The organism is Arthrobacter glycogeni (genome assembly GCF_054511155.1).
Genome location: NZ_JBTNDE010000003.1, coordinates 110,839 through 211,238, shown reverse-complemented (window position 1 = coordinate 211,238; position 100,400 = coordinate 110,839). Strand labels below are relative to the sequence as shown.

At 63.4% G+C, this 100,400-nt stretch carries 87 protein-coding genes, 5 tRNA genes and 3 pseudogenes (1 of these 95 running past the window's edge); 45 read left to right on the top strand and 50 right to left on the bottom strand.

Annotation, left to right across the window (positions count from 1 at the left end; genetic code table 11):
* Window positions 1-373 precede the first annotated feature (373 nt).
* From glgB to ACX80O_RS03675, 3 genes are read right to left on the bottom strand one after another with little or no spacing between them, the layout of a single operon-like run.
* On the bottom strand, window positions 374-3,991 hold the full coding sequence (gene glgB, locus ACX80O_RS03685; protein WP_459332572.1) for a 1,4-alpha-glucan branching protein GlgB: 3,618 nt from the start codon (window positions 3,989-3,991) through the stop codon (window positions 374-376).
* Window positions 3,991-5,757 carry a maltose alpha-D-glucosyltransferase gene (gene treS, locus ACX80O_RS03680; protein ID WP_459305737.1) on the bottom strand — a complete coding sequence of 589 codons (1,767 nt, stop codon included), beginning with the start codon at window positions 5,755-5,757 and terminating at the stop codon, window positions 3,991-3,993. The genes glgB and treS overlap by 1 nt, the downstream gene beginning before the upstream one ends.
* Window positions 5,757-7,814 carry an alpha-1,4-glucan--maltose-1-phosphate maltosyltransferase gene (locus ACX80O_RS03675; RefSeq protein ID WP_459332579.1) on the bottom strand — a complete coding sequence of 686 codons (2,058 nt, stop codon included), beginning with the start codon at window positions 7,812-7,814 and terminating at the stop codon, window positions 5,757-5,759. The genes treS and ACX80O_RS03675 overlap by 1 nt, the downstream gene beginning before the upstream one ends.
* 178 nt (window positions 7,815-7,992) lie before the next feature.
* On the opposite strand from ACX80O_RS03675, the gene glgP reads away from it, so the two are divergent.
* Window positions 7,993-10,605 carry an alpha-glucan family phosphorylase gene (gene glgP / locus ACX80O_RS03670; RefSeq protein ID WP_459305738.1) on the top strand — a complete coding sequence of 871 codons (2,613 nt, stop codon included), beginning with the start codon at window positions 7,993-7,995 and terminating at the stop codon, window positions 10,603-10,605.
* A 90-nt stretch (window positions 10,606-10,695) separates the two neighbouring features.
* Here glgP and glgX read toward each other — a convergent pair whose 3' ends face one another.
* From glgX to ACX80O_RS03640, 6 genes are all read right to left on the bottom strand, one after another.
* On the bottom strand, window positions 10,696-12,756 hold the full coding sequence (gene glgX / locus ACX80O_RS03665) for a glycogen debranching protein GlgX (RefSeq protein WP_459332571.1): 2,061 nt from the start codon (window positions 12,754-12,756) through the stop codon (window positions 10,696-10,698).
* 17 nt (window positions 12,757-12,773) lie between these two features.
* On the bottom strand, window positions 12,774-13,760 hold the full coding sequence (gene rlmB, locus ACX80O_RS03660; RefSeq protein WP_459305741.1) for a 23S rRNA (guanosine(2251)-2'-O)-methyltransferase RlmB: 987 nt from the start codon (window positions 13,758-13,760) through the stop codon (window positions 12,774-12,776).
* Between the two features lie 92 nt (window positions 13,761-13,852).
* Window positions 13,853-15,307, bottom strand: a complete 1,455-nt coding sequence (gene cysS / locus ACX80O_RS03655) for a cysteine--tRNA ligase (RefSeq protein ID WP_459332570.1) — start codon at window positions 15,305-15,307, stop codon at window positions 13,853-13,855.
* Between the two features lie 32 nt (window positions 15,308-15,339).
* Window positions 15,340-15,849, bottom strand: a complete 510-nt coding sequence (gene ispF / locus ACX80O_RS03650) for a 2-C-methyl-D-erythritol 2,4-cyclodiphosphate synthase (protein WP_459332569.1) — start codon at window positions 15,847-15,849, stop codon at window positions 15,340-15,342.
* Window positions 15,846-16,571 (bottom strand): 2-C-methyl-D-erythritol 4-phosphate cytidylyltransferase, encoded by a 726-nt coding sequence (ispD, locus tag ACX80O_RS03645; protein WP_459332568.1) that lies wholly within the window; start codon window positions 16,569-16,571, stop codon window positions 15,846-15,848. The genes ispF and ispD overlap by 4 nt, the downstream gene beginning before the upstream one ends.
* 76 nt (window positions 16,572-16,647) lie before the next feature.
* Window positions 16,648-17,130 (bottom strand): CarD family transcriptional regulator, encoded by a 483-nt coding sequence (locus ACX80O_RS03640; RefSeq protein WP_459305746.1) that lies wholly within the window; start codon window positions 17,128-17,130, stop codon window positions 16,648-16,650.
* Between the two features lie 263 nt (window positions 17,131-17,393).
* Here ACX80O_RS03640 and ACX80O_RS03635 point away from each other — a divergent pair, with 263 nt between their 5' ends.
* On the top strand, window positions 17,394-17,939 hold the full coding sequence (locus ACX80O_RS03635; RefSeq protein ID WP_459332567.1) for a hypothetical protein: 546 nt from the start codon (window positions 17,394-17,396) through the stop codon (window positions 17,937-17,939).
* 3 nt (window positions 17,940-17,942) lie between these two features.
* Here ACX80O_RS03635 and ACX80O_RS03630 read toward each other — a convergent pair whose 3' ends face one another.
* Both ACX80O_RS03630 and ACX80O_RS03625 read right to left on the bottom strand, forming a co-directional pair.
* The gene (locus ACX80O_RS03630) at window positions 17,943-18,623 is read right to left on the bottom strand and encodes a response regulator (protein WP_459332566.1); all 681 of its coding nucleotides are present in this window, start codon (window positions 18,621-18,623) and stop codon (window positions 17,943-17,945) included.
* Window positions 18,620-19,873 carry a sensor histidine kinase gene (locus ACX80O_RS03625; RefSeq protein ID WP_459305751.1) on the bottom strand — a complete coding sequence of 418 codons (1,254 nt, stop codon included), beginning with the start codon at window positions 19,871-19,873 and terminating at the stop codon, window positions 18,620-18,622. Before ACX80O_RS03625 ends, ACX80O_RS03630 begins: the two co-directional genes overlap by 4 nt.
* A gap of 173 nt (window positions 19,874-20,046) precedes the next feature.
* Here ACX80O_RS03625 and phoU point away from each other — a divergent pair, with 173 nt between their 5' ends.
* Entirely contained in the window at window positions 20,047-20,706 is a 660-nt protein-coding gene (gene phoU, locus ACX80O_RS03620; protein ID WP_459332565.1) for a phosphate signaling complex protein PhoU, read from the top strand.
* Window positions 20,707-20,772: 66 nt separating this feature from the next.
* Here phoU and ACX80O_RS03615 read toward each other — a convergent pair whose 3' ends face one another.
* The 3 genes from ACX80O_RS03615 to ACX80O_RS03605 all read right to left on the bottom strand — a co-directional run bounded on the left by ACX80O_RS03615 (window position 20,773) and on the right by ACX80O_RS03605 (window position 23,094).
* On the bottom strand, window positions 20,773-21,522 hold the full coding sequence (locus tag ACX80O_RS03615; RefSeq protein WP_459332564.1) for a phosphoglyceromutase: 750 nt from the start codon (window positions 21,520-21,522) through the stop codon (window positions 20,773-20,775).
* A gap of 66 nt (window positions 21,523-21,588) precedes the next feature.
* Window positions 21,589-21,912 carry a DUF2516 family protein gene (locus ACX80O_RS03610; protein ID WP_459332563.1) on the bottom strand — a complete coding sequence of 108 codons (324 nt, stop codon included), beginning with the start codon at window positions 21,910-21,912 and terminating at the stop codon, window positions 21,589-21,591.
* A 9-nt stretch (window positions 21,913-21,921) separates the two neighbouring features.
* Window positions 21,922-23,094: a trans-sulfuration enzyme family protein gene (locus ACX80O_RS03605; protein ID WP_459305757.1), complete on the bottom strand. Its 1,173-nt coding sequence runs from the start codon at window positions 23,092-23,094 to the stop codon at window positions 21,922-21,924.
* A 75-nt stretch (window positions 23,095-23,169) separates the two neighbouring features.
* On the opposite strand from ACX80O_RS03605, the gene tmk reads away from it, so the two are divergent.
* The 5 genes from tmk to ACX80O_RS03580 all read left to right on the top strand — a co-directional run bounded on the left by tmk (window position 23,170) and on the right by ACX80O_RS03580 (window position 28,523).
* Complete coding sequence (tmk, locus tag ACX80O_RS03600) at window positions 23,170-23,814, top strand: dTMP kinase (protein ID WP_459305759.1); 645 nt, start codon at window positions 23,170-23,172, stop codon at window positions 23,812-23,814.
* A complete protein-coding gene (locus tag ACX80O_RS03595) occupies window positions 23,811-24,974 on the top strand; it encodes a DNA polymerase III subunit delta' (protein WP_459305761.1) in 1,164 nt (387 codons plus the stop codon). Before tmk ends, ACX80O_RS03595 begins: the two co-directional genes overlap by 4 nt.
* The gene (locus tag ACX80O_RS03590) at window positions 24,971-26,527 is read left to right on the top strand and encodes an alpha/beta hydrolase (protein ID WP_459332562.1); all 1,557 of its coding nucleotides are present in this window, start codon (window positions 24,971-24,973) and stop codon (window positions 26,525-26,527) included. Before ACX80O_RS03595 ends, ACX80O_RS03590 begins: the two co-directional genes overlap by 4 nt.
* A 98-nt stretch (window positions 26,528-26,625) precedes the next feature.
* A tRNA-Thr gene (locus tag ACX80O_RS03585) sits at window positions 26,626-26,701 on the top strand.
* A 241-nt stretch (window positions 26,702-26,942) separates the two neighbouring features.
* A complete protein-coding gene (locus tag ACX80O_RS03580; RefSeq protein WP_459332561.1) occupies window positions 26,943-28,523 on the top strand; it encodes an alpha/beta hydrolase domain-containing protein in 1,581 nt (526 codons plus the stop codon).
* An 87-nt stretch (window positions 28,524-28,610) separates the two neighbouring features.
* Here ACX80O_RS03580 and ACX80O_RS03575 read toward each other — a convergent pair whose 3' ends face one another.
* Complete coding sequence (locus ACX80O_RS03575; protein WP_459332560.1) at window positions 28,611-28,868, bottom strand: carbon storage regulator; 258 nt, start codon at window positions 28,866-28,868, stop codon at window positions 28,611-28,613.
* A 72-nt stretch (window positions 28,869-28,940) separates the two neighbouring features.
* Window positions 28,941-29,300 (bottom strand): hypothetical protein, encoded by a 360-nt coding sequence (locus tag ACX80O_RS03570; RefSeq protein WP_459332559.1) that lies wholly within the window; start codon window positions 29,298-29,300, stop codon window positions 28,941-28,943.
* A 37-nt stretch (window positions 29,301-29,337) separates the two neighbouring features.
* Between ACX80O_RS03570 and ACX80O_RS03565 the strand changes: the two genes are divergently transcribed.
* From ACX80O_RS03565 to ACX80O_RS03545, 5 genes are read left to right on the top strand one after another with little or no spacing between them, the layout of a single operon-like run.
* Window positions 29,338-29,799: a flagellar basal body rod C-terminal domain-containing protein gene (locus ACX80O_RS03565; protein ID WP_459332558.1), complete on the top strand. Its 462-nt coding sequence runs from the start codon at window positions 29,338-29,340 to the stop codon at window positions 29,797-29,799.
* A gap of 5 nt (window positions 29,800-29,804) precedes the next feature.
* Window positions 29,805-30,377: a flagellar hook-associated protein FlgL gene (gene flgL / locus ACX80O_RS03560; RefSeq protein ID WP_459332557.1), complete on the top strand. Its 573-nt coding sequence runs from the start codon at window positions 29,805-29,807 to the stop codon at window positions 30,375-30,377.
* On the top strand, window positions 30,361-30,681 hold the full coding sequence (locus ACX80O_RS03555) for a flagellin (protein ID WP_459332556.1): 321 nt from the start codon (window positions 30,361-30,363) through the stop codon (window positions 30,679-30,681). The genes flgL and ACX80O_RS03555 overlap by 17 nt, the downstream gene beginning before the upstream one ends.
* Complete coding sequence (gene fliW, locus ACX80O_RS03550; RefSeq protein ID WP_459332555.1) at window positions 30,678-31,013, top strand: flagellar assembly protein FliW; 336 nt, start codon at window positions 30,678-30,680, stop codon at window positions 31,011-31,013. Before ACX80O_RS03555 ends, fliW begins: the two co-directional genes overlap by 4 nt.
* Window positions 30,958-31,110: a hypothetical protein gene (locus ACX80O_RS03545; protein ID WP_459332554.1), complete on the top strand. Its 153-nt coding sequence runs from the start codon at window positions 30,958-30,960 to the stop codon at window positions 31,108-31,110. The genes fliW and ACX80O_RS03545 overlap by 56 nt, the downstream gene beginning before the upstream one ends.
* 124 nt (window positions 31,111-31,234) lie before the next feature.
* Here ACX80O_RS03545 and ACX80O_RS03540 read toward each other — a convergent pair whose 3' ends face one another.
* The 3 genes from ACX80O_RS03540 to ACX80O_RS03530 all read right to left on the bottom strand — a co-directional run bounded on the left by ACX80O_RS03540 (window position 31,235) and on the right by ACX80O_RS03530 (window position 33,056).
* Complete coding sequence (locus tag ACX80O_RS03540; RefSeq protein ID WP_459332553.1) at window positions 31,235-32,074, bottom strand: aldo/keto reductase; 840 nt, start codon at window positions 32,072-32,074, stop codon at window positions 31,235-31,237.
* A 98-nt stretch (window positions 32,075-32,172) separates the two neighbouring features.
* Entirely contained in the window at window positions 32,173-32,625 is a 453-nt protein-coding gene (locus tag ACX80O_RS03535) for a hypothetical protein (RefSeq protein ID WP_459332552.1), read from the bottom strand.
* Window positions 32,626-32,810: 185 nt separating this feature from the next.
* Window positions 32,811-33,056, bottom strand: coding sequence for a hypothetical protein (locus ACX80O_RS03530; RefSeq protein WP_459305779.1), 246 nt, complete (start codon window positions 33,054-33,056; stop codon window positions 32,811-32,813).
* 391 nt (window positions 33,057-33,447) lie between these two features.
* Between ACX80O_RS03530 and ACX80O_RS03525 the strand changes: the two genes are divergently transcribed.
* Window positions 33,448-34,188 (top strand): GAF and ANTAR domain-containing protein, encoded by a 741-nt coding sequence (locus ACX80O_RS03525; RefSeq protein WP_459305781.1) that lies wholly within the window; start codon window positions 33,448-33,450, stop codon window positions 34,186-34,188.
* Between the two features lie 109 nt (window positions 34,189-34,297).
* Here the strand turns inward: ACX80O_RS03525 and ACX80O_RS03520 are convergent, their stop codons facing one another.
* Together ACX80O_RS03520 and ACX80O_RS03515 are read right to left on the bottom strand one after the other, a co-directional pair.
* On the bottom strand, window positions 34,298-34,486 hold the full coding sequence (locus ACX80O_RS03520; RefSeq protein ID WP_459305783.1) for a YbdD/YjiX family protein: 189 nt from the start codon (window positions 34,484-34,486) through the stop codon (window positions 34,298-34,300).
* Window positions 34,486-36,795 (bottom strand): carbon starvation CstA family protein, encoded by a 2,310-nt coding sequence (locus ACX80O_RS03515; protein ID WP_459305785.1) that lies wholly within the window; start codon window positions 36,793-36,795, stop codon window positions 34,486-34,488. Before ACX80O_RS03515 ends, ACX80O_RS03520 begins: the two co-directional genes overlap by 1 nt.
* Window positions 36,796-37,032: 237 nt before the next feature.
* Here ACX80O_RS03515 and ACX80O_RS03510 point away from each other — a divergent pair, with 237 nt between their 5' ends.
* Complete coding sequence (locus tag ACX80O_RS03510) at window positions 37,033-37,185, top strand: hypothetical protein (RefSeq protein ID WP_459332551.1); 153 nt, start codon at window positions 37,033-37,035, stop codon at window positions 37,183-37,185.
* Between the two features lie 23 nt (window positions 37,186-37,208).
* Here the strand turns inward: ACX80O_RS03510 and ACX80O_RS03505 are convergent, their stop codons facing one another.
* A complete protein-coding gene (locus ACX80O_RS03505) occupies window positions 37,209-38,192 on the bottom strand; it encodes an NAD(P)H-quinone oxidoreductase (protein WP_459332550.1) in 984 nt (327 codons plus the stop codon).
* 62 nt (window positions 38,193-38,254) lie between these two features.
* Here ACX80O_RS03505 and ACX80O_RS03500 point away from each other — a divergent pair.
* A tRNA-Ser gene (locus ACX80O_RS03500) sits at window positions 38,255-38,342 on the top strand.
* Between the two features lie 238 nt (window positions 38,343-38,580).
* Complete coding sequence (locus ACX80O_RS03495; RefSeq protein ID WP_459332549.1) at window positions 38,581-41,694, top strand: ExeM/NucH family extracellular endonuclease; 3,114 nt, start codon at window positions 38,581-38,583, stop codon at window positions 41,692-41,694.
* A 51-nt stretch (window positions 41,695-41,745) separates the two neighbouring features.
* Here ACX80O_RS03495 and ACX80O_RS03490 read toward each other — a convergent pair whose 3' ends face one another.
* Window positions 41,746-43,674, bottom strand: a complete 1,929-nt coding sequence (locus tag ACX80O_RS03490; RefSeq protein ID WP_459332548.1) for an FAD/NAD(P)-binding protein — start codon at window positions 43,672-43,674, stop codon at window positions 41,746-41,748.
* A 244-nt stretch (window positions 43,675-43,918) separates the two neighbouring features.
* Here ACX80O_RS03490 and ACX80O_RS03485 point away from each other — a divergent pair, with 244 nt between their 5' ends.
* Entirely contained in the window at window positions 43,919-44,122 is a 204-nt protein-coding gene (locus ACX80O_RS03485) for a hypothetical protein (RefSeq protein ID WP_459332547.1), read from the top strand.
* A 199-nt stretch (window positions 44,123-44,321) separates the two neighbouring features.
* Entirely contained in the window at window positions 44,322-44,651 is a 330-nt protein-coding gene (locus ACX80O_RS03480) for a hypothetical protein (protein ID WP_459332546.1), read from the top strand.
* A gap of 44 nt (window positions 44,652-44,695) precedes the next feature.
* Here the strand turns inward: ACX80O_RS03480 and ACX80O_RS03475 are convergent, their stop codons facing one another.
* A complete protein-coding gene (locus tag ACX80O_RS03475; protein WP_459305794.1) occupies window positions 44,696-44,854 on the bottom strand; it encodes a hypothetical protein in 159 nt (52 codons plus the stop codon).
* A gap of 43 nt (window positions 44,855-44,897) precedes the next feature.
* Between ACX80O_RS03475 and ACX80O_RS03470 the strand changes: the two genes are divergently transcribed.
* Both ACX80O_RS03470 and ACX80O_RS03465 read left to right on the top strand, forming a co-directional pair.
* Entirely contained in the window at window positions 44,898-46,994 is a 2,097-nt protein-coding gene (locus ACX80O_RS03470; protein WP_459332545.1) for a prolyl oligopeptidase family serine peptidase, read from the top strand.
* 64 nt (window positions 46,995-47,058) lie between these two features.
* Window positions 47,059-47,146: transfer RNA gene (locus tag ACX80O_RS03465), tRNA-Ser, on the top strand.
* Window positions 47,147-47,228: 82 nt separating this feature from the next.
* Here the strand turns inward: ACX80O_RS03465 and ACX80O_RS03460 are convergent.
* Complete coding sequence (locus ACX80O_RS03460; protein ID WP_459332544.1) at window positions 47,229-49,343, bottom strand: RecQ family ATP-dependent DNA helicase; 2,115 nt, start codon at window positions 49,341-49,343, stop codon at window positions 47,229-47,231.
* Between the two features lie 119 nt (window positions 49,344-49,462).
* Between ACX80O_RS03460 and ACX80O_RS03455 the strand changes: the two genes are divergently transcribed.
* Entirely contained in the window at window positions 49,463-50,869 is a 1,407-nt protein-coding gene (locus tag ACX80O_RS03455; protein WP_459332543.1) for a phosphomannomutase/phosphoglucomutase, read from the top strand.
* A 55-nt stretch (window positions 50,870-50,924) separates the two neighbouring features.
* On the opposite strand, the gene ACX80O_RS03450 is transcribed toward ACX80O_RS03455, so the two are convergent.
* Genes ACX80O_RS03450 through ACX80O_RS03440 form a run of 3 tightly spaced genes read right to left on the bottom strand, consistent with a single transcriptional unit; the run spans window position 50,925 to window position 54,127 of the window.
* Window positions 50,925-51,713, bottom strand: coding sequence for an alpha/beta fold hydrolase (locus ACX80O_RS03450; protein WP_459332542.1), 789 nt, complete (start codon window positions 51,711-51,713; stop codon window positions 50,925-50,927).
* A complete protein-coding gene (locus tag ACX80O_RS03445) occupies window positions 51,710-52,237 on the bottom strand; it encodes a PadR family transcriptional regulator (protein ID WP_459332541.1) in 528 nt (175 codons plus the stop codon). The genes ACX80O_RS03450 and ACX80O_RS03445 overlap by 4 nt, the downstream gene beginning before the upstream one ends.
* 60 nt (window positions 52,238-52,297) lie before the next feature.
* Entirely contained in the window at window positions 52,298-54,127 is a 1,830-nt protein-coding gene (locus ACX80O_RS03440; protein WP_459332578.1) for a phosphoenolpyruvate carboxykinase (GTP), read from the bottom strand.
* Window positions 54,128-54,520: 393 nt separating this feature from the next.
* Here ACX80O_RS03440 and ACX80O_RS03435 point away from each other — a divergent pair.
* Window positions 54,521-54,593 (top strand) — tRNA-Arg (locus ACX80O_RS03435).
* On the opposite strand, the pseudogene rhuM reads toward ACX80O_RS03435, so the two are convergent.
* The 4 genes and pseudogenes from rhuM to ACX80O_RS03415 all read right to left on the bottom strand — a co-directional run bounded on the left by rhuM (window position 54,559) and on the right by ACX80O_RS03415 (window position 56,125).
* Window positions 54,559-55,305 (bottom strand): annotated as a pseudogene (gene rhuM / locus ACX80O_RS03430) (RhuM family protein). The gene ACX80O_RS03435 and the pseudogene rhuM sit on opposite strands and share 35 nt — an antisense overlap.
* 35 nt (window positions 55,306-55,340) lie before the next feature.
* Window positions 55,341-55,463 (bottom strand): virulence RhuM family protein, encoded by a 123-nt coding sequence (locus tag ACX80O_RS03425; RefSeq protein ID WP_459332540.1) that lies wholly within the window; start codon window positions 55,461-55,463, stop codon window positions 55,341-55,343.
* Window positions 55,464-55,679: 216 nt separating this feature from the next.
* Window positions 55,680-55,898, bottom strand: a pseudogene (locus tag ACX80O_RS03420) (N-6 DNA methylase); the annotation flags it as partial.
* A complete protein-coding gene (locus ACX80O_RS03415) occupies window positions 55,895-56,125 on the bottom strand; it encodes an N-6 DNA methylase (protein WP_459332539.1) in 231 nt (76 codons plus the stop codon). The gene ACX80O_RS03415 and the pseudogene ACX80O_RS03420, both read right to left, overlap by 4 nt.
* An 84-nt stretch (window positions 56,126-56,209) precedes the next feature.
* Here ACX80O_RS03415 and ACX80O_RS03410 point away from each other — a divergent pair, with 84 nt between their 5' ends.
* Entirely contained in the window at window positions 56,210-57,625 is a 1,416-nt protein-coding gene (locus ACX80O_RS03410) for a dihydrolipoyl dehydrogenase family protein (protein WP_459305807.1), read from the top strand.
* On the opposite strand, the gene ACX80O_RS03405 is transcribed toward ACX80O_RS03410, so the two are convergent.
* From ACX80O_RS03405 to upp, 5 genes are all read right to left on the bottom strand, one after another.
* Complete coding sequence (locus ACX80O_RS03405) at window positions 57,622-58,146, bottom strand: SixA phosphatase family protein (protein WP_459305809.1); 525 nt, start codon at window positions 58,144-58,146, stop codon at window positions 57,622-57,624. The two genes, ACX80O_RS03410 and ACX80O_RS03405, sit on opposite strands and share 4 nt — an antisense overlap.
* Before the next feature lie 345 nt (window positions 58,147-58,491).
* Window positions 58,492-61,104 (bottom strand): helix-turn-helix transcriptional regulator, encoded by a 2,613-nt coding sequence (locus tag ACX80O_RS03400; RefSeq protein ID WP_459305811.1) that lies wholly within the window; start codon window positions 61,102-61,104, stop codon window positions 58,492-58,494.
* On the bottom strand, window positions 61,101-63,515 hold the full coding sequence (locus ACX80O_RS03395; protein WP_459332538.1) for a helix-turn-helix transcriptional regulator: 2,415 nt from the start codon (window positions 63,513-63,515) through the stop codon (window positions 61,101-61,103). Before ACX80O_RS03395 ends, ACX80O_RS03400 begins: the two co-directional genes overlap by 4 nt.
* A 303-nt stretch (window positions 63,516-63,818) precedes the next feature.
* Window positions 63,819-64,658, bottom strand: coding sequence for a winged helix-turn-helix domain-containing protein (locus tag ACX80O_RS03390; protein ID WP_459332537.1), 840 nt, complete (start codon window positions 64,656-64,658; stop codon window positions 63,819-63,821).
* A gap of 528 nt (window positions 64,659-65,186) precedes the next feature.
* A complete protein-coding gene (gene upp, locus ACX80O_RS03385; RefSeq protein ID WP_459305816.1) occupies window positions 65,187-65,822 on the bottom strand; it encodes a uracil phosphoribosyltransferase in 636 nt (211 codons plus the stop codon).
* Between the two features lie 23 nt (window positions 65,823-65,845).
* On the opposite strand from upp, the gene tadA reads away from it, so the two are divergent.
* The 3 genes from tadA to ACX80O_RS03370 all read left to right on the top strand — a co-directional run bounded on the left by tadA (window position 65,846) and on the right by ACX80O_RS03370 (window position 67,072).
* On the top strand, window positions 65,846-66,376 hold the full coding sequence (tadA, locus tag ACX80O_RS03380; RefSeq protein WP_459332536.1) for a tRNA adenosine(34) deaminase TadA: 531 nt from the start codon (window positions 65,846-65,848) through the stop codon (window positions 66,374-66,376).
* Between the two features lie 82 nt (window positions 66,377-66,458).
* On the top strand, window positions 66,459-66,944 hold the full coding sequence (locus tag ACX80O_RS03375) for a pyridoxamine 5'-phosphate oxidase family protein (protein ID WP_459305818.1): 486 nt from the start codon (window positions 66,459-66,461) through the stop codon (window positions 66,942-66,944).
* A gap of 43 nt (window positions 66,945-66,987) precedes the next feature.
* A tRNA-Ser gene (locus ACX80O_RS03370) sits at window positions 66,988-67,072 on the top strand.
* Window positions 67,073-67,132: 60 nt separating this feature from the next.
* On the opposite strand, the gene ACX80O_RS03365 is transcribed toward ACX80O_RS03370, so the two are convergent.
* A complete protein-coding gene (locus ACX80O_RS03365; RefSeq protein ID WP_459332535.1) occupies window positions 67,133-68,263 on the bottom strand; it encodes a site-specific integrase in 1,131 nt (376 codons plus the stop codon).
* Window positions 68,250-68,912, bottom strand: a complete 663-nt coding sequence (locus ACX80O_RS03360; RefSeq protein WP_459332534.1) for a helix-turn-helix domain-containing protein — start codon at window positions 68,910-68,912, stop codon at window positions 68,250-68,252. The genes ACX80O_RS03365 and ACX80O_RS03360 overlap by 14 nt, the downstream gene beginning before the upstream one ends.
* A 107-nt stretch (window positions 68,913-69,019) precedes the next feature.
* Here ACX80O_RS03360 and ACX80O_RS03355 point away from each other — a divergent pair, with 107 nt between their 5' ends.
* The 7 genes from ACX80O_RS03355 (at window position 69,020) to ACX80O_RS03325 (ending at window position 74,791) form a co-directional block, all read left to right on the top strand.
* Window positions 69,020-69,226 (top strand): helix-turn-helix transcriptional regulator, encoded by a 207-nt coding sequence (locus ACX80O_RS03355; protein ID WP_459332533.1) that lies wholly within the window; start codon window positions 69,020-69,022, stop codon window positions 69,224-69,226.
* The gene (locus ACX80O_RS03350) at window positions 69,223-69,792 is read left to right on the top strand and encodes a hypothetical protein (RefSeq protein ID WP_459332532.1); all 570 of its coding nucleotides are present in this window, start codon (window positions 69,223-69,225) and stop codon (window positions 69,790-69,792) included. Before ACX80O_RS03355 ends, ACX80O_RS03350 begins: the two co-directional genes overlap by 4 nt.
* Window positions 69,789-70,112 carry a hypothetical protein gene (locus ACX80O_RS03345; RefSeq protein WP_459332531.1) on the top strand — a complete coding sequence of 108 codons (324 nt, stop codon included), beginning with the start codon at window positions 69,789-69,791 and terminating at the stop codon, window positions 70,110-70,112. The genes ACX80O_RS03350 and ACX80O_RS03345 overlap by 4 nt, the downstream gene beginning before the upstream one ends.
* Complete coding sequence (locus ACX80O_RS03340) at window positions 70,109-70,426, top strand: hypothetical protein (RefSeq protein ID WP_459332530.1); 318 nt, start codon at window positions 70,109-70,111, stop codon at window positions 70,424-70,426. The genes ACX80O_RS03345 and ACX80O_RS03340 overlap by 4 nt, the downstream gene beginning before the upstream one ends.
* A complete protein-coding gene (locus ACX80O_RS03335; protein ID WP_459332529.1) occupies window positions 70,423-72,135 on the top strand; it encodes an AICE element replication initiation protein in 1,713 nt (570 codons plus the stop codon). The genes ACX80O_RS03340 and ACX80O_RS03335 overlap by 4 nt, the downstream gene beginning before the upstream one ends.
* Complete coding sequence (locus ACX80O_RS03330) at window positions 72,135-73,268, top strand: site-specific integrase (RefSeq protein WP_459332528.1); 1,134 nt, start codon at window positions 72,135-72,137, stop codon at window positions 73,266-73,268. The genes ACX80O_RS03335 and ACX80O_RS03330 overlap by 1 nt, the downstream gene beginning before the upstream one ends.
* A 1,043-nt stretch (window positions 73,269-74,311) precedes the next feature.
* Entirely contained in the window at window positions 74,312-74,791 is a 480-nt protein-coding gene (locus ACX80O_RS03325) for an HIT family protein (RefSeq protein ID WP_459332527.1), read from the top strand.
* A gap of 706 nt (window positions 74,792-75,497) precedes the next feature.
* On the opposite strand, the gene ACX80O_RS03320 is transcribed toward ACX80O_RS03325, so the two are convergent.
* From ACX80O_RS03320 to ACX80O_RS03305, 4 genes are all read right to left on the bottom strand, one after another.
* A complete protein-coding gene (locus ACX80O_RS03320; RefSeq protein WP_459332526.1) occupies window positions 75,498-77,912 on the bottom strand; it encodes an AAA family ATPase in 2,415 nt (804 codons plus the stop codon).
* Window positions 77,905-78,246: a hypothetical protein gene (locus ACX80O_RS03315; RefSeq protein WP_459332525.1), complete on the bottom strand. Its 342-nt coding sequence runs from the start codon at window positions 78,244-78,246 to the stop codon at window positions 77,905-77,907. Before ACX80O_RS03315 ends, ACX80O_RS03320 begins: the two co-directional genes overlap by 8 nt.
* A gap of 230 nt (window positions 78,247-78,476) precedes the next feature.
* Entirely contained in the window at window positions 78,477-80,234 is a 1,758-nt protein-coding gene (locus ACX80O_RS03310; protein WP_459332524.1) for an SIR2 family protein, read from the bottom strand.
* A 680-nt stretch (window positions 80,235-80,914) separates the two neighbouring features.
* Entirely contained in the window at window positions 80,915-82,705 is a 1,791-nt protein-coding gene (locus ACX80O_RS03305; RefSeq protein WP_459332523.1) for an SIR2 family protein, read from the bottom strand.
* A gap of 486 nt (window positions 82,706-83,191) precedes the next feature.
* Here ACX80O_RS03305 and ACX80O_RS03300 point away from each other — a divergent pair, with 486 nt between their 5' ends.
* Entirely contained in the window at window positions 83,192-83,740 is a 549-nt protein-coding gene (locus ACX80O_RS03300; protein ID WP_459332522.1) for a recombinase family protein, read from the top strand.
* Between the two features lies 1 nt (window position 83,741).
* Here the strand turns inward: ACX80O_RS03300 and ACX80O_RS03295 are convergent, their stop codons facing one another.
* The 3 genes and pseudogenes from ACX80O_RS03295 to ACX80O_RS03285 form a co-directional block, all read right to left on the bottom strand.
* Window positions 83,742-84,236 carry a DUF8453 domain-containing protein gene (locus ACX80O_RS03295; RefSeq protein WP_459332521.1) on the bottom strand — a complete coding sequence of 165 codons (495 nt, stop codon included), beginning with the start codon at window positions 84,234-84,236 and terminating at the stop codon, window positions 83,742-83,744.
* Window positions 84,237-84,745: 509 nt separating this feature from the next.
* Window positions 84,746-84,997, bottom strand: coding sequence for a DUF3253 domain-containing protein (locus ACX80O_RS03290; protein WP_459332577.1), 252 nt, complete (start codon window positions 84,995-84,997; stop codon window positions 84,746-84,748).
* 15 nt (window positions 84,998-85,012) lie between these two features.
* A pseudogene (locus ACX80O_RS03285) lies at window positions 85,013-85,141 on the bottom strand (DUF2256 domain-containing protein); the annotation flags it as partial.
* A 48-nt stretch (window positions 85,142-85,189) separates the two neighbouring features.
* On the opposite strand from ACX80O_RS03285, the gene rlmH reads away from it, so the two are divergent.
* The 4 genes from rlmH (at window position 85,190) to ACX80O_RS03265 (ending at window position 88,035) form a co-directional block, all read left to right on the top strand.
* Complete coding sequence (rlmH, locus tag ACX80O_RS03280) at window positions 85,190-85,648, top strand: 23S rRNA (pseudouridine(1915)-N(3))-methyltransferase RlmH (protein ID WP_459305820.1); 459 nt, start codon at window positions 85,190-85,192, stop codon at window positions 85,646-85,648.
* A gap of 107 nt (window positions 85,649-85,755) precedes the next feature.
* Window positions 85,756-86,370, top strand: coding sequence for a hypothetical protein (locus ACX80O_RS03275; protein ID WP_459305822.1), 615 nt, complete (start codon window positions 85,756-85,758; stop codon window positions 86,368-86,370).
* 96 nt (window positions 86,371-86,466) lie between these two features.
* Window positions 86,467-87,210, top strand: a complete 744-nt coding sequence (locus ACX80O_RS03270) for a YcnI family copper-binding membrane protein (RefSeq protein ID WP_459332520.1) — start codon at window positions 86,467-86,469, stop codon at window positions 87,208-87,210.
* Window positions 87,211-87,306: 96 nt separating this feature from the next.
* A complete protein-coding gene (locus ACX80O_RS03265) occupies window positions 87,307-88,035 on the top strand; it encodes a DUF4232 domain-containing protein (RefSeq protein WP_459332519.1) in 729 nt (242 codons plus the stop codon).
* A gap of 23 nt (window positions 88,036-88,058) precedes the next feature.
* Here ACX80O_RS03265 and ACX80O_RS03260 read toward each other — a convergent pair whose 3' ends face one another.
* Entirely contained in the window at window positions 88,059-88,595 is a 537-nt protein-coding gene (locus tag ACX80O_RS03260; protein WP_459332518.1) for a hypothetical protein, read from the bottom strand.
* A 123-nt stretch (window positions 88,596-88,718) separates the two neighbouring features.
* Here ACX80O_RS03260 and ACX80O_RS03255 point away from each other — a divergent pair, with 123 nt between their 5' ends.
* From ACX80O_RS03255 to ACX80O_RS03230, 6 genes are read left to right on the top strand one after another with little or no spacing between them, the layout of a single operon-like run.
* Window positions 88,719-93,506, top strand: a complete 4,788-nt coding sequence (locus tag ACX80O_RS03255) for an ATP-dependent helicase (protein ID WP_459332517.1) — start codon at window positions 88,719-88,721, stop codon at window positions 93,504-93,506.
* Window positions 93,499-94,305: an Fpg/Nei family DNA glycosylase gene (locus ACX80O_RS03250; RefSeq protein ID WP_459332516.1), complete on the top strand. Its 807-nt coding sequence runs from the start codon at window positions 93,499-93,501 to the stop codon at window positions 94,303-94,305. The genes ACX80O_RS03255 and ACX80O_RS03250 overlap by 8 nt, the downstream gene beginning before the upstream one ends.
* Window positions 94,306-94,333: 28 nt before the next feature.
* Window positions 94,334-96,283 (top strand): DUF6541 family protein, encoded by a 1,950-nt coding sequence (locus tag ACX80O_RS03245; protein ID WP_459332515.1) that lies wholly within the window; start codon window positions 94,334-94,336, stop codon window positions 96,281-96,283.
* A 59-nt stretch (window positions 96,284-96,342) separates the two neighbouring features.
* Complete coding sequence (locus ACX80O_RS03240) at window positions 96,343-97,251, top strand: RluA family pseudouridine synthase (protein ID WP_459306216.1); 909 nt, start codon at window positions 96,343-96,345, stop codon at window positions 97,249-97,251.
* A 52-nt stretch (window positions 97,252-97,303) separates the two neighbouring features.
* Window positions 97,304-97,951, top strand: a complete 648-nt coding sequence (locus ACX80O_RS03235) for a DedA family protein (protein ID WP_459332514.1) — start codon at window positions 97,304-97,306, stop codon at window positions 97,949-97,951.
* Window positions 97,902-99,152 (top strand): TspO-related membrane protein, encoded by a 1,251-nt coding sequence (locus ACX80O_RS03230; protein WP_459332513.1) that lies wholly within the window; start codon window positions 97,902-97,904, stop codon window positions 99,150-99,152. Before ACX80O_RS03235 ends, ACX80O_RS03230 begins: the two co-directional genes overlap by 50 nt.
* Here ACX80O_RS03230 and ACX80O_RS03225 read toward each other — a convergent pair.
* From ACX80O_RS03225 to ACX80O_RS03215, 3 genes are all read right to left on the bottom strand, one after another.
* A complete protein-coding gene (locus ACX80O_RS03225) occupies window positions 99,094-99,399 on the bottom strand; it encodes a hypothetical protein (protein ID WP_459332512.1) in 306 nt (101 codons plus the stop codon). The two genes, ACX80O_RS03230 and ACX80O_RS03225, sit on opposite strands and share 59 nt — an antisense overlap.
* Before the next feature lie 112 nt (window positions 99,400-99,511).
* Complete coding sequence (locus ACX80O_RS03220) at window positions 99,512-99,937, bottom strand: VOC family protein (protein ID WP_459305836.1); 426 nt, start codon at window positions 99,935-99,937, stop codon at window positions 99,512-99,514.
* 85 nt (window positions 99,938-100,022) lie between these two features.
* Window positions 100,023-100,400, bottom strand: the 3' end of a protein-coding gene (locus tag ACX80O_RS03215) for an acyl-CoA dehydrogenase family protein (protein ID WP_459332511.1). It continues 786 nt past the right edge of the window; only the last 378 of its 1,164 coding nucleotides appear in the window; its start codon lies beyond the right edge, outside the window; the stop codon is at window positions 100,023-100,025.

Below are 100,400 nucleotides of genomic sequence, written 5' to 3'. Positions count from 1 at the left end.
CAAAAACAACCACACAACACCACAAAATGGCATCATGCAGCCAAATTCAACCAATCAATAAAACAATCGGTATCAACAAACATGGCACACTATTGAGTTCTCAAACAACAGACACACCCGACACCAAACAGAACCAAACAGTCCCATCATCGCTCCGGAGCAACTTTTCAAACTTACCGGCTGATCATCTTCAGGTCAAATCGGCTGATCTTCCAATCTCTGGGCCATACTGCACTCGGAGACGAACCGTAGTTCTAGTGGTTGTCAGCCGGTCAATTCCCTCGACCAGCGCGGATATAAACTCTAGCACCCTTCGGCCGGGGTTGTAAATCGGGTAGCGGGGCCTGCTCGGAGAGCCTAGCCCCGCGCCGATCTAGGCCCTCTTCGGGGCCAGGTACACCACGCCAAGCGGGGGGATCCGGAGGTCAGCGTACGCGGGCTGCCCACTCCACGGTCCTTCGACTGCGCTCACACCGCCGAAGTTCCCCACACCGGATCCGCCAAATTCCCCGGCATCGGTGTTAAGTACCTCTTCCCACTCACCGGACCAGGGAAGTCCGACCCGGAAGCCCTCGTGCGGCGCACCCGCGAAGTTGGCAATGCATACCAGCGGATTACCTTGCCCGTCCCACCGGATGAAGGACAAAGTGTTGCGGGCGCCGTCGTTCTCGTCGATCCACTGGAAACCCGATGGATCGTTGTCCCTGACGTAGAGTGCCGGTGTGTTTCGGTAAATACCGTTCAACGACCGAACCAGGTGCTGCACACCCTTATGGGCAGGCGTATCCGAAAGCCACCAGTCGAGACCATGCTGTTCCGACCACTCCGATTCCTGGGCATATTCGGTGCCCATAAAGATCAACTGCTTGCCGGGGTGCGCCCACTGGAACGCCAGGTAGGCACGCACGCTGGCGAGCTGCTGCCACCGGTCGCCCGGCATCTTCCTTAGCAGTGACCCCTTTCCATGCACCACTTCGTCGTGGCTGATCGGCAGGAGGAAGTTTTCGGTGTACGCGTACACCATAGAGAACGTGGCCTTGCCGTGATGGTAGCCGCGGTTGACCGGGTCTTCGGCCATGTACTCCAGGGAGTCATGCATCCAGCCCATGTTCCATTTCAGCCCGAACCCGAGGCCGCCGGCGTTGGTGGCACGGGTGACACCCGGGAAGGACGTGGATTCCTCGGCGATCATCACGATGCCGGGGACCCGCTTATAGGCGGTGGCGTTGACCTCCTGCAGGAAGTCGACGGCTTCAAGGTTTTCCCGGCCGCCGAGACGGTTCGGTGTCCATTGGCCCTCCTCGCGGGAGTAGTCCAGGTAGAGCATCGACGCAACAGCGTCCACGCGCAGCCCGTCAATGTGAAATTCCTCCAGCCAGTACAGCGCGTTGGCAACCAGAAAGTTCCGTACCTCACGGCGGCCGAAGTCGAAGATCAGGGTTCCCCAGTCGGGGTGCTCACCGAGGAAGGGATCGCCGTGTTCGTAGAGGGTGCCGCCATCGAACTTGGCTAGCGCAAACTCATCCTTCGGAAAGTGCGCTGGGACCCAGTCCATGATGACGCCGATCCCGGCCTGGTGCAGCTTGTCCACCAGGTATTTGAAGTCATCCGGGTGCCCGAACCGCGACGTCGGCGCGTAGTACGAGGTGACCTGGTAACCCCAGGAGCCGCCGAAGGGGTGCTCGGCGACGGGCATCAGCTCGACGTGAGTGAACCCCTGCCACTGCACGTATTCAGTCAGCTGCTCGGCGAGCTCACGATAGTTCAGTCCCAGCCGCCAGGAACCAAGGTGCACTTCGTACACACTCATGGGCCCGTTGTGGGGGTCGGCGGCGGCCCGCGCCGTCATCCATTCATCGTCCTGGAACGTGTAGCGGGATTCGACTACCCGCGAGCCGGTGAGTGGTGGGATCTCGGTGCCGCGGGCCATGGGATCGGCTTTTTCACGCCACTGGCCGTCATTGCCGAGGATTTCGAATTTGTAGCGCGACCCGGCAGCCGCCCCGGGAATGAAGATTTCCCAGAACCCTGAGCTGCCGAGCGTACGCATAGCGTTCACCGAGCCATCCCAGCCGTTGAAATCGGCCTTGACCCGGACCGCCTGGGCGTTGGGGGCCCACACCGCAAAGCTCACGCCATCGATGTCACCGAGCACAGACGCATAGTGGCGGACGTGGGCCCCCAGGGCAGTCCACAGTGTCTCGTGCCGGCCTTCGGCAAGTAAATGCATGTCGATTTCACCCAGTGTGGGCAGGAATCGGTACGGGTCGTCGACCAACTGCGGTTCGCCGTCGTAGGTCACTTCCAACCTGTAGTCGGGGACGTGCCCGGCGGTTTCCGCTTCAACCGTGCCCACCCAGATGCCGTTGTGCTCATGTTCCAGTTCGGTTCGCCCGCTGCCGGTCACTACGGTGACGCGCTGCGCGAGACGCCGCAGGGTGCGGATGGTCACCAGCCCGTGCCCGTCGAGGTGCGCACCCAGCACGGCATGTGGCTGGTGGTAACGCCCCTCGGAAACCGGCTGCAGGACGTCGATGGAGTGTTCGATCCTGCCCGGCGGAGTGGAGGCGACGGCTGGAACGGCGACGTCGGCGCTGACCGTGGCGGGAGCAAGGGCCCGACGCACATCGCGAACCGGGATGTCGACCCAGTCCGGGCGGTTGCGTAGCTCGTACACCACCTCGTACAGCGCCTTGTCCAGCCACAGCGCGAGGAACAAGGGGTCAGCAGAGTCAACCAAGGTGCCGGTCTGCGCCTGATAGCCGGCCGCGAACGCGGCCCCTGCAGCCGCGGTCCACTGATCGGCTTCGGCAGTCGCCGCGTCATTGCCGTGAGCCGCGGCGGCGCCAGCGTATTCCAGCGAACGCATCATCCCGACGACGTCGCGCAGCACCACATCGGGGACGCTCCGTTCGGCGGCGGGACGCAGGGGCTCGCCCTCGAAGTCGAGCACCAGCCAGGACCCATCCGGTGCGTTGAGCACCTGTCCCAGGTGGTAGTCGGCGTGGATCCGCTGCAGATCGGGCAGGGTCAGCACGCGGCGGACCCGCTCCACCACCCCGGCAACCTCATCCTCGAGCGGCCCGACGACGTCGCGCGCCTCCAGCCAGGCCCACTCGATGCGCTGGACCAGGGTTTCGATGAATTCCGCGCGTTCGACGTCGCTCGCCGCCCGGCTTCCGAATGCTTCAGCCAGCTGTGCATGGATCCGGCCAGTGACCCGGCCCAACTCGGTTGCCTCGGCGGTGAAGTCTTTATTGCCAGCGGCCGCCACCGACGCGGTGCGCCAGGCGTCCGTGCTGTTGTCAATGAAGTCCCGCAGCACGCTGAGATGCCCGGTCAGCCACTGCTTGCCGCCGCCCCGGGAGTCTTCCCAGCTGCCCGTGACCCAGCCGAAAGTGGCTGGCACGTCGACTGAACCGGCATCGGTGAGCTTGGCGCTCACCTGAACGTCGGGGCTCTCCCCGGGTGCGAGCACCCTGAAGAACTTGACGATCATCGGGCCTGCTGGCGCCCGCACTACTACTGACGTGTTGGATTGTTCACCCTTGAGCACTGTCAGCGGAAGAGGCGCGTCGGACCGTTCCGATGTGGCGAACGAACCCAACGGGTAGCCCGTGGTCCGGCCGTCCTGTGTGGTGCCGCCCGAACGCATCAACTCGACCCAGGCCGTGACGAACACCGGGTCGTGGGTGGCGTCGTAAATCCAGCGGTGGCCCAGTTCGGAGTGTTCGGCCTCACCGATCAGCGCAGCCTCGGCACCCTTGAGCGGGGCAGCACGGTAACTCAACGGGATCTGGACAATGTCCTGCCGGTGCCCGGAATCCACGGCGAGCAGGTGAACGTCGAGTCCCACCTTTCCGGTCGGGTCCTCCAGCCGGATGCCGCCGACCCTTCGAAGATCAAACTCTCGGCCTTTGGCAGGAAACCACCGCTGACCGGGGAGCCATGAAGCTAGGAGTTCTGGAAAGGTCGGCGTCAGTTTGGGCATTACTTCATGGCCTCCGGGGCTTGAATGACAGGAAGGGCTTCGGTGTGCGGCGAAGCGACGTTGGAGTTTGTCGACCGCAGGCGGAGCCAGAAGAAGTCGTGGCTACCGAGCGTCAGCGTGAGGGCACCATCCCCACCGAATGCGGGAAACGGGGTGCCACCGAAGAGGTCACGAAGACCCCGCCCGGCGTATTCCGGCAAGTTCAGCTGTGCGGCGACAGGGTGCTGCGACAGGTTGAACACGCAAAGCACCACCTCGGGCTGCTCGCCCTCAGCATTGTCGACCTCCACCTCTCGGATGAACGCCAGGACTGACTCCGCCTCGGTCGGCACATTGCGGTACGTGCCCAGGCCGAACGCGGGGTGCGACCGGCGCACGGCAAGCATCTGCCGCATCCAGTGGAGCAGCGAGCTCGAACTGGCCAGCTGCGCTTCAACGTTGACGTGGTTGTAGTGGTAGACCAGCGATTGCACGACCGGCAGGTACAGCTTTCCGGGGTCCGCCGTCGAGAACCCCGCGTTGCGGTCGGGGTTCCACTGCATCGGGGTCCGCGACGCATCGCGGTCGTCAAGCCAGATGTTGTCGCCCATCCCAATCTCATCACCGTAGTAGAGGAACGGGCTGCCGGGCAGGGACAACAGCAGGGCGTGGATCAGTTCCACTTCAGCCCGTGAATTGTCGAGCAGCGGTGACAGCCGACGGCGGATACCCACGTTTGCACGCATCCTCGAGTCCGGGGCGTACCAGCCGAGCATCGCTTCGCGTTCCTCGTTGGTGACCATTTCGAGGGTGAGCTCGTCGTGGTTCCTAAGGAAAGTGCCCCACTGCGCACCGGCGGGGATGTTGGGAGTCTCGGCCATCGTGTCGATGATCGGGGCGGCCTTCTGATCGCGCAGGGCATAGAAGAGCTTGGGCATGATGGGGAAATGGAAGCACATGTGACACTCGGGGCCCTCGGCGTCGCCGAAGTACTCGACCACCTCTTCGGGGAGCTGGTTGGCCTCGGCGACGATAATGCGGCCGGGGTAGTTCTCGTCCACCATGGTGCGCAGGTCCTTCAGGAACGCGTGCGTCTGCGGCAGGTTTTCGCTGTTGGTTCCTTCCTCCTCGAAGAGGTAGGGGATGGCATCCGCACGGAAACCGTCGATACCCTGGTCCAGCCAGAACTTCACCACATCGAAGAGTGCCTCGATGACCTTGGGGTTCTCGAAGTTGAGGTCCGGCTGGTGGGAGAAGAACCGGTGCCAGAAAAACTGCCGGCGGACGGGGTCGAAGGTCCAGTTGGATTCCTCGGTGTCGACAAAAATGATTCGTGCGTCCTCGTACTTCTCATCGGTGTCACTCCAGACGTAGAAATCACCGTAGGGGCCGTCGGGATCGTTCCGGGATTCCTCGAACCAGTGGTGTTTGTCGGAGGTGTGGTTCAGCGGCAGGTCAATGATGACGCGGACACCCCGGGCGTGGGCCTCGGCGACCAGACGCTTAAAGTCGCTGATGGTCCCGAATTCGTCGAGGACGTTGTAGTAATCGGCGATGTCATAGCCGCCGTCGCGCAGTGGCGACTTGAAGAACGGTGGCAGCCACAGGCAGTCGACGCCAAGCCACTGCAGGTAATCGAGTTTGTCAATCAGGCCTGAGAAATCACCTGAGCCGTCACCGTTCGCGTCGGCGAACCCCCGCACCAGAACTTCGTAGAATACAGCCTTGCGATACCAGTGTGGGTCATGCGCGAGACCGGGTGCGTTAAGTTGAAACGGGTTGGCCACTAGGGCTTCCTCCTGAGGTAAAGAATGTGTGCTGGTTCCACATGCGGGTCCAGCCTGACGTAATTGTGGGTACCCCAGACCCAACTTTGGCCGGTGATGAGATCGTCCACCCAGAAGGTGCCATCCTCATTGCAGTCTTCGGGATCGAGGGCCAGGGCTTCGAGGTTCAGTGAGACAGTGCTCTCCCGCGCACCATGCGGATCCAGATTGACAACCACGATGATCGTGTCCTTGGCTGAGCTCTCGCCACCGACATTCTCCTTGTGTTTGGAGAACACCAGGGTGTCCGGGTCGGAGCTGTGGTGAAGGGTCAGGTTCTCGAGGTCCCCCAGCGCCGGGTGATCCCGGCGGATGTGGTTGAGCCTGGTCAGGTAGGGCGCCAGGCTCCTGCCCTCGGTTTCGGCTCGTTTGAAGTCGCGGGGGCGGTACTCGAACTTCTCATTGTCGATTGACTCCTCGGCGCCGGGGCGGGCCACATGCTCGTAGAGCTCGTACCCCGCGTAGACCCCCCACAGGGGGCTGGCCATGGCTGCGAGCGCTGCCCGGATCTTGAACCCTGCCGGCCCCCCGTACTGGAGGAACTCGGTGAGGATGTCGGGGGTGTTTACAAAAAAGTTAGGCCGGAAGTACGGCGCGCTGACCTTGCTGACCTCGGTGAAGTATTCCTCGAGTTCAGTCTTGGTGTTGCGCCAGGTGAAGTAGGTGTAAGACTGCTGGAATCCTGCGCGGCCCAGGGCGTGCATCATCGGTGGGCGGGTAAACGCCTCGGCGAGGAAAACGACGCCGGGATGTTTGGCGTTCACTTCCCTAATCAGCCATTCCCAGAACACCACCGGTTTGGTGTGCGGGTTGTCCACCCGGAAAATCTTCACTCCATGGCTGATCCACAACAGCACGATCCTGAGTACCTCGCGGGAGAGGCCATCCGGATCGTTGTCGAAGTTGATGGGGTAAATGTCCTGGTATTTCTTGGGAGGGTTCTCCGCGTAGGCGACCGACCCGTCCACCCGCGTGGTGAACCACTCGGGATGCGAGGCGACCCAGGGGTGGTCCGGCGAGGCCTGTAGGGCGAGGTCCAGCGCAACTTCCAGGTTCAGTGCACGGGCCCGCGCCACGAAGGCATCGAAATCGTCGAACGTCCCGAGGTCAGGGTGGATCGCGTCGTGGCCCCCCTCGGCGGCGCCGATGGCCCACGGCGACCCGGGGTCACCGGGACCTGCCGTCAGCGTGTTGTTGGGTCCTTTGCGGTGCGTGCGCCCGATGGGGTGAATGGGCGGCAGGTAGACGACGTCGAACCCCATGTCAGCGACGCCGGTCAGCCGGTCGGCCGCGGTGACGAAGGTGCCCGAGGTCCACTGCGCGGTGGCCGGGTCGTACGTTGCACCTTCGGACCGGGGGAAGAATTCATACCAGGAGGCGCGGCCTGCGAGCTCGCGCTCCACCAGGATCCGGTACGACTGCGACGTGGTGACCAGGTCGCGGAGCGGTTCGCGACCGATGGCGGCGAGAAGGTCGGCTGACTCACCGGCGGCGAGGCGCTCGTCCACGGGGAGAGCGGTATCGGCGAGGATCCGAGCCGCCGCAGTAAACGCCGCAGCATCCTTGCCAGACCGGGAGACGGCGGCGTTGGTGAACAGGGCTGCACCCTCGGCGAGCATCAGCTCGACATCGACGCCCACGGCGATCTTCACCTCAGCGTTGTGGTGCCAGGTGCCGTAGAGGTCGCCCCATCCTTCGATGACGAAGGTGTAGCTGCCGGCCGCCGGCGGCCGGAGCAGACCTTCATACCGGTCGAGTCCCAGCCCCACCGGTGCCAGGCGCACCCGCTGGACCTCTTTGCCCTTGCTGGAGAGCAGGACCGCTGATACTCCCAGCTGGTCGTGCCCTTCTCGGAAGACTGTGGCGCCTACCGCGACATCTGATCCCGGGATCGCTTTGGAGGGGAAAGCCCCGCCTTCGACCACAGGAGAGATGTTGGTGATTGGAATTCGTCCGAACCGCAGATCAGCCCTGTCTATCGGCTTTCTGGCGGTGCGTCCCTTACGTGGTGGCTTGATTGAAGTCGTCACAGGTTAGACGTTAGCGAGTATTTGCCGAGATTACTAAGGCGCGCGCACGTAACATCCGCGCATATAGCGGTGGAGTTGGGGCCTGACGCAAACGTTTACTGTCAGTTACTCTCCTCAGCGCGTCGAGACGGGCCCACACCGGGAAAAATGCGCTAACCTTTCCCGGGTGAAGGCAATCCGCAGATTTACAGTCCGTACCGTCCTCCCTGAAAGCATCGCCCCGCTGGGCAAGCTGGCAGGCAACCTGCGTTGGTCGTGGCATCTGCCGACCACCCGCCTATTCCGTGACCTTGACGCCACGGCATGGGAGGCGAGCGGCCAAGATCCAGTGGCCTTCCTAGGCTCTGTGACACGAGAGCAGCTGAGTAAGCTCGCCGACAATGAACGGCTCGTTGCCAGGATTCAGGAGCTCGGCGACGACCTGGACCGCTACCTTTCCGAACCCCGCTGGTATCAGTCCCTCGGCGCTGATGCCCCGCGCTCCATCGCCTACTTCTCCCCCGAGTACGGCATCAGCGCCGTCCTCCCCCAGTATTCGGGTGGCCTCGGCATCCTTGCCGGTGACCACCTCAAAGCCGCTTCCGACCTTGGCGTCCCGCTGATCGGCGTCGGCCTCCTCTACCAGGCCGGCTATTTCAAGCAGTCGCTCTCCCGCGACGCCTGGCAGCAGGAAACCTACCCCGTCCTCGATCCTGACGGTCTGCCGCTGACGCTGCTCCGTGAGGAGGACGGCACGCCCGCCAGGGTGGTCCTGCCGCTGCCCGCCGGCCGCCAGCTGATCGCCCACATTTGGCGGGCCGACGTCGGCCGCGTCCCACTCCTGCTCCTTGACTCCAACGTGGCCGGCAACGACGAGGCAGCCCGCAACGTCACCGACCGCCTGTACGGCGGCGGCGGGGATCAGCGGCTGCAGCAGGAGCTGCTGCTGGGCATGGGCGGCGTGAAGGCGCTGCGCATCTTTGAACGGTTGACCGGCACCCCGGCACCCGAGGTGTTCCACACCAATGAGGGCCATGCCGGGTTCCTCGGCATCGAACGCATCCGCGAACTGATGGATCCGTCCAACCCGTCGCCAATGAGCTGGGAGGAAGCGCTCACCGCCGGCCGGTCCTGCACCGTGTTCACCACCCACACCCCAGTTCCCGCGGGAATCGACAGGTTCGAGAAGTCCCAGATCGAGCACTTCTTCGACGCGGGCCTGGCACCGTCGGTTCCGACGGCGAAGGTCCTCACCCTCGGCGCCGAGAACTACGTCGACGGCGACCCCAACAAGTTCAACATGGCGGTGATGGGCCTACGGTTGGCCCAGCGCGCCAACGGCGTCGCCAAACTGCATGGTGTGGTGTCCCGCGGCATGTTCTCCGGGCTCTGGCCGGGGTTCGACACCAGCGAGGTCCCCATCTCGTCGGTGACCAACGGTGTTCACGTGCCCACCTGGGTTGATCCGCTGATCGCCGACTTCGCCCGGGATCGATTCGGCGCCGAATCGGTCCTGGACCCGCAGTGGTCCAAGGTGTACGACGTCGAGGACTCCGACATCTGGGCGCTACGCCGCCGCCTCCGCTCCAACCTGATCGACGATGTGCGGCAGCGGCTGCGCTCCTCCTGGAAGAAGCGCGGCGCCGCCGACGCCGAACTGGCGTGGACCAACAACGTGATGGACCCTGACGTCCTGACCATCGGCTTCGCCCGCCGGGTTCCCACCTACAAGCGGCTGACCCTGATGCTCAGGGACCCGGCCCGGCTGAAAGCCCTGCTGCTCCACCCCGACAACCCGATCCAGCTGGTCATCGCCGGCAAGTCCCACCCAGCCGATGAGCAGGGCAAGCGGATGATCCAGGACCTGGTCCGGTTCACCGACGACCCCGAGGTCCGTCACCGGATCGTGTTCCTGCCTAATTACGACATCGCGATGGCTCGCACGCTGTTCCCCGGCTGCGACGTCTGGCTGAACAATCCGCTGCGGCCGCTGGAGGCGTGCGGCACCTCAGGCATGAAATCGGCGATCAACGGCGGCCTCAACCTGTCGGTCCTGGACGGCTGGTGGGATGAAATGTACGACGGCGACAACGGCTGGGCCATTCCCACGGCCAACAATGACGCGTCCCCGGAGGAGCGCGATGACATTGAGGCGTCAGCGCTGTACGACCTGCTCGAGGAGCAGGTCGCTCCCCGGTTCTACAGCACCGTCCGTTCCGAGGGTGCGGGCGCGGCGGGACCATCAGAGCTGTCGCACGACGGCGTCCCGCACCAGTGGGTGGCCATGATCAAGCACACCATGGCGAACCTTGGCCCTGCCGTGTCCGCCGAGCGGATGCTGCAGGACTATGTCAGCCACCTGTATCAGCCGGCCTGGCGGGCCGGCTGTCTGGCAGCTGAATCCGATTATTCGGCAGCCAAACACACAGCCTCGTGGCGGTCACGGATCAACGACGGCTGGTCTGCGGTTCAGGTGGAGCATGTTGACTCGATCGGTGTCGCTGAAGATCCCCAGATCGGTGACTCGCTAACGGTCAACGCGTACGTCTCACTCGGCGCCCTCTCCCCCGACGACGTCGCCGTCGAGGTGGCGTACGGGCGCGCCTCAGAGAGCGACGAACTCAGCGAGGTGGCGCTGGCTGACCTTCAGTCGTCCGAAAACCTGGGTGCCGGTCGGTACCTGTTCTCGGGCGGGGTGACGATTGACCACTCGGGATCCTTCGGGTACACCGTGCGGGTACTACCCAAACACGTCAGCCTAGCGTCCAAGTCGGAGCTTGGTCTGGTCGCGAACGCGTAGTATCTAACGCTTGCAGGCTTAACGCCTGCTTTGCATCGGCGGCAGTCGCACCAGAGTTTCCTGGGGCGGCTGCCGCTTTTGCGTGGGCCGCTAGATCCGGTACACGCTGATGGAGTTGGTGGGCACGATGTCAGTCTCCCCCGACCCGATTCGCGCCCCGCGCCGGCGGTCCTGGTCGGCTGCTGTGCTGTAGCGCAGCTCGAACCTCGTGATTGATGGTAGCCCGCTGTCCCTGAGGGCGTCCCGCCCCGGCAGGGTGATCTTGGCGTCCTCCAGGCCGCCGTTAATGACCACCAGGCCGTCGAGGATGCCGTTGGGTGAGCCGAGGAGCACCTGCACTGTCCGGGACGCCGGATCGATCCACTGGTCCTGGGTCATCGGTGTGCCTCCCGCATTGAACCAGTGCAGGTAGGAGCTGTCGTCGCGGGCAGGGTAGCCGTGGGGCTGGTGGGCCAGGAACTCCCGTCTGATCCGGAGCAGAGAACGGGTGTGCTCGAGAAGGTGGCGGGCGTCGTCGTCGTGGTCCCAGGGCAGCCAGGCCAGCTCGTTGTCCTGGCAGTAGGCGTTGTTGTTGCCGCGCTGGGACCGGCCGAACTCGTCGCCGGCGGTGATCATGGGGACGCCGAGGGATAGCAGGAGGGTGGCCATCAGGTTCCGTGCGGTCTGCGACCGGGCCGCGGCGATGCTCTCCTGGTCGGTTGGGCCTTCCATGCCGTGATTGTAGCTACGGTTGTCGTTATGACCGTCGCGGTTCTGCTCGCCGTTGGCTTCGTTGTGTTTGCGGCTGTAGGAGGTCAGGTCAGCGAGCGTGAACCCGTCGTGCGCGGTGATGAGGTTGATGCTGGACACGGAGGTGCGCCCCGACGGCCCGAAGACGTCGGCGGACCCGCTCAGGCACCCGGCCAGGCGCGCCACCGAGCCGGCGTCGCCGCCGGCCGCGAGGCTGGCCTGATCGGTGAGCCAGAAGTCACGCACCGTATCGCGGAAGCGGTCATTCCAGTCGGCCCAGCCCTGCGGGAAGTTGCCGGTCTGCCAGCCGCCCATGCCAATATCCCAGGGTTCGGCGATTAGTTTCACACCGCGTAGCGCCCGGTCGGCGGCGACCGCGATGAGGAACGGGTGGCGTGGGGTGAAGGTGTGGGTGTCATCCCGGCACATTGACACGGCCAGGTCGAAGCGGAAGCCGTCAACCTGGAATTCCTCGACCCAGTAGCGCAGCGAGTCCAGGGCCAGGGCGATCACCCGTGGATGGGCGAAGTTCAGGGTGTTGCCGCAGCCGGTGGTGTCCAGGTAGCGGCCGCCGTCGCCGTGGCGGTAGTACTCCTTGTCGCCCAGGCCGCGCCAGCTCAGGGCCGGTATATCCGGTGGGCCTTCGGCGGTGTGGTTGTACACGACGTCGAGGATGACCTCGAGGCCCGCTTCGTGGAGGAGTTTCACCATGCCCTTGAACTCATCCTGGACGGCTGTCGGCCCGGCGGTGCGGGAGGCCTCGGTGGCGTAGCCGGGGTGCGGCGCGAAATAGCCGAGGGTGTTGTACCCCCAGTAGTTGGTCAGCCCGAGGGGTCCCAGGTGAGGCTCATCAATGTGGAAGTGGATCGGCAGCAGTTCCACAGCCGTGATGCCCAGTGCTTTGAGGTAACCGATCATGACCGGGTGTGCCAGGCCCGCGTAGGTGCCGCGGAGTTCGGCAGGGATGCCCGGGTGCAGCTGGGTCAGACCCTTGACATGGGCTTCGTAGACCACCGTGTCACGCCAGTGGGTCCGCGGCGGGGCTGAGGTACCCCAGTCGAAACTGCCGTCCTCGACAAAGACCGACCAGTACACCGGACCGTCCACGGTGTCCACAGTGTCGATGGCCCGGGCATAGGGGTCAAGGAGCAGCTGGGTGTTCTCTGGCCGGTCGGTGTCGGCCGGCCAGAACGCGTACCGCGCCGAGTCTCCGAGTCCCTCCACCAGCCCATGATGCACGCCGTCGGTGTAATCCGGCAGGGCTGCCGAATGCCAGCTGCCGTCGGGTATCTGGAAGTGTACCGCCAGGGCGGACACTCCGGGCGCATACACGGCGATGTTGAGGCTTTGGGCAGCCCGGCCGCGGTGCACACCCAACGGGAACTCGCTGGACGGCGGACTGATTTCGAGTGAGACGCTCATGGTGAGGTGCTGCGCGGTTAGGCGGAGCGTTGACGCGAAATCTCGTACAGGCTGATCCCCACTGCCATCGAGGCGTTCAGGGATTCCATTGCCGAGTCGATCGGGATGGAGACAATCTGGTCGCAATTTTCCCGGACCAGCCGTGACAGGCCCTTGCCCTCGGAGCCCACCACAAGGCAGACCGGCTCCCGGCCGAGGGTCAGATCGGGAAGGGACACGTCGCCGTCGCCGTCGAGACCGAGCACGAAAATACCCTTCTCTTTGAAGGACTTCAGAGTGGAGTTGAGGTTCCCCGCCTTCGCCACGGGGACGCGCACTGCGGCACCGGCGCTGGTCTTCCAGGCCGAAGCAGTCATGCCAACCGACCGGCGTTCAGGGACGATCACGCCGTGGCCGCTGAAGGCCGAGAGTGACCTGATGATGGCGCCAAGGTTACGTGGGTCGGTGATGCCGTCCAGGGCCACGAACAGCGGGGCGTTGTTGATGTGACCCTTCTTCCATTTCTGGATGGTGTCGGTGGCGAGGTCCACGGCGTCGGCGTACTCGTACGGAGGGATCTGCAGCATGATGCCCTGGTGTACCGAGCCGTCGGCCATCCGATCCAGCTCGGTCTTACCGGTTTCCATCAGCGGGATGCCGCGTTCGGTGGCCAGTTTCAGGGACTCCCGGATACGCTCGTCCATCTCGATCCGGATCGCCACGTGCAGTGCCTTGGCGGGGATGCCAGCGCGCAGCGCCTCAACCACAGCGTTGCGTCCGGTGACCATCTCTTCGGCGCCCTTGCCGCGGGCGTTGCGGGAGGAACCGGGGTTGCGGGTGCCCGCGTGCTTGGCCGCCGAGCGTTCGGCGAGCTGCTTGCTCTTGTGCGCCTTGTGGTACGGGCGATCCTCGGCCTTCGGGGTGGGTCCCTTGCCCTCCAGTGCCCTGCGTCCAAGGCCGCCGGTTCCGCCCGAGGGGCCCTTTTTGCTCTTGCGCACAGCGCCGGGACGTCCGTGAGTGGCCATGGGGAAAACACCTTTGGGTAGAAGATTGGTCACCCCAGTTTACGCGGGGAACGCGGACGACTGCACCGGCGCCCTACCCGCTCCGTGGAAGGTTAGTTTTTCAGGCTCCAGGAGGCGCCGTCCGTGGTGTCTTCAATGACGATTCCGGCGCTGCTGAGGGCGTCCCGGATGGCGTCGGCCCGCGCCCAGTCCCTGATGTCCCGGGCGATCGTGCGTTGCCGTAACTGGGAGGTGATGAGGGCGTCGAGCGCAGCGTGCTCCGAGCTCCGGGCACCCCTGCCGGGATCCTGCACATCGTCGAGACCCAGCACCCCGGTCATTGTCATGACGTCGGTGAATGCTCTCTGGGTGGTACCGCTGTCGGCCGCGGCCAGCGCGGTGTTGCCGGCCCGGACCGTGTCATGCAGGACAGCCAGGGCCTGCGGCACGTTGAGGTCGTCGTTCATGGCATCCCTGAAGGGTTCAGGAAAATCCCGAGAGCCAGGCCCGAACCCGTTCGGGAATTCCCGGGCGGCGGCCTTCGCCAGAAACCCGTCGATGCGTTCGACGGCGGCGGCTGCCTCCTGCAGGGAGGTGGGCCGGTAGTCGAGCACCGACCGGTAGTGTGCCTGTCCGAGGTAGTAGCGCACCACGCGGGGGCTGGCGAGTTCGAGCATGTCGGCGGGGCTCACCGTGTTCCCGATCGACTTGGACATCTTCTCGCCCTCGAAGGTCACCATGCCGTTGTGCATCCAATACCGGGCAAACGGGTGTCCGGCGGCCTGGGATTGGGCCATTTCGTTCTCGTGATGCGGGAACCGCAGGTCCAGTCCACCGCCGTGGATGTCGAATTCGGCGCCGAGGTATTTGGTGACCATCGCCGAGCATTCAAGGTGCCAGCCAGGCCGGCCCGGCCCCCACGGGCTGGGCCACGAGGCGGTCTCCGGCTCACCCACTTTCCACCCTTTCCACAGCGCAAAATCGCGTGGATCCCGTTTCCGGGTGCTGAACTGGGGTTCGACGTCGGCCGCGTTCTGCATGTCGTCAATGTTCTGGCGGGTCAACGAGCCGTAGCCCTGCCAGGAGCGGACGTCGAAATAGACGTCACCCGACTCGTCATTCGCCGGGTAGGCGTGGCCCCGGTCGATCAGGAGCTGGATCAGCGCGTGCATTTCCGGGATGTGGCCGGTGGCGCGCGGCTCGTAGGTCGGGCGGCGGACCCCGAGCGTGTCGTAGGCACGCTGGAATTCGAGTTCGTAGCGGTAGGCCAACGCCCACCACTGCTCGTTGCGCAGGTGGGGCGGCAGATCGTCGTCGTACTCGGATTCCTTGGCGCGTACCAAAATTTTGTCATCAATATCGGTGACGTTGCGGACTGTGGTGACCCGGTAGCCGCTGGCACTCAGCCAGCGGGTCAGCTGGTCGAACGCGATCGCTGAGCGGATGTGGCCCACATGCGGCATGCCCTGCACGGTGGCACCGCAGTAGTACAGCCCCACCTCCCCCGATTGGAGCGGGACGAAGTCGCGGGTCTGCGCTGTTGCTGTGTCATAGAATCTCAGGCTCACCGCATAAGGCTAGCTGGTCGCGGTGGCCGGCTTCATCCGGCAGTGGTTTCGGTCCCCTCGCTAACCTGCACGACGACGGCGGTTGCCACCGCCGCGACGCCCTTGCCCCTCCCAGTGAAGCCGAGTCCGTCGGTCGTGGTCGCCGACACGCTGACCGGCGCGCCGGCTGCGGCGCTCAGCACGGTTTCGGCTTCCGCGCGGCGGGGGGCGAACTTGGGCCGATTGCCGATCAGCTGCACCGCCACGTTGCCAATCTCGAACCCCGCATCGCGCACAATCCGGGCCGCTTCGGTCAGCAGGCTCACCCCGGAAGCACCGGCGAATTCGGGGCGGTCGGTCCCGAAGTGGGTGCCGAGGTCGCCGACCCCCGCCGCGGAGAAGAGTGCATCGGCGGCCGCGTGAGCCACGACGTCGCCGTCGGAGTGGCCGCTCAGGCCGATTTCCCCGTCCCACAGCAGACCGGCGAGCCACAGCGGCCGGGGTGCGTCGGCGGGGGCGAACGCATGAACATCGACCCCGATGCCGGTGCGCGGCAGCTTCATGGCTGTGTCGTTTCTGTCGAGGTGCGGGTGAGGATTTCAGCGAGCTGCAGGTCCTGGGCGGTGGTGATCTTGAAGGCCGCGTCGGCCCCAGCGACCACCTGCACCGGAATGCCGAGGCGCTCCATCAGCATGGCGTCGTCGGTGACCGCGGCCCCAGGGTCCTGGTGGGCGCGGCGGAGGGCTTTCACGCTAAAGCCTTGGGGGGTCTGGATGGCACGCAGCATGTCCCGGGGTGGGGTGCCGGTCACCACGGAGTCTTTCACCGTTTTGATGGTGTCGACGACGGGGATCGCGGGGACCACCGCGTCGGCGCCGAAGTGCAGCGCGGCGACGACCCGGCGGAAGACCTCCGGTGGGGTGAGGGCGCGGGCGGCGTCGTGCACGAGAACCAGGGCGATCGTGGGTGAGAGAGCGGTGAGGCCGGCTGCCACCGAATCGGGGCGGGTCGCTCCGCCGTCGACCAGCCGGATTTTCGCGTCGGTGGCCACGGCACCGATGGCCCGTCGAAGAACGGTGTCTCCTGCCGGGACGACCACGCAGATCTCAGTGGCAACACCGGCGTCGAGGACACCCTGCAGGCAGTGGTGGAGGATGCTGCGGCCAGCGATCTGCACCTGGGCCTTGGGAATGCCGCGGCCGAGTCGCTGACCGGCTCCGCCTGCCACAATGATGACTCCGACCTGCGCTGCGCTGGGCTCTGGGCGGGGACTCGTTTTTGACACGTGATCACCTTATGCCAGGGCTCGACAGTCAGGACAAGAAAAAGGGACCGCCCACCCGGGCGGCCCCTCACTCACTCTAGGAAGCCAGTACTTCGTCGAGAACGGTTGCTGCCTTCTCTTCGTCAGTCTTCTCTGCAAGCGCCAACTCGGAGATCAGAATCTGCCGCGCCTTGGCGAGCATTCTCTTCTCCCCTGCGGACAACCCACGGTCATGATCACGGCGCCATAGGTCGCGGACGACCTCCGCAACCTTGATCACGTCACCCGAGGCAAGCTTTTCAAGGTTCGCCTTGTAGCGGCGCGACCAGTTGGTGGGCTCTTCAGTGAACTCGGCCCGCAACACATCGAAGACATGCTGGAGACCTTCCTTGCCCACTACATCGCGCACCCCAACGAGGTCAACGTTTTCTGCTGGAACTTCAATGGTTAGATCACCCTGAGCCACCTTGAGCTTGAGATACATCTTCTCTTCGCCCTTGACGACGCGCATCTTGATCTCTTCAATCTTTGCTGCGCCGTGGTGAGGATAAACTACTGTTTCGCCGACCTCAAAAACCATGTGGACTTTCCCCTTTCCCGCAGATCAGTTTATCACGAATTCGACACGCCGACGGCGTGTTTTCGCAGGTCAGCCGGGACTTACGGATGTCGGTGACTATGATTCGCCCCTTGACGGATCCGTGTTTAAGTGATCCACGTCGCTCCAGAAGTGTTCTGTAGGGGCTCCGGCGCTCCATCGTCGGGTGACTTTTCCCGATAGGCTGTAGCCAAAGTTCAACCAGCAGTTCCCCCAGCTGATCAACCACCGTAGGAGTTTGCGCTGTGAAGAGTGACCGAATCAATCCCCTACAGCACCCCCGGGCCAAGCGGAGCCTGGCTGCTGGTGCGGCACTGGCTGCCGTTCTTGGTGCCACCGGTTGCAGCGTGACGAGCGAACAGGCCACCACCATCCAGTACGCGGCGTCCGACGGCATCGTCGACGGGGTGGGGCCCCTCGAACTGCGCAACATCATGATCATCACGTCGGATGAGGGCGAGCCCGGAACCATCCTGGGAACAGTGTTCAACCCAACCGACTCTGCGGTTCAGTTGACCATCGAGGGCGACAACGAGACGGTCGACATCACCGTTCCCGCCGAAGGAAAATGGGTCTTCGAAGATGAGACGACCGACGACGGCGTCCTCGACGGCATCAGCGAAATCCCCGGAGCCCTCGTTGACCTGACCTTCGTGGTGAATTCGGAGACGGCCGAGCTGCGGGTTCCTGTACTGGACGGCACGCTCGAGGAGTACCGGGAGTACGTGCCGGGCGGGTACACCCCTGACCCCACGCCGACGCCCGAAGAAACCGGCGAAGAGGAAGAGTGAATCTCAGGACTCGTACTTGTAGCCCAGGCCACGAACGGTAACCAGGTGGCTCGGGTTGGAGGGGTCGGATTCGATTTTTCCGCGGAGACGCTTGACGTGTACGTCGAGGGTTTTGGTGTCCCCCACGTAGTCCGACCCCCACACCCGGTCGATCAGCTGCCCCCGAGTCAGCACCCGGCCGGCGTTGCGCAGGAGCATCTCCAGCAGTTCGAACTCCTTCAGCGGCATGGCGACGGGGTCCCCGTTCACGCTGACCGTATGCCGTTCAATGTCCATCCGGACCGGACCGGACTGGACAGTGCTCGAGATCAGCTCATCAGGTTCGGTCTGGCGTCGCAGGACCGCGCGGATCCGTGCCACCAGCTCCCGTGACGAATAGGGTTTGGTGACGTAGTCGTCGGCGCCAAGCTCCAGGCCAACCACCTTGTCGATCTCCGAGTCCTTTGCCGTCAGCATAATGACTGGGACGCTTGAGCGCTGCCGCAACTGTCGACACACTTCGGTCCCGGACTGACCGGGGAGCTGCAGGTCAAGCAGCACCAGGTCGGCGCCGGCCCGGTCGAATTCCACGATGGCCGCAATTCCATCGTCGACCACCGCAACCTCGAAACCCTCCCTGCCCAGCAGATAGGACAACGGGTCACTGAAGGACTCTTCGTCCTCGACGATCAGAATGCGGGTCAAGCGCTTACTCCTTGTTCGCGGGCGGAAGATCCACCCTGCTTCTCGCCGGCATGACCGGCTGACTTTTCACCGCGTCGGTCGCCTCGCTTGTCACCGGTGACTGCCCGCGTCTCCGAGGGCTCCGCGTCGGCTTCCATCTCCGGCAATCGGACAGTGAAGGTGCTGCCCTGACCATGCTGGGACCAGACGGTCACCTCGCCACCGTGATTGGAGACCACGTGCTTGACGATGCTCAGGCCCAGGCCGGTGCCTCCAGTCTGGCGCGACCGGGCGGCGTCTATGCGGTAGAACCGCTCAAACACGCGCTCCTGCTCTTCGGGGGTGATCCCGATCCCCTGGTCGGTGACCGAAATCTGGGCGAGGCCCTCACGGGACCGCAGGCCCACTCCCACCCGGGTGCCCTCGGGCGAATACCGGATGGCGTTGTCAATCAGGTTGCGGAAGGCCGTCATCAGCAGGTCCGGATCCCCGTAGACAGGTTCGTCGATGCGCCCGCCCACCACAATGTCGATTTGCTTGCTTTCGGCTGGCAACCGGTTCCGGTCGACCGCCTCGGCGATCACCGTGTTAATGTCGACCGGCCGGCCACGCCGCACCACGTCAGCACCCTGCAGTCTGGAGAGTTCGATGATGTCCTGCACCAGTGCCGACAGTCGGGCAGACTCCTTATGCATACGGCGGGCGAACCGACGGACGGCTTCCTCATCCGCAGCGGCGTCGTCGAGCGCTTCGGCGAGAAGTGAAATTGCGCCGACCGGGGTCTTGAGCTCATGTGACACATTCGCCACAAAGTCATTGCGGATTTCCTCGGTGCGGGTGATCTCCGTGCGGTCATCGGCGAGGATCAGGACATACTCTTCCCCCAGCGAAGCAACCCGGGCCAGCACGATGATCGTTCCCTGACCCAGCGGGCCGCGCGGGAGCTCCAACTGCTTCTGCTCGATCACACCATCCCGGCGCACCCTGGCCGTCAGCTCCAGCAGTTCCGCGTGCACCACGGTGTGTCCGCGCACCAGCCCGAAGGCGTACGCGGCCGGACTGGCCCGCACCACCCCGTCGATGGCGTCCACCACCACATAGGCACGGCCGATGATTGACAACACCTCGGCCGCACCCTCGGGCAGGGTTGGCTCCTCAACGAACAGGAGGGAGCGCCGCTGGATTTCGCTCAGCCGGAAGGCAGCCATGCCGAAGGTGCCCAAAGCGACACCCACCAGTCCGGCGATCAGAATGAGAAGAACGGGATCCACATGCCTAGCTTATGCGTACAGCTGGACTGGGGGCGGGTGTTCCGGTGGCATTAGGGATGTGGTTCAACTAACGTTCACCCAAAGGCGCACAACAGTTCATCACCGGCTGAGACTGTGCTGTGTGGGACTGTGCATAGACGTACGCAGTCATCTCTATCGAAAGGATGCCTCCCGTGCGGAAGGTTTTTCAGGCGGAGCTTCACCAGATCGGTGAACAGCTCATTGAAATTGCACAGCTGGTTTCGGAGGCGTTGGACAAAGCCACCACCGCGTTCGAGTCGGCTGACACCGAACTTGCCCAGGACGTGATTGCGGCCGACGCACGCATCGACTTCCTCCAGAACGATCTCGACGAGCGTGCCATCGACATTCTCGCCCTCCAGGGTCCCGTCGCCAGCGATCTGCGGATGATTGTTGGAGCACTGCGGATGAGTGCCTCGCTGGAACGGATGGGTGACCTCGCGCGCCACGTAGCCCAGCTCGCCCGACTGCGGTACCCGGAACATGTGATTCCCGCGGCGATCCGCTCCACGTTCGTTGAGATGGCTGAGTTGGACAAGCTGATCGCCGCGAAGGTGAAGGAGCTCCTCGAGACCCGCAACCTCCAACTGAGCAACGATATCTACGCTCACAACGCGCGGATCAACGAACTTCACGCTGGCGTGTTCAAGGCAATCGCTGCCCCCGAGTGGGATGTTTCAGCGCCCATCACTGTCGATGTGACGCTGGCCAGCCGCTACTTTGAACGCTTCGCCGACCACGGCGTCTCGGTTGCCCGCAAGGTCACCTACCTGGTGACCGGCGAATGGCAGCCCAGCGCACCGCTGAACTAGACCACCAACGACGACGACGGCCGGTCCCCGCGGGGCCGGCCGTCGTCGTGGTGTAACCCGGTCGGGCTAGTGCTTACCCTGGTTGGCGACCGCCTCGATGGCCGCCGTGGCTGCGTCGGCGTCGAGGTAGGTGCCGCCGGCCTTCACGGGGTGCAGGTTTTCGTCGAGTTCGTAGATCAGTGGGATGCCGGTGGGAATGTTCAGTGACGCGATGTCGGCGTCGCTGATCCCGTCCAGATACTTCACCAGTGCCCGCAGCGAGTTGCCGTGAGCGGCGATGAGCACCGTTTTGCCCGCCCGGATATCCGGGGCGATGTCGGATTCCCAATACGGCAGGAACCGGTCCAGCACGTCCTTGAGGCACTCGGTGCGGGGCACTGAGTCGCCGAGATCCGCGTACCGGGGATCGTTCGCCTGGGAGAACTCACTGGAATCCTCGAGGGGCGGCGGCGGGGTGTCGTACGAGCGGCGCCACTCCATGAACTGGGCCTCACCGAACTCCGCGAGGGTTTGCGCCTTGTCCTTGCCCTGCAGCGCGCCATAATGACGCTCGTTGAGGCGCCAGTGGCGTTTGACGTCGATCCAGCTGCGGTCAGCCGCCTCGAGTGCGAGGTTGGCGGTGATAATGGCACGCTTCTGCCGCGAGGTGTACACAATGTCGGGGAGCAGCCCGGCCTCGACCAGCAGTTCGCCGCCGCGGATCGCTTCGGCACGGCCCTGCTCGGTGAGCGGCACATCAACCCAACCGGTGAACAGGTTCTTCTCATTCCACTCACTCTGGCCGTGGCGGAGCAGGATCACTTTGTAGGAGGTCATAAGATTAGTCTGCCGCATCGGAGCTACTTAGCTCATCTGCTGTGCACCTCTGTTACCGGTGGTCGGTTACCAGGGGCCGTAGGGACCGCTGCCGCCGCGAACTTCCGAGACGGCAGGTTTCACATCGGCCAGGTACACGCAGGCGGCGACGACGGCGGCGATCTGCAACAGCCCGAAGAGGCCGGTGGAAGTAACGAGCGCTGTCAGCGCTCCGACGGCGGCAGCGCCACCGGTCATCGCGGTCCAGAAGCCCTTGGTCCGTTTCATTGTCGCCTCGAAGTTCGCGGCGGGCCGCCTCACACAGTCAGCGAGCGCCCAGACCTCAATGCCGAGCGCCACCAACCCGAGCGCCAAGTACAGGAAGTATCTGATCTCATAAGCGATGTCCACGGGTCAAGCCTATCGGGTGGAGTCGCCGTACTGTCGCAGCGGCGCCAGTGCTTGGTCCAGGTCGGCCCAGAGGTCCTCGGGATTCTCGATCCCCACCGAAAGCCGCACCAGCGCCTCCGGGACCGTGACCGGCTCGCCCGACTGACGCCGTCGTCGTTCAATCAGAGATTCGACGCCGCCCAGCGAGGTGGCCGGCAACCAGAGCCGCACGGCCGCGACGAGCGCTTCGGCTGCCGCCACGTCCGCCAGCTCGATGCTGATGATGGAGCCGAAGCCGTTGAGCTGGTCGGCAGCGCGCTGGTGGCCGGGGTCGTCGGGGAGGCCTGGGAACCGGACCCGGGTCAGTGCCGGGTGGGACTGGAGTCTGTGGGCCAGGTAGCTCGCTGTTGCCTGCGACCGTTCCACCCGCAGGGCGAGGGTGCGCAGGCCCCTGAGCGCCAGCCACACCTCGAACGGTCCGGCGATGGCACCATGCAGGGTGCGGTGTCTGTGGAGGTTCGCGTTGAGCTCGGCATCGGAAGTGACCAGCGCGCCGAGCACGACGTCGGAATGCCCTGCAAGATATTTGGTCACTGAGTGGAGCACCACATCGGCGCCGAATTCCAGGGGCCGGCACACCAGCGGCGTGTTGAAGGTGTTGTCGACGACGACCGTCACCCCGGCGGCCTTCGCGGCGCCGATGATCGCTCGCAGATCGGCTACCTCAAGCATCGGGTTGGTGGGGCTTTCCAGCCACAGCAGGTCGGCACCCGACAGGTGGCCGAGGACCTGGTCGGTGTCGGCGACATCGACGGTCTGTAACGTGAATCTGCCGCGAGAGGCCTCGTCGGCGGCGAGGCTCAGCGAACCCGCGTAGGCATGGCGGGGCATCACGACGACGCCTCCGGCCGGCACCAGCGACAGTGCAGCCGCAGCAGCGCCGAGCCCGGAGCTGAACACCAAGGCCGGGAGCGCCGCGCCCTCCAGCTTCCCGAGCGCCTCCTCGAACGGGTCCCAGGTGGGGTTGGACATGCGCCCGTAGATCCGGTCCCCCGCGACCGGATCTACCGCCTCGTAGAACGTCGACGACAACACGATCGGCGGATTCACTGGCGCGTCGTGTTCCCGCGGGGGGCGGCCCGCGGCAACCACGATCGTGTCCGGGGCGAGCTGGTGGGCGTGGTCGTCGGCGTGGTGGGTCATGGATTCAGCGTATCTGTGATCGGGGTGGGACTCACCCGGGATCGTTGTGTCGGTGATCCTCGATAGGCTGGGCACGTGAGTACACCATCCCCGCGCCGGACGTCCGGGCTGTTCATTGCCTTCGAGGGCGGCGACGGCGCCGGCAAGTCGACCCAGGCGGGTCTGCTCACTACCGCGCTGCAGGACCGCGGCCGCGAGGTGCTGCGGACCCGTGAACCCGGCGGCACAGTCATCGGGGAGAAGCTGCGCTCGCTGGTACTCGACCACGGCCAGGGCGCCATCGACCCCCGGACCGAGGCCCTCATTTTTGCCGCGTCTCGGGCGGCCCACGTCCATCAGGCGATCCTGCCCGCCCTTCAGCGTGGCGTCGTCGTCGTCTGCGACAGGTATATCGACTCCTCGGTGGCCTACCAGGGTGCCGGTCGCGGGCTGGGAACCGACAGCGTCCTGGAGGTTAACCTGTGGGCGGTCGAGGGGCTGCGCCCCGATCTGACGGTGCTGCTCGACGTCGAGCCGCTTGAGGGGCGCGGGCGGCGCATCCGGAACGGCGCCGAAGACCGGCTGGAATCGGAACCGGATACCTTTCATTCGCTGATCCGCGGCGCGTTCCTCGACCGGGCGGCGACGGACCCGGCGCAGTACCTGGTGCTGCCGGCACGGACACCAGTCGACGAGCTGGCCGACGCCATCCTCGCAGCAGTCGAGGGGCACCTGGCGTGAGCGTCTGGACCTTCCTGATGGGCCAGGAGCAGGTGGTCGAGCAGTTGCGACGCGCCGCGTCGGCGGACCAGCCGAACCATGCGTGGCTGTTCACCGGACCGCCGGGCTCAGGGCGGTCCAATGCGGCGCGGGCGTTCGCGGCGGCACTCGTGTGCGACAGGGAGCAGTTGGCTGAGCGTGGCTGCGGGGAGTGCCGAGCCTGCCGGACGGCGCTGGCCGGCTCTCACGCGGACATCACCAACGTCACCACCGAAAAGGTGACCATCAGCATCGACGAGGCGCGTGAACTCGTCCGCAAAGCTCAGGACAAGCCGTCGACCGGCCGCTGGCGGGTCATCATCGTCGAAGACGCTGACCGGATGCAGGAGCGCAGCACCAATGTGCTGCTCAAGGCCATCGAGGAGCCGCCGCCCCGGACCATCTGGTTGCTGTGCGCACCTAGCCCCGGCGACGTCCTGGTGACGATCAGATCCCGGTGCCGGTCCGTCAACCTGCGTTTGCCGCCGGTGAAGGATGTCGCTGACCTGCTGGTCCGCCGCGACGGCATCGACCCGGCAACAGCCGAGGCCGCCGCACGGGCGGCGCAAAGCCACATTGGGGTTGCCAAACGGTTGGCCACCGACGACGGCGCCCGCGACCGCAGGAACCAGATCGTCAGGCTGCCGCTGGATCTGAAGACCGTCTCCGGCGCCATGAAAGCAGCCGCGGATTTGGTCAAGCTTGCTGAAGCCGAGGCCCAGAGTTCATTCGAGCAGCGTGATGCCCAGGAAAAGTCAGCCCTGCTGGCAACACTCGGCGCCCCGGAAAGTGGCACCCTACCGCCAGCCATCCGGGGACAGGTCAAACGGCTGGAAGACGACCAGACCCGCCGCGCCAAACGGTCGAAGAACGACTACTTTGACCGTGCCTTGACAGACCTCACCTCATTTTACCGGGACGTGCTGATGCTGCAGGTTTCCAGCGGTCGGGACCTGGTGAACGAGCCCCTGCGGCCCGAGCTGGAGGCGTTCGCCCGGCGGGGGACCCCCGAGGGGACACTGGTGCGGATCGAGGCCATCAACAAAGTGCGGGACCGGATCGTTAACACCAACGTTGCCCCGTTGCTCGCCATCGAGGCGATGGCCGTCAGCCTCCTCCCCGAAAAGGACTACACCACGTGAGACGTATCCTCCCCAGCCGGCTGGCCTCGGCCGCCGTCGTCCTCTCCGGCGCACTGGTGCTGTCCGGGTGCCAGCTGCTCTCCCCCGGGTCCGGGGACGGCCCGGACACGGGTGTGGAATCCGCGGCCCCCGACGTGGTCGGCGAGGTTCCCGCCGACCTTGAAGACTTCTACACGCAGGACGTGGCCTGGGAACTGTGCGAGGAGACCTTCGCGTGCGCCACCGTGGAGGTTCCGCTGGATTACGCCGACCCCTCGCGCGAATCAATCGACATTGCGCTCATCCGCAGCGATGCGACCGGCGAATCCCAGGGCTCGGTGCTGGTCAATCCGGGCGGGCCGGGCGGCTCGGGAGTCAACATCGTCCGGGATGCGCTCACCTTTGTGACCAGCGACCGGCTGCGCGAGGCGTACGACGTCGTCGGCTTCGACCCCCGCGGGGTAGGAAGGTCCTCGGCGGTGGACTGCCAGACCGACGAGGAGCGCGAAGCGGACCGGCTGGAGTATCTGGAGCCTGGGATTTCCGACGCCGAAGCGCTCGAGACGCTCACCCGTGAGGGCGAGGAGTTCGCCGCCCAGTGCGCCGAGCGCACCGGTGAATTGCTGGGTTTTGTGGACACGGACAGCGCGGCCCGGGACCTGGACATCCTGCGGGCGGCCGTCGGGGATCAGCAGCTGAACTATCTCGGCTTCTCCTACGGCACGGCCCTGGGTGCGGCCTACGCCGGGCTCTTCCCCGCCAACACTGGCCGACTGGTCCTCGATGGCGCGGTGGATCCGTCGTTGAGCAGTGAGGAGATCACGCTGGGTCAGGCCCGCGGCTTTGAGGCGGCGCTGCGCACCTATGTGGCTGACTGCCAGCTGGCCGCCGACTGCCCGCTTCCCGCCGGAGTTGAGGAAGGGGTGGCAGCGATCCAGGATCTGTTCCTCTCGGTCGAGGAAAGCCCGATGACCGCCTCCGATGGCAGGCTGGTCACCATCAGCACCTTCTTCACCGGGTTCATCCTGCCGCTCTACGACAACGACAACTGGACCCTGTTGACCGGAGCTATCGATGAGGCATTACAGGGGGACCCATCGGCGATGCTGCAGTTGGCGGACCTGGCCGCTGAGCGCGAGCCCGACGGCAGCTACGCCACCAACAGCGCCGAGGCGTTCACAGCAATCAACTGCCTCGACTACCCGATGACCGGCGACCCCGCGCAACTGGAGGCCGACGCCGCCGACCTCGCCGAAGCGTCGCCCACTTTCGGACCCTACCTCGCCTACGGCGGAGTGACCTGCGACGCGTGGGAGTTCGAACCGGTGCTGGAGCCCGCCCCGGCGTCGGCCCCCAATGCTGCGCCGATGCTGGTGATCGGCACCACCGGGGACCCCGCGACCCCCTACGACTGGTCCTTGGCCCTGGCTGACCAGCTGGAGATTGCTGTCCACGTCACCTGGGACGGCGAGGGGCATACCGCCTACGGGCGGGCCGGGTCCTGCATCGGGGACCTCGTGGATGCGTACTTCGTCGACGGCACCGTCCCCGAAGACGGCGTCAGCTGCGACTAGTGCCGTCGCGTGGGGCGCTTTTGACCTGCACACGGCAGCTCTTATAGAGTTGACGCTTGTGGATTGGGCCGCGCTGACGCGTGTCCCGTGAAGCTTCAGCCTCCTTAGCTCAGTCGGTAGAGCGTCTCACTCGTAATGAGAAGGTCGCCAGTTCGACTCTGGCAGGAGGCTCCACTTTGAAGGCCGCTACCAGGACGAGCTGAGAGCTTGCGGTGACCGTCATATCGGGAAGAGTCTGGACCCATACCCCACTGACCGCGATTATCGCCGGAACTCCAGTCTGGGGATTTCCCGATCATGGTGCACACATGTTCAGGATGCTTGCTCGAAGCAAGCAGGTTTCCTACCCTTAGGGGATCAGCGTGCAATCAGCCCTGACATCCATCAGAACCTGAACGAACACAAAGGAGTCTTCGTGAAGAAATTTACGAGCGTTTCAGTGGCGCTTTCCCTGTCGCTGACCATTGGAGTGGTGGGGGCGGGAACGATGCCGGCTCAAGCCAAGGACGGCGATGGCTCAGGCAAAGGGAATCATGCTGCGCCCTTACCCGTTGGCGAGCGAGTCACACCGATACCGGACGTAACGCAGCTGTCCACAACCGAGGAGTCGTATCCCTTTGGGGCAGCGGATCACCAACTCGTCCCGGAAGACTTGTCGAAGCAAGGCTATGTGGAAGAAGAGTATCTCGCGAGCGGCAACGCCAACGTCTATTCCTGGCCGGCTCCGGGACCTGCCATCGTCCGCACCGAGGACGCCCCGTACGCAACCCGGGTTCTCGTCCGGAAACCCGCTGAAGGCAAACATTTCAGCGGCAACGTCGTCGTTGAGATGCTCAACCCGTCAAATCTGTTCGATCTGAACATCGGGTGGGCGGTAGCCCACGAGCAAATCGTGAACAACGGGGATGCCTGGGTGGGAATCACTGCCAAACCGATCTCCGTTGACGCTCTCAAGAATTTCGATGCCGGACGCTACAGTTCCTTGTCCTTCGCAAATCCTCTTCCACTGGATGACCCTCGAAACTGCACCACGGTAGCTGCGGATAGTTCAAGAACAACCGAAAACGGCTTGATCTGGGACATTTACAGCCAGGTGGGCGCATGGTTGAAAAGTGATGCCTCCTCGAACCCCTTGACCTACGGGAACGAATATGGTCTCGTCGAAAAAGCCTACGGACTTGGCTACTCGCAGACCGGCGGCTATCTGGCGAACTACATTAATGGGGTGCAGCCCCACGTCATTGAGACGGACGGGGCCCCGATCTATGACGGATACATTGTTGGCGTGGCCGGTGGCGCCTTCGCCGGCGCCTACCCCATGAACCAGTGCGAAAGCGCGCCCGGGGCGAATGACCCGCGCCGTCAGTTTCAAAACGTCCGCGTTCCAATCATCCGGATGATGTCCCAGTCCGACTACCTTCGGGGCATCGGCTCACGTCGGCCAGACAGCGACGCGCCGGGCGACCGCTACAGGCACTACGAGATGGCGGGGGCCGGGCACGCCACACCGGATGAACTGTTTTTCTCTGCATCTTCCGAGGACATCGTGGCCGCAGGGCGAACAGTCCCCCCGATGAATTGCAACGAGGGACCGCGCAGCCGCTTCCCGAGTTCCATTTTCTTCAACGCGGCCTTACAGAACCTTGATTTATGGGTGCGGGAGGACATTGCTCCGCCGCGGGCAGCACCGATCCTGGTAAAGGACGGCGCACCTGTCCTTGATGAATTTGGCAACGTGCAAGGTGGGTTGCGCTCCCCCTTCCTTGATGTGCCGACGAGCACGTGGTTCGGCACCGCGACGGGAGCTTCCTTCTGCTTCATTGCAGGATACGAACGCCCGTTCAACCAAGCAACCATTGACAATCTGTACCCAAATCATGGGTCCTATGTGAAAGCGGTCAAGGAGAATGTCAGGGGATTGGCGGATCAGCGCTTCCTGACTGACGAGGACGCCCGGTCACTCCGCAAGGACGCCGCCAAGGCAGACATTCCCTAACCCGGAGCAGAATCCGGGTGGTTGTTGCTGTTGCGTGTAGTTCATGGGACTACACGCAGCAGCAACAACCTGGGAGGTCTTGGAGCGCTAGGTAAGTTCGGGCGTCGCAGGCGGCGCAGGGATCCCCAATAAGGCTTTGATCCGCGCCTCGGCCTCGGGATCGGGTTGGACGGCAGCGAGGTTGGCCTCTACGACGGCGCGCAGCACTTCTTCCCGTTGGATCTTCACGCCGCGCGGTGCGTCAATGCCGATCCTGATGCCTTCGCCGCGGGAATCGAGCACGGTGACAACAATGTCGTCCCCGATCAGGATCTGTTCCCCAATTTTGCGTGTAAGCACCAGCACCCGCTTACTCTATCCCAGCCATCGGGTGTCCTTCGGGACCGGGCCCCGGTCCGGCGCTCGCAGCCACAGTCTTCACAGCACCGGCGAGGTGGCCCGCCGCCCGTCCACCCAGCCCACCGGGATGCCCAGCAGGTTCACGCTCTCCGGCGACGACGTCGCTGCCGCCCCGACCACCGCCACTGCGGTGACGGGCAACTCCCGCGTCATCTCGGCCACCCACACGGCCGTGTCCATCGGCTTGCGTCCCACGTCGACCACAATCCAGATCTGATCGGCGCCGAGCCCGGCAATCGTCGCAACGCTTCCGGCCCAGTCAGCGCCCGGGCGTGCACCATCCAGCCCGACGGCCGCGAACACCGGGAAGCCGCCCTCAACTCCTCCGGCCCGCAACGCCGCTGCCGCCACCCGCGGTGCCCTCGCGGAGGCGGCCACGTTCTACGACGACTTCGCCACGTCCCTGGCGGCGAGAGTGAACGCGATTCACTCGCAGGGTGCCACCACCGGCGGCACCACCGGACTCGACTTCTTCGCCATCGGCGGCGACCCAGCCGCGCGCAACCTGACTGTGGTCCCGGTCGACGAGTCGGGGATTGCCGCTGGCACTCCCGGCGGCGGGGGGCTCAATGGCGCCAACGCCGACGCCATCTCCCAGCTCGGCGCGGCAGCGGATTCCCCCGATGTCAGCTGGGCGGGATTTGTGACTCAACTCGGTCTCGAAACGAAGGCCGCGCTGCAAACGGCTGTCCTCGCCGACCTGGCGGCGTCGGCGTCCACTGGTCGCCAACTGTCCAACGCGTCCGTGGACATGGACGAGGAGAACCTCAATCTCCTCGCCTACCAACACGCTTACCAGGGGGCGGCACGGGTTATCGCCGCGATCGACGAGATGCTCGACACCCTGATCAACCGCACTGGCGTAGTGGGAAGGTAATCCAAATGATCACCCGTGTCACCAACCAGACCATGATGCAGAGCGATCAGCGCAACCTGCAGACCAACCTCGCACGGCTGGCCGAACTGCAGGACCAGGCCTCGGGGCGGAAGGCGTTCACCAGGGCGTCGGACGATCCGGCCGCGGCTGCGGAGTCGCTGCGTGTTCGGGCGGAATTGCGCGCCGTCGACCAGTATAGCCGGAACATTGCCGACGGCGACGGGGGGCTGACGGCCGTCGACGCCTCCCTGAGCGCTGCGAGCGCCACCCTCGACAAGGTTCGCGACCTCACGGTGCAGGGCGGCAATGGGTCCCTGTCGGCATCGGGCCGCAAGGCACTGGCCATTGAGGTAGCAGCGCTGCGGGATCAGTTGCTCACTCAGGCCAACACCAAGCACCAGGGCCGCACCATTTACGCGGGCAACTCGGATGCCAGGGTGGCGTTCACCGATGCACTGGATCACACCGGTGGCAGCCCGGTGGTCCCGCCGGATCGACGCCGGGGTGACGGTGCGTGTGGACATGGATGGCGCGGCGGTCTTCGGCACCGGGGACGCCTCCGTGTTCAAGCTGGTTGATACCATTGAAGCCGACCTGCGGTCGGGCGCGGAGGTGACCCGCAACCTTGGGGCGTTGGACACGACGCTCGCGGCGGTCCGCACACATCGTGCCGAAGCTGGCACCCGTCACGCCCAGATCCTGCAATCCCAGGAGGTCAACGTGGATAAGTCAGTATCGCTCGAAACGCAGCGTTCCCGAGTGGAAGATGTCGACCTGGCGGCGGTCATCCTTGAGATGAAGCTGCAGGTGGTCACCTACCAATCGGGGCTCGCGGTGACGGCGCGCGTGCTCCAGCCCACCCTCATGGATTTCCTGCGGTGAGCCCGGCACTGACATTCACTACTCCCCCGCCTGGACTCGACCCGCTTGTTGACTTTTCGCTGGATGAGATCGACGGCGCCGATGGGCTGTATGCGCTGCAGGCCAGCGGGAACGCATCATTGCGGCTGTTCGTGCTCGACGCCGCCGTGTACCTGCCGAGCTATCACCCGGCCGTCTCGTCGTCGCACGTTGATGCGCTGGACCTGCCGGAAACTGATCCTCTTACTCTTCTGGTGGTCGCGAACCCCGGGCGAAAATGGCACTACGGTAAACCTGTTGGCACCGATTCTGGTCAACCCGGCAACGGGGCGGTGCACTCAGGTCATCCTTGAGCGGGGCGAGTGGCCCGTTCGGGCAGAACTGGCCGACTACGCCCAACATCAAGCCGGCGTCGCCATGCCAAGTAGGTCCAACGGCCTCACCTTCTGAAACCGGGGCCGTCCCGGTGAGCAATCCGGACAGACCCGCGTCAACCTGGACATCGGTGAGGGAAATTTCCCCCACCGATGTCCAGATTGATCACCGGGGCGCGCCCGGCTAGCGCTTTTGGCGGTTAGGCGAAGTCGGCAGTCGCCGGATCCGCACCAATACGCCCGTCGGCACCCTTATCGAGTGCGTTGATCGCGTCAACGTCACTGCTGTCGAGGGTCACGTCGAGGGCGTTCCAGTTCTCGACGATCCGAGACTCAGTGACTGACTTCGGGATCACCACGTTGCCGACGGCGAGGTGCCAGGCGAGGACGACCTGCGCCGGGGTGGCATCGTGTTTGGACGCGATCTCCACGAGGGCTGGATCCTCGAGAAGACCCTTGCCTGAGCCAAGCGGTGACCAGGACTCGTGCAGAATGCCCTTCTTCTGATGGAACGCCTTCAGCTCAGCCTGGTTGAAGAACGGGTGTGTCTCCACCTGGTTGATCACTGGGACAACACCGGTGGCGTCGATGACCTCCTGGAGCGCCTCAACAGTGAAGTTTGAAACCCCGATGGACGTCACCCGACCCTGCTTCTGCAGCTCGATCAGAGCCTTCCAGGTGTTAAGATACTTGCCCTGCTTGGGCTGCAACCAGTGGATCAGGTACAGGTCGAGCTTCTCCAGACCCAGCTTCTCCATCGAGGTATCGAAGGCCTTCAGGGTACTTTCGTATCCCTGATCGGCGTTCCACAGCTTCGTGGTGATGAAAAGCTCGCTGCGGTCGAGACCGGAAGCAGCGATGGCGCGGCCTACACCCGCTTCATTCTGATAGGCAGCCGCGGTGTCAATGTGGCGGTAACCGGCCTTGAAAGCGCGCCCGACGACGTCCTCCGCTGTCGCGTCGTCAACCTGCCACACTCCGTAGCCCAGCTGGGGAATGGTGGCGCCGTCATGGAACGTAAGATTCGGTGAGGTAGTCATAAATGCCTTTCGCCGTGTTCACTAAATGCGATGTCGTTAAGTGAACTGCCACAAACGCCGAATTATTTCATCGATTCACTTTTCATCGGCGAAAATGACTAGGTGGACGCCAACTGGCGCTCGGCCTCGGCGATATCCTCTTCCACCAGTTCGGCCCGCCGCCGCACATTTTCCAGGCCGGCGGACGCCAGTCCCCACCGTTCGCCGTCGAGCCGTGCCATCGCGGCGGCTTCCGCGGTCGTCGCGAGAGAGTTGCCCGCTCTCGACAGAGCTCGGTGCACTGGGGTGAGGGCGCCGGGGATCTCCATCCCCGTACTCGGCGATAACGCCTGCGCAGCCACACAAATCACGCGAACGCGCTCCAGCAGCGGCCCCAGTTCGTTAGCGAGGACCGCAAGCTGGTTGTAGACGTCATCGTCGCTCACGCCTTCCAGGATCTGATGATAGCGGTCCAGCCCACGCCGGAAACGGTCGTGTGCCCGCCGCCAGACGCCGGTGCCCAGCTCCGCGTCGTCCTTGCGCCCTTGGCGGGCCGCAGTGAAAAATCCCATCGTGGCTAGACGCCAGGGACGTCGGCCAGCACGTCAACCCGTGGGGGATGGTCAGGGGGAGTGGCGTCCGGGTAACCAGGACCCCGATATTCACTCATGGGATTATCGTCTCACGGTAGACGCGTCCGGCGGCCCGGGTAGTCCCCCAGCGGGTCACCCGGGTCGCCGCCTACCAGCGACACCGGCTACTCGCCGATGCGTTCCATGGGCAGCTGCTCCGCCGGGGACACCTGTTGCTCACGGCGGTCGAGTTCTTCGGTGAGCTCTTCGAGACGTCCCTCGGTTTCCGGATCGGGCATACCGTACCGCACATACTCGAAGTCAAGCTCGCGATGGATCCTACTGTTGAGAAGTTCAACCTCAGTACTTTCCAGCTGTGTCAGGTCTTCCGGGAACGGCTGATCAGGAGAATGCCGTGTGGTGTTGCTCATGGGGTCCTTCCAGAATGGCTTGGATCGAGGAGATGCTGAGAGTACAACAAGGGGAGCCAGGCGAGGCACCAGCTTTCCGGGGCAGGGCCATGTCTACCGGCACGTAGTTGCCGAAACGCGGGGCGCGCGATGAATGAACGCGGTGCGGACGAGTGTTGGTGTTGTAGCCGGAGCCCAGAGGGGCAATCCGCGCAGCGTGGGCCATCAAAATCCTGCTCTAAAGGAGAAGTTCCCGCGGCCGTCTGCTCAACCTGACTACGACTATATCTCATCCGGACCCTATCGCGCCGTCCACCCATCAGGTAGGTCAACCACATTTGGCGCTCACACCGATTACAGTTGAATCCTTCAGGGACAAGGGCGATAGCGACGCCCGGAAGCGGAGGATGATATGTCAGAAACCCGGCGGGTCGAATCGCATGTTCATAACGTTTTGCTGGACATGGTGATGGACAGCGATGATGTGAGCACGTTTCTGACCGGACTAACCCAACTGGCGGCGACCACTCTCACCTCACAGGCCGCCGGCGAGGTGCTTTGTGGTCTTACCCTGCTCCGCCCCCGCACCATGGGAACGGTCGCCAGCAGTAGCGAGCTGGCCCGCAAGACTGATGAGATCCAGTACGCCTTCGATGACGGTCCGTGTCTGCGGGCGGCTCGCGAGAACGTCACGATTCATGTGCAGAATATTCCCGCCGACACAAGATTTCCCGAGTACCGAGACGCCGTCGCCGAACACGGCATCCGCTCAGCGCTCGGAATTCCGGTTCCGTTGGGCGGCGAAGCGCGAGCCGGGCTCGATTTCTATTCGACGGTTTCCCACGCGTTCGACGACGGCGCTGTGGCCGCAGCAGAGGCTTTTGCCCTCGAAGCTTCCAAGTCGCTGCGGTTAGCGGTCCGGATGGCCCAGCTCAGCGACGCCAGCAAGCATCTGGAGGCTGCCATGCAGTCCCGCACCGTGATTGACCTCGCTGCGGGAATCATCATGGCTCAGAACCGGTGTTCCCAGGATGAGGCAGTGGAGATCTTGAAGGCGGCATCCAGTGCCCGCAACATCAAACTGCGCGACGTCGCCAGCGCCGTGGTCGCCTCGGCAAACCAGGCACCCACCACCACGCACTTCGACAAATAGCCCGTCATTAAACACAAATGCCCACTAGCTGGTCCTGTTCGCTGAGCATAAACGTTGATGCTCAGCGAACAACCCCTGGTAGTGGGCACTCATGTCTGGTAGGCCGGGCTTAGCAGCAGCGGCCCTCCGGATTGGCTTCCTGCCGGTCGGTTTTGTCCCGCCAGAACGCCTTTTCGGTCATCGGAGGTTCCGCGTTGTGGGTAGCCGCGTGGTGGTCGAGGTAGGACTGGTAGGCATTCTCACCCATCACTCCCTTGAACAACCACACGGCCTGCCGGGCCCGCTCCAGAACACTCATCAGTGACCGGTCCGTGCCGGCAACTTTTCAGCAGGAAGTGCTGCCCACTGCTTCTCCAGGTCTTTCTCGGCAGGGGTCGCAAGCATCCCGGACGGTGCGTAGATCCGTGAAGGAACTGCCTTGTCTTCGGTGTTTGGCCCACCTCCGTTGCGGTATGCCTTGACCGAGGCGACGATCGCCGTCGTGATCACGATCAGTGCGAGCGTGACGAACACGATCGACAGCACGCCCTGGATGAAGGTGTTGCGGACTACAGCTTCCATCGCGGCCACTGACTGCGCGGCACCGAAACTTTCTTCGCCGGCTGCAAGCGCGTTGCGGAACGCGAAGTGGTTCGCCCAGTAACCTACGGAGGGCACCGGCGAGAAGATCTTCAGGAACGACGCCGAGATGGTTACCACCGCTGCGAAGGCCAACGGGAGCGCCGGGATCCAGAGGAACTTGAAAGCTCCCTTCCGGGCGCAGATTGCCATACACACGGCGAGCGCGATCGCCGCCAGCAGTTGGTTGGCGATACCGAAGAGCGGGAACAGTGTGTTGATTCCGCCCAACGGGTCAGTGACCCCCATGATCAGGATCGCCCCCCAGCCGGCCACCATGATGGCCGTGCAAATCCAGGCTCCGGTCCGCCAGGAGGTGTCGCGGAACTTGGGGATGAAGTTACCAATGCTGTCCTGCAGCATGAACCGGGCAACCCGGGTTCCGGCGTCGACGGCGGTGAGGATGAACAGGGCCTCAAACATGATGGCGAAGTGGTACCAGAACGCCATCATGCCAGAGCCGCCGATGAAGGACTGCATAATTTGAGCGATACCGACGGCCAGCGTCGGTGCGCCACCCGTGCGGGACACAATGGATTCCTCGCCCACGTTGTTGGCCAGCTGACTCAATACCTCGGGGGTGAGGTTTACCCCTGCCAGTCCCAGTCCGTTGACGAAGGCGACGGCACCCTCGATGGTTCCGCCGGTGGCAGCCATCGAGGAGTTCATCGCAAAGTAGATGCCACGGTCGATCGACAGGGCGGCGACGAGAGCCATGATCGCGACGAAGGATTCCATCAGCATGCCGCCGTACCCGATGAAGCGGGTCTGGCGTTCCTTCTGGATCATTTTCGGGGTGGTCCCGGAGGCGATCAACGCGTGGAAGCCGGAGAGCGCGCCGCAGGCGATGGTGACAAACAGGAAGGGGAAGAGCGTACCTGGGACAACCGGTCCGTCGGAGCGGCTGGCGAATTCGCTGACCGCGGGGACGCTGATTTCAGGGCGGGTGATGATGATGGCGACCGCCAGCATCACGATGGTGCCGATCTTCATGAAGGTTGAGAGGTAGTCGCGGGGTGCGAGCAGGAGCCAGACCGGGAGCACAGCGGCGATGAAACCGTAGATGATGATGCCCCAGGCGATGGCCACGCGGTCGAGGCCGAAGATGGCGACGCCCCACTCGGTTTCGCCGATCCAGCCGCCGGCGATGATTGCAGCCATCAGCAGCACAAAGCCGATGACCGACACTTCGGTGACCTTGCCCGGGCGGATGAACCGGAGGTAGACACCCATGAAGAGCGCAATGGGGATGGTCATCGCAACGGAGAAGACGCCCCAGGGGCTTTCGCCGAGGGCGTTGACAACCACCAGCGCGAGGATGGCGACAATGATGATCATGATGGCGAGAGTCGCGATCAGGGCAGCGGTGCCGCCAATCAGTCCGAGCTCTTCGCGGGCCATCTGCCCAAGGGAGCGACCTCCGCGGCGCATCGAGAAAAACATAACCAGGTAGTCCTGGACGGCGCCGGCGGCGATGACGCCAAAGATGATCCACAGTGTTCCCGGGAGGTAGCCCATCTGGGCTGCGAGGACCGGGCCGACGAGCGGGCCGGCGCCCGCGATGGCGGCGAAGTGGTGTCCGTAGAGCACCCTGCGGTCTGTCGCCGCGTAGTCCTTGCCGTCCGCCTTGTACTCGGCAGGGGTTGCCCGGCGATCGTCGGGCTTGAGGAGGTTGCGCTCGATGAACTTCGAGTAGAACCGGTAGGCGATGAAGTATGTGCATACTGCGGCGAAGACAAACCAGATGGCGTTGACAGTTTCGCCCCGCACTATCGCCAGCATGGTCCAGCTGAACCCGCCGAGGAGGGCGATACCTACCCAGAGGGCAATCTTGGCTGGGGTCCAACGGCCGTCCTCGGCCTCGGCTAGTGCCGGGTCGAGGGCCGTGGGTGGAAGATCAGGATCCTGCACCAGGACGTCAGCGTCCTCGTGGTCACCGTCGACCGGGTGATGCCCCACGCGTCCGGGACTATTATGCTGCTCACTCATGGTGCTCCCTTAGATTTGAGTGTCTGAACCTGCCGAAGTTAGCAATGTGATGGCCGTTACGCCATAGTGTAGCCACCGACGACGCCGACCAGTCGGCAGGCGGGTGCTATTTTGCGCCCAAGGGCGGTGCGCACGCCGGGAATCCCCATGACTCGGCCCCGTCAATGGGATTGTCCGGACTATCCCCTTGACGGACGCCGGCCAGTGGGAGCAGAGGGCGGTAGAGGAAGTTATTGAATGAGTGCCCTTCGCGTCATCGGCAGCCTTGCCCTGGTAAACAACCACGCCGTGACCGTCCCGAGGATCGGAACCAGAACCAGGATCGCGCCCAGTTGCGGCCACGGCACGACCAGCTCGTACAACCGTGCTACCGTCAACGGGATTGTCTAGACCATCCTGTTGCCGGACGCCGATCAGTGGGAGGGATTGACCGTGAGGAGGATCTTCCCGGTGTGCTCGCCGGAGTCGAAGTAGCGGTGCGCTGCCGCCGCGTCCTCGAGCGGGAAGGTCCGGTCCACCAAAGCCTTCACCGCCCCCGATGCGACCAGCGGCCAAACGTTGTCCCGGACCGCCGCCATGATGGCGGACTTCTCAGCCACCGGGCGGCCGCGCAGCGTGGTGCCGGCCACCGACGCGCGTTTGGTCATCAGCGCGCCGAGATTCAGTTCTGCCTTCGCGCCACCCTGCAACCCGATGACCACCAGGCGCCCCCCGACGGCGAGCGCAGCCACGTTCTGCGCCAGGTACTTGGCCCCGACGACGTCGAGAATCACGTCCACGCCCATGCCCGACGTCGCGGCGGTCACCTCGGCGACGAAATCCTGCTCCCGATAATTGATGCATGCGACGGCGCCGAGGCTCCGGGCAACCTCAAGCTTCGCCGCGGAACCTGCAGTGACGATCGGGACGGCCCCAAGTGCCAGGGCCAACTGGATGGCCATGGTGCCAATACCGCCTGAACCGCCGTGAATGAGCACCCGTTCCCCCGGCTGAAGACGCGCGGAGAGGAAAAGATTCGAATAAACGGTTGCGGCCACCTCCGGCAACGCGGCAGCAGTGACAAGGTCAACTCCCGTTGGTGCGGGAAGGACCTGACCCGCCGGCACCGCCACCTGTTCCGCATAGCCTCCGCCCGAAAGGAGCGCCACCACTTCATCGCCCACGGCAAGACCTGACTCGCCAGGGTCGGCTATCCGCCCCGAGACTTCCAATCCCGGGTACTCGGAGGCACCCGCCGGCGGAGGGTAGTTTCCCTCACGCTGCTGCACATCGGCACGGTTCAGCCCAGCCGCGACGACGTCGATCAGCACCTCCCCCTGCACCCGCACCGGTGCTGCCGCCTGCGACACCGCGAGCACGTCCGGCCCACCTGGTCGGGTGATGACTACTGCTTTCACAAGGTCCTCCGCTGGGATGGTTTTTGGTTGAACTGGAAGCTACGTGAAACACTACTCACTTGGGAAGGTTGTCCGAGCGGCCGATGGAGCTGGTCTTGAAAACCAGTGTGCGGTAACCCCGTACCAAGAGTTCGAATCTCTTACCTTCCGCTCGTTATAGAAAAGTTGGCCCCGGTAGTTACCGGGGCCAACTTTTTGTTTACCGTAAACTCCTGGCCCCTTCACTTTACGTAATCTCTCGTTCACTATTGTCTGGTTGGCTCAATACCGACCCAAAAGTTATCTGGCTCACAATTACCAGGATCTTGGGCCATAACGGTCTGTGCTTTACCCTTCGGGCGGTCTCACTCGCGGCTGACAGCAGCCAAAAGCCAAGGAGAACTAGCGGATGAAACATTCGTCATGGAAGGGCGGGCTTGGCGCCGTGATCACAGTGGGGCTACTCGCTTCACCAATCGCTGCGCTACCTGCCTTTGCGGCGCCGAACGGTGTTGTCATCAATGAGGCCTACGTCAACGGGGGAAGCGCGAACGCCCCGTATCTGAACAAGTTTGTCGAACTCCACAACACCACCGATCAGCCGGTCGACGTCAACGGTTGGTCGCTCCAGTACCGTGCAGCCGGCAGTTCCAATGCGCCGACTGGAGTGTCAACACTCACTGGAACCGTTCCGGCAAACGGCCACTATCTTGTTGGCGGCTCCAGCAATGCTGACAACGGAGTTGCGCTTCCCGGCACGGATGCCACTATCGGCGCCAGTTTCGCTGACGGCGGCGGCACGCTCATTCTCTCGAACGAGGCCACAGCAATCGATCCGCTGGCCACCGGTTCGATTGGCGACAACCCGGCCGTGGAGGATCTGCTGGGGTATGGATCCTCAAACACATTCGAGACCGCTGTCGCGACCAAACCGGCCAGCAACGCCGATCCCCGCTCCTTGAACCGCACCGACTTCGTCGACACCGACGACAACTCCGCCGACTTCACCCTCAGCGAGGCTGTGACTCCGACCAACGCCGACGGCGAAACCGGCAGCGTTGAGCCAGAACCGGACCCCGACCCCCCGGTTGCTGGCGCAGTAGTCCCAATCGCTGAAATCCAGGGCACCGGAGACGCCTCCCCACTCGCAGGAGACACCGTCACAACCCGGGGTGTAGTCACCGCTGCCTACCCCACCGGCGGCATTGACGGCTACGTCATCCAGACCGAAGGCACTGGCCTTTCAACGTCGGAAGCGCGCACCGCCTCCGACGGCATCTTCATCTACTCCCCGGGGACCATCGCCGACATCGCAATCGGTGACCATGTCGAGGTCACCGGTCAGGTCGGAGAAAACTTCGGCGTCACCCAGATTGAAGTGGTAGCCGGCGCCGCCACGGTGCTCACAGAGCCAGCCGAGGAAGTCAAGTCCCTCATTACGCTGTGGCCCGCCACCGAGGCAGGGCGTGAAGTTCTAGAGAGCATGCTCGTCCGACCAACCGGCGACTTCACCGTCTCTGACAACTATGACCTCAACCGGTACGGCGAGATCGACCTGGCCTTCGGCACCGAAGCCCTGGTCCAGCCCACCGAAATTGCTCCCCCTGGCACTGAGGAGAACGCCGCTGTACAGGCCGACAACAAAGCACACGGGGTTACCCTCGACGACGGCGCCACGGTGGACTTCGTCCAGAACACCGACCAGGCCCTGCCGTACCTGACCCTTGAGGATCCGGTCCGGGTCAACGGATCAGCAACCTTCACCTCCGATGTCATCGTTGACTTTGACTTCGGCGTGTGGCGCTTCCAACCGCTCACTCACCTGACGGCAGCGAATGCCGCCGAAGTGCAACCAGTCACCTTCGCTGGCGAGCGACCAGCCACCCCCATTGATGTGGGCGGTGACATCAAGATCGCCTCGTTCAACGTCCTGAACTACTTCAGCACCACCGGCGATGAGCTGACCGGTTGCACGTATTTCAACGACCGCGCGGGCAACCCCATCACGGTCCGGGGTGGCTGCGACGCTCGTGGTGCTGCCAACACCGACAGCTTTGAGCGGCAGGAAGCCAAGATTGTCGACGCGCTGACCAACCTCGACGCCGACATGGTCTCGCTTGAAGAAATCGAGAACTCGGCGGCGTTCGGCAAGGACCGCGACGAGGCCCTCGCCACCCTGACCGCCGCGCTGAACGAAGTCGAGCCGGGCGTCTGGGACTTTGTCCCTTCCCCCGCCGAAATTCCTGCCAATGAGGACGTGATCCGCAACGCCTTCATCTACAAGACCGCTGCGGTCGAGACAGTGGGCGACTCGGTCATCCTCGACGACGACGTCGCGTTCTCCAACGCCCGCAAGCCGCTGGCCCAGGCCTTCCAGGCCGCAGACGGGGACGAGTCAACGAAATTCCTCGCCATTGTGAACCACTTCAAGTCGAAGGGCTCCGGCTCCGGGGAGAACGCAGACCAGGGCGACGGGCAAGGGGCGTCAAACCCCGACCGCGTCGAGCAGGCAACCGCTCTTGTCGACTTCGCCGACACCATGCAGAGCGAAGCAGGTACCGAGAAGGTTTTCCTGACCGGTGACTTCAACTCCTATACGGCCGAAGACCCCATGCAGGTGTTCTACGAGGCCGGGTACACCAACCAGGGCGTCGAGACAGATAAATACTCCTACGTCTTTCGTGGACAGTCCGGGTCGCTCGACCACATCCTCGCCTCCCCCGAAGCCGCCGCCACTGTGACCGGCGTCGACATCTGGAACATTAACGCCGTCGAATCACTGGCCTTTGAATACAGCCGGTTCAACTACACGCCGGTGAACTACTACACAGCCGACCAATACCGTGCCAGCGATCACGACCCGGTGATCGTCGGTCTGGATCTGGACGAGGCCATTGAGTTCAGTGACATCGCTGGTAACGAACACCAGGACCACATCGAGTGGATGGCCGGGAACGGCCTCTCCACCGGTTGGCTGGAAGCCGACGGCACCCGGACGTACCGTCCACTAGCGAACATCAACCGCGACGCGATGGCCGCGTTCCTCTACCGCCTCGCCGGAGAACCAGACTTCGAACTACCGGACGAGTCACCCTTCAGCGACATCGCGTTCCCCGCCGATGAAGCAGACCGGATCGAGCACTTCGACGCGATCATGTGGATGCATCAAACCGGTCTATCAACTGGCTGGCCCGAAGCCGACGGCACCCGAACCTTCCGCCCAGTCACCCCGGTGAACAGGGACGCGATGGCAGCCTTCATGATGCGCCTCGCCACAGAGGTCTGCCTCAACGCGGATGCGGTGAGCTTCGTAAACCCGAACGGTGGACCCTTCACAGATGTGCCTGAGGGCATGATGTTCGAGAAGGAAATCTCCTGGCTGAAGGACACCGGCATCTCCGAAGGCTGGGGCGATGGCACCTACCGTCCCGTCACCCCCGTGGCCCGCGACGCGATGGCAGCCTTCGTCAACCGGTTCGACGACGAAATCGGAACCTGCGGCAGGTATGCAGAAGGTCTCTAGTCCAACCTAGGAAGACCGACGGCGGGCGCCTTCGGGGGTCCGCCGTTTCGGTTAACTACCGGCCAGGATCGCTGCGGCGATGTCGTCGGCGTCGCGGAGCGTCCGCCCACCGGCGTCGACCGGTGAATGCGCCTGCGCGGCGATCGCTATCCCCCATTGGGTGGAAGCGAGTTGCAGGCCCAGCACATAGAGGCGGGGCTGGGGGCGGCCGGAGCCGTCGATGGCACGGTAGGGGGGATGCGTGACGTCCAGTCCGGCTGAGCTGACCGGCACGCCGTCGGCAGCCATCATCATTCTGGGGCGGACCAGCCCGTCGTCGAGCAGTTGCCTCAGCAGTGGGGATTTGGTGTTCACGGCCCGGTTGGGCGGCATCATCGCATCCACCAGGTGGCTGGCTGAGACCGCGGTGCTCTGCACCCACGGCGAGGATGCCTCAAACCGCTCGGTGTCCTCATCAACCACGAATGTGGGGTTAGGGCCCACGAACTGCACCACACCGGCGCGTGCCAGGGCAGCCAGCTGCGCGATCCTGATCGACGGCGGCCCGCTGGCCAACCCCTCCACCAGAGGCTCGAACCAGCCGCGAAGCTCCCTCATCCACGACTGATCGGTCAGCCCGCCGTCGGCCACCACCTGCTTGATCACGGTTCGGCCGGCGTTCATCGCACCAATCGCCATCTTCAGCGGGCTGTCCTCGCCCCGAGCGGACTCGGCGACATCCTCATCGAGATACTCCAGCACCGCGTCTTGATAGTCGAAGGCGGTGACGAACCGGCGGCCAGCAAATGGGTGGCCAAGTCCTTCAACATTGAGGTGAAGCTCTGCTGGCACCTCGGCGTTCAGCAGCGTCGCGAGCGCCGCCGCCCATTCCGGACCGCTGACGGCAATGGCCGTGTGGAGCCGACGGAGGAATCCGGCCGGGTCGGCCAGGATTCGTGCCCCCGACACCCTGGCCAGGGTGGTGTAATACGCGGTCATCACGTCACGGTGCAGGAGCGGCCAAATATCGTGGTCGAAGCCCGGCTGGATTCCCTGCTCGGCAAATGACTGCAGTGCCGGCAGCGTGCAGTAGCTCAAGGACACGCTTCGCGGCAGGTAACTGTCCAGCTGCGCTTTTGCCCGGTACGGCACGCCCCGCCGGGACGCCGCAACGATCCTGGGCTCCCGGCCGGACAGTTGATACGCCAGCCTCCCGTCGTCGTCGGGGACGAAGCGCCCTCCGCGGCCCTCGGTCAGCTGAATCATGACGTCGAAAAAGTTCAGGCCCAACCCCCGAATGAGGACCGGCTTCGTCGCCGGAAGCCTGTTCCAGTCGATGTCGGCGGGGACGGCCGGCGGCCAGTAGGCGAGACTGTACCGACCCGCACCGTCACGGAGTGCGACCTGTTCTGGGCTGAGCTGCGCCGGTACATGCCCCAGGGCCAGGACGACGGCGTCCACCGTAAGCTCTGAACCGTCGCCCAGGTTCAACCGGTAGTTCGGCTGCGCCGTCGTGAGCGCCAGCGCTTCGGTGGGATGGTGGGTAACGCTGACGTCGGCCGGGCAGCGGTCCATGAGTTGCTGGTAGGTCCATTCCAGGTACCTGCCATACAACACGCGGCTGGGAAAGTCTGAGCTGCCGAGCCGCTTCAGTTCATGGTGATCGGCGCTGGAAAGGGACGCGGCGGGCTGGTCAGTCATCGCGACCCGCCACTCATCGAACGAATGATCGACCACCGATGGAGCCAGTCCGTCGGCACTCGCCCCGACGGGGACCACCGTGGGGAAGAAAGACGGCGTGTTCATCAGGAAGAGCCTCGACTGGCCGGGTCGCCAGACGTGGCCAGGGCCGGGACGTTCAGGGTCAATCAGGTGGATGTGCAGGGGACGGCGCTGACCGGCCGGGGCTGCCACCCATTGGGAGATGAGCCGTTCCAGCACTGAGGTGCCGCGGGGGCCCGCACCCACTACAGCTACCCGTTGGTTACGACCCGTGTGCATCAGCTAAGGGTATCCGGTGGGTTGGTGCAGGAAGGAACCGGCCTGACCGTAGCCGAACCTTTAGGCTGGTTCGGAGGTCCCTGCGGCGCTCTGATCTTTGGTAGAAACTCGTGAGTACTTCACTGACGTCACGGCGATCGTGCTTTCACGTCGGTGATCCACGCTCCTGCAAGGCCACGGTAACGTCCCAGCAACAGCCTTGGAACTACGTTGGTGCCTCCAGTAGACCCAACATAATACGGGGATGGTTCTCATGCTTTCACGCGAGCAAGACAATGTTCAGTACTACCTGTCGTCGGGCAGCCTTCTGTACCAGGCGTTCCCGAGCCTGGAGGAAGCTCCACTGCGAGAGGGGCTCTTCGCGCTTGACAGTGCGGTCGCCAGCTTTGGCAGGGCCGAGATGGCCGTCTATAAGGCTGAGCGGAGCCGGGCGGCTCGCCAGCCTTAGAACGATGACGATATTGAGACCGCGCTGGCGACATTCCAGCGAGCCGGGCTTGAATACCTGGACGTGGCGAGTGGCGCAATCAGCGATTTTCGCCGCAATGTCGAGTCACTGGCAGAACGTGGACAGAAATACGACACCACGTTGTTGGAGCAACGCGCCACGGCCTTCGACGAAGGTATCCGACGGGAGCTTTCCAACCTTGAACTCAAACCCGAGGATATCGAACGGATCATTGTGCAACTCGACGAGGCTTTTGGGGGCGGCCAGGTCCGGAGACCCGCTTGCCCTCATCGACCACATAGCCGCGAAGCTCAAAGAGCTAGCCGGGGTGCGGGCCGGCAATGACCGGGGGATGGTTGACAATATTCCCTGGTGGAAGATCGTCGCAGTCGCCGTGTTCTTCGCCATCACCATTTGGGCGCTGTTCCGCTGTGTGTGGGGATGGTTCGGTCCTCGCTGTGGTCCCAACGAAGGACTGATCTACGTCCTCATAGCGAAAGCCGCTGCTCTTGGATTCAAGCTCTGCTGAACTATCTGGGCGCGCGAACTCTTTCGGGGCGCACGGCCACACGGTCAGACCACCACGGTGATTACTGCGGACTCGGCCTCGAATCCGATGTGCGCGGCGTCGGCGTCGGCGAGTGGTGCACATTCGACTGTGCGCGAGTTGCGGACACCGGTCATGGGACCGTTGTAGTTCCAGAAGTTCAGATCCTCGTTAGCGATCGTCACTGGCTGGTTCGGCAGCCCAGACGGGCGTGCCTAGGATGGAATTATGACCTCCATCACAGACCAGCACCACGGCGCGACCCCCGACGACGAGTTCCTCTGGCTTGAGGACATTTACAGCGATTCGTCCCTCGAGTGGGTTCGTGCCGAGAATGCCGTCACCGAGCGGCTGCTCATCACCGGCAAATTCAAGCACAGGGAGCGGGACGTTCTCGAGGTTCTCGATTCCACTGACCGCATCCCGATGGTTTCCAAACGGGGTGAGCACTTCTACAATTTCTGGCGCGATGAGGCTCATCCGAAGGGACTGTGGCGTCGGACCGGGTGGGACAGCTACAACTCGGCGCACACTGAGTGGGACGTACTGCTGGACCTTGATGGGCTCAGCTCTGACGAGGGGATCGAGTGGGTGTGGGGCGGGGCAATGTTCCTGCGTCCCACCGATGGCGAACCGTACACGCATGCCCTGATCGCGCTCTCCCCCGATGGTGGTGACGCCCGGCGGTTCCGGGAGTTCGACGTCGCCTCCCGGACCTTCGTTGCAGGCGGTTTCGACATTCCGGCCGCCAAGAGCCGGATCAGCTGGGCCGGGCCCGATGCCCTCCATGTGGCCACCGATTTCGGCCCGGGATCGATCACGTCCAGTTCCTACCCTCGGACGGTGCGCACAGTGCGCCGGGGAGAGTCGTCGTTGGCTGACGCCGAACTCTACTTCGAGATCCCCGACGATCACATGATGGCGGTGGTGATGCGGGACCAGACGCCCGGTTTCGAGCGGGACATCGCCGTCGATACCATCGACTTCTACTCCAGCCGCACGCACCTGCGCCGTGACAATGCGTGGGTCCAGCTGGACGTCCCCGACGACGTCAACGTCTCGATCCACCGGCAGTGGCTGACCCTGCGTCCGCGCACCGACTGGGCCGTGGACGGCACGGTGTTCACCGCCGGGTCGTTGCTCGGCATTGACCTTGACTCCTTCCTGGCGGGAAGCCGATCGCTGACCACGCTGTTCCGCCCCGATACGCGAACCTCGCTGCAGTCCTGGAGTTGGACGAGGGATTACCTGCTGATCAACCTCCTTAACGATGTGTCCTCCGAGATCCGGGTTCTGGAACCGTCCAGGCAGTGGCGGGTGGAGACGCTCGACGCCTGCCCGCCGCTGCACTCGGTCGACGCGTTTGCCGTGGACGATGAGGACGACGACGCCGCGAACGACTACTGGCTCCTGGCCAGCGGGTTCCTGACCCCGACGACCCTGCTGCGCGGGACCGTGGGCGGGACGCACACCCAGGTGAAAGCGTCGCCGTCGTTCTTCAATGACGACCGGTTCACTGTTGAGCAGCACTTCGCAGTGTCCAAGGACGGGACGAGGGTCCCGTACTTCCAGGTCGCGGCGGCGGATCTGGCGCTCGACGGCGGGAATCCCACCCTGCTATCTGGCTACGGCGGGTTCGAGCACGCAATGACCCCCGCCTACTCGGGAGTCATCGGCCGGGGCTGGCTGGAGCGGACCACTGACGCCGGCAGGCACGGCGTGTACGTGCTGGCGAATATCAGGGGCGGCGGCGAGTACGGTCCAGCCTGGCACCGGGCAGCACTGCACGCCAACCGGCACCGTGCCTATGAGGACTTCGCGGCGATCGCCGCGGACCTGGTGACACGCGGGGTCACCCGGCCGGAGCTGCTCGGCTGCACCGGGCGCAGCAACGGCGGGCTGCTGGTGGGCAACATGCTCACCCACTACCCGCACCTGTTCGGCGCCATCTCCTGTGGTGTCCCGTTGCTCGACATGCGCCGGTACACCAAACTCTCGGCCGGCTACTCGTGGATCGCCGAGTACGGCGACCCCGACAAGCCTGAGGAGTGGGAGTACGTGCAGACCTTCTCGCCGTACCATCAGCTGCGTTCGGGGGTCGACTACCCCCGGACCCTGATCTGGACGGCAACCAGCGACGACCGGGTGGGTCCGGTGCAGGCCCGGAAGATGGCAGCCCGGATGAAGGCCCTCGGGATCGGCAATGTGTGGTTTCACGAGGCCCTGGAGGGCGGTCATGCGGGGGCATCCGACAACCGGCAGGCAGCGCGCATGCACGTCATGTCCCAGGAGTTTGTCTGGAAGGCGTTAACCGGCGGCCTGTGACCGCAGGTGGTTTTGCTCTTGCCCGCTCCTTACAGGTAGCCTTGGGTGGCTAGTAATAGCCGCTGGAGACGTGCCAGAGCGGCCGAATGGGCTTCACTGCTAATGAAGTGTGGGCCTAAAGCCTACCGGGGGTTCAAATCCCCCCGTCTCCGCGTTATTTACCAGACACCCCGGTTCTTGATCGAACCGGGGTGTCTGTTTTTGTCCGCGTTACCCTCACCCTGGCACAAGCGCTCAGGCTTTCAGGCCCAGCACAAACGGCAACACTTCCTGCGCTCCGCCGTCGCGCAACGCCTTGCCCGCCACCGTGATTGTCCACCGGCTGTCTGCGAGGTCATCGACCAGCAGCACCGGGCCGGGGTTGGCGGCGAACCATTCCCTTCCCTCGTCGGGCACTGCGAACCGGTCCCAGACGGCTGTGAGGCGAAACGCACTGTTGCCGCCCGGGGCTCCCGTCGGCCAGCCGTGCGGCGTCTGCAAAGCCCCGAGGTAGGGAATCCGGCCCACGCTGGCGAGCCCTTCGGCCAGTGACTGCACCAGCAGCGGCCGTCGTCGGGATGGCACGCTGACCACGGCTACTGGACGGGTGTCCCAGCCCCACTGCACCAGCACCGAGATGCACGCTTCGATCACCAACGGGCCGAGCGGCTGGTCCTCGGCCGTGTCAGCCAGCAGTTCCCTCAGCTGGTTACCCCAGCCGAGGTCGGTGAGCCTGGCCAGCGCACGGCCCGCCCCGTTCGCCTGGCTGGCCGGGATGCGCCCCTTGACGGGTACGCCAAGTTTGTCCATGCCGCTGGGCCATTGGCCCCGCGGGTCCAACTCCACGCCCACCTTGCTCAGGGCCTTCTGGGCGCTGTCGGAAGCGTCGTGGGCCACCTCATCCGAGTACCACTGGCCAGCGCAGTTATCGCATCGCCCGCAGGGCGCAGCGGTTGGGTCATCGAGTGCCGCGGCGAGGTACTCCATCCGGCACTGCGAGGTGTTCTCGTAGTCCAACATGGATTTCTGCTCAGCGATCCGGGCTTTGGCGATCCGCCCGTACCGTTCGCTGTCGTAAACCCAAGGGGCCCCGGTGGTTTCCCAACCGCCCTGCACCTTTCGCACGGCGCCGTCCACATCGAGGACCTTCAGCAGCAGCTCCAGCGGAGTTCGTTTAAGGTTGACCTGCGCCTCCAAAGCGGGCGTAGACAGGATCCCGCCGGAGCCGAGCGCTTCGAGGACCCGGGTCGCCCTCTCCTCCGAGGGCATGGACGACGTGGCAAAGTACTCCCAGATCTCCCGGTCCTCGGTCCCGGGAAGCAGCAGCACATCAGCATTGGGTGTGCCACGTCCTGCCCGACCGACCTGCTGGTAATAGGCCACCGGAGAGGACGGCGCGCCGAGGTGGACCACGAACCCCAGGTCCGGTTTGTCGAACCCCATGCCCAGCGCACTGGTGGCGACCAGCGCTTTGACCTCATTGTTCTTCAGCGCCGCTTCAGCCGATTCACGATCGGCGGGGTCGGTGCGCCCCGTGTAGGCAAGCACCCGGTGACCGTTGGCGCGCAACAGGTGTGCGGTGTCCTCGGCCGCCGCGACGGTCAGCGCGTAGATGATGCCGCTACCCGGCAGGTCGTCGATATGGGTCAGCAACCACGCCAGCCGCGAGCGCGGGCTGGGTAACCGCAGCACACCCAGCCGGAGGGAATCGCGTGCCAAGGTGCCACGCAGGGTGAACACCTCGGTGCCGTCGGTGCCCAACTGCTCTTCGACGTCGCTCACCACCCTGGAGTTGGCTGTCGCTGTGGTCGCGAGGACCGGCACGCCGGACGGTAGCTGGGTGATCAGGTCGCGGAGCCGCCGGTAGTCGGGGCGGAAGTCGTGGCCCCAGTCGGAGATGCAGTGGGCTTCATCGATCACCAGCAGGCCGGTCTGCCGGATCAGTTCGGGAAGGTGGCGTTCCCGGAACGCCGGGTTATTCAACCGCTCGGGGGAGACCAGCAATACATCCACCGAATTGTCGTCGAGTTTGGCGGTGATCTCCTGCCAGTCGGTCTGGTTGGCAGAGTTGATCGCTTCAGCGCGCACGCCGGCCCGGGCCGCCGCGGCGACCTGGTCCCGCATCAGGGCGAGCAGCGGGGACACGATCAGGGTGGGCCCGGCACCCCGGGACCGCAGCAGCAGGCTCGCGACGAAGTAGACGGCCGACTTCCCCCACCCGGTCCGCTGGACCACCAACGCCCGGCGACCGCCGTTCACCAGGGCCTCGATCGCCTCGAACTGGCCGTCGTGGAACGCGGCGTCGTCGCGGCCCACGAGGGTCCGCAAAATCTCCGCTGCCTGATCATGAAGTGTGGTGGTATCAACCATGAGCCCCAGTATTGCAGTCCACGCTGACAGTGGGGCGGCGAATCCGCCGATGTGGACAACCCTCCCATCCGCTCCTCCACACGCCTTGTCTGACCGGGGCCAGCGGCTAGACTCTCTCCGTGAGTAAATCCTTCGATCTTTCAGCGTCCTTCAAGGCCTACGATGTGCGCGGCATCGTCGGCGAAAGCATCACCCCGGAAATCGTCGAAGCGGTGGGCGCAGCCTTCGTCGACGTCCTCGGGCTGGCGGGGACAACAGTCCTGGTAGGCGGCGACATGCGTCCCTCCTCACCGGAATTCAGCAATGCCTTCGCCCAGGGCGCCACCCGCCGCGGTGCCGACGTCGTCCTCCTTGATCTCATCTCGACCGACGAGCTGTACTACGCGAGTGGTACCCTCGACGCGGCGGGGGTGACCTTCACCGCCAGCCACAATCCGGCCGAGTACAACGGGATGAAGATGTGCCGTCCCGGCGCTGTGCCCGTGTCATCGGAGACCGGACTGGTGGAAATCCAGACCCTCGCCGAGCAGTACCTGAATGAGGGATCCATTCCAGCGGGCGAGCGCACCGGAACCATCGGGGTCCGCGACGTGCTCCGTGGCTACGCCGAGTATCTACGCTCACTGGTGGAGCTGTCAGGGTCGCGTCCCCTCAAGGTGGTTGTCGACGCCGGCAATGGGATGGGTGGCCTCACCACTCCCGCGGTCCTGGGCGATTCGATGCTCCCCAAGCTTCCCCTGGACATCATCGAGCTGTACTTCGAGCTCGATGGGTCCTTCCCCAACCACCCCGCCAACCCGCTTGAGCCGGAAAACCTCAGGGACCTCCAGGCGGCTGTGGTCAGCAATCAGGCGGACATCGGGATTGCTTTCGACGGCGACGCCGACCGTTGTTTCGTGATCGACGAGCTCGGGAACCCCGTGTCGCCCAGCGCCGTCACCGGGATGGTTGCTCGCCGGGAAATAGCCCGGGCGCAGGCCGCCGGTGAGAACGCACCGGTCATCATTCATAACCTCATCACCTCGCGGGCCGTGCCCGAACTGGTGGAACGGTTAGGTGCGCGCCCCGTCCGCACCCGGGTGGGGCACTCGTTCATCAAGGCGGTGATGGCTAAGGAAGGCGCCGTCTTTGGCGGCGAGCACTCAGCCCACTACTACTTTAAGGATTTCTGGAACGCCGACACCGGCATGCTGGCTGCCATGCACGTGCTCGCCGCGCTGGGTGAGCAGGACGGGCCGCTGTCAGACCTGGGCCGCGACTACGAGCCGTACTTCGCGTCGGGTGAAATCAACTCGCGGTTGGACGACGTTCCTGCGGCCGTTGCCCGGGTCCGCGAGGAATTCGCCAACGACGGCGTCACTGTCGATGAACTCGACGGTCTCACCTTCACTGCTGACGACGGGTCATGGTGGTTCAACCTCCGCGCGTCGAACACCGAGCCTTATCTGCGCCTGAATGCTGAAGCAGTCGACCCCCAGATTCTCGGCACCCTGACCGACGAGGTCCTGGCGCAGGTCCGGCAGTAGGTCCTGGCGCAGGACCTCCAGGAGTTCCTGGCGCAGGACTGGCAGGGAGGATCGCCTAGTCGGGACGAGCCTGGGACACGGCGAGGCCGGGATGCACCGACCCGTCGATCCACCGGCGCACCACCTCGTTGAACAGGGCGGTGTCTTCGATATTCCACACGTGGTGCATCCCGGGAACAACCGCCGCCACACCATTGGGTACCGCGCGGGCAACCGCGGGCAGAGCACCCTTCACCGCACGGGGTTCCCTACTCCCTGCCAGCACAAGCAGCCGGCCCGGGTAGCCTGCCAACCCTGCAGGCAGCCCGCCGGCAAACACCTCGGCCATCATGCGACGGGCGTTGGCACTGTCCATGCTGAGGCCGTGCTCAACGAACAGGTGGTAGCTGTCTGGCGGCAGTCGGAAGGCCCGAGCCTGCAGATCCCAAAACCATGTGTAGTCCCAGCATCGAAGCTGTACCCAGGAAGCGGCGCCAATAACGCCGCCGATGCCGAGGGCGGGAGCGCCGCTCACTATCGAACTGGCCACCAACTGCGGGTGCCTGGCCAGCAGCCGTAGGGCGACCATCCCTCCCAAGGACAGCCCCACCAGGTGTACCGGCCCGTCGGCCTCGGCCAGGATCAGGTCGGCCACCCCGTCCGCTGTCTGGTCCAGGCTGATCCAGCGCTCGGTGGTGCGGGCGCCAAAGCCCGGCAGGTCGGGGGTAATGACCCGATAGTCCGGCAGAGCCTCGACCTGAGGCTGCCACATCCAGTTCGCTACGTTGCCCCCGTGCAGGAAGACGACGGATCCGGAAGAGACGCCTGTCCCGGGGTGCAGCACCGGGAATGAGGGAGTGTTCACGGTAGGTCCTTTTCGACCTCGTCAAGCCACCGCAGCTCGGCTTGTACATGGGTGATCCCATTCCCCAGCGTGGCGAACCTCAGGTACCGCTCACGGTCCTGAGCAGCGCCGCCGCCTGGAGGCACCGACTGGGCCACCAGCCCGGTCAGCAACTCTTCCGCGGCCAGCCTCCGCTCGGCAATCAGGGTGAGAACGTGGTGGCGTTCAAGAGTTCCGGCGAAGAAGATCCGTGCCAGGAAAGGATCCCGTTCGCGGTGCGGGTCCGGTGCGGAGACGAGCCATTCGGTGAGAGCGACCCTGCCGGCGTCGGTGATGTGGTGCTCTTGCCGGTCCGGCAGACCAACCTGACGGACCGTCACTACCTTGGCGAGCCCGTCAGCGACCAGCCGGCTGAGGGTGCGGTAGATCTGCGCTTTGTCCGCTGACCAGAAGTGATTGACGCTCGTATCGAAGCGCTTCTTGAGGTCGTACCCCGTCATTGGGGCGACAGCCAGCATTCCCAGAATTACGCAGGAAAGAATCATGCGAATAGTAGACCACACTCCTAGTAGATGTGTCTACTAGGAGTGTGGTCTACTATAAAGCTAGACGGCGAACCGCGCCTTGAGCCCCCGCAGCTGATCCTCAAGCTCGGCCGGGAGGGACTCCCCGAACTGTGAGTACCACGCGTCGATACCCTTCAGTTCGGCGGCCCACTCCTCGGGGTCGACCCGCACCGCAGCATTCACCTCTTCGGGTGTCATGTCCAGCCCGGTCAGATCGAGCGAATCCCCGGTCGGGACGAAGCCGATCGGCGTCTCCACGGCCTCGGCAGTACCCTCAAGCCGTTGGATAACCCACTTCATGACCCGCGAGTTCTCGCCGAAACCAGGCCAGGCGAACCCGCCGTCGGCGGTCCGACGGAACCAGTTCACCAGGAAAATCTTCGGCAAGCGTTCCTGATCTGCCTTGCTGCTCAGGGTGATCCAGTGGCGCAGGTAGTCGCCGGCGTCGTACCCAATAAACGGAAGCATGGCCATCGGATCGCGGCGCACCCGACCCACCTCGCCTGCGGCTGCTGCTGTCGTCTCGGAGGACAGGGTGGACCCCATGAAGATGCCGTTGACCCAATCGCGGGACTGGGTGACCAGGGGAACGGTGGTCTTCCGTCGACCGCCGAAGAGGATGGCCGAGATCTCGACACCGTCCGGGTTGTTGAATTCGTCGGCGAGCATGTCGATCTGGTCAATTGGGGTGCAGAACCGCGCGTTCGGGTGAGCTGCGGTCTTGTCCGACGACGGCGTCCACTCATTCCCCTGCCAATCGGTGAGGTGATCAGGCACCTCGGCGGTCATTCCCTCCCACCACACGCCGTCGTCGTCGGTCAGCGCGACGTTGGTGAAGATGGAATTGCCCTTCGCGATGGCGCGCATCGCGTTGGGGTTGGTGAGCCAGCCTGTGCCCGGCGCGACGCCGAACAGGCCGGCCTCAGGATTGATGGCGCGCAGCTCGCCCTCATCACCGACGCGCATCCAGGTGATGTCGTCGCCGAGCGTCTCGACCTTCCACCCCTCGATGGTCGGATCCAGCAGGGCGAGATTGGTCTTGCCGCAGGCGGACGGAAACGCCGCCGACACGTAGTAGGTCTTGTGCTCGGGCGAGGTGAGCTTGAGGATCAGCATGTGCTCCGCCAGCCAGCCCTCGTCGCGCGCCATTACCGAGGCGATCCGCAGCGCATAGCATTTCTTGCCCAGCAGTGCGTTGCCGCCGTACCCCGACCCGAAGGACCAGATGGAACGCTCTTCGGGGAAGTGCACAATCCACTTATCCGCGTTGCAAGGCCAGGGCACGTCATTATCACCCTCGGCAAGAGGAGCGCCCAGGGAGTGCAGTGCCGGCACGTACTCGGCGTTCAGTTCGGTCATCCGCGCCAGCACCTCGGTGCCGATGTTGGCCATGATGCGCATGGAGCTAACGACATACCCGCTGTCCGTGATTTCCACGCCAAATTTGGGATTGGCCGCATCCAGATGACCCATTACGAAGGGGATCACGTACATGGTGCGTCCGCGCATGGCTCCAGTGAAAAGGCCCCGCAGCTTCTCCTTCATCTGGTCGGGGTCCATCCAGTTGTTGGTGAACCCGGCATCGCGCTCGTTCCGCGAGCAGATGAAGGTCTGCTCCTCGACCCGGGCTACATCGGCTGGGTCGGAGAACGCGGCGAATGAGTTGGGGAACGTCTCGGGGTTGAGTCGCCGAAGCGTTCCCGCGTCAACCAGTTCGTCAGTCAACGCCTTGTTTTCAGCCTCGGATCCGTCGACCCAATACACCCGGTCCGGCTGAACCATGTCGGCAACTTCCTGAACCCAGGCGAGTAATCCTGCATGGGTGGTCGGTGCCGGAGTCTGTGACCCGCCGACTCGCACGACAGGCATGCCGCTCTGATCGGTTGCGTCAAGGTTCTTGTGATCAACCAGTTGGCGTACAGGATCGCCCATAACATGTCCCTTCGTTGGGTGGGTGGTGTAACGATGCTATGGTCCTTCTCACTCGCGGCCGGGGCACCACCACCCGGTCCAAGCTCGGGTTTATGGGGGTATTTCCCTAGAATCCACGGCGACCGAGCGCTGTCAAGGGGCTACAATGTGATTAAGGACACGTAGACCGGTCTAGTCTACGCCAGACGGTTCAGCGGTGCCGCAGCCAGCCGGGCAACTCGCTTCACCTCGAATTAGGCGTAAATCGGCAAGAGCGGTAAAGTTATTCAAGGCCAATAGGTCGTGTCACGTCCCAAATTGAGACGTGGCACGGATTAATACAGCGGCAATGCGTGCGTAGCTCAATGGATAGAGCACCTGACTACGGATCAGGAGGTTGGGGGTTCGAGTCCCTTCGCGCGCACAGTTGAGAGCTCCTCACCTCCGGGTGAGGAGCTCTTCTTATTCCATGGCACTGACGATCCGGTCCGCCTTTGATCCGGGCGTAGTGCCGTCCAGCGGAGTCCGCTTCGTCTGCGTTCGTGCCCGTTGAATTGCAGAAAGGCATCCAGCTTGTCCTTCCAATCGGCCATGGCAACGACGTGGCGTCGCTTAGCTTGGTCCTCAGCGAAGTCTAGGTACATGGTGTCGATGCTGTTCAGCGCCTCCAGTTCTTCGCTCGTCAGGTAGTTTTGCCCGTGACTACGTCGCCTTCGCGCACTCGGCCGCCAGCCCAGTTGGTCAGTCCCATGTTGGGTGCAACCGGAGTCACTCCGGTTCTCGATAAGCTCGGCTGCCGTCTTGCCGGTCACTGCCCACAGCCTCTTGTTCTGCACCGCCTTGAAGAAGACACTCGCACCATCCGGCTTCGGGTCGTAGTCAGCGGCGGGGGCTTAGAGGTCCAGCACCTTTTGGTAGAAGCGCTTCTCGCAGACACGAATGTCCCGGATGCGTCCGAGGCACTCGTCAAAGTAATGCCACTGCTTGGCATCCCTGAGCTCGGCATCGTCCATGGCGAAGCCCTTGACCAAGTACTCACTCAGTACGGTGGTGGCCCACCGGCGGAACTGCACACCGCGGGCCGAACGCACCCGGTAGCCGACGGCAAAAATGACATTGCGGTTGTGATGCTCCATCTCACGCGCAACCTCACGATCGCCCTCGTTTTGAACTATCCGGAATTTCCGGATAATTGCGTTGAAATCCACCTCGCCTCGGTGATGACGTTCTGGATGTGCTCGTTGATGATGCGCACATCCTTCCCGAACAGCTCAGTAATTCCGCGCTGCGTCAACCACGCCGCACCTGCACGTGCACCTGACCGTCGTCGCTCGTGTAGAGCACCGGTTCACCAGCTATGCCACCCTCTCCGCCCCCTTGTTCAGTCATCTAGACCCAACTCCTTCAGGTAGCCGGCCATGCGGGCACGAATTTCCACCAGCTCGGCTTCGATCTGCTCGATCTCACTCTGCACGGCGGCTACGTCAATCTCAGACTCGGCCGCAAGGGTGCCAATGCAGCGCGAGATGTTGAGGTTGAAATCGTTCTCGCTGATCTCCTCGCGGGGTACTAGGCGCGAGTACCCTTCAGATTCCGTCCGGCCGCGGTAAGTCTCAACGATCCGCTTATGGTGTTCCTCATCGAGCAGGCTCCGGGCCTCGATCGCGGTAAAGTCCCGGCTGGCATCAATGCACAGGACATCGTCTCGGCCCTCACTGGAGCCCCCTATTTTTCACGCGAACGGTCAAGGATGAGGATGGCGACGGGAATGCCGGTGGTGGTGAACAGGTTCGCCGGCAGTCCCACCACCGTGTCCAGCAGGTTTTCCTCGATCAGCGACTTCTTGATGCGTCTTTCGGAGCCAGCTCGGAGCAACACGCCGTGCGGAACAATCAACGCAACCCGGCCGGTCCGCCGCCGTCGTCGTCGTCGTCGTGCTGATTCGATCATGTGCAAAATGAAGGCCGTTACGTGTCAATTACGTGTGTCTAACCACCGGCAGAGGTTGCCCCGCTGCGGCAGCAGTGAAAAGCTCAAAGCATGACCAACTCTGAAGACTTCGACGTAATCGTGATCGGTGCCGGCGCTGTCGGCGAAAATGTGGCGGATCGCGTGGTGCAGGCGGGGCTGTCGGCAGCGCTGATAGAAGCGGAATTGGTGGGTGGAGAATGCTCGTACTGGGCCTGCATGCCGTCCAAAGCCCTCCTCCGCCCGGGCACCGCCCTGAAAGCAGCAACAACAGTTGCCGGCGCACGGGAGGCGGCCACGGGCTCGCTTGATGTCGAGCAGGTATTGGAGCGGCGCAACCAATTCACTTCCAACTGGGACGATGCTTCGCAAGCCGACTGGGTCAGCGAGAGCGGGATCACCCTCGTCCGTGGAACGGCCCGGCTCACGGGTGAGCGTTCGGTTGAGGTGACCCGCGACGACGGCGTGACTTCCCTCCGGGCGCGGATTGCCGTTGTCCTTGCCACCGGCTCCTCCCCCATAATCCCCCCGATTGATGGCCTGGACGCCGTCGACTTTTGGGGCACACGGGAAGCAACCTCGGCAGCCCTCGTGCCGTCGTCGCTCGCGGTTCTGGGCGGCGGTGTTGCGGGCGCCGAACTGGCGCAGGCCTTCGCCCGCCTGGGCGCAAAGGTGACCATCATCGCCCGGGGCGGCCTTCTCTCCAACTACCCCAAACCCGCGGGGGAGCTGGTGCGGAAGGGCTTGGAGAACGACGGCGTCGAGGTCCTGACCGACACAGCCACCGAATCGGTGCGGCAGTCGGGTGATGGCACGGTAACGGTTTCCCTTGACGGTGGCGCCACGGTAACCGCGGAAAAGCTCCTGGTCTCCACCGGGCGTCGTCCTGCCCTTGCTGACCTGGGACTGGAAAAGTTCGACCTTGACCCCACGAAGCTGGTCATCGACCCGTCGGGCCGGGTGCAGGGCGCCGGCTGGCTCTACGCGGTCGGTGACGCGGCGGGCAAGGTCCTACTCACGCACCAAGGGAAATATGAAGCCCGAATCACCGGTTCGGCGATCGCGGCGCGCGCGGCCGGGACCCTCGGGAACACGGTCCAGGACTGGAGCGCCTACGCGGCCACCGCCGACCAATACGCCGTCCCGCAGGTAGTTTTCACCGACCCCGAGATCGCCATGACCGGCAGAACCCTGAAGCAGGGGCAGGACGCGGGCCTCAACGTCAGCGAAACGTCCCTGGAGATCGCTGTGGCCGGGTCGGCACTACATTCCGACGGATATCAGGGGTGGGCACAGATGGTGGTCGATGAGGACCGGAAGGTCCTCATCGGCATGACCTTCGCTGGCCCGGACGTCGCTGAACTCCTGCACGCCGCGACCATCGCGATTGCCGGGGAAGTTCCCCTGGACCGGTTGTGGCATGCGGTACCCGCCTACCCGACCATCAGCGAGGTCTGGTTGCGGCTCCTCGAACAGTACGGCCTTTAGGCTCGCTGCACCACGAAGTCCGTCATCACGGCGTCGCGCCCGTCCAGTTCCGCCCAGCGCCGATCGTGCTGCAGAACTGACAGGCCCGACGTCGGGTAGTGGGTTGCCATATCCATCACCGCACCCTCGTCGGAGTCCACCGAGGCCAGGCGCATCGCCAACTCCTGGACTCCGGGCATGTGAGTGATCACGAGGAGGCTGGTGACCGTTTCCGGAACGCGATTGACCAGCGACAGGATGGTCGTTGCGGGGGCCGAGTACAGCCGCTCTTCAAGTTTGGGGGTTGGAGCCTTGTCCCCTAGTTCATAGCAGATCCAGGTACAGGTCTGGCGGGTCCGGAGGGCGGAGGAGCAGAGAATGAGGTCCGGAACGGCGTCGTTCTCCACCATCCACTGGCCAGGTAGCGGAGCGTCCCGGTGTCCGCGGGTACTCAAGGGGCGCTCGAAATCCTCGACGTTGCGGGGCCACTCGGATTTGGCGTGACGCAGCAACATGAGCCGTTTGAGGTGGTGGGATGCCATGGCCGAAGTCTATGGGGTTTTTCCTGCAGGATGGTCACGCTGCGGGGCCAACAGAAAGAGCGGTTTCCCGGCTCTCGCCCCGGGAAACCGCCCCGATCTGTGGGTCAGCGGTCGGTGTTCCGCTTCGGTCGATGCCACCCAGACTGGCAGAGGCGGAGGCGGCGAGGTTCGTTGGGGAGTCCCTCAGCCGCCTCCGGCTCTATGCTTCAGTGCTAATGTCCGCACCGACCTGGGAGTTTCTTCCCTGCAATCAACCTATGCTGCGAACCCCCAACAACCACTACGCAGGTACTACCCGACTTTGAGTAATTGGTACGTAGTTACTACTCGTCTTGCAGACCATGACTACTTGGTTCGCTTTCGGATGTCCTTGCGCGAAGGCAATCCCAGCTTCGTAAGAATACTTTCCACGTGACCATCCACCGTTCTGATCGATACCCCAAGCTCTTTGGCGATCTGTTTGGCAGTCTTTCCGGCTGCGATGTCCGCGGCTATAGTCGTCTCGCGCGGGGTGAGTCTGGTGGCCTGCCGGAGCGCTGCCAGTTGTGGGTGGAGGCGTTGCAGTTCAGGATCAAGTAGCGCCAACAGCTTCGACGCGCTGCGGACCACCTTGCCCTTCGACCCCGGAGTCTGGGTCAGCAGCACCCCGAGGCACACTGGAACCAGTAACTCCTGACCGCGATCAAGGCACAGCTCGGCGGCCGCAACCAGGTCGGCGGCGCTCCCCCCGGCGAGCGCGGACAGCACCGCCTGTAGGCCCTGCGCGCGCGGGTCGGCGAGCCCGGCAGTCTGTGCGATGGCGACGTCGATGGCCCCAGCCACACCGGCCTGCACCTCAAGCACACTGAGTTCAGCACGGATCTGGGGATTCGCTGCCTCAGGCGTCACCGTGGTCGGCTGACGCGTCGATGACCCGGCCGAATCGCCCACTACAGCCATATAGGCTTCGGCAAGCATCCTGCGTTCGGGCGGCCCCAGGTGGGTGAGCCGGCGGTACTCCGCCACGTAGTTTCCCAGACGCGCGTCGCCAATGAGCCAGGAGGTGTATGCGGCAAGCGCAGTGGCGAGCGGCCTGAACCGCTTGATGTCCCGTTCACGGAGGACAACAACTGCTGTCCCGAAGTGGGTCAGCGCGCTCAGCGGCCGGCCGCGACGCAATGCTGTCAGGCCCTCGATCAGCTCCCAGAAACCAATGAACCGTTTGACCCAGGGCGCCCTACCGTCCGCGACCTTGGCTTGCAGGGCTGCCAGGTCCTCCCAATAGCCACCTCCGGCCAGGAGGAGCATCAGCCGGACCAGGATGTATCCGCCGTAGTTGCGCAGCGGCTCATGAATAAGGACGAGGTCAAGGGCCAGCCCCAGTTCTTCGGCCGCAGCCGAAAGATCTCCGCGACGGTACTGGAGTTCACCAGCAACGAGGTGCCAGCAGACTGCCTCCCTGGTCTCATTCGGCACGCCGACCACCTCCACGACAGGCCGTTCGGGGACGGTCCCAGCTGCAAGTTGTTGCAGCTCACGACCGAGCCGGGTGATCAACGAGCTCTCGAAGGTGTCCCCGGCGGGGTCGACCTCAGCCCGCCGTCGGACCGCTTGGGTGAGCGCTGACGCACCCATCCCGGTGGCGAGATTGATCTGAAACGTGAAGTGGACTACCGAGGTCATGATCTCCGGTTCCAGGTCGCTGAGGACTAGGCGTCGGAGTCGGGGCAGCGCAAGGTCAGTTCGCCCGTCATAGAACTCGGCGCGGGCCCGCTGCAGTTCGGCGGCCGCGGCCAGACCGGCCGGGTCCGTTGCGACGTCGGACGGCAGCAGGTGCAGCAGAAAGTCGGCGGTGTCCGGCTGGTCGAGACGATTGGCCATGGCGGCAGCCGTGAGCACTTCGGTGTCATCGACTGCGACGCCCACTGACAGCCTCCACATCACCCGGAGAATAATGCCCGGCGTGTTGGTGAGATCCGTGAGGTGCTCGTGGACGTTGTCCCAGAGCCGACGCGACCGGAAGGGCTCAACCCGCTGCCTGATGGCGGCCCCCAGGATTGGTGGCGCGGCGCGCAGCCAGATCTGACCAGCGTCCTCCGCATGGGACAGGGCGCCCTCCAGCAGCAGGGCGTTGATAGGCTCCGCACCCCACAGTTCGACTGCCACGTCGACGGGTATCTGGTGGGCGAGCGCAACGGTCAGGAGGACGTCAGTCTCCTCGGGCCCATAGTCGGCGATCAGGCTGAAGATCCGTTCAGCAATCCGATCGGTCAGGCGCAGCTCGCGCGGCAGAATCCAGACGCCGTCGCGCAGGTGGATCAGATCCTCCAAATCCCTGTCCCGTGTCACCAATTCCAGCAAGACTGGGCTTCCGCCGATCGCGTCGCGCACCAGGATGCTGGACAGCATCGGGAGCGTCGCGCCGAGGATGGAGGCGAAGTACCCCTTGATGTCCGCGGGCCCCAGCACTGGGATCATGACTTCCTCGATGAAACCGTCTGCCAGGGAGAGTTCAAGGTCCAGCGGAAGCTGGCTCCGGGGGCCACAACGGATCAGCAATCCGATGGTGGGGGATTCGGCGAGGCGCGTCAGTACGGCGATGCTCGCCGTATCAAGGTGTTCGGGACCACGCACCACCACCACGCAACTCTTTCCCTCCGAGAGGCGCTGGATGCGGTCACGCACCGCGGAGAGCACCTCCATCTCGGAGCTGAAGTCGATGTCCGGCGAATCCTGGAGGAGCGGGGCCAGCGGGGCATAAGCCAGACCCGCGAATGACTCGGTTCCCTGCACACCGACCGTGTAAAACGGATCCGCCGACGCCAGCATGCGCGCGAGCAGGAAGTCTCCGCCGAAGACCGTTGACGTGGTGAGGAGCAGGCCCCCGGAGCGGGACGTTACCAGTTCCTGTCCCGCGGCATCAAGAACTTCGTCAAGGGCGCTTCGTTGGCGCTCACCGTCGGGGGACGAGGTGTTCATACCCCGCCCGATTCGGTGGCGTCGTCGGACGGCTGGAGCGTCCGACGTAACTGCTCGCGGGTTGAGACACCTAACTTCCGGTACGCGTTCTGCACATGACGCTCGGCGGTCCGCGGAGAGATGCCCAGCGCTGCGGCGATCTCGGAGTTCTTACTGCTGGACATGGCTAGGTCAACCACCTGACGTTCACGCCGGGTCAGCATCTCCGTATCCGCCGGCATCTCCGGCCGCGCCTCGGAGCCGGGCACCAACTCCTGGGCGGCGCGCTGGATCTCCGGCTGCCTGATCCGCCCCGCCGTGCGTGATGCCAGGGTCGCCGCAACCGTCGACAGCCCAGTGTTTCCTTGCCTGGCCGCACCCTGCGCTGCCCGCACCAGCGTGGCAGGCTCCCCAGTCAACAGTCCGTCGGCCAGCAGGCCAAGCTGGCGGGCGAGCGCGCCCGTCGTCGACCTGGCACACCGATCAAGGCGCTTGAGGTCCAGCTCATTAAAGTCATCGCCCGAGCTGGGATCGGTGTCGCCCTCACCCTGCAGCAGCACCAGGGAACCGAGCGCGAACAACTGCAACCCAAACAGGCCGGTAAGCCGCCGGTCGCCCGCCAATTCCTTGAACTGGGTGACCATGTGATCAACCGTGTCGTAAACAGTGAACAGGTCGGCGCACCGTTCAAGGAACCATCCGAACAGGTCGGCGGAGCTCGCCGTGCTCTGCTCGCCGCCGACGACGCCGGCCCGCGGCTCCCGGGCGATCAGCCGGGGAAACAACAGGGTCGACTGCTCACCAAACAGCAAGCGGCCCGGTCGGCGCAGTATGTTCTGCGTGAGAAGGTCGCTGAGAACCCGCCATTCACCGTTAAGGAACAGCACCCGGTAGAGGGCCGTCTCCCCGATTTCCCGCACGACGGCGGACCGCACGGTTCCAGCGACCAGCCCGTATTCGATGGTCAGGAGGCGGGCGCGTGCCGAATCGCCGCAGGCCGCGTAGGCCTCCGCGGCGAGCATGGTGACCAGGTAGCGGGACTCTAAACTCACGGGGAGAGTGATGGTGCGATACAGCTCGAGCATTGCGCGGTAGTTCCCGGTCCGCCGGTGGGCCAGTAGTTGCGCCACCGCGTCCCCCGCCACGTCCTCCGCCGCAGCCCCCCGGGAAGCGAAGACCGACCGCACCAGCCGGCTCAGCGCCGCTTCATCCGCGGCCGGTGCGGTGGGCGCCTCTGACGCCCGGGTCTGACGGGTCAGCACGCGCTGCCCCTCCTCGACCTGCCCCAGGAACCAATGAGCCTCCGCCCGCATGCGGACCGACAGCCCGGTTCGCCTCTTCACAGCGGAAACCAGGTCGAGGGCGATGCGCGGCGAATAGGCGCGTAAAGCGTCGTCGGCGGCGGCGAGCAGGGCCGAGTCTTTGACCTCGATGCCGCGTTGGAGTGCCCACACGATGTTGGCGCCGGGCGGCCGCGCTCCGCGTTGCGACATTCCGGGTTCAACGATGGTCGCCCATACTTCACGGCTTCTGGCGTTGCCCAGCGTCTGACGCAGAATGTGGGCCAGGCCCTTGCTGTGCAGCCAGTAGGTGTTCCCCCCGTCGCGGGCCTCCACCATCCCTTCGCGCTGCAGACGCTCCAGGGCCTGCATGTCGCAATGGCGTGCCAGCACATCAATGTGGACGGAGCCAGCGGCGGCTAGCACCTCAAGTGCGGCCCGCTCGTCGGCATTAAGTCGTGAATACAGGACTGCCAGCCCGCTGCGGAGGGAACCACTGGTGAAGGGCTCGGCATAGTGGGCGGTGGTCCGCCACAGTCCGTCCACGTGAGCAATGTTGCCGTTCTCCCGAGCGTGGGCGGCGAGCATCGTCAGGATTCGCCCGTTGCCTCGGGAATGCGCGTGAAGTGAGTTGGCAACTGAAGTGGAGACCTCTCCGCCCAGAAATCGTTCGATGACAGCTCTGCCCTCTTCGACAGACAACGCGGTGAGGGTGAGTGGTTCCATTGCCCCGCTGTTCACTGCAGCTCTGATCTCAGGGCTGTCGTCGACCCGGTTGCAGGAAACCAGCAACGTGACCGAAGGCAGGTCCAGCACCATGGTGCATAGGGCCCTGGTCTGCGGATCGAGGAAATCGAAGTTGTCGATAAGGAGAATCACCGGGCGGTCCGCAGCAAGCTCATGAAGCCGGGCGGAAAGCAGCGCGAAGACGGTCGCTGGGTGGGGGACTCCCCCGGTACCGAACCCGACGAGATCTCCTAATGCCAGATAGGCGGTTTGGCTACCCCTGGGCGTCCCTCGGAGGCGGACGATGTTCCTGTCGGGCTCTAGCGCCCGCGCTGCCACCCTGAGTGATTCAGTCTTTCCGGACCCAAACTGGCCCTCGACCACCACTGACACCCCACGCCTGAGCAGCTCCTCCAGTTGTGTCATCAACTGGCCTCGGGTTCTGTCACTAGTCATACCTGTCCCCAATGTGGCGAGTGCTCGAATGGGAAACTGGCAACTACTACCGCTTCGTTACATATTAACCCCAACACCCGCCGGGGCGCAGGGAGTAGTGAAATCGTCCGCTTCTACAGCCACTGGTCACCTGGCGCATCTGATGGGGGGAGGACTGGCATCCAACAGTCACCCCGATGACGGGATGGCCAAATGCCAGCAACTACTACTGGCGTTTCGCCCACTACACGGAGGCTGGCCCTTTACCCGTCGAATGCAGCCGGTCGAGGCCGATTAGATGGAGTATTCCGGTGCCGCCCAGACAATCACTTCGGGGTGCTCGTAGAACCGGTAGCCCTGTCCCCTGACCGTCCTGACGGTGTTAGCTAAGCGACCGAGCTTTGAGCGCAACCGACGGATGTGGACGTCGATGGTGCGTTCGTTGGGCACCTCTTCGGCGTCGCGCCACAGTCCGCTGAGGAGTTCCTCCCGGCCAACAGTGCGGCTCGCATTTTCGACCAGGTAGTTCAGGAGTTCAAACTCCTTGAACGTGAGGTTCAGGGTGTCGCCGTCGAGGTGAACTTCCCGGCGGGACAGGTCAATGAGAACGCCGGTCGGGCGCGGTGCGGCGGGCAGCGCTGATTGCGCCGGAGCACGGCGTGTGACTGTCGGATCGCCGAGGGCCCGGCGGACGACGTCGATATCGCTTCCCGTCGCGTCGGCCGGCGCCAGCGCTACGGCGGCGTGGCTCTGAGCCTGAGGAACAAGTGACCGAACATGGGCCCTGACATCCTGCGCTAATTTGGTCAGCGTTGTGCCGCTATCCGCAGCGGTCTCCTCATCCAGAGCGACGTAGAGGACGAATCCCCGCGCGGTGGTGTCTCCTGAGACTGACTGCGGGCCCGGAACGCCGTTGGGTGTGACCACGGGCGTTGGCGCCGTGTCAGGGTGGCCGCTATCCACGGCGCCGGGCACTGCCTGAAGGGGTCGGTACCGTGACGGCGGCTGGTCCTGTGCCGGGACTTCGCCGTAAGGGACGAAGGATGGGCTCGGTTGGTAGGACCGGCCCTGGGAGTTAGCGCGGGTCTGCGCACTACGGAGGGAAATGTGGACGTATCCAGATGCTACTGACATGTGTGGCTTGCCTCTACGTGGATGGCCGTCATCACGGCACGAATGCGGGGGTATGCCCGGTCGGGATGGCTTCATGGAGCCCGCCGTTGGGCTAAAGGGGCGTACGGGTCTGGGTATGCCGTTACGCGTGCATTCGACACCAGTGCATTCCACGGGCAGGCTGCGTGCCTGCTGCGGAAGCTGCGACTGGAGATGCCGATGAGTGGGTAAACACATTACAAATTATTGCACGTCACATTCCTTTACGCACAAGTAACAATGCTGCGCGAGGCGATGCGAGGGCCAAATGACTGCTAGACAGATCGTCCTCGGCGGTCGCTAAGCAGGCTTCGAATGTGCCGGTTCGTCTACCGAATATGTTCTGTCGTCACCATTCGTCTAGTGGTACCACGCAGATCGAGCACCAGCCATCGCGAACCTCGGTCCGGTGAGGAAATTAGACATCGGGGAGCGACATACCCCTCACTCAGGCCGAGGTTGACCCCCGCAGTCCGGGTTGCTCACCGGAAGGGGCCAGAAGCGGGGCGACTAGCCGACCACGCCGTACAAGCGATCGCCGGCGTCGCCAAGACCGGGCACAATATAGGCGTTTTCGTTCAGTTTCTCGTCGATTGACGCAAGCACGATGGTCACGTTGGCGTCCTCGAGCTCGGCCTGCAGTGCCGCGAGGCCCTCCGGGGCGGCCAGAAGGCAGATGCAGGTGACGTCGGCCGCTCCGCGCTTGAACAGGAACTTGATCGCCTCGCGCAGGGTTCCACCGGTGGCAAGCATCGGATCGAGAACGAAGATCTGGCGGCCCGTCAAGTCATCAGGGAGCCGTTCGGCGTAGGTAATCGCCTCGAGGGTTTCTTCGTTGCGGGCCATGCCCAGGAAGCCCACCTCGGCAGTGGGGACCAACCGGGTCATGCCCTCCAGCATGCCCAGGCCAGCCCGGAGGATCGGGACCACCAGCGGCGTGGGCTTGACGAGCCCGGTCCCGATCGTGGTGGTGACCGGCGTTTCGATCTCGACCGGTTCCACCCGGACATTGCGGGTCGCCTCGTAGGCAAGCAACGTGACCAATTCCTCGGTCAACTGCCGGAACACCGGCGATGCAGTGTTCTTATCCCGCAGGACGGTGAGTTTGTGAGCCACAAGGGGATGATCTACAACCAGTACGCGCATAGCTCAAAAGTATCATTGGGGGTATGCCGCCAAACCCCCCGCCCACCGACCCGCTCCATTCCGAGTGGATGGCCCTGGCACTGGAAGCTGCCCGCCGGGCACTGGCGACCGCGGATGTGCCGATCGGCGCCGTCGTCGTCGGTCCGACAGGCGAAATCCTGGGCACCGGGTGGAACGAGCGGGAGGCAACCGGCGATCCCACCGCTCACGCGGAGGTGCTGGCGCTCCGGCGGGCCGCCGCGGCAGTCGGCGGCTGGCGGCTGGAGGGCTGCACCCTCGTCGTCACGCTCGAGCCGTGCGCCATGTGCGCTGGCGCGTCGGTGCTGGCCCGCATTCCGCGGGTGGTGTTCGGTGCCTGGGATGCCAAGGCGGGCGCCGCGGGCTCGGTGTTCGACATCCTGCGGGAACGGCGGCTCAATCACTGGACCGAGGTCATTCCCGGGGTGCGGGGCGACGAATGTGCCGACCTGCTACGGGCCTTCTTCGCGTCGCAACGTCCCACCCGGAAAGGCAGCACGAGGCGAACCGGCGCAGCAGCTGGGAAGTTTCGCTAGGCGCTGAGCCGGTATCGTTCGCGGCAAGTAGTGCGTAGGCTGACTAAATCCGGTAGAGCCGCATAGTTTGAAGGAGTAGTCGATGACCTCGCAGCAGGACGGCATGAAAGAATTGAACAAGGTGCTGAAGGACGCTGACATTGCGATCCTCACCACCATCAACGGCGAAGGCCAGCTGGTCAGCCGCCCGCTGGCGGTGCAGAAGGCCGAGTTCGACGGCGATCTGTGGTTCTTCACTGATGACCCCTCTCCCAAGGCAGACGAGATCCGCGCGAACCCTCAGGTGAACGTGTCGATCAGCAGCGGCAAGGGTTACGTCTCGATCGCCGGCACCGCATCCCTCACCAAGGATCCGGCCAAGATCAACGAACTGTGGAGCGCTTCGGTGGAGCCCTGGTTCGAGAATGGCAAGGAGGATCCGTCGGTCGCCTTGATTAAGGTCGACGCGGACACCGCCGAGTACTGGACGCTCGACTCCCCGAAGATCGTCTCAGCGTTCAAGATCGCCAAGGGCCTCGTCACCGGCGAGCGCGCCGATCCGGGCAAGAACGACGTCGTTGAGCTCTAGCGTTTTGGGCCTTGGGCCCGCCAGCCGGTAAAGTAGTCGCGTTGGTGACGTGTCCGAGCGGCCGAAGGTGCAACACTCGAAATGTTGTTTGGTGAAAGCCAACGTGGGTTCAAATCCCACCGTCACCGCGTAATGGCAAGGCCTCTGTTTCCCTGAAATAGCAAGGGAAACGGAGGCCTTACCCATAACTACTGCGAGTAGGTTGCCCACATTTTGCCCACACTCGCCTGCGAAACTGCTTGATCTAGAGCGACGGCCACGGCGTCGAGGTCGTCAGCAAACAAGTCGGAATACACATCGAGAGTCATGGCAGCGCTGCTGTGTCCCAGCATTCGTTGTACCGCCTTAACGTTAGCCCCGGCGCTGACAGCAAAGCTAGCGGCTGAGTGTCGCAGATCATGAGGCGTTATCTTTGGGATGCCCGAACGTTTTATTGCGCCGGCAAACCATCCACGGCTGTTCTCGCTAGCTCTCGTTGCCTTCAAGTAGCCGCCGTCAGCGCCTGGAAACAGCAGGCCCTCCCTGCTTTTACCTTCGCACTGTTTCGCCAACGGCACCGACAAGAAATTCGGGAATGGCACAGTGCGTCTCTTGTGATTCTTGGGTGTCCCCACCTCAATCTTGGATCCCACCTCAACCGCGTTCTCAGTGACATTTAGCCGCCGTTTGAGCATGTCAAGGTCTTTGACCCTCAACCCAGTCGCCTCGCCCCACCGAAGGCCGCAGTACGCCATGACCAGAACGAGTGACCCATGCTTCGACTCTGCCGCAAGCGCATGCACCTGCTCGTGCGAAAGATAGACGTGCTCTTTCCGACCCTTCCTCGGTAAGTTCACGCCCCGCGCAGGGTTAGACAATATGCGTCGGTCGTCAACCGATTCGTCCAGCAGGGCTGCAAGGACTCCATAGGCGCGGATCACCGTAGTCGCACTCTTGGGTTTCCGTTGACCACCGTCCCCCCTGGTCAACTCTGAGATCCACGTTTGAACGGCAGTTTTGCGAATGTCAGCGACCGCCTTCGCGCCCCAAACCGGTTCGACGTGAATGCGCCAAGCGATCTCAACCGGTCGATAAGCGGATGGCTTCAAATGCGTTTGCCTAGCCAGCCACGCCGGCCCCAGTTGACTGATTGTGGCCTTCGCCGCAGCAGGATCTATGTATTCACCTTTGAGCTTGGAAACTTCAACGGATGCAGCGAAATTGTCCGCATCCCGCTTTGTCTTGAAGCCTCGCTTGTCTGTTTGTCGACGCTCTGGAGTCCTGTACCGCACGCGGTAGCGTTTCCCGTTGGCCGTCTGATACGGCTCAATCGTTGCCATTGGTGCGCGCCTTCAGTAGCCGCCTACGTTCTTGGATATCGGACAGTTCCTGAAGCAAATCGCGAGTTACCCGACCGGCCGTTTGAGCGTTTGATAACTCACTTCGGCGCGAGTCTCTTTCTGCCTCCAGCGTCTGTCCCCACAACAGGAAACACTCTTGAGCGAATGCGTCAAGGGTCATGCCCAACCTCTTGGCGGCACGTTGATCAACAAGGCCTTGGTTTCCCCGCACGTATTCCCAGTTCGCTGCACGTCCTTGCAATCCAGAAACCGTGTCCAGGAACCACTTCTCCATACCGGATCTAACGTCACTGGTCGGAAGGAACACTTGCTCCCCGGCAAAGGCCGACCGAATATACCCAGCCGGAATGACCAAATCAGGAGTCACTTCAAGATCGCCCGATTCCGGTACCAGATCGGCAAGTCGCGCTGGTCCGTTTTCCGCAGCCAGAGCCTGACAAACGATGATCAGGGTCGCCAATGCCAACGGCTTTTTCCCGTTCTCGAACTCGACCACGCGAGCCGTCGTCCATTTAAGACCCAGCGAACTTGCTCTTTTAGCTACATCTTCGAGGGTTAGGCCACCAGCTAACCGCATCTGCTTTGCGCGCCGGCCAACCGCCGTTGCCAGCTTTTCGGAATTACTCACACAGCTGAGCCTAGTCCATTTTTCGTCTACTTGACATGCTTCTAGCTTTTGATAGATGGTTGCTCATGTTGTACTAATTTCCGTCTACTTCAGAAACGGCACACATCATGCTGACGCCAGCAGTTCTTACACCACAGGAAACAGCAGACCTATTGAGCACAAACGTCGCGACGCTGGCCCAGCTTCGCTACGCCGGAGGAGGACCGCGCTATATCAAGCTCGGTCGATCAGTGCGCTACAGAAGCAGCGATATTGAGGATTACCTGCGCGGGAACACTTACGAACGCACCGACCGCCAGGTTGTGCAGAAGTGACCCGGTTCACGGCTACTGCTCATGCAGTAAGCCACCGCGCTGATATCGACTCGTGGAGTTGGAGCATATCGATCACGGATGCCCAGGGCGCTCCCGAGCAAGTTTTCGAAATCCTCGCACTCGATGGTGATGCGGTTTTCCTGCCGAGGTTGCGAGATCTGCTGCATGCTCGTGGCTATCGGATGGACGGCTACTGGAAACCCACCCCCGGCGGCTACTGCGCCGCCTTGATCAGGGACTGCGATTATCAGCCGCCCAGCTGGGCCGGCCCCCGCCAGCAGGCTCAGATAGTTGCTGCTGAGGGTGAGCGCTATTCGGGCATCCCTGTTTCGTATCGGACGCAACTGTATTCCGAGGACTGGCAGAGTGATTCCGAGGATGCCGGCTCTACCTTTTGCGTGGAGCTGAGCCAAGTGGACAGGTTCAAAGACGGCGAAATTCTCCGAGGCTTGCCGCGTATTGGAGTCCGGGCCGATTCCTACGGTTTATCGGGTGAGCAGGTTCGCCAGCTCGTGCAAGCGCTGCGCTCTGTACAGGAGTTCTTGCCCGAGAGGAAAGCCGCATGAGTGAGGACATAAAGACTCCCAGCCGGCTGAACCTCGCTGCTGAGTCAACCTTTTTTCAGGAGAACAACCCCGGCCCCTATCCGGTATCGGTGCAGCGAAACTCTGAAACGTCGAGGTACTGGCGGTTCGATGTATGGCACCACCTTGGACAGCCATCCAAAACCAAGACGCTATTTCTAGCCGGCGATCTCCCAGACCTACGACCAAAAATTGCTCGAGTTCTTCAGGAGATGGGCTTCAGTATCGATGGATCTTTGAGCTACACCCCCAACGCATTCGAGGGCTACGTTGTCGTTGCCAGGAACGGAGCACGCACGTGAAAGAGCAGCAGCTAAGGGATCTGCAACGACAAGTAGAAGCAATGCGGCAGGCGTTGAATGAGCTGGCTCAAAAGCTCCCTGACGAAATAGCCAAGCGTGACCAGCAGGCCCGTAGACCACCTTTCGGTGTGTTTGCCGGCGGACTGCAAGTGCGTGGAAATGGAGCAGACAGGGTGAATCATTACATCGGGCAGTTGGGTCTTTCCGGTCACGAGGAATACCGGATTATGGCCGAAGTAAGCACGCTGACCCAATCTCAGGCTATGGACTATTTGGCCGATCTCTACCAGAAGCACGGCAGGCCCAGCACGTGACACCAGCAGATAACAACGACCCCTTCCAGTACGGCGGCTGGACCCCTGACGGCTCATTTTCAAACCTGCCCGACGACTTTTCAAACCTGCCCGACGACCTGACCAGCTTGGACGATCCAGACGCCGCCGAGCCACAGGCCGAACCGTCAGCTGAAGATAGGGCCAAGGGTGCCAAGGTCCAACCTCCACGAGGCCCGAGCCAATCGGCGCAGCTCGTGGAGATTGCCCGGTCCCACTACCGCGTGGTGAAAAGCACCGAAGGTAAGGTCTACGCCATCGAGCACGACCGCCCCGGCATCGCCCTTGATTTGCGCGGCAAAGCCGGCCTACGCCAACGCATCGGAAAGTTTTACTACGACACTAAAAACAAAGTGGCCTCTGACACCTCACTCAAAGAGATGCTGAATGTACTCGAAGGTGACGCACTGACCGCCGAGGAAGTGCCGGTGTTCCTCCGATTTGGGAAGGTGGACGGTTCAATCGTGATCGACTCAGGTGCACCCGAGGGCAACGCTATCGTGGTCAGTTCCCAGGGCATCGAGTTGGTGGAGCAGTCCCCGATCCTTTTCAGGCGCTCTAGCCTGATCTCGCCCATGCCCAAGCCTGTGATCGATCCCGCCGGCGGCATGGTTGGGCTGGATGGATTGCGCGCCCTGATCAACGTCTCCGAGGAAGGTTTTCGCCTCTTGGTCGGCTGGATGGTCGCGGCCTGCATACCGGAGATCCCGCACCCGTTCTTAGCTCTCGTCGGCCAGCAGGGCACAGCAAAGACCACGGCACTCAAAATGCTGATTACCCTCATTAGTCCGTCGCCGGCCCCTGTTGGGTCGGCCCCCACGACTCCCGACGATTGGGCGGTAACCGCCTATCAGGAGCCAGTGATTGGACTCGATAACGTCTCCCATTTGCCGCCGTGGTTTCAAGATGCCCTCTGTAAAGCGGTGACCGGCGACGGGTACAAGAAGCGCGAGAAGTACAGCGATCTAGACGTGACAGTGCTGCATTTTCAGCGAGTGATTGGCATGACCAGCATCGACCCAGGCGGGTTGCAAGGCGACGTAGCAGACCGTTTGCTGCAAGTGGAACTAGACCCGATTCCTAAGAGCAGCCGGCGCACTGACCGTGAAGTATCCCAGCAGTTTGAGCAGGCACGGCCCAGTGTGCACGGCGCCATTTTGCTGCTGCTCTCGAAGGTGCTTGGAGAGCTGCCCGGTGTGGAGCTGGACGAAATGCCCCGCATGGCCGACTTTGCGCGTGTCCTCGCAGCACTGGATAACGTTACCGGCTGGGCCACGCTAAACAGTTACCTCAGTGCCACCGAGCACGTTGCAGCAGACGTAATCGAAGGTGATCAGTTCGCCAGCGCCGTTCGGGATCTCGTGGAAAGCCAGCATGTCTGGAACGGCACCAGCACTGAGCTGCTTGCCATGATCTCACCGGATAAGCCGCCGCGATCATGGCCCAAGACGCCGAGCAGGGCAAGCGGCCAAATCAAGAGGATCACGCCGGCCCTTGCTGCTATCGGGATCTCAGTATCTGAACCGCAGCGCGAGGCCGGCACCGGAAAGCGGCGCTTCACGATCAGCCGCACAGACACGCCATTGTGCGCGATTTGCAACGGAGAAATGAGCCGAGCGCTTACCGATCAAGGCGAATCAACTCACCCCACCTGCTATGAGCCCAACGAACTGATACCGGAGTACTCCTGATGAAAATGAGCACCACCACCGACGTCCAGCGCTGGGAAAAGGCGATAGCTGACTTCACTGAAGCACTCCACCGCCGCGGATATGCAGAGGCCACCATTGAGCAGCGGATAAAAAAAGTGCGCGCTCTCTCACGCTCTGTGGGTGTGGGTCCGTGGGCAATGGAACGTGAGCAGCTGGAGGCGTGGATTGATGCTCGCCCCACCAAGGAAAGCCAGCGCACCTACCGTTCCGCGCTCCGTGCGTTCTATCGCTGGGGCTATCAAGCCGGCAGGGTGTTCGAAGATCCAGCCGCCGAGATATCCCACCGCACGCAAAAGCTGAACGTACCGGTTGTCTGGGCCAAAGAGCTACAGCAGTACCGCTCATATCTTCGCGCGGCAGGTAGGCCAGAAACGACCGTCAGAAAGCGTATGGATTCGCTGAACCTGCTCGCACGGGAGGCAGTAGCCGGCCCCTGGTCGATAGCATTTGATGATCTCGTGGAATGGATGCAGGGCAAGCGGTGGGCCACCGAAACCCGCAGAGGCTACCGTCAGACGCTGCAATCGTTCTACTCATGGGCTGTAGCCACCGGGCGTGTTGACGAGAACCCGGCTGCACTCTTGCCCCTGGTCAAAGCCAGCTTGCCCAGTCCCCGGCCCGTTCCAGAGGATATCTACCGCGCCGCACTGGATCAGGCGAATGAGCGTGAACAGCTTATGCTCCGACTCTCAGCAGAGATAGGGATGCGCCGTGGTGAAGTGGCTGAAGTGCATAGCCGCGATCTGATCGGCTCAGCAGACCTATGGCAACTCGTAGTCCACGGCAAGGGCAGCAGGGACAGGCTGATACCCCTACCAATCGGGTTAGCCATGATGCTCCGCAACCTGCCCGCCGGCTATGCCTTCCCTGGTCAGATCAACGGCCACCTATCGCCGCGCAGAGTCGGTGAGCTGGTATCAGCACTGATGCCTACCGGCACCACCATGCACGCCTTGCGCCATCGGTTCGCCACGCGCGCCTATGACGTGGGCCGCGACGTGTTCACTGTGCAGAAGCTACTAGGCCACGCCTCACCCGCGACGACGCAGCGATATGTAGCCGTCACTGACAACGCCATGCGCACCCTGATCCAAGCCGTCAACGTTGCGTGAAACCGCCGGCCCTCTTGCCGCCGGCTCGAATCGCTAACGCCCCATTCGTCCAGCTGTGACGCTCAGAGCCATGTCTGTGACGCTCGATCTAATCCTTGCGTCACAGACATAACCGCAGGTCAGGCCAAGGTTTGTGACGCTGTGACGATTGTGACGGCACTCCCACCAAACTATAAACTCTGAGCGCTTTTCGATGCCCCATTTTCCGTGGGGCCGTTCGCTGTCCACCCCGCGCCACCGTGGAAATATCCCCCCATCTCTCGTACAAAAATGGAGAAAAACGCGTGACTTCTTTACCCATTTTTGGGCATGACAAAGCGGCGGCACTTTCGTGCCGCTGGTGACACTCACCTTAGTGTGGCTGTGCGACTCCGCGCAAGCTCACTTTCGCCAAGGCACTTCCACGGTAGACCCCCCTTTTTTCTGACAGTGTTTTGAGACTGGGAGATCCACGCCTCCCCTTTCTCTCCCCACCCTCAAAAAAAGAAAAAGTTCACCGCCGGCACTTCACTCTTTTAGCCGGCCCAGCAACCTCCCGAGCTGGGCCGGCCCTGCTCACGCTTCATCAGCCGTTCCTAACCGGAGCTTTTAGAGCCGGAAGACCGGGCGCAAGGGGAACGTTGACCGACACCGGCGAGGGCCGAGCCGAACGACGGGAGCAGCGAGGGACTGATCCCGCAGGCATTAGATGGAGCAGTGAAACAAGCGGAGACTTTAGGCAGCGGAGCGTCACAAGCGTCACAGCGTCACAACACGAACGAATCCGCAGGCCAGAGCAATATTGTCGGTGTGACGTGGGTGTGACGGCACCCGGCAAAGCGTGACGGCTACTATGCGCCAGCGCACTGCTGGGCTGCTTCGTGAATCGGCCCAGTGGCGCAGCCTGAGCCTGCTCGCCTTGCCCATTAGCTGATCCCGCCGGCCCAAACTAGCGCCGTACTCTCCTGGTCACGCTCACCTATCACCCGTCACAAAAACGATCGTTACCGGACGCAGCTGAACGTGCGTTGTTAACTCGCGTTCCAGTCGTGTACACATGGGGTATGACACCAGAGGCTCCAGAATCCGCTCAGGACAGTTGCCCATTCTGCGGCATTGTTAGTCACGATTACAGAGAGCAAGTCTTCTTCTCCAGCGACGATGTTGTGGCCTTTCTCGACATCGATCCGGCTACCCGAGGGCACACCTTGGTGGTGCCACGTATTCATGCCGCCACCGCCTTCGACATGAACGAGGAGCAATTCTCAGCCACAATGAGAGGCGTCTGGCGCGTTGCCAACATGCTCAGGCAACGGCTGAATCCTGAAGGCCTAACTCTGATTCAGAGCAACGGCGCCGCGGCGTGGCAGGACGTGTTTCACCTACATGCACACCTAATCCCTCGATATCAGGGCGACGACCTAGTACGCCCTTGGGGTAATGGGGCGGGCGTGCTTGAGTCGGTTGGATACGTCGACAATCTGAATGCTCTAACCACTGATTTGAGAGGTGCGAGCGGCTACGACGCGCGATCCGCCCGCTGAAGGATCGATCCCTTACGTCTGCGTTGGCCGGTTGCTTGTCTGCAAACGATCGTTTGCGTCCAACCGCTGCGTCTTCGGGAAGAAGGCGCGGGCGACTATATTTTGGGTATGGGCCCGACAACAGTGACCGCTCCAAACCTCCCCTCCCTCTCCCCACCCCCAAAAAGGTAAAAAGTGCACCACCGGCACTTCACGCTTTTGGCCGGCTCAGCAACCGCCTGATTCGGGCCAGCTCACTCGCGCCACCATATTCCTCCACTCGGAGCTTTCAGACCCGGCAGGCCGAGCGAGGAGGAGAATCGACCGGAACCGGCAAGGCTGAGCGAAACGACGGGAGCTGTGCCCCAACAGGCGATGGCTGAAGGGAAAAGGGGCCGACGGGGAAGCTGAGACTTTAGGAATCAGAGCGTCACAAGCGTCCCAGCGTCACAAACCGAACGTATTAGCAGGCCAGAGCAACATTGAGGGTGTGACGTGGGTGTGACGGCATTTCCCAAACCGTGACAGCACCAGACAGCCTGAGCGAGAGGCTCCATCGCACTGCTCCGAGCTATAGAGCTTCATGGAGCCGTTTTCAGCACAGCGATGCTCGCCGACCCTTTTAGATGTTCTCCAACGGATGCTCCACGTTTTCTGAGTCAGCGCCTACGATCACGCAGTACGCGCGCAACCAGCGTCGTAATTTAGGATGCGAGAACCTTGCCATTTAGCTCGCAATCGCGACGTCCGGCTTCCAGGTGTGGCGGGTGATTCCTTCGTCATCGTCGGTGGCGCGTTCGCCGAGCTCGATGGTGATGAGCTCGTCGCCTTCATAGGCAGGGCTGAGTTCGAGGGTTAGATAGTCAAATAACTCCCGCTCGTGGACGGCAATAACCACTTGCCGGCCATGTTGCTTAGCCAGGACGCGAATCAGCCCGGCGAACTGTGAAACATGAACCTCATCCATGGCCTGAACGGGGTCGTCAAAGACTAGACAGGGCATGATCGGTCGCACGGCTAGGTGGAGCGCGAGGAATAAAGACAAAGCCGCGGTGTTGAGGTTGCCCGCCGACAACATCATCTGAGGCGGACCGCCCGCAGTGCCGTTGCGGTGAGTCGTCTCCAACTTGATGTCGAGGGTAGTCTTCGTGGCTTTCGGAATACCAAACTTCGGAATGAACCCTTCGCTTGGGGCGAGTCTGGTAAACACGTTCTTCCATACTTCGTTTAGGGAATCAGTGAAGACGCGTTGCACGATAGTGGTGCGTGCACGTGTGGCGGCGTCATGCACTTCTTTTGCGACCGTTTGTCGACGTTTCGCTTCAGCCACTCGGCCCTCCCATCGGGTCTTTCGCTCGACAAGTTCCGCAACACGATGGATCGCAACTGATTCGCGTTCCACCGCTTTAGCAAATCGCTGTGATTCGAAAGCGACAGACCGGTGAAGGCTGGTCAATTCTCTGACACGTTCAACTTCGGTCTCAGCTTGGCCTAAGAGCTGGCTCCAGGAGCCCTGGAATGCTTCGGTGGCAGAAAACGGGGCGACGTCAAGAAGTGCTGCATACCGGATGAGTTCAGCCTCGATATAGCGGCTCTCCGACGATGCAGCGTCGAGGCTATCGAAGTCTAGCTGGAACTTGCGTACTCGTTGGGCGAGGTCAGCGCCACGAGATATGGCCAATTCGATCTCTTCAACCTGTGCGGCAAGTTCGACAATCATCACTTGGCGGTCTTCGAGAGCCTGCTGTTCGTCGGCGGTCGGAAGTTGGCCAACTAAGTGGCTGTATTCACTTCCCGCACGTGTGACTTTTGCGGCCAACTGATCACGACCGGTCCGCAGACTTAAGAGTTGCTGCCCATGTACCGTCAGTTCAGCGAGCTTGGATTCGATGTACGCGGCAAGAGTGCTGCCGTCGACTTCGCTGTAGTCACGGTCGCATACCGGACATACATTGTTGCTATCAACAACAGTCCGAAGGGCAATAAGGCCTTCCACAAGAGCACTCGAATGCTCATGAGCGTTCGAAAGACGTGTTTCCGAACTATTCAGCTCGCTTGTATCGGCGTCCAGTTTCCCACGGACAAGTTCGACCTTGGTGCGTATGTTGGCAAAGTGCACTAAGTCATTTTGGACAAGAGTTGCAGCCTGCTCGACTGCATAACGTGGCTCGTTTGGAAGCCTAACTCCGGCAGTCCTCGCTGCTGCTTCCCAAGCACGGACGGTAGCGCCTTCGGTCTTGTCCCACATCTTGTGCTCGGCTGTGGCCGCAGCCAAAGCCTTACGCGCCTCGTGAATCCGTCGAGTCGACGGCCGTTCTGACAGTGCAGAAATACGGCCGCCAAGAGCTACCAGTTCCTGGTGGAGTTCTTCCGTCTTAGCAGGATCGACACGGGTTTGGTCATCACCGAGTGCCACCTGAGCCAACCTCAATAGTTCAGAGTCAGCTACGTCGCCGGTCACCTCAGGTATAACGGCAGCGACAACTTCGCGTGTCGCAGCCCTAGCTTGGGAAAGCTCGGTTTTTGCTTGGGAGAGGATCTCGCTTTCCCTTCCGAGCTCAACCCCCGCCTGTTTTGCTTTGGCTGCGGCATCTTCGATGCCCGCCGCGAGCTTCTTCAGAAGCCGAAGGTCGTTAGCATCACTGAGACCGTCCCGAAGGGCATCCAACTTCTCAAGGCCGAGCAGTTCACTTACGAACTTCGCCAGGGCTGACTCTTCGTTCCCTACGCGGGTTTGGTAAAACTCAAGAAGACGCCCTAATGATGCTTGGTCAAGATAGCAACGCTCGGAATAGAATTGCGCGACTTTATCGCTAAGCGCGCATGGGCCATCGATCCGGCTCCCGCCGACGGTCATAGGGACTCCGGGCAACCCTGCCTGAAGGTACTCGGCGACGTCGGCTCGAACCGTCGCATAAGCCTGCCCGAGGAACGGTAGATGCGCCATGTAGCGATCGTCCTGACGCTCCATGCTTCGCACACTGCCAGTTAGGGCAAGTTCTAAGGCAGATAGAACGCTCGTTTTGCCTGTGCCGTTTGGGCCGTGGATGAGGACCACGGGTGCGTCGAACGGCAGTACCCGCGTGCCTTCAATACGACGAAAGTCGGACACCATTAAGTTTTGGATTGGTACATCACTCATCTTCATCCTCCGCATCGTCGACCCAACCTGCTCCTTCATTCGCGTATCGCCGCAATGACTCCCGCACCGCTTCGGTCCCATCAGACGCAGTCCTCACGAGAGCGATGTGGGCGCTCGTCGCCTTCGCGGCTCCGAGAGCAGCCATTACTTCGTTGATAGGGTCGCTGCCATGTGCCAGTTCGTCTTGAGGCAAGTTGAGTGGAAGCAGGACCGCGACCGCCTCCGCGATCTGGGAGATGCCCGGGTTGACCGATGTTATGGGTAGAACACGAGCATGGCGTTCCAGCTCTATTCGATCAGAGGCGGCGACTTCGCCCAGGAGTACCAGACTCATGGGCCGACGTGAAGCTGCAAGATCAAGAGAACGAGCTAGGCCCGCCACAAGACGCTGGAGACGTAGACGGGGAGTCTGGCTGGTTGCAACGAGGACCAGGTCGTGCGAAGGGTGCCGGCCCCGCGCCGCGGCCTCAAAGTCGAATTCTGTGCCGGCGACGGTCAACGGTTTTGGAAGCGGTTCGAAACCAGAATCTGTAAGGACGGACAAGACGTCTTGAACACTCGTCATCAGAACCCTCCCGCCAATCTGAAAGCCTCGAAAAGGTTGTCTGAAGAGGCGGTATCAGCAACAGTTGACGCGATGCTGAACCGTCCGGCCTCCGTCTTACCATCCCGCCCGAAGCGGGACCGCGGCGATCGAATAGATGCCTTTGGCTCCTCATCGGCGATCACCACGAAGGCATTTCCATTGCGATCATCGTACGTCTCGTCCAACTGAAGCTTCGTTAACGTCGCAGCATTCTTTACGAAGAACACCTGTGTTTCTCGCTGGTCGGTGACTAGCCGCAAAACTCCGTTCGAGGGCGCCCTACGGTCTCCTGGACGAACTACCCAGTGTCCCGACACCTGACCGCGGCCGACCAGCGCCAGCGCGACACCGAGCAGACCGAACTCTTTCAACGGAAAGTCCGGATTGTGGATTGCCTGAGCAGCAGGTCTGTCAGACAGAGGCTCGTAGCGACGGCCGCTCGCACACGGTACGCTGCCGGTGCGAAAAACTGTCAATACAAGGTGTGTCACGTCTATGAGCCGCGCAACAAACTCCATTTGGAACTCCGAAATTTCCTGAGGCTTGAGCATCTCGGCATTGCAGGGGATGGTATAGCTGGCTGCGAAGTCCCGCAGTCCCACAAGGTCCGCTGTCAAGCGCTGGATGTCCGCCTGATCCCACGTCGGCTGCAATACTTGCTCTAGAAAGAACGCGAGCTTTTGAATTGGCGATGATAGAACGAGCGCGAGCAGCGTGGGCTTTCCGAACGAACCTAGAACGGATGCATTGGAGATCGCGGTAGCATGCGCGTTGTAATCCGCGCCGTAAGTGATCTCCAAGACATGTGAGTGGTGTGGGAATAGCTGCTCCTCACTAAGTACGACTGCAGGTGCGGTCGTTGAGGACCACGGCCGAACCAGATCCTCGGCAGCCGCGCCGAATATGAGGTGCAGATTCGCGTCCTGGGCTGACAAACCTAACATGAGTGTCGGACGCTCTGTATAAAGGGACTCCAGGCGCTTCCGAATCAATCGGTGCTCCCACTTGGTCGCCCATACGGATATTTGCGACAAACGAGCGATGAGCAAAGATCGATACTCAGCGTCATCGCGAGCCCGTACAGCGCAACCATGAAATTTGACGAACTCGACAGGCCGTTTCGGAAGGAGAAAGTCGTCGGGTTTGACTATGACTCGCGCAAAAGTATTGAACTCCGGCATGAGGTCACCTAGAGCTTTCTCTACCAAGCCATCCCAATTCGCAGTTACCGCCGAGTCCACGAGTCCTTCAAGCATTAGGAGTGCAATGCAGTAGTGCTCAACATCTGGTTCAATATCGGGCGACCCATAGGTCTCTGGGACGTCAAGGACATCCCAGACGAGGTAATCCCTGGCCTTTCCTTCAATGCGGATATCAAGAACCTTGGAATATTGGCCTACTAGAACCCCGGCGATCCGCTCGCGGAGCGTCCAATCTTCGAACGGAATTGTGATATTCACTGTCGCTCGCTCGTCGTCTGTCATGCTTGCCAGCGAAAGTACACTGTCCAACGCTGAGCGATATTCGCACGCCTGATTATCTGGGTTAATGCTGACACGCAAGAACTCAATCACCCGCTCGAGGAGCTCGACAACGTTCGGCACTCTATCGCGAGAGATGCCCGAACCAAGCCACAGGACGTACTGACCTTCTCCAAACGCTGTAGCAAACTGTGAAAATGTGGTGTCAAACCGGGCCAGAACGGCAGGCACCGTCCTCATTGGTCCAGCTGTCATGAAATGTCCCCTCTAGAGCGCTGAGTCTCCCCGCAAGTGGTGGACAGTCAGTGTCAACAGTTCTCGGGTTATCCTCCCACGTCTCAGCAAATGCCCGGGTCGCAAATGATCACAACAGCCACCAACGTCTCGTTCATGGAGTGCCGATTAGCGGCTTCTTCCCTCCTCTACAAGTGCAATAAGTACACCGCCGGCACTTCGCTTTTTGGGCCGGCGCAGCTACATCTCGGGCTGGGCCGGCACCCTCAGGTTTCGTCACTCTTTGTATTCGGAACCTGTAGACCGGGAAGGTCGAGCGCAACGGCAACATCGACCGAACCCGGCGGGCTGAGCGAATGTGCGGGAGCCCTTCGGGATAGTTGCCTACGGCAGAAAAATTGAGCAACTGGCGAAAGCTGAGACTTGGGTGATGGAGCGTCACAAACGTCACAGCGTCATAAACCAAACGGATTAGCAGGTTCGGGCAGCTTCGAGAGTGCGACAAGCGCGCGACGGCACCTGGCCCCTTCAATACCATCCTTCGAGAGAAGGGCTCTCTAGGAATCCTCAAGGACCGACAAAGTGGCAAGCAGTCGGTTTCTAACGTGCCCTTTTAGGGTCATTGCTAACGCTGGCCGGAGGCAGTGATCAGGAAGCCAACCAAGTAGGACGGATGTACATCTCGTATCGCGTTCGCCCTACTATCGACGGCCAAAGGATCGTACTTGCTGCGACAGATTAGTAAGCTCGTCACTGAAACTATCCGGATGTCCGTCAGGTGCCGTAGTCCACCTCCAGGCAGCCCTGTCTCCGAACTTCCGGAAATCTTCCTCCCAAATATTCGTTCCCCCAAAGCTCCATGCTCGTTCCCCTGCATAGAGGCCGCCTGATGGTACCAATCGTCGATCTTCGTACAGAAAATGCATTGCAAGTGCCATCCTGTATTCCGCACGCCGGATCGACATCTCTAGGTTCGTCAGCTCATCGGATGCGTCTTCGAACAGAGAGATCAAGTCATCGTTGACTAGCTGGCTAGCAGGGTAGATCCACTGATTGTTCCAGCGTGGAAGATCCCGGGCAATTTCGTGGTCGATGACGTAACTGTCTTGGAGGAGCACGAAAGCTGGCAATGGAGTATCAGTATTGGGATGAATCCATACAGGCTTCGTCGCGACTTCTACAAAAACGTCTTCTCGATCATGGGAGGTCCCGATCATTGCAATGGAACGAAGAAGAAGCAGTGCCGGGTAATGAGACATCTTCACCCACGGGCTGCTTCCTAGATCGCTGGCACGCGCATCGAGTAGCCGTTGAACGCACCACGACCACAGCTCGGTGTGTATTCGATCCCGATCGAGCATGACTCCGATGGTGACTAACCGTATGAGCAGTCGAGTTGCTTCGCGAAGTTCCGTGTAGGAGTTATCAACTACCTTTAGCTGAGTTGCTCGGTCGCCCCCACCGCGAAAGTTTTCATGGTTCTTGATAACTTGGGTGATTCTTTCGACTTCATCACCAAGCAGATCACGGATCTCAATGTATGACTCACGACGCGGAAGTAACCGCTTGAGCCGCGCGACTGCCATGTCAGCTGTCAGCGGCGAGGAGGACATAGAATCCAGCGAATCTAGGCGGCCTACCAAGTCAGAAAAGAAGTCATCGGCTCGGACTGAATCGATGATTGCTGCGCTGTGTTGCTCCGCTACTGATTGAGCATTCGACCCTAATGGATGCAGAGTCGTCCAGTACAACGGGTAACGCCTCGTTCGTCGCCCCCTAAGCGCTGCCACCAGTGCTTTATCCCAATCTGCTGACCAGCCGTTGATAACGATGCCAAAGTTTTCGAGGATTTCCTGAAGCAAGCTGGATATTTCTGGTCCATAGAGATCCAGTTCGGCAGCAGTGTTTCGTTGATTTAGCGATCTGTAGTCACCATGAAGTTTTACTACCGTGCAGGGCGCGTGTACCAGTGGCTTACGACCAGCAGCCTCCGACTCATTAGTGATCACCTGGAACTGGACACTTACTGACTCCAGTGCCTGTTCTATCAAGCGATCAAAATTCGTAGTGACAATGACACGCACGGCGCCCCGCTGAACCAGCTTCGCAATGGCGCGATGAGCGTCACCAGGAACTTTCAGCCCCTCGGCCCGCTCGTTTTCGGAGGCCTCAAAGTACTTATTTAGCAAGGCACTTCGTGTAGCGGCGGTTTTGCCCATGCTCTCCAAAAGATTCGAGTAACCAAGCGGTGAGCCGTTGCCGTTCTCCTCCCACCAGTTCTCAACCTCCTCATCATTTCTAAGGTCCGGGCAATTCTTGCCCGCAGCGGCAGCAGCCTTCGCTGCTAAATCCTTAATGACTCCCCATCCAGTTGGGATGCCTGCACCCGTGGATGTCCCAGATCCAATAAGGAGTGCAAACACGCCCGGTTGATCATGAATGGACACGGCGAGGCTGATTCGAGGGTCAAGCCGTCTTGGTTGCAAGCTCATATGGCCAGACTAATACGGGGCGAGTTCAGCCGATCGCACTAGGTCTGCGGCGTGACTCTGAAGAAAGACCCGAAGATGTCCACTCGGGTGGCGAGAACGAAGGATTGCCGGGTACTCAACCGTTAGATTGTGACGCATTGGCCTAACGTTTACGGACGGTTCGCGCACCACATGCCAGCATGACCAGGGACGGGACCACATGAAACGAAGACGGCAATTAGATCTGGTATTTCAGCCTAGGCGTGCTCACTTTACTCACTGGCCAAATCCCTCTCCGGCCCGAACTACCGCTTGTGCTCTTTGGTCGTACTCACCCTCTCAACCGCGTCTCAAAAACGATCGATTAATGAGGCAACAGAACACGGGCCCGATTCGCTGCACACTTCCATGCCCCACTAGGGCCGGCCTTGTCTTGTATTCCCGTCTCAAAACGTCTAGTCTCATAACAACGATTCAGTTGGGATATTGAGACCTAAGGGCAGGGACATGGCAGTTATCGGATACGCACGGGTGAGCACGGCGGAGCAGAATCTAGACCTGCAACTGACTGCGCTGCGCGAAGCAGGAGCCGTCCGCACTTATGCAGATCAAGGCGTGAGCGGGACGAAAACCAACCGACCCGAACTTGCAAGGGCAATTGACCGGTTGGAGAACGGCGATCAACTCATAGTCTGGAAGCTCGACCGGCTGGGCCGGAACACCCGCCACGTGCTAGAGATCATTGAGCAGCTTCGGCTGCGCGGCGTCGGCTTCCGCTCCGTCACCGAAGGCCTCGACACGACAGGGCCAATGGGAACGGCAATGCTAACGATCATGGCTGCATTCGCCCAGCTCGAACGAGACACTATCGTAGAGCGTACCCATGCTGGCCTCGCCGCCGCTGCTGCCAACAACCGGAAGGGTGGCAGACCCCGCAAAGTCGATCAGAGCATGGCGCTGAGAGTTCAGGATCTCCGGTCCAAGGGTGTGCCGGCTGCTGACATCGGCAAGATGCTAGGCGTCTCCCGAGCCACTGTGTACCGGCATATAAGTTGACTCAGTAGCCTCGTGCTTTTAGCTCGCGCCGCCGCTCGATCTCCTTCAGTTCGTCCAGCTCTCGCCGCATTTCACCAAGAGACAAATGCTCAGGCATCCCGAAAGAAAGCGCGGATGACCTTCGCTCCTGCCGCTTCAGACGCTTGTCTTTCCAACTCAAAGTCAGCGTGATTAATCCATGGTCATCCATAGGAATGAGCAGTGACTGCCGGTACAGATCCCCCGCCCCCAGGAACGGAATCGGTTTACGGATGTCGTGCCCTTGAGTGTGAGGAACCCATTCCTTGCCGTCTTCACCAGCAAAAGAAACATGAATCTCTCGGGCCTCCGCTGGTCCATGGTTTGAAATCACGATGAATGTCCGCGGGTGTTTCCCTGACTCGGCGTGAAACCGAGCAGTCAAGTGGGCTTCTCGATTGCTCAACAACCCACGCAGAAGTAGAAACAAGCTGATAGCCAGGGCAACCCAGGCAGCGAGATCACTCGGCAATGTCATGCGCCCTATTGTCCACCAGCATCCCCAAGCTACAAATCTGACCATTACCGTGCCCACACTTTGCCCACACTCAATGAAGATTGATCGTGATCTGGAGCTATCTACATTGGCTGAATACGGGGAGATTCTGCGGGTGGTGGCTCTCACCTGCACAGTAAAAAGGTTTCAAATCCCACCGTCACCGCGCTAGTTACGAGTCACGACATGCACTACAGGTGAGTCGCGACATCGAAAACACCCCCAGCTTCGGCTGGGGGTGTTTTTTTGCCTTGATGAATAGTCGTGGTGAAGTCGGCCGTTGTAGCGGAGGGCGACTGGTCTGATCATGCCGCCCTTCGGAGTGCAACTGCTCTCTGTCCGTCGAACGGAGACGAGGCGACAGACGCCTACTCGCGACAAGCTCTACTTAGTCAATCGCGCAACTACTTCGCTGGGGATTCGCCCGACAGCTCGCATGGGAGCCTCAGCCGATGGTGATTCTCCCTTCCGCATCTCTGGACCGATGCCGCCTACCGTACTTTCCGGATGAGGAAAGGCCCCTTGACGGTGGAAGGATCAGCAACCGACCCGGCTTGAATCATCTGGACCCGACCGGAATCAACCAGCCGCCGGGCCGCCCGACGCGCTGGCTCCTCCAGGTGACGCCAGTCGCCGCCGCCCACTCCCCCCACGGCGCGCGCCGCATCCGACGGGCAGATGCTCGGCGCTGCAGCCAGGAGGGAAAGGATTGCCGCTTCCAATGCCTGATCGGTAGGACTCACTCCGCGGCGGCGACAAGCGTCCGAGCAATAGCGCACCTTGTCCCAATTTGCTGCCCACTTGGCGCGCCACTCCATCCGTCGCCCACAGGACGCGCAGGTCTTTTCATCCGGTGTCTGGGCTATTCCGCGCCGTCGGTGGGCCATAGCCTCATTGTCCACGAGCCGCAGGCACATCCTTATAGGCTTGCCCCTGTGGCATTGAGGATCCTGGCAGTCGGCAAAAAGCATGAAGCGTGGGTCAGCGACGGCATCACGCGCTACGAGAAGCGCCTCAAGAAGCCCTTCGACCTGGCCTGGCAGCTCATTCCCCACTCAGCGAGGGAGAACGACGCCGCCCGCCGGGAAGAATCCGAGCGGCTGCTCGCCAAACTCATCACCAACGACTTCGTGATCCTCCTCGATGAGCGCGGTAAAGCCCTCGACTCCCCCGGCCTGGCCCGCACCCTTCAGCAGCCCATCGACAGCGCCCGCACGGTGATCCTGATCATCGGCGGCGCCTACGGCGTTGACCCGTCCGTCCACGCCCGCGCCAACCTGGTTTGGTCACTCTCGCCCCTCGTTTTTCCTCACCAGCTGGTCCGGTTGATCCTCGCCGAACAGCTGTACCGGGCCCAGGAGATCGCGGCGGGGCGTCCGTATCACCACGAGTAGCGCGTTTTCACCAAGCCGACCACCCCACGACGTCGAATACTCTTAGGTAGGGCGGGTAGCCCTTCAGTCGCAGTACGAGCGGGCAATGACGTGATGCAGGGAGGACCATGAGCGGCGCACCGGCTTCTCTCCGCCTGGTCCGGTCTTCTGCGACGTCAGCGGTCGTCCTCGCCCTTGCTGCCGGGGCACACATTATTGGTGGGGGAAACCTCCCAGCCCCGTTGATCGTTGCCGCGCTGGGGTCGGCAACGCTCTTGGCAGTCACTGTGATTGCAAAAAAGACACTATCGCTGCCCGCTCTCCTCGTTCTTCTCGGCGTCGGGCAGTGGCTACTGCATCACGCCTTCAGTCTCACGACGACGGCGGCGGCGTGCGTCGCCGCTCCGGCCCGGCACCATGCCGTGCAGGCGGTTTCCTGCCCGTCGAACAGTCTTCAGGGTCACGCTGAGACCGCCCACACCGATCTGGGGATGCTGGCGCTTCACGCGTCCGCCGTCGTCGTCACGGGATTCATGCTCCAGCGCGGCGAATCCGCCCTCCGGCGCGCAGCAGCCCGGCTGAATCCGTTACTGCGCCTGCCCGACGTCGTGGTCGTCGTCCCAGCACCACGGATCCCCTCCTTCCCGCCGGCGCCGGCGCTTCGCACCGTTCGTGCCCTGCGGGACGTACCTCCGCTGCGAGGGCCGCCGCTGGCGTTTATGCCCGGCTTCTCCCCCGCCTGACCTACTCGGGTGTGGGGACTACCTGACCCTCCCTACACCCATTTTCTGCTGCCCTGAGCGCCGCGCGCCCCGACAGTATCCTGAAAGGCATCTCCCATGAAAGCTTCAACACGCCGTACCGTCTCCGCCTGGGAACTCGCCGTCACCACCGCTGGCCTGATGGCCCTCGGGCTCGGGACCGCATCGGCCCACGTGAACGTGAGCCCGGCCAGCACCACCGCCGGCGGGTACACCCAGCTCAATTTTTCCGTGCCCAGCGAGTCGGATACGGCGCTGACCGAGAAGATTGAGATCCAGCTGCCCACCGACACCCCGTTCACCTCGGTCCGGGCGAAGCCGGTGGAAGGGTGGACCGCCGAGGTAGTCCGCGGCGAGCTTCCCGAACCCGTTGAGATCGACGGTTCCACCATCACCGAGGGTGTGCTGTCAGTGGTCTGGACCGCCGACAGTGAAGCGGCCGGATTATCGGCCGACGAATACCAGGTCTTCTCCCTCTCGGTGGGGCGGCTTCCCGAAGCCGGAACCACAGTGACGCTTCCCGCCATTCAGACGTACACGGATGGCAGCGTGTCCAGCTGGGATGAGGTAGCCGAGGAGGGCAGCGAAGAACCCGATAGCCCCGCGCCGTCCTTCGTCACCACCGCCGAGGAACCGGAAAATGAGGCTGCAGCGGAGGCTACGTCAGAACCCACAGCGGAAGCAGCAGCTGATACCGAGCCTGCCTCAGCGTCCAGCGAAGCCTCGGGAAATCAGCCGGTGATCTGGGTTGCGCTCGCCGCCGGCCTGCTGGGTCTGGGCGCGGGAGTGTTTGCCCTGTTCCGCACGCGCAGTGTCAAGTAGGCAGTCGGTAGCCTAACGTCACGATCCCTGCGTCAATCGGCAATCCCATCCCTCCGGCCGATTGACGCAGGGGCGAACACCGGCGAAGGTGAGTCCATGGGTATCCACACACGGACTTCGTCCGCAGCCGCTGTCGTCGTCGCGGCCATCAGTTCCATCGCTCTGATTGCAGGGTGCGGAACATCCAACTCCACCGATCAGGAAACGACCGCAGCGGCGGTCGAAACCACCACCTCCGCTACGCCAACCTCTGAGCCACCAACCGAGGAAGCGAGCGAGGCACCCTCGTCGGCACCCTCGTCTGCGCCAGAGTCTGAGCCCTCGTCCGCGCCAGAGACTGAGCCCTCGGCCAGCCCCAGCGCAGACGCTTCCCAGGAGGCCGAGGAGCCCGCCGAGGCTGCGACGGAAATCTGCACCGCAGCCGATCTGTCGGCCAGCGTGGAAACTCCGATGGGCGCCGGTGGCGCGGGTACTGCGGCGCGCAACCTCATCCTCGCAAATACGTCCGACACGGACTGCACCATGACCGGTTACCCGGGGGTGTCCTATGTCGACGCGTCGGGAGCGCAGGTTGGCGCCCCCGCAGACCGGGAACCCGGCGTCGAGGTCCCTGCCGTCGTCCTGGAACCGGGCCAATCGGCGATTGCAACCCTCCAACAAACCAACGCGCAGAACTATGGCGACGACTGCGTCATCACCGACATCGTGGGGGTGCTGGTCTACCCACCGGACGCCACAGACTCCCTGGTGGCAGCCCAGGAATCGTTTGGCTGCGCGGCCGAGAGCATCATCCTGATGACCGTCGGCCCCGTCGTAGCCATGTAACACAGCCCCTCAGGGGGCTTGCCTCACTGCAGGGCGGGTGCCGGGGTTTCGAGTGCGTCGTCGGGCACCCGCCGCTGCCTCAGCAACAGGTGCCGCAGCCGGCCTGCGGCAAGCGCGAAGACCGCTGCGGTCAGCAACTGCAGGGCCAGGGTGAGCCAGCTCTGGTGCGCCACGACGGCGACGACGCCGGCCAGCACAGCGAACACTCCTGCAGTCACCATCACCCGGCCACGTTCCAGGAGCCCGTACGCCGCCAGGCCGAGCCCCAGGACAATCCAGCCGCCGAGCCCACGGAGGACGGCAATGGAGCCGCCCAGCAGGGCCGCCAACTCCAGGACGACGGCGAGCACCAGATAGGTGCCGGAGTTGGCGTTGATTGCCGGCGGGTTGCGGACCAGCCACGGGGCCGCCAGCAGGATGAGCAGCAGGGTTGCGACAACGAAGTAGGCTGCGACGGCACCCGTGTTGTCGCCGGCGATCGGGCCCGCCGCGGCGCCGCCGACAAAGAGGACAGACACCCCTGTCAGCGGAAACCAGTTGTTGCCTACCTGGCCACTCATGGGTGAGCCTTTCCTGCTGAAGCGGGCGCGTTCTACCCTGAAAGCTACCCCTGAATCACCGCTGATGCGGGAGCCCGGCCCGCTGCGTCGCAAAATGTCAGCCGCCTGGGAGATGATGAATCGGTGACGTCGGCGCTGGATAAGTTCACTCCCGCAACCCATCAGTGGTTCGCCGGAGCATTTGCCGCGCCTACGTCCGCGCAGGAAGGGGCCTGGAATGCCATCTCTGCGGGCTCAAACGCGCTGGTCATTGCCCCCACCGGTTCCGGCAAGACCCTTGCGGCGTTCCTCTGGGCGCTGGACAAGTTCATCGCCTCCGGCGCCGCCGAGGCTGAGACTGTTGCCAAGGGGACGCCCGCGAAGAAACGTGGCACCCGGGTCCTGTACATTTCGCCGCTGAAGGCGCTCGGCGTCGACGTCGAACGCAACCTGCGCGCACCAATGATCGGCATCACCCAGACGGCGAAACGGTTGGGCCTTCCGGCGCCGGTCATCACCGTGGGGGTACGCTCAGGCGACACCTCGCAGGCGGACCGACGTGCCCTGTTGACCCGGCCACCGGACATTCTCATCACCACACCCGAGTCGTTGTTCCTCATGTTGACCTCCAAGGCGCGGGAGACGCTGACCGACGTCGATACGGTCATCGTCGATGAGGTCCACGCGGTCGCTGGCTCCAAACGTGGGGCACACCTCGCGGTGTCGCTGGCCCGGCTCGACGCACTGCTGGACAAACCTGTGCAGCGCATCGGGCTTTCCGCCACCGTTGAACCGCAGGAGACCGTCGCCCGTTTCCTGGGCGGCAACGCACCGGTGGAGATCGTGGCACCCCCGTCGAAGAAGCAGTGGGACCTGACCGTCACTGTCCCGGTCGAGGATATGACCGAGCTCGGCGGGCCGCCGACGCAGCACACCGGAGACGACGACGCGTACGGCGCCGACGCCGTGCCGCAGGGCAGCATCTGGCCGCACGTCGAAGAGAAGATCGTCGACCTGATTCAGGCCAACCGCTCCACGATCGTGTTCGCCAATTCGCGCCGGCTGGCGGAACGCCTCACCGCCCGCCTCAACGAGATCCACGCCGACCGGCTGGAAGCCGCCGCGGCACGGGCATCACCCGCGGACGAATCGGACGGCACCGGTCAGCCTGCCCCGCCCACACCCCCTGCCCAACAGATGGGACAGTCGGGTCAGTCCGAAGGCGCTGAACCGCTGCTGGCGCGAGCCCACCACGGGTCCGTGTCCAAGGACCAGCGCGCGCTGATCGAGGATGACCTCAAATCCGGGCGGCTGCGCTGTGTCGTGGCGACGTCGTCGCTGGAACTCGGCATCGACATGGGCGCCGTCGACCTGGTGGTCCAGGTGGAATCGCCCTATTCGGTGGCCAGTGGGCTGCAGCGGGTGGGCCGGGCCGGGCACCAGGTAGGTGAGGTGTCCCAGGGGGTGCTTTTCCCCAAACACCGCGGCGACCTGGTGAACACTGCAGTCACCGTCGAGCGAATGCTGGCCGGAAAGATCGAACCGCTCTACATTCCCGCCAACCCGCTGGACATCCTGGCGCAACAGACGGTCGCTGCGGCGGCCCTGGGCACGATCGATGTTGAGGAATGGTTCGACGTCGTCCGCCGGTCGGCACCGTTCGCCACCCTGCCGCGCTCCGCGTTCGACGCGACCCTCGACCTCCTGGCGGGACGCTACCCCTCCGACGAGTTCGCTGAACTACGGCCGCGGATCATCTGGGACCGGGTGGAAGGCACCATCACCGGGCGTCCCGGCGCCCAACGTCTCGCCGTCACCTCCGGCGGCACCATCCCCGACCGGGGGCTCTTCGGCGTGTTCCTGGTGGGCTCGGCTGAACCCGGTACCGGCGGCAAACAGGGCGGGCGCCGGGTCGGTGAACTCGACGAGGAAATGGTCTACGAGTCGCGGGTGGGCGACGTGTTCGCCCTGGGTGCCACCAGTTGGCGGATTGAGGAAATCACCCACGACCGGGTCCTGGTATCCCCGGCGTTCGGGCAGCCCGGCAGGTTGCCGTTCTGGAAGGGCGATTCCCTGGGCCGGCCGGTGGAACTGGGCCGCGCGATCGGCGCGTTTGTCCGGGAGACATCTACCGCCGCCCCTGACGAAGCGCAGGCTCGATGCAAGGCGATCGGGCTCGACGACTGGGCGGCGGGAAACCTGCTGACCTACCTCGCCGAACAGCGGGCGGCCACCGAAATTGTCCCCAATGATCGCACCCTGGTGGTCGAGCGGTTCCACGACGAGCTCGGCGACTGGCGGGTGATCCTGCACAGCCCGTTCGGCATGCCGGTGCACGCTCCGTGGGCACTCGCCGTCGGGGCCCGCCTTGAGCAGCGGTACGGTATGGACGGCTCGGCGATGGCCTCCGACGACGGCATTGTGCTGCGGGTGCCGCTGATGGATGACGAACCGCCCGGGGCTGACCTGTTCCTGTTCGACGCCGAGGAACTCGACGGTATTGTCACCACCGAGGTGGGCGGCTCGGCGCTGTTCGCCTCACGGTTCCGCGAGTGCGCTGCGCGCGCCCTCCTGCTGCCCCGCCAGAATCCCGGTAAGCGCTCCCCGCTCTGGCAGCAACGCCAACGCTCCGCGCAACTGCTCGACGTCGCCCGCAAATACCCCACGTTCCCGATCGTGCTCGAAACCGTCCGCGAGTGCCTTCAGGACGTCTACGACCTGCCCGCCCTGAAGGGCATCGCCGCCAGCATCGAGCGCCGGGAACTGCGGATCGTCGAGACGACAACTTCGCAGCCGTCACCGTTTGCCCGCTCCATGCTGTTCGGCTATGTTGCCTCCTTCCTCTATGAGGGCGATTCGCCGCTTGCCGAACGACGCGCCGCGGCGCTCTCCCTGGACCCGACTCTCCTCAACGAACTGCTGGGGCGCGCGGAGTTGCGCGAACTGCTGGATCCGCAGGTCATCGCCACCACCGAAAACGAGCTGCAGCGACTCGCACCGGACCGGACCGTGCGCGGCCTCGAAGGTGTCGCAGACCTGCTGCGCCTCCTTGGCCCGCTCACCACCCAGGAGGTGGCTGACCGGTTCCAGACCGCAGAGGAGTCCGGCGGCACGCCCACCGCCGAACACGTGGGGCCGCTCCTCACCCAGCTCGCCCAGGCCAACCGGGCGCTGCAGGTCTTCATTGCCGGCGAGGAACGTTGGTCTGCTGTCGAGGATGCCGCCCGGTTGCGCGACGCGCTGGGCGTGCCGCTCCCGATGGGCATCCCGCTGGCCTTCATCGAGCCCGTAGCGGATCCCCTGGGCGACCTGGTGGGCCGCTACGCCCGCACCCACGGCCCGTTCACCGCCGCCGAAACCGCACAGCGGCTCGGCCTCGGGGTTGCTGTGGTGCTGACCGCCCTGCAACGGCTGGCCGCCGACGGCCGGGTGGTCGAGGGTGAATTCCGCCCCGTCGCGTCCCTCCCCGAAAACACTGCCGGAACCACCGGCCACACCGCGGCGCCCAGCGAATGGTGCGACGTCGAGGTGCTGCGCAGGCTACGCCGCCGGTCCCTGGCCGCGCTGCGGCAGGAAGTGGAACCGGTGGACCCCGCGGCGTACGGCAGGTTCCTGCCGTCCTGGCAGCACGTCGGGTCGGGCCTGCGCGGACTGGACGGGGTGGCGACCGTGGTGGACCAGCTGTCAGGGGTACCCATTCCGGCGTCGGCCTGGGAACCTCTCATCCTCGGCTCCCGGATAGCGAACTACACGCCGGCAATACTCGACGAGCTCACAGCCACCGGGGAGGTGGTGTGGTCGGGGGCCGGCTCCCTGCCGGGCAACGACGGGTGGATCGCCCTGCACCTGGCCGAAAACGCACCGCTGACCCTACGACCGGACCCCGTGTTCGAACCGTCGGCCCTGCAGCTGAATCTTCTGGACCTGCTGGGCCGGGGGGGCGCGTACTTCTTCAGGCAGCTCGCCGAATCGCTGGATTCCGCGGCGCCACGCAACGACACGGAGGTGGTCAACGCCCTGTGGGAACTGGTGTGGGCCGGCAGGATCAGCAATGACACGTTCACGCCGGTGCGCAGCCTGCTCGCCGGCGGCAAGACGGCCCACAAGCAGCGCGCCGCGCCGCCGCGGGCCCGGTCGTCGCGGGTCGGCCGGCTGGGGCGCGCACCCGGTGCGTCCCTGACCGGGTCCTCCCTCCGCGCTTCGGGGAACGACGACGGCGTCCGCGGCTACCAGCGCAGCACCCCGCCCATGGCCGCGGGCCGGTGGACCGTGCTGCCTCCGGTCGAGGCGGAAACCACGATCCACGCCCACGCCACCGCAGAACTACTGCTGGACCGTTACGGAGTGGTCACCCGCGGGTCGGTGGGCAGCGAAGGCACCCCCGGTGGCTTTGGCCTGCAGTACAAGGTGCTGGCCCGCCTTGAGGAGATGGGCCGGTGCCGGCGCGGCTACTTCATCGAACATCTCGGCGCTGCCCAGTTCGCTGTCCCCGCCACGGTTGATCGGCTGCGCTCCTTCAGCGCCGACGCCCAGCAGGAGCGCCGGCCCGGCGAGGACCCCGACGTCGTGCGTTCCTCGATTGCCCTCGCCGCAACCGACCCGGCGAACCCCTACGGCGCTGCGCTGGCGTGGCCCACGTCCGACGGCGGACACCGCCCGGGCCGGAAAGCTGGGGCACTGGTGATCCTGCAGGACGGCAAACTGGCCCTCTATGTGGAGCGTGGCGGCAAAACGATGCTGGCCTTCACCGAGGATTCGGCGGCCCTGCACGCGGCAGCCGGGGCGCTGGTCGCAGTGATCCGCCGGGGCGCGGCGGAGAAAATGGCCATCGAGAAGGTCAACGGCGAACCGGTCCTGGACTCCGAGGTAGGACGCGCGCTGACCGCTGCCGGGTTCTATTCCACCCCGCGGGGGCTGAGAATCCGTGCCTGAGGGAGATACCGTCTGGCGGGCGGCCCGCGAACTGAACGCTGCCCTGGCCGGCCGGACGCTGACCCGCTGCGATATCCGGGTGCCCCGGTTCGCCACCGTCGACTTCACGGGCCAGACGGTGCAGAACGTGGTCGCCCGCGGAAAGCACCTGCTGATCCGGGTGGGCGGCGACGACGGGTTCACCATCCATTCGCACCTGAAAATGGAAGGGCTGTGGCATATTTACGCCAAGGGTGCGAAATGGCGCCGTCCGGCGTTCAAGGCACGCTGCATTCTTGAGACCGCCGAGTCCACCGCGGTGGGATTCGAACTGGGTTTCCTGAAAGTCCTCCCCCAATCCGCCGAGGACGAGGCGGTGGGCTATCTGGGTCCCGATCTCCTGGGACCGGACTGGAACCCCGACGAGGTGCTGCGCCGATTGCGGTCCCAGCCGGACCGGCCGATCGGGCTGGCACTGCTGGACCAGCGGAACCTTGCGGGGATCGGAAACGTGTATCGATGTGAGTTGTGTTTCCTCGCCGGGGTGCACCCGCTGACCCCGGTGGCCAAGGTCCGTGAGCTGCCGCGCATGGTGGCTTTGGCCAAAAAACTCCTTGAGGCAAACAAGGCTCGGTCCACGCGTGCCACCACCGGCAACCTGAGGGGCGACACCCTGTGGGTCTACGGCCGGGAGCACCGCGGCTGCCTGCGATGCGGCACAAAGGTCACGCTCGAACAGCTCGGGGACAACGAACTCGAACTGCGGGACCTGTACTACTGTCCGTATTGTCAGCCAGACAGTCCGGCGGCAACCGCATGAGCACTTCCGCCACCATCCGAGAGGACCTATGAGCTGGGCAGCGACCCTCCCCGCGTTTGTTGTCGCCCTGGCTGTGGTCTTCGGCCCCGGTCTGGCCTGGGGCGCTGCGCTGGGGCTGCGGCGACTCACGCTGCTGGCGCTGGCAGGGCCATTCAGCATCACGGCGGTGGTGGTGTCCGCTGAGGTTGCCGCCGCCGCGGGGGTCGACTGGTCACTACTGCCGGTGGTGGCCGTCACCCTGGTGGTGACGGCCCTGTTGTGGTTGCTGCGTCGCAGCGCCGGGCACCTGATTCACGGCCCCGCAGGCGGGGCCGAACCGCCAGCCCGGACCAGGACTGTTCTCATCGCGTGGGCGGTTGCTGCGGTGCCGGTGGCAGCGTGGATGTTCTGGATGTTCGGGGCACCCGAGAACATCGCCCAGTCCCACGACAACATTTTCCATCTGAACGCGCTGCGCTACATCACCGAGACCTCCAACTCCTCGTCGCTGACCCTCGGGTATCTCGGAACCAGGGAGGGGACGTTCTACCCGGCCGGCTGGCACGCCGTCGTTTCCCTGGTCATCGCCACCTCAGGCATTCCCCTCGCCGCGGCCATCAACGTGGCCAACCTGGTGCTGATCACCGGGATCTGGAGCGTCGGCTGCCTCTTCCTGGTCAGCCGGCTGACCGGCGAGCGCGCCCTACCCCTCCTGGTCGCCGGTGTCCTCTCCACCGCCTACAGCTCCTTCCCCTACCTGCTGCTCGAATTCGGCGTAGTGTACCCGTTCATGCTGTCCATCGCCATCCTGCCCGCCGCCCTGGGGCTGGTCCTTCAGCTGGTAGGTGCCGGCTCTGAGGTGCCGCTGAGACGCTTTGGGTGCCTGGTGCTCCTGGCGGGTCTCCTGCCCGGCCTGATGCTGGCCCACCCGTCGTCCCTGCTAGGGCTCCTGGCTTTGTCGGCGCCGGCGGTCCTCACGGTGGCGTATCGGACCGCCCGCACCAGTGGCGGTCGGCGACGGCTGGCGGCCGTCGCCGGCGCCGTCGCGTTTGCGGTCCTGTCGGCTGCGTTATGGATGACTGTTCGTCCCGCCCGAAGCAGCTCAGATAACTGGGCGCAGGCGGGTGACGCCGCCGGAGCAATTCCTGAGGTCCTGCTGCATGGCCCCCTCGGCCGGCCGGTGGCCCTGCTGGCGATGATACTCACCGCGGTCGGTGCCGCCGTCGTCCTGTATCTGCGCAGCCACCGCTGGGTGATTGTCATGTATCTGGTGGCGGGGGCGTTGTTTGTTCTCGGCAGTTGGCAGGAGGAGCCGACTGTGCGGTGGATCGTCGCGGGGGCCTGGTACAACGACTATTTCAGGATCAGCGCCATGCTCGCCCCGGCAGGACTCCTGGTGGCCAGTATCGGCGGCGTGGCGCTGGCCAGTTCCGCCGTCCAAGGGCTTCAACGCGCGCGTGCGGCCAGCGGCACACCCGAACCGGGCTGGTTCCTGCCGGCGGTGGCAGCGGCTCTGGTGGTGATCGGCCTGGCCGTGGCACCGCTGTTCGCCGTGCAGCGCGGGGTGAGTGAGGCTGCCTTCCACTACCGATACACCGACGACTCGCGGCTGCTCACCGTGGACGAGCTAACGCTCCTCCAGCGGCTACCCGACCGTGTCCCCGCCGACGCGGTAATTGCGGGCCAGCCCCTGACTGGGGCCTCCCTCTCGTACGCCTTTGCTGGACGGGAATCGCTCCTACCTGCCGGAACCAGTCCTGTGACCCCGGAGGCCAAGCTCATTTTCGACGAGTTGGACAGGATGCGGCAGAACCCGGCGGTCTGCGCCGCCGTCCGGAGCACCAACACGGCGTTCGTCCTGGATTTCGGGACCGCTTCGGTCCACGGTGGTAGTGCGCCAATCTTCTCCGGCCTCAGCGATCTCTCCCCCGGGGCGGGCTTTGAGCTGGCGGACCGGGAAGGCAGCGCGTCCCTGTACAGGATTGTCGGCTGCAGCTAGCCAGGCGTCGGTGCTAGCCAGCCGCCGGTGAAGGGGCGAGCGCGTACAGTTGACGGGTGATGCAATCCCCTCTTCCCGTCCGCGACGGCGTCAACGCCACGCGGTTGCGCCTGCCCGCCGAGGGGCCCTGGGGTACCGCACTCGACTACATCCTGGACCGGTGGGACCACGTCGATCCTGACGGGGTAGCCGCCCGCTTCGACCGGGGTGAGGTGGTCGCTTTAAACGGCGAGCGGCTGACCCGAACTACCCCTCTCACCGCGCACACGTTCGTCTGGTACTACCGGGAGCTGCCGGTCGAGGAACGCCTCCCGGTGGAGCTGGGAATCCTGCACCAGGATGAGAACCTGCTGGTGGTGGACAAACCGCATTTCCTGCCCACCACCCCGGGCGGCCGTTACGTGGCAGAGTCGGCTCTGGTCCGGCTGCGGGTCCAGCTGGACCTCCCCCAGCTGATCCCGATGCACCGCCTGGACCGGCTGACCGCCGGAATCCTCCTGTTCTCCACCAACCCGGCCACACGGGGGGATTACCAGCTCCTGTTCGAGAACCGGCTCATCTCCAAAGAGTATGAGGCGGCCGCCCCGGTTGACCCCGCCCTGGACCTGATGGACCATCCGCGGGTGGTCCACAGCCGCATCGTGAAGAGCCGCACCTATCTGCTCGCCGAGGAGGTGGAGGGCGAACCCAACACTGAGACACTGGTGCAACTGGTGGCGGAACGGCACGGGCGCGGCCGCTACCGGCTGATCCCGCGTACCGGCAAAACCCATCAGCTTCGCCTGCACATGGCCGGGCTGGGGCTGGGCATCATAAACGATCCGTTCTACCCGGTGCTGCACCCCCAGGCGCCCGACGATTACAGCAAGCCGCTCCAGTTGCTTGCGAAAAGCATCGCGTTCACCGACCCCCTCAGCGGTGTCGCCCGGCGTTTTGACAGCCAGTTGCAGCTCCAGGACTTCGCCTAGCCACACTGGCTGCCCTAGACCGCACCCTGCGGGGCACCTGTAGATTGGAACCGTGGATCTCACCGATCTTGGGGCATGGTCGCCGCTGTTCCATCCCCTGACCTTCATCGTCGTCGTCATCGACGTGTTCATTCCCGCCGTGCCTTCCGAGTTCCTGGTGATCGCTTCCGGCACCATGGCCTCCGAAGGCACCCTGTTCCTCCCGGTGGCGCTCCTGACCGCAATCCTGGGGAGCTGGCTGGGCGACATCATCCTGTACCTGCTGTTCCGCAACCGGCTGACCTCCTGGCTGGACAAATTCCGGTGGGGTCGCGGCATCCACCGGGGCATCCGGAATGCTGTCGAAAAAGTAGGGAAGTCCCCCACCTATGCCGGGCTCATCGCTCTGAGGTTCCTTCCGGCCGGGCGGTCGGCGGGCGTCGCAGCGGCCGGCATTGCCGACCTTCCGCTCCGGCCGTTCCTCGCGTGCGCCGCCGTCGGGGGCATCCTGTGGTCCTCCTGGCTGGTCATGCTGGGCTACATTACCGACGTCACCACGGGGTTTCCACTGTGGGTCAGCGCCCTGCTCGGAATGGGTATAGGTACTCTGGTGGGACTTGTAATTGCCGCATTCCTCGCGCTCAAGCAACGCCGGAAGGTTAGAACCACTGATGAGCACCCCGACCCCGCCCGTCCCCCGGCTGCCGACCAAACCGACTAATCTGCCAGCGGCGGCGTCAGATCCCGGGCCGCCCCGCGCCGCAGCCGAGGAGCCCGCGACGGGGTCGATCTCACCGGTATTGGAGCGGCTCCGGGCTGGGCGCCCCGCCGGCAGCACCTCCGAAGGTGCAGCCGCCCGGACAACCGGGTCGGGAACCACTCAGGCGGGGACCACGGCAGCCGGACCTACACGGCCGACAGCCACGAACAGCACCCGGCCCTCAGCGGCCGATACCGTTCACTCACCTCGCCCGGCGAGGAACGGGAGCAGCGCAGCCCGCGCCGCCGCTCGCCGGGTAGCGCAGAGCGGCGCGACGGTCCTCAACAGAGTCGGCCCCTGGGACCCTGACCTGGTTCGACGGATTGGGGTAACGATGGTGGTGCTGGGCGCTGGCCTGGGCGTGGCCGGCACCGCCGGGGCGTTCGGCGGGCCGGATCTCCGGGACGCCCCCCTCGGGACCTTCGACCCCGGAGTCACGCTGATCTCCCCCGCAGCACCCGCGCATTATCTGTGGCTGGTGATCGGCGTCGGCCTGCTGGGGTACACGGCGCACCAATGGTTGCCGTCCCAGCGGCGCAGCCCCCGACACCGCGGGCTGGGGTGGCTGGTGGCCGCAGCGATGCTGGTGACGGTGGCCTGGGTTGTGGCCGTGCAACAGAATCAAGCCACCACGAGCCTGGTGATGATCGTGCTGCTTCTGGCCATCCTGGTGGGTTCCCTGCGCTGGTTGAACCATTTCCCGGCACGGACTCATGGTGAGGGCGCCCTTGTTGATGTCCCAGTTGGCTTGTTTCTGGGCTGGACGGGCGTCACCGCTGCAGTGCACACCGCCGCGGTGCTGACTACCCAGGGTGTCGACTGGTTGGGGTGGGGCCCCCAGCGCTGGGCCCTCATTGGGGTGGTTCTGCTCACCCTGGCCGCGATGGCCGTGTGCATGACCGATCGGGGTCGGATCGCGGTCGCCCTCGCTGTGGTCTGGGGGTTGGCCTGCATGGTTCCGATGCGGCTGTTCGGTGAACCACAGTCGACGCCGGTCGCCTTTGCCGCCGGGCTGGGCGTCTTCCTGCTTCTTATCTCCGCCGGGTCGAGGCGACACCGTGTGGACCACGCGTACCGACGCGAATTGCGGGCCCGGCAGATGGCTACAGTCGCTCCCATCGATTTCTACGACGACGGAGAACCCGTAGAGGCCCGACCGTAGCTACCCGCCCCACCGCGTGACGCATGGTCACCGCCGCCTGGATGGCCTGCCGGGCGCCTGCCTCGTAATCGGTTTCCTTGACAAGAAACCTGAGGGTAATCCGCGGGGTCCCAGCCACGACATCAAGCTGCTTCGCCTCCACCAGATGGGCGGCGCCCACGGCCGCCTGGGCCGAGTCCATGACGGCCTCCGGCGCGTGTCCTGGGAGCAGGCCGAGGATGTCGAGCTGGGCGCGGAATGACGGCATGGGTTAAGTCTGCCATCGCCAAGTCCCTGCGCAACACGTCGACCCCGTCAGCCCTTCAGCCCTTCAGCCTCGGCCCGCCGGCGTCGGCTACTTCTCCGGCCAGGGACCCGGCTCAGGCTGCCGGGGCAAACAGTTCGAGGGCCACGTTGTCCGGGTCCCGGAACTCGAGGATGAACCCAGCACCGATATCCTTGACCCCGCTATGCGCAACGCCAAGATCATCAAGAAGGGCCGCAGAAGCATCCAGCTCACTGCGCGCGGCGACAGCAAAGCTCAGGTGGTCAAGTCCAACGCGATCCTCGTCGTACCGGTCACCGGCCGTTGCCACCGGGCGCAGGCCCAGCAGACGGCTTCCGAAACTGTAGATCACACCGCCGAACAGAAACCCCAGCTGGTCTTTAGTCTCCTGGTCCGCGTCAGCGGGCGGAGCCTCGAACGCTATGTCGAAGCCGAAGACCGCCTCGTAGAACGCGCGGGACCGATCAATGTCGGTGACGGTCAGTCGAACGTGGGAGAAGTCTGTGACAGGGATGGGCATGGTGCTCCAATCTTGAGGGTGTGACCCCACAATATACTGGCTACCCGCCGCCACCGGTCAGCAAGGGTGGGGATCGGTGCGGGACCTAGTTGATCGCCGACAGTCCGGTGATGGCCCGTCCGACTATGAGCGTGTTGATCTCATGGGACCCCTCATAGGTGAAGATGGCTTCGGCGTCGGCGAAGATCTTGGCCATCCGGAAATCGGTGACGATACCGTTGCCGCCGAAAATTCCGCGCCCCAGGGCGACGGTCTCACGCATCCGGGCCGTTGTGTAGGCCTTCGCGAGCGCGGCCTGGGGCATGTCCCCACCGCCGTCTTCCTGCAGCTGCGCCACCCGCGCCATCATCCCCAGGCTCGCGGTCGTGTTCCCAAGCATGCGCACCAGCTGGTCCTGCACCAGCTGGAACCCGGCAATGGGTTGGCCGAACTGGTGGCGGTCCGCAGCGTATTGGCGGGCGAC

Coding starts and splice junctions, on each gene's coding strand:
- ACX80O_RS03300 (WP_459332522.1), top strand. CDS start 83,192: ATGGCAGTTATCGGATACGCACGGGTGAGCACGGCGGAGCAGAATCTA.
- ACX80O_RS03305 (WP_459332523.1), bottom strand. CDS start 82,705: ATGAGCTTGCAACCAAGACGGCTTGACCCTCGAATCAGCCTCGCCGTG.
- ACX80O_RS03605 (WP_459305757.1), bottom strand. CDS start 23,094: ATGACCCACCACGCCGACGACCACGCCCACCAGCTCGCCCCGGACACG.
- ACX80O_RS03220 (WP_459305836.1), bottom strand. CDS start 99,937: ATGCCCATCCCTGTCACAGACTTCTCCCACGTTCGACTGACCGTCACC.
- glgB (WP_459332572.1), bottom strand. CDS start 3,991: ATGCCCAAACTGACGCCGACCTTTCCAGAACTCCTAGCTTCATGGCTC.
- ACX80O_RS03540 (WP_459332553.1), bottom strand. CDS start 32,074: ATGACTACCTCACCGAATCTTACGTTCCATGACGGCGCCACCATTCCC.
- ACX80O_RS03445 (WP_459332541.1), bottom strand. CDS start 52,237: ATGATTCTTTCCTGCGTAATTCTGGGAATGCTGGCTGTCGCCCCAATG.
- ACX80O_RS03245 (WP_459332515.1), top strand. CDS start 94,334: ATGAGCTGGGCAGCGACCCTCCCCGCGTTTGTTGTCGCCCTGGCTGTG.
- ACX80O_RS03535 (WP_459332552.1), bottom strand. CDS start 32,625: ATGGGATTTTTCACTGCGGCCCGCCAAGGGCGCAAGGACGACGCGGAG.
- ACX80O_RS03230 (WP_459332513.1), top strand. CDS start 97,902: ATGAGCACCCCGACCCCGCCCGTCCCCCGGCTGCCGACCAAACCGACT.
- ACX80O_RS03470 (WP_459332545.1), top strand. CDS start 44,898: ATGACCTCCATCACAGACCAGCACCACGGCGCGACCCCCGACGACGAG.
- tadA (WP_459332536.1), top strand. CDS start 65,846: ATGCCGCCAAACCCCCCGCCCACCGACCCGCTCCATTCCGAGTGGATG.
- ACX80O_RS03515 (WP_459305785.1), bottom strand. CDS start 36,795: ATGAGTGAGCAGCATAATAGTCCCGGACGCGTGGGGCATCACCCGGTC.
- ACX80O_RS03510 (WP_459332551.1), top strand. CDS start 37,033: ATGAGTGCCCTTCGCGTCATCGGCAGCCTTGCCCTGGTAAACAACCAC.
- ACX80O_RS03365 (WP_459332535.1), bottom strand. CDS start 68,263: ATGGCAACGATTGAGCCGTATCAGACGGCCAACGGGAAACGCTACCGC.
- upp (WP_459305816.1), bottom strand. CDS start 65,822: ATGCGCGTACTGGTTGTAGATCATCCCCTTGTGGCTCACAAACTCACC.
- ACX80O_RS03640 (WP_459305746.1), bottom strand. CDS start 17,130: ATGGTTTTTGAGGTCGGCGAAACAGTAGTTTATCCTCACCACGGCGCA.
- ACX80O_RS03295 (WP_459332521.1), bottom strand. CDS start 84,236: ATGACATTGCCGAGTGATCTCGCTGCCTGGGTTGCCCTGGCTATCAGC.
- ACX80O_RS03520 (WP_459305783.1), bottom strand. CDS start 34,486: ATGAGTGTTCTGGAGCGGGCCCGGCAGGCCGTGTGGTTGTTCAAGGGA.
- rlmB (WP_459305741.1), bottom strand. CDS start 13,760: ATGGCCACTCACGGACGTCCCGGCGCTGTGCGCAAGAGCAAAAAGGGC.
- ACX80O_RS03460 (WP_459332544.1), bottom strand. CDS start 49,343: ATGGTTGATACCACCACACTTCATGATCAGGCAGCGGAGATTTTGCGG.
- ACX80O_RS03395 (WP_459332538.1), bottom strand. CDS start 63,515: ATGACACAACTGGAGGAGCTGCTCAGGCGTGGGGTGTCAGTGGTGGTC.
- ACX80O_RS03260 (WP_459332518.1), bottom strand. CDS start 88,595: ATGAGTGGCCAGGTAGGCAACAACTGGTTTCCGCTGACAGGGGTGTCT.
- ACX80O_RS03315 (WP_459332525.1), bottom strand. CDS start 78,246: ATGAGTCTGGTACTCCTGGGCGAAGTCGCCGCCTCTGATCGAATAGAG.
- ACX80O_RS03390 (WP_459332537.1), bottom strand. CDS start 64,658: ATGTCAGTAGCATCTGGATACGTCCACATTTCCCTCCGTAGTGCGCAG.
- ACX80O_RS03525 (WP_459305781.1), top strand. CDS start 33,448: ATGTCAGAAACCCGGCGGGTCGAATCGCATGTTCATAACGTTTTGCTG.
- ACX80O_RS03270 (WP_459332520.1), top strand. CDS start 86,467: ATGAAAGCTTCAACACGCCGTACCGTCTCCGCCTGGGAACTCGCCGTC.
- ACX80O_RS03320 (WP_459332526.1), bottom strand. CDS start 77,912: ATGAGTGATGTACCAATCCAAAACTTAATGGTGTCCGACTTTCGTCGT.
- ACX80O_RS03265 (WP_459332519.1), top strand. CDS start 87,307: ATGGGTATCCACACACGGACTTCGTCCGCAGCCGCTGTCGTCGTCGCG.
- ACX80O_RS03530 (WP_459305779.1), bottom strand. CDS start 33,056: ATGAGCAACACCACACGGCATTCTCCTGATCAGCCGTTCCCGGAAGAC.
- ispF (WP_459332569.1), bottom strand. CDS start 15,849: ATGAAGCTGCCGCGCACCGGCATCGGGGTCGATGTTCATGCGTTCGCC.
- ACX80O_RS03410 (WP_459305807.1), top strand. CDS start 56,210: ATGACCAACTCTGAAGACTTCGACGTAATCGTGATCGGTGCCGGCGCT.
- ACX80O_RS03405 (WP_459305809.1), bottom strand. CDS start 58,146: ATGGCATCCCACCACCTCAAACGGCTCATGTTGCTGCGTCACGCCAAA.
- ACX80O_RS03310 (WP_459332524.1), bottom strand. CDS start 80,234: ATGACAGCTGGACCAATGAGGACGGTGCCTGCCGTTCTGGCCCGGTTT.
- ACX80O_RS03485 (WP_459332547.1), top strand. CDS start 43,919: ATGGTTCTCATGCTTTCACGCGAGCAAGACAATGTTCAGTACTACCTG.
- ACX80O_RS03440 (WP_459332578.1), bottom strand. CDS start 54,127: ATGCCTGTCGTGCGAGTCGGCGGGTCACAGACTCCGGCACCGACCACC.
- ACX80O_RS03375 (WP_459305818.1), top strand. CDS start 66,459: ATGACCTCGCAGCAGGACGGCATGAAAGAATTGAACAAGGTGCTGAAG.
- ACX80O_RS03490 (WP_459332548.1), bottom strand. CDS start 43,674: ATGCACACGGGTCGTAACCAACGGGTAGCTGTAGTGGGTGCGGGCCCC.
- ACX80O_RS03615 (WP_459332564.1), bottom strand. CDS start 21,522: ATGACCTCCTACAAAGTGATCCTGCTCCGCCACGGCCAGAGTGAGTGG.
- ACX80O_RS03330 (WP_459332528.1), top strand. CDS start 72,135: ATGAAAATGAGCACCACCACCGACGTCCAGCGCTGGGAAAAGGCGATA.
- ACX80O_RS03355 (WP_459332533.1), top strand. CDS start 69,020: ATGCTGACGCCAGCAGTTCTTACACCACAGGAAACAGCAGACCTATTG.
- ACX80O_RS03275 (WP_459305822.1), top strand. CDS start 85,756: ATGAGCGGCGCACCGGCTTCTCTCCGCCTGGTCCGGTCTTCTGCGACG.
- ACX80O_RS03400 (WP_459305811.1), bottom strand. CDS start 61,104: ATGAACACCTCGTCCCCCGACGGTGAGCGCCAACGAAGCGCCCTTGAC.
- ACX80O_RS03495 (WP_459332549.1), top strand. CDS start 38,581: ATGAAACATTCGTCATGGAAGGGCGGGCTTGGCGCCGTGATCACAGTG.
- ACX80O_RS03225 (WP_459332512.1), bottom strand. CDS start 99,399: ATGCCGTCATTCCGCGCCCAGCTCGACATCCTCGGCCTGCTCCCAGGA.
- ACX80O_RS03325 (WP_459332527.1), top strand. CDS start 74,312: ATGACACCAGAGGCTCCAGAATCCGCTCAGGACAGTTGCCCATTCTGC.
- glgX (WP_459332571.1), bottom strand. CDS start 12,756: ATGAGCGTCTCACTCGAAATCAGTCCGCCGTCCAGCGAGTTCCCGTTG.
- ACX80O_RS03240 (WP_459306216.1), top strand. CDS start 96,343: ATGCAATCCCCTCTTCCCGTCCGCGACGGCGTCAACGCCACGCGGTTG.
- flgL (WP_459332557.1), top strand. CDS start 29,805: ATGATCACCCGTGTCACCAACCAGACCATGATGCAGAGCGATCAGCGC.
- ACX80O_RS03345 (WP_459332531.1), top strand. CDS start 69,789: ATGAGTGAGGACATAAAGACTCCCAGCCGGCTGAACCTCGCTGCTGAG.